Raw genomic sequence first — 110,511 nt, forward strand, 5'->3', positions numbered from 1 at the left:
AGTTTCCTTTCCTACATCGTCTCGATCAAAACCCTGTCAGCTGACAGGACACGATTGCTATCTTTCATCATCTGTTTGCAAAGATGAAAATTTCTCGGCCAAACGCGGGAGCTCCGCCCGCAGAAAGCTTGCGAACTCGCGATCTTTCTTGTTCAGAAGATTGATATGAATCTCTGTCTCTGAAAAGGTCGCTTCCGCAACGTCTCGGCCGGTGCTGTCCGACAGTCTGAGGTGTTTTTTCGGTTTGCCGGGTTTCTTCTCTGTAATAGCGCGAAGAGCCTGGGCAAACCGCGCGTTTGAATCCATTTTCCCAATCCTGTCAGCTGACAGGGTTTGAGCAATCTTCTCCAAACCAGAAGGTTCCTCCTTCAGCGTATTTGCAAGGCTGAGCCAACGTGGCCGTCCAATTTTCGGAGCGCGGCCAATCAGTCTTATAATGTCCCCGGGCACTGTCCGGCAAACAGCCCGCATTCGCGCAAGTTCTGCATCATCAATGGAAAGCGTCGCATAGATATCGCGCGGGCGAAAACCTTCTTCATCCAGCCGCCAAGCGAAAAGCGCACGCTCGATCCAGGTCAGATTCTGGCGCGCTGCATTTTCGATGCCTTGGGAAATGATCAAGTCGCGATCAGCAATATCGGCCACGATCGCAAGAACCGGAACGCCGAGTTCTTCGGCTGCACGGACGCGCCTATGGCCAAAGATCACCTGATACCGGCCTTTGATTTCAGGGTGCGGTCGCAACTGAACGGGAATCTTCTGACCCTCTTCAGCGATGCTTCGCTTGAAGGATTCAAACTCTTCCTCGTCATCATCCGGCAGCCGGTCAGGAAAAGGGGAGGGGTCTATGAGAGAGGTGTCAATTTCACGCCCAACAGCACCACTTTCCAGAAGACTTTTCAGGCGGTCCCGCTCATCACGGATTTCGCCGAGAGCACGCTGGGTCGCGCCGATAACCCCGGCACCAACACGCGGCGCTGCCGGAACAGACGAGGCAGATGACTGCTGGCTTTCTTTTGCAGCATCATCGGCCTCAAGGCTGGCGTTCAGCAATCCAAAACTGGCCGCGATCGATTTGCGCTTGTTCATACTCGGCCCCAACTCACTTGAATGAGATTGAGGATATCAGCGTTGACCGCATCGATCGCTTCGCGTGCGCGCCGATGCGTATCGCGACCCACCTGTCCCGCCTCCAGCTCGTAAAGGCTACGTTTGGCTAACCCAGCCGCCTCCACCGCCGTGCTTTCGATTGCAGTCGCCGTGAGCACATCAGTCCCGAAAAGATGCCGCAACATGGCGACCACCTGAGCCTGCGGCTGATCATTCGGATTGTGCCGCGTTATGAGATAGCGGAAGAAATCCTGTTGAAGATCGGCACCGTTTTCGTTCAGCACACCAATCAGGTCACCCATCATCAGCAAAAACTGGTTCATCGAAGCGATGTCCAGCATCGCGGGATGAACCGTCACGATCATACCGGTGGCGGCGTAGATGGCTGCAAGCGTCAAAAAGCCGAGGGAAGGAGGGGTATCCAAAAGAACGATGTCGTAATCTTCATCCACATCACGCAGGGCAACACGCAGACGCTCGAAAAAGATACCGCCGCTGTCGTCGACACGACCGGCAAGCGCGCGTGGCGTGTCATGCTCGAATTCCATGACCTCCAGATTGGCCGGAATAAGATCTATGCCATCGAAGTAGGTCTTGCGGATGACCTCGCGGACCGGTCTGCGGTGGTCGTCGTAGCGAAGCGCGGCATAGACCGTCTCATTCACGCCCACATCGACTTCCGGCTGAGAGCCGAACATCGCTGACAATGAAGCCTGCGGATCAAGGTCGATGGCCAGAACACGGTAGCCGTAGAGCGCCAGATAATGCGCCAAGTGAACGCTTGTCGTCGTCTTCGCGCTGCCACCTTTGAAGTTTGAAATCGCCAGAACCTGCAGATGTTCGCCGGCGCGCCGGCGCGGCAGAAACCGGAGAGCCTCTGCGGGTTTGTGTTCTGCAAAATAGGCACGCAGCTCATTGATCTGCGGTAGCGTGTAAGCGCGGTGATTGTTATCCAGCCGATCGGGAATAGGCCCGCGCCCTTCATTCGACATCAGCTTCAGCGTCGACGATGGGATCGTCGTTAGACTTGAGACTTCATTGGTCAGGAACGAACGAAGCTTTTTCTGGGCGGCAGGCGGATACATGCGGCTTCGAAGTTGCTGCAACTGGCTTGACAGTATTGCCGCATGCCGCACAATCTTGGCTTCGGAACTTTCCCAGCTGATTTGTTCTGCGAACATCTCGTTCATTGGCGGCTCTGCTTATTCCTGTCGGTCTAGCTGCGTCTTGTCGCTTGTTGGTCGCCAAAAATAGTCGCGATTCTATTCCGCCGTCCAGTTCTTTTTGGTTAATGAAAGGTTAAACCACAACTCCTGTGCGCGTTTTATGTCAGCGCTGGCGCAATCGGAGACAGTGGCGCACCCAATTCCCCAACATACTGCGCTTGAAGTCAGAGGAAACAGGGAGGGTCAGATCCCGCGATTCCTGCCCGAACACAATGCTCCGAAATAAGGCGTGATGAGTGTCTCAAGCAGCTTGAAACCTGGCGTGGAAGCCGAGAATATCCATCAAAGTCACTCAGCGAAGAATCAACGGAGTTTGCAATGGGTCTCGCCAACGGTCGTCCATATCTGGCCATTCCCGGTCCGTCAGTCGTGCCCGATCGTGTTCTTGCGGCCATGCACAAGGCGTCACCCAATATTTATGAAGGCGAACTGGTGGAGATGACGCACCGGATCATCGACGATCTGAAAGCTGTCGCCGTCACGAAAGCGCATGTAGGCATCTATATCGCCAATGGTCACGGTGTTTGGGAAGCGTCGATCGCAAACCTCTTTTCACGCGGCGAAAAGGCGTTGCTACTGTCTACCGGACGATTTGGAATCGGATGGTCTGAAGCTGCCATCCGGATGGGCGTTGCTGTTGATGTCATCGATTTTGGAAAGTCGGCACCAGTTGATGTGTCGCGCGTCGAAGATGCGCTAAAAGCCGACACCCAGCATGCAATCAAGGCTGTGTTGATGACGCATACGGATACAGCAAGTTCGGTGCGCAATAACATTCTTCAAATCCGCCAGATGCTTGATACCCTTGGCCATCCGGCGCTCCTGGCCGTCGATGCCATAGCGTCTCTCGGCTGCGATGAGCTTCGCATGGATGCTTGGGGCGTGGACATCCTGCTTGCCGCCAGCCAGAAAGGCCTGATGACGCCACCGGGTCTGGGCTTTGTGTGGTTTTCCGAGAATGCATTGGAGCGCTGCAAGACAAGCGATTTGAGGACGCCTTATTGGGACTGGACCCCGCGTGCAGCACCAAAGAGCTTTTACGAGTTTTTCGCCGGTACCGCGCCCACACACCATTTGTTTGGACTTGCCGAAGCTTTGACGATGTTACTGCGAGAAGAGGGCTTGGAAGAAGTCTGGGCGCGTCATGCAGCCCTTGCACGCACCGTCTGGGCCGCATTTGATGCATGGAGTGCGGGAAACCCGGAAATCGGTCTCAACATTTCTGACCCCGCATTCCGAAGTCACTCAGTGACGGCTGCACGGTTCGGAACGCCTTACGGTACAGAACTCCGGCGCTGGTGTGAGAGAGAGGGGGCGGTTACGTTGGGCATTGGCCTTGGCATGGCTGACCCGACGGACAATGCCTATCACGGCTTTCTCAGAGTGGCGCATATGGGACATGTGAATGCGCACATGACGCTTGGTGCTCTGGCCGTCATGGATGCGGGACTGAAGGCCCTTGGCGTCCCCCATGGAAGCGGCGCCTTGGAAGCAGCGGCAAAGGTCGTTTCCCAGGCGTGAATTGCCGATCTGCGCCGACGCTCAAAGATACGATATTGGACGAAATCAGCGTTTTCTAGCTGGATTTCCCGCACGCAAGCCTATGATGATTTTGTCGAGGCTGCGCAGAAGTTCATCACGCTCCTCAGTGCTCATGTCCTGAGAAAGCGTTTCTTCGTGCCGTTCTGCCTCTTCCAGAAGACCCCTCAATATCTGTTGACCGTGTTCGGTCAGCCAAACCGTGTTTGAACGGCGATCGTTTTCAGTCGCCCGACGTTCCAATACGCCTTCCCGTTCCAATCGGTCCAGGATAGGGACGAGACTGGAGCGCTGCAAGGCAACCGCTTCTGCCAAGCGGCTTTGGGGCTGACCGGGATTGGCCTGGATTACACAGAGAAGGCCGAGATAACGCGGTGCGGAACCAAATCCCGCCACCTGTGCTTCAAAGGCCTGGTAGGCCATGATTTGTGCCAGTCTGAGTTTGTAGCCGACGGAATTTTCCTGCGCGCCAGCATCAAGAAGCGTGGCTTCTGCGGTTTCCTCTTCCAGTATGCGTTCCATTCCGCTTGACATTCGTATCGCCTGAGATAATGTTTGAACTCTGATTGTTCGATATAAAACAATTTATCACCGAACAGTTTGATAGGCGTGATATTTGCCGATTTGGTGTCAAAGCGCAATCACGTGGGGGAGGAGAGTTTGGCAATAAGAGACGCGGTCGCGCACTGGTACCCGGAAACCGAGGGCTTTACGCTGATTGAAAGCGTGGTGGGCGCGGCACTGAAAGAACAGGCCGCGCGTGCACCCGGCGCATTGGCTCTTGTTTACGAGGATGAGACACGCAGCATTGCGCTGACATATCAGGCGCTTGATACAAAGACTGACCAGCTTGCCACTGCATTGCTCGCCTGGGGTGTCAAAAAACAGGATCGTGTTGCCGTTCTGTCTCCGAATTCGCCTGAATGGGTTTATCTCGAATATGCGCTGGCGAAGATCGGTGCCATTCTGGTCACGGTCAACACCGCTCTCAAGAAGGACGAGATTGGCTACATCTGCCGCCAGGCGGAGGTCTCGACACTCTTCTTCGTCGATAATGTGCGCGGTTACGATATAGCCTCAGCCATTGAGGCGCTGAAGCCTGATTTGCCGTTGCTTGAACGTCTTTGCTGCCTGGAAGGCAAAAGCCGCTCTGCCATTTCCTTTACCGAGCTCATGGAAAATTCTGCTGAACATGGGCCTGATATTCCCCATTCTCTTACACCTCAACCAAACGACATTGCGCAGATCCAATTCACCAGTGGAACGACGGGCGCACCAAAGGGCGCAATGCTGTCCCATCGCAGTATTCTGAACAATGCACGCATGAGCGCAGCACGCGGCGGTTTCTGCGCGTCTGACAGGTTGTTGAGTGCGATGCCGCTGTTTCACACGGCCGGCTGTGTTTGCAATGTACTCGGCATGCTGTCCTGCGGCGGCACCTTGATCTTGATGCCTTCTTTCGACCCGCAATCGATGATCAGACTGATGATCAAGCACGAAGCGACCATCATCAATGCAGTGCCCACCATGTATATCCGCATGCTGGAGGCGTTGGAATCATGGCCCAAAAAGCCCGAAAATTGGTCTCTGAGGATCGCCTATACCGGTGGGACATCCATTCCACCCTCGATGATGCGAGACCTCAAGGCGACATTCGATCTCCAGCCAATGATCATCATGGGTATGACGGAAGCAAGCCCGATCATTACCCAGACCCGCCCTTCAGATGATTTCGAAACCCAGATAACGACGGCCGGCACGCCGCTGCCGCATACCGAGATCAGGATTGTCGATCCGGAAACGGGCGATACGCGCAAGTGCGGCGAGCCCGGCGAGCTCCTTATCCGCGGCTATCAGGTCACCAAGGGCTATTACGCAATGCCAGACGCCACAGCCAAGGCAATCGACGCGGATGGTTGGTTGCATTCGGGTGATCTGGCCGTTCTGCAAAAGGAAGGTTACCTGAGCATCGTCGGACGCATCAAGGACATGCTGATCCGCGGTGGCGAAAATATCTATCCGGTCGAGATCGAAAACTTCCTCATGGGGCACCCGGCCGTCGCCGAAGCGCAGGTTGTGGGCGTTCCGGACCCGGATTTGGGTGAAGAAATCTTTGCTTTTGTGAAGTGCACACCCGGTGCAAGCGTCAATAGCGTGGAGCTCGAACAATATTGCCGTGCGAATATGAGCCGGCAAAAGCTGCCCCGCTATTTCCACTTCATGGAACACTTTCCGCTCACTGCGAATGGAAAAGTTCAGAAATACGAGTTGCGGACCATTGCCGCCGAAATGTTGAAGGGCAACGCCGCATGATCGCTGAAACCATGGAAAAAGCGCTTCTAAGCGAGGTTCGGGATGGAATTCTGATCCTGACGATCAATCGTCCTGCAGCCCGCAATGCCATAAGTCCTGAAGTAGCCTGCCGCCTGGCGGATGCCTTCACGGAATTCTCCGAAAATCCCGAGCTCCGGGTCTGTATCCTCACTGGTGTCGGCGACAAGGCCTTTTGTTCAGGTGGCGATCTCGCCCTGACGCTGCCTCTGATGACCGGCGCGCGCGAACCTGAGGACGAGTGGGATCGCCGGCTCGTCTCAGAGCCGGACGTCATGAGTCGCTCTGCGCTACGCGACTTTGATCTGAACAAACCGATTATTGCCGCCATCAACGGCACCTGTCTTGCCGGTGGGATGGAAACAGTGCTGGCAACGGATATCCGCATTGCCGCCGATCACGCCAAGTTCGGCTTGCCGGAAGCCAAGCGGGCCCTGATCCCGTTTGCGGGCTCACTGGTGCGGCTGCCGCGGCAGATGCCGCATTGTCTGGCGATGGAAATGCTTCTCGTGGGCGACACTATAGATGCTGAAACGGCCTTGCGCGCTGGACTTGTCAACCATGTCGTGCCGGTCGGCGAAGTCATGAACAAGGCTTTGGAGATCGCCGGCAAGATTGCTGCCAACGGCCCGGTCGCCGTGCAGGAAATCAAGAAGACGGTGCTTGCTTCCAGCGGACGCACTCTGCGGGAGGGCTATCAACTCGAAGACCAGGCGAAATCACGCGTGATGGCATCAGCCGATGCGCGCGAGGGTCCACGCGCCTTCATGGAAAAACGGCAACCGATTTTTGTGGGGCGATGATGGTCAAGAACGTTCAGACCCTTCGAGGCAAAGTCGCAATCGTGACCGGCAGCGGACGCGGCATCGGTCGCGCAATCGCGCATCTGATGGCATCGCGCGATGCACAGGTGGTGATCAACGATATCGACGGGGATCAGGCACAGGTTGTTTGTAACGAAATCCGCGGGCAGGGCGGAAAAGCCACTGCTTTCGCCGGTCCCGTGGGGCCAACGAGCACTGCCGAAGATTGTGTTGCAAAAGCACTCTCTGAATTCGGTCGGCTGGACGTTGTTTGCACCAATGCCGGCAATCTGCGCGACCGGGTGCTTTGGAATACAAGCGATGATGATTTCGACAGTGTGATCGAGACACATCTGCGCGGAACCTTCACCTTTGCGCGTGCGGCGGCGCGACACTTTCGCCAAGCAGGGCAGGGCGGTCGTCTGATCCTGATCTCCTCGCTTGCCGGTCAGCGTGGCAATTTCGGTCAGACGGCCTATTCGGCGGCCAAAGCCGGCATCGCGGCCTTTGCCAGAACATGGTCCATGGAACTCGCCAAAGCTCAGGTGACGGTAAACGCCATCGTTCCGAACGCGCTGACACGCATGACAGCCACAATGCCGCTCTTTGCCGAGCATGCCGAAGCTTTGGAGCGTGGGGAGGCCATTCCCGAAGAACTGAGGAAGAATATGGGCATCGGTTCGGCAAATGACATCGCTCCGCTCGCCGCCTTTCTGGCTTCTGACGCGGCAGCGCAAATAACGGGACAATGCATCGGCATCGGCGGTGATCGTCTTTCGTTGTGGTCGCACCCTGCCGAGAAACGCTTTGCGTTGATGGATGGCGGTTGGACGCCCGAGGCCATTGAGACGATCTGGAGGGATGAATTTGAGGCCGAACGCGAGGAGGTCGGTATCAAGTTTGACAGCTAACGGCTCTCACGAAGAGGGCAAATTTGGAGGAGAATGAAAATGAGACTTGCAGGACTTGGCCTGGCGACAGCCGCATTGCTGGCATCTGCCACCGCGAACGCAACGGATTTGCGTCTTTCCACCTGGGTTCCCCCGCAGCATCCGCTGCAGACCACCGGTCTGGAACCGTGGATCAAATCGATGAACGAAGCCTCCGGTGGCAAGATCAACGTCACGATCTTCCCTGCCCAACAGCTGGGCTCGGCCATTGACCACTATGACATGGCAGCCAATGGCATCGCGGACATCACCTATGTGAATCCCGGCTATCAGCCCGGCCGTTTTCCTGTCATTGCACTGGGCGAGCAGCCTTTCATGGCGACCAATGCGGTTGGCGGCACGAAGGCTTTTGACAAGTGGTATCGGGCCTATGCCGAGAAAGAGATGAGCGATGTTCATGTTTGCATGGCCTTCCTGCACGACACCGGCACGATCCATTCAACCAAGCCGGTGCAAGTGCCTGCTGACATGAAGGGCATGAACGTTCGCCCCGGCAATGCCACGATGGGCCGTTTCGTCAGCCTGCTGGGCGGATCAAGCGTTCAGGTTTCCGCACCGGAGGCACGCGAGGTTCTCGCGCGTGGCGCGGCAGACGCCATCACATTCCCCTGGGGTTCGATCTACCTCTTCGGCATCAACGAAGTGACAAAACATCACATCGACATGCCGCTCTATACGACGACGTTCGTCATGGCGGTCAACAAAGCGGCTTATGAAGGCATGCCTGATGATGAGCGCAAGGTTTTTGACGATCACTGCACAAGCGAGTGGGCGCAAAAAGTTGCTGAAGGCTGGGCCAATTGGGAAGCTGCCGGCCGCGACAAGGCAAAGTCCGAATCTGACCAGATCGTCTATGAGCCGACGGAAAGCGATATGGCCTTGTGGCATGAAGCAGCCGCTCCCTTGATGGATGACTGGCGCAAGGAAGTAACAGATGCCGGTTACGATCCGGACGCGGTTTACAATGCGCTTGTCGGCAACTTGAAGGCCGAAGGCGCATACGCTGAATAACCCCGATGCGCTGGCTTTCTGAAATACTGAACCGTGTAACACGCGGTGTGGATATGGTGGCGGGGCTCAGCCTCGCCATCGTAACGACATTGATATTTCTATCCGCCATCGGACGTTACCTGTTTGCGTTTCCCATTCCTGAAAGCTTCGATATCTCGCGTTTCCTGCTCGGCGCGTCGGTCATCTGGGGTTTCGCTGTGCTTGGCTATTCCGGCAAACACATCACTGTCGATCTGCTTGCGGAAACGGTGGGGCCAAAAACACGGCGTGTCATGGACATTTTTTCGCAGATCGTCCTGCTGCTCTTCACCATCGTGCTGGCATGGAAAATGTTTGACCGTCTGGACACCGCGTTCAGCAAGAATGAAGCCACTTTTGAACTGCGCATTCAGGTCTGGCCGTTCATGGCCCTGATTTGGGCGGGTGTCGTGGCCGCGGTCTTCACCACGACCGCGCGCCTGCTTGAGCTGATCACCAACACGGCTGCTGCAAACCAAGAGGATGTTCCCATCTATGACTAGTCAGGACTGGATCGCCATTATCGGGTTTGTGGCACTTTTCGGCATGATGGTGGTGCGCGTACCCATCGGCATCGCAATGAGTATTGTCGGGGTAGGGGGCTTTGCAGCCGTGGCCGGCTGGGGCCCAGCACTCAACCTGCTGACAATCTCGCCGATGCGCACCATCACCGATTACAACCTTTCGCTGATTCCACTCTTTGTTTTGATGGGCGGTTTCGCGACCCGTTCCGGCATGTCACGCGAACTGTTCCAGGTCGGCCAGGCTTGGCTGGGGCATCTAAAGGGTGGACTTGCGCTCGCGACGATCACGGCCTGTGCCGGTTTCGCGGCCATTTCCGGTTCGTCGGTCGCAACGGCCGCGACCATGAGCAAGGTCGCGCTGCCGGAAATGCGCCGCCACGGTTATTCCGACAGCCTTGCCTCCGGTGTTGTGGCTGGCGGGGGAACGCTTGGCATCCTTATTCCGCCGTCTGTCGTTCTGGCCATCTACGGCTTTATCACCGATCAGGACGTTGGAAAGCTCTTCATCGCGGGCATCATTCCAGGGCTTATTGCCGTCTTGATGTACATGGCCTGTGTCTATGCCGCCTATTGGAAAAACCTGCCCAACGGCGAAAAGACCACGGCCGGTGAGAAGCTCGCATCGCTCAAAGGCATTTGGGCTGTCGCTCTCCTTTTTGTGTCCATTATCGGCGGCATCTATGCCGGCGTGGTCACACCAACTGAGGCCGCCGCCGCTGGCGCGTTTCTGACGGCTGTCATCGGCGTGCTGCGTCGCCGGCTTGACCGAAAGACCCTGCTTTCCTGTCTCGTGGAAGCGCTTGGCACTTCTGTTGCCATTTACGTCATTCTGATTGGTGCAATGCTGTTTGGATATTTCCTGGCTGTCACACAGACCCCGCAGAAGATTACAGGCTTCCTGGTCTCACTGGACCTGGGTGCTTATCCAACGCTTGCGCTCATCCTGGCGTTTTTCCTGCTGATGGGCTGCGTTCTTGATGCGATGGCGATGATCATTTTGCTGGTGCCCATTGCCTTTCCGGTGATCACCCAGCTTGGGTTCGATCCGATCTGGTTCGGCGTCATCATCGTCATGACCGTTGAACTCGGCCTCATCACGCCACCCATTGGCATGAATGTGTTCGTCATCAATTCGGTCAACCGAGACATCAATCTCGTGACCATCTTCAAAGGCGTTATTCCCTTTGTTCTCACCGACGTTTTGCGACTTGCCCTGTTCGTTGCATTTCCGGCGATCATCCTTTTCCTGCCGTCGCGAATGTAGAGCAGGGGCTAGAACATCGGGCGATAATATTAAGCCATTCTGCGGCAAGGAATTTCCGTCAGGATCGAGGACTTTACCGAAGGCTGTACCCTTAGGTACAGTCGAGGTGAAGGCTGACGATGATAGCGGAAATTCGTGCCGCCCGAAGGGTTGGCCGAAACCGGCCCGCCACAGCGTCGAAGGGTTTGACTGTAGCTATGGCTACAGCCCGCACCCTTCTCCTCGTGGAACGAACCGGTTTGAGCCAACAGAATGGCTCAATATTATTGCCCGATTCTCTAGGCCAGATGGTTACCTTTGGGCATAGGCAAGCTTCAAGGCGAGAGTTGCAAAAGCTGCGCCGAAACCACGGCGCAGCCATCGCTGAATGGTCGCACTGGAAATGACATGCTGTCGGACTGAGGCAGCGAAAACGCCATAAAGCGCAAAAACCAAAAAAGTCAGCGCCATGAAAACAAGGCTCATCCCCAGCATATTGTAGGTTGGGGATGGATCGTTTGCTCTGACGAACTGAGGCAGGAAGGCGAAAAAGAACAGCGACAGTTTGGGATTGAGAAGATTGATGAAAACCGCCGTTGTGATTGTCCGGAGCCCGGTTTCCGGGCCTGATCGGCTCTCGAGTTTGAGCATTCCACCGTCGCGAAACATCATGACGGCCATATAGAGCAGATACGCAACACCCAAATATTTGAGGATACTGAAAGCGTGGGCGCTGGTGTGAAGCAGCGCCGCGACACCGCTGATCGCTGCCAGCATATGCGGGATGATCCCGAGCGTGCAGCCGAACGCGGCAATAATGCTGGCCCGTACTCCGCCCGAAAGACCGGCAGCAATGGTATAAAGCGCACCTGTGCCGGGTGAAATGACAACAATGGCCGACGTCAGCAGAAATTCCATCATGACGGCAGTTGCCCTTCAGTCATCGTTAAATTCGGCCACACATCGTGTAGTGCTGGGGCAAAGGCATCGTCTGGATGGTTGTCGCTGCCCAGGATGATACCGGTGCGACGAGGTCGAAACCGATCCGGGGCGTGTGGCGAAGCGTAAATTGGCAGGGTCATGTTTTGGACTCGCTTGTTTTCGCGCTATTTACCCCAGCCCTTAAACCCAGGTCTTGAATAAAATTGCAGCTCAGCCGATCGCTGCGGCATAGCGGCCAGGCGACAGGCCGTAGGCCCGAACGAAGAGCCGGGTCATATGACTTTGATCAGCAAACCCGGCTGCCGTTGCAGCCTCAGCGAGACCAACGCCGTCGTTAATCAGTTGTCGCACCCTAAAAAGACGTTGCTGCACCAGATAGGCATGTGGTGTCAGGCCGAACAGTCTCGCAAAGCCTCTTACAAGTTGAAACTGGCTAATGCCACTGATGCGGGCCAGATCTTCCAATTTCAGCGGTGCAGAGGGATCATCATCGATGCGCTCCCGCGCTCGCGCGATCGACCTTGGAACAGCGGGGCGCTCTGTTATGGACCGATGTTCGATGAGCCTCGACAAGAGAAGACAAAGGCTTTCGTTTGCCTCCAGCTCGCTATCGCCGTTCGATGCACCTGTCATCGCCCGGAACAGCGAGAGAAACTCCGCAGCCGTTGCCGGATCGCGCATCACCGGATGGGCAAGTTCGAGGCCGTTTGTCGCTCCCTCTGTCAGACCATCGAAAAAGCCCTGCAAAACACCGACATCAAAATAGAGCATCCGCCAGGCCCGGCCTGCATCATCGACAGGCAGTCCGTCGTGCACCTCCCCGGGATTGACGGTGATGACATTGCCGGCCTCGGCCTCGACATGTCCGCGCCCACTCATTGACGTTTGCGCCCCGCGCGAGATGACGCCGATGCCAAATTGATCGTGGGTATGGCGACCAAAGGCATGTCTGGTGTCGGCCCAAACGGCCTCAATGCCCGGCATACATCGCACAATCTTGAAATTTGTCGGCGCCATTTGTTCCAGCCGGAGGGTCGTCAGAAGAGAGAACTGCGACCAATTTTCTGCCCATTTGCATCAACTCGCAACCCATTTGCATCAACTCGCAACTGAATAATTCGCGCTACGGGCACGACGGTAAATTCCGGAAGCATAAACGGACCGGAAAAGATGCCGCCAAGGGATTGCTTGGCGGCGCGATCCGTTGTTGAAATGCGCACCAAAGAATGGGTTTGCTTTACAAGCCCCAACTGCCCGGGCAGTGGATCCTGCACGGTTATGATCGGAGTCGAAATGTTTGAACAAGTCGAGGCCTATGCCGGTGATCCTATCCTCTCCCTTGTGGAGGATTTCAAGGCCGATCCCCGCGCCGAAAAGGTAAATCTCAGCATTGGCATCTACTACGATGAGAACGGCAACGTACCCCAATTGAGCGCCGTGAAGGACGCTTATGAGCGCGTGAAGACCATGCGTGCGGAACCGAGCCTTTATCTGCCGATGGAAGGGCTGGCGAACTATCGCAAGGCGGTTCAGGATCTTCTGTTCGGTGAAGGCGCCGATATCCTGAAATCAAAACGTGTTGCGACCATTCAAACGCTCGGCGGCTCCGGTGCCCTGAAGATCGGCGCAGATTTCCTGAAACGCTATTATCCCGATTCCACAGTCTGGGTCAGCAATCCGACATGGGACAATCACATCGCCATTTTCCAGGGGACGGGTTTCAAGACGGACGCCTATCCCTATTTCAACCCTGAAACGCGCGGCGTGAACTTCTCCGCCATGCTGGAAACGCTATCAAAACTGCCCGCAAACAGCATCGTCCTTCTGCATCCTTGCTGCCACAATCCGACAGGCTCCGACTTGACCGAAGCCCAGTGGGACCAGGTGGTCGAGACGGTCGTCGCCCGCGGCCTGATCGCATTTTTCGATATCGCCTATCAGGGGTTTGGGCAGGGTATTGAACAGGACGCCTACGCCATTCGAAAACTGGCAGCAACGGGCACGTCTTTCCTTGTGAGCAACTCCTTTTCAAAGATTTTCTCACTTTATGGGGAACGGGTGGGCGGTCTGTCTGTCGTTTGCGACGATGCCGAAAACGCCGAACGGGTTCTTGGGCAGCTTAAAAACACGGTAAGGCGTAACTATTCGAGCCCACCGTCAACCGGTGCACAGCTCGTTGCAACAGTCCTCAACGACCCGCAACTGCGGGCGTCTTGGATTGCCGAAGTCGAAGAGATGCGTACCCGCATCATCGCCATGCGCGAAAGCCTTTCAGGCAGCTTGAAACAGGCGCTGCCAGGCCGCGATTTTGAATATTTGAAGCTGCAACGTGGTATGTTCAGCTACACCGGTTTGACAGCAGAACAGGTAGATCGTTTGCGGGAGGCATTCGGTATCTATCTTGTGCGCAGTGGTCGCATCTGCGTCGCCGGTCTCAACGCAAAAAATGTCGACCGTGTCGCTGAAGGCTTTGCAGCTGTCATGGCTGAGTAGTTCCATAATAGTTGTTATGCGGCGCTCGATGCCGGCTAAGGTGCATTCTATTCCGAAGTGCGGCAACCGCCATTATCTGGAAGGCAAGAGATGTCTCCCGCACGCATAGTCGTCATGGGTGTTTCCGGTTGCGGCAAAACCACGTTTGGCAAAGCGCTTGCGGAGGCTGTTGGAACGCCATTCCTGGAGGGGGACGACTGTCATCCTCCAGAAAACGTTGCGCGGATGGTGAAAGGTCAGCCGCTCGACGATGAAAGCCGGAAGGGTTGGCTGGCGGTTATCAGGGCACATCTTGAAAACACCGGTCAGGACGGACTTGTGGTCAGTTGCTCTGCGCTGAAGCGGATCTATCGTGATCAGCTGCGCGAGGCGGGAAGCGTCCTGTTCGTTTACTTGAAGATCGACTACGATGAGGCCCTTCGGCGAGTCAGTGCTCGCAAAGGGCATTATATGCCGGCCTCGCTCGTGGAAAGCCAGTTCAATACCCTGGAACCACCATCGCAGGACGAGCTTTTCATCGAACTGGACGCCTGCGCGCCGCTTGCAAAAAATCTCAAGAAAACCGTCGATTTTCTTTCACACGTCGCCTTTTGACAACCCTATACCCCTCTAAACAAGGCAACCCGGCAGCGTGGAAATCCAGGGCGCGGCCTCTTCATACATGCGAGCAATCTGCAGCAGACGTCGGTCTGCTCGGGCAGGGCCGATCAACTGCACGCCCATGCTGCGTCCCTTCGCATCGAAACCAGCAGGTGCTGCGACGACAGGATGGCCTGAAAGGCTGCCGGGAACCACGATTTCCATCCATCTGTGATAGGTATCCATCTGCTGTCCGCCCACCTGACCTGGCCAGTCTATGTTCTTGTCGAACGCAAACACTTGCGCTGTTGGCAGTGCCAAAATGTCAAACCGTTGAAATGCATTGTTGAGCCAGCGCACCCAATTGCTTCTTGTCACACTTGCTGAATGCACATCCGCCGCACTGAGTTGCAGGCCCTGTTCGATTTCCCACTGCAGCTCCGGTTTCAGTTGCCTGCGCTTGGATGGATCGACGTAGTTACTGGCTTGGCCCATTGAAATGGCCCATTGGCGCAACACCAGCCATGAACGCCATAGTTTTTCAGGATCAAAATCGGGCTCGAGATTCTCGACAATGGCATCTTGCTCAGAAAGGGCTTCAAGCCCACGCTTTGCAACATCGAGAACGCCAGCCTCCATGGGATAATAACCGGCCCAATCACCAATCCACCCCACCCTAAGGCCGGATATGCCCACGTCCAGCCCGGTGGCAAAGCTCTCGAATTCGAGCGGTAACGACAGGGGGAAACTGTCGGAAGGGCCTGCAAGAATGTCGAGCAGGTGCGCAAGATCGCGAACCGAGCGGGCCATCGGTCCCTCGGTCGCCAATTGATGCAAGAACAGGTCATCGCGCGGAGCATCCGGCACGCGACCAAAAGACGGGCGGAAACCCCAGATATTGTTCCACCCTGCCGGATTGCGCAGGCTCCCCATCATGTCGCTGCCATCAGCAACAGGGACCAGCCTGAGCGCAAGGGCTGTCGCTGCACCGCCTGAAGAGCCACCCGCGCTCAGCGCAGGATCGTAGGCATTGCTGGTCGTTCCAGAGACCGCATTGTAAGTGTGAGAACCCAACCCGAATTCCGGTGTATTGGTCTTGCCGATAATAATCGCGCCCGATGCGCGGAGGCGTTGCACCATGAGACAGTCCTCTGTCGGCACGTGATCGGCAAACAAGGGAGAGCCATAGGTGGTTCGCAAGCCCGCCGTTTCGGCAAGATCCTTGACCGCGAAAGGCAAGCCATGGAGCCAACCCCGATACTCCCCTCGCCCCAGCGCAGCGTCAGCGGCACGCGCCTCGGTCATCAGCTCCTCGCCGTCTCTAAGAGAAATGATGGCGTTGTATTGCGGATTGAAACGCTCGATCCTGGCAAGATGATCTTTCATCACCTCTTCGCAACTAAGTTCACGGCCGGCGATAGCAGCTGAAATCTGTGTGGCGTCATCGTTTATCGGCATGTCGAATAGTCTCCATCCGTGGCGGCATGGACATTACCGTCATCAAAAGCAGAGATTTTTCAAGGGCGGTATTCCGCCATGCAGACCTGTGCAGGTGCTCAAGCCGATATTTCCCGCCACCTCAACAAGCAACGTTAGTCTTCGCTGGGCCTTGCCACGCCGGACAAGCGTTCCTGCCGCCTGAAAGTGAGCGGTGTCATTCCAGACCATTTCTGAAACGCTCTGTGGAAAGCGCTCGGCTCGGTATATCCAAGCAGTGAAGCAATTCTGGCAACGCTCTCATGACTTTGTCGCAGAAGCCGCTGCGCCTCGGTCATCCGAATATCATCTCGGATGGCCGCAAAGCTTTGCCCTTCGCTTTTAAGCCGTCGCCGTAGTGTTGCGGGCGAGATATTCATGCCGGCGGCTACCGTTTCGAACGTCGGCCAGCTGTCTGGCTGCGTGGAAAGCAGGCGATGACGCACGCCTGCCGTATAGCCCTGATCATGGCTGTAACGCAGCAGGATATTGGCGGGTGCGCCGCGGAGAAAATGCTTGAGCGCCTTCTCGTCTCGAATGAGCGGGAGTTTGAGATAGCTGGCACGAAAGGTAATCCGGCTCGTGGGCTGATCGAAATGAACTGGCGCCCCGAAAAACTGATGGTATTCCTGTCTGTTTGTCGGAGCTGGGCAGGAAAAATCAACGCGGCTCAGGTGAATACGGCGTCCCACAAGCCAGCTGAGGACACCCAACAGGATGAGCCAATAAGTGCGGTAGGCAAATGCCGACCGCGGCTCTCCCAGATCCGTCAGAATGATTTCCGTCTGGCCGCCGACCTGCCGGAATTCACCGCTCGGGTCATCCAGAACAATGTTCAAAAAGATCAGTGCGCGGCGCAACGCGCGCTCCATCGTGCCTGCATGAACAACCGTATAACAAAGCGAACGAAACGCGCCGGGACGCATGGGATGGGCGGCAAGTCCAAAAAACTCGTCCCCCGAAAGCGTGGCAATTGCCAGCCAAAGCTGGCCATATTGGAGGCTGGTTACCGGACCGAGAGGATCGGCCTCGATATTGACGGAATTAAGCACCGGCGTGGGATCAATCCCGCTCCGGCGTAAACTTTCAAGCGCATCTTCAACAAAACCGGGCGCGATCATGCCGCTCTTCAAGGCGATCCCCAAAATTAACATTATCGATCATCAATTGTGCTTTTCTTTGTCATTGTTTGCAAGTTTGTCCGCGTTATCATCCCGGAGCATTTCGGGGAGAACCCTTCGCGCAGATCGTGATGGGAAAGGAGTGCGCATCGCAGGAGAACTGCAACGCCATTTTCCGGGAATACGTCCGCGGCGGCACGCCCGTGGCAAGCACGCGTGTGAGACACATGCAAAAAGAAAGACTGAATATGCAAATTAAAGACAGTGTGTTCCTGATCACCGGTGCCAGCTCCGGCCTGGGTGCTGCCGTTGCCGAAATGGTTGTTGCGGTCGGCGGAAAGGCCATGATGCTCGATATCAATCAGGATGCCGGCCAGGCCGCAGCGGCCAAGCTTGGCCCGTCCGCTCGCTTTTTAAAGACTGATGTGACGAAAGAAGAGGATGGGAAGGCCGCGATCGCCGACGCGCTTTCCGCCTTTGGCCGCATCGACGTTCTGGTCAATTGCGCGGGCGTCGCGCCGGGTGAAAAGATCGTTGGACGGGAAGGCCCGCACCAGCTGGAGAGTTTTACCCGTGCCATCTCCATCAACCTGATCGGCACGTTCAATATGCTCCGGCTTGCTGCCGAGGCCATGGCATCGAACCAGGCAGGTGAAAGCGGCGAGCGCGGCGTGATCATCAACACGGCTTCGGTCGCTGCTTTCGACGGACAGATTGGTCAGGCTGCCTATTCCGCCTCAAAAGGTGGCGTTGCCGCCATGACCCTGCCCGCTGCGCGCGAGTTGGCCCGCCACGGCATCCGGGTCATTTCCATAGCGCCAGGCATTTTCGGAACGCCCATGCTTTTCGGGATGCCACAGGAGGTTCAAGACTCGCTTGCCGCTTCTGTTCCCTTCCCGTCTCGGCTCGGGCGTGGTGAAGAATATGCCGCGCTTGTCCGCCATATTGTCGAAAATCAGATGCTGAATGGCGAAACCATTCGCCTTGACGGTGCAATCCGTATGGCACCACGTTGAGAGCTAGCAGGAGAAACCGATGAACCAGTCCGATCCCATCGTTATTGCCGGCATGGCGCGCACGCCCATGGGCGGTTTTCAGGGCGACCTTTCCGGAGCGAGCGCCCGCGAACTCGGCGCTGCCGCCATTGCCGCAGCCTTGCAGCGTGCCGATGTTGCCGCCGATCAGGTGGAAGAAGTGGTTTTTGGCTGTGTTCTTCCAGCAGGCCAGGGGCAGGCGCCTGCCCGGCAGGCAGCCCTTGGCGCGGGACTGCCACTCGGCACTTGCGCGACCACAGTCAACAAGATGTGCGGTTCTGGCATGAAGGCTGCCATGATGGCGCACGACGCGATCATGGCGGGTTCAAGCCGGATTGTTGTTGCAGGCGGTATGGAGAGCATGACCAACGCGCCCTACCTTCTGCCCAGGGCGCGTGGCGGTTATCGGATGGGTCACGGACAGGTCATCGACCATATGTTTCTGGATGGCCTTGAAGATGCCTATGACAAGGGCCGTCTGATGGGCACCTTTGCCGAAGATTGCGCCCAGTCTTATCAGTTCACCCGCAAAGAGCAGGACGATTACGCGATCTCATCACTGACACGTGCCCAGAACGCAATTTCGAGTGGCAGTTTCGCCGCAGAAATCACGCCTGTCACTGTAAAAGGACGCAAGGGCAGTGTCGAGGTTTCCATCGACGAGCAACCCGGCAAAGCCCAAGTCGACAAAATCCCCACGCTGAAACCTGCATTCCGTGATGGTGGAACGGTGACGGCTGCGAATTCCTCCTCGATTTCCGATGGCGCGGCGGCGCTGGTCATGATGCGGCGCTCGGAGGCAGAACGGCGTCGTCTCACCCCGCTTGCCACCATTGTGGGTCATGCCAGCCACGCGCACGAACCGAACCTCTTCCCAACAGCACCCATTCATGCCATGCGCAAACTGGCGGACAAGACAGGCTGGAACCTTGCCGATGTCGATCTTTTTGAAATCAACGAGGCTTTTGCCGTTGTTGCCATGGCAGCCATGCGCGACCTCGACCTGCCGCATGACAAGGTGAACATCCATGGTGGAGCCTGTGCGCTCGGCCACCCAATCGGCGCATCCGGCGCCCGTATCATGGTCACGCTGCTGGCCGCATTGCAGCATCACAATCTTGCCCGCGGAGTCGCCTCGGTCTGCATCGGCGGTGGTGAGGCGACCGCCATTGCAATTGAGAGGATTGCCTGATGATCCTGGACGAAACACAAGAACAGATCCGTGAAGCGGCCCGCAGCTTTGCCCAGGAACGGCTGGCACCTGGGGCCGCCAAACGCGACGAGGAATCGATTTTCCCTCGCGACGAACTAACCGAGATGGGCGAACTGGGCTTCCTCGGCATGCTGGTGCCGGAGGCCTATGGCGGCTCCGAGCTCGGCACTGTTTCCTATGCGCTCGCACTGGAGGAAATCGCCGCCGGTGACGGGGCTTGTTCGACGATCCTTTCGGTGCACAGTTCCGTGGGCTGTGTGCCAATATTGCGCTTTGGTACAGAGGAGCAGAAAAAACGCTTTCTTCCGAAACTCGCAAGCGGCGAGTGGATCGGCGGCTTCGCTCTGACCGAACCGCAGGCAGGTTCGGATGCATCCGCCATCAAGACACGCGCGCGCCGTGATGGCGACCATTACGTGATCGACGGCACGAAACAGTTCATCACATCCGGCAGAAACGGGAACGTGATCATCCTCTTTGCCGTGACCGATCCCGATGCCGGCAAGAAGGGCATTTCTGCCTTCATCGTTCCTACAGACACACCCGGTTACAAGGTGGTGACGGTGGAAAAGAAGCTTGGTTTGCATTCATCGGACACCTGCGCACTTGCCTTCGACGGCATGCGGATTCCAGCTGAAAATAGGCTTGGCGAAGAAGGCGAAGGCTACAAGATTGCGCTCGCAAATCTGGAAGGCGGGCGAATTGGAATTGCTGCGCAGGCCGTTGGCATGGCGCGTGCAGCATTCGAAGCCGCCCGGACCTACGCCCATGAACGCCAGGCATTCGGCAAACCGATTTTCGAGCAGCAGGCTGTTGCCTTCAAACTCGCCGACATGGCCATGCAGATTGAGGCAGCGCGCCATATGGTGCTTCATGCCGCAGCTCTAAAAGATGCAGGCCAGCCTTGCTTGACCGAGGCGTCCATGGCCAAGCTTTTTGCATCTGAAATGGCGGAAAAGGTTTGTTCCGACGCCATTCAGATTCACGGCGGCTATGGTTATCTGTCCGATTACCCGGTCGAGCGCATCTATCGCGACGTGCGAATCTGCCAAATCTATGAAGGAACCAGCGAAGTGCAGCGCCTCGTCATCGCCCGTAGCCTCTGAGGATTCCAATGTCAGGCGACAAACGCCTGTGTGAGCGGATGATCGGCACTCTTCAAACCTTCGATAACATCGAAATGGTGACGCTGAGGCTCGGCCACGAGCTTGGCGTAGATGCCTTTTCTGCCCCAAGCTTCGCGGATCAGCGCGGACTGGCGCAAAAATTCCGGACGCTCATTTGCACCAACCCAAGCCATGAGTTGAACACCGGGTAGCGGGTCGTGCAATACAGCGCTTTCAACGACCGCCTCTTCTTCATCCAGCCTCAATTTTTCATTCATGGAATGGAATAAGAGAGGACGAAGGTCATGCAAGCCGCTGATGGAAACGATCCGGTCAATGCGCCCTGTAATCTCAGGCGCAAGCGGTGTGTCATCGCAAACCATGCGGGTCACCAGGTGTCCGCCGGCGGAATGGCCGCTCAAGCGGATTGGCCCATCTACCATGGCGGCAGCCACCGTAATCGCTCTTCCAATCTGTCTGGTCATTTGAGAAATGCGATAATGCGGAGCCAGCGTATAACTTGGCATGGCCACTGCAAAGCCCGCCGATAAAGGCCCCGCGGCAAATGCCGACCAACTCGATTTGTCGAAATCCAACCAGTACCCTCCATGGACGAAAACCGCGAGGCCTTTGGGTGTGCCGGTTGGCATGAACAGGTCGAGACGCTCACGCTCATGTTCGCCATAGGCTATATCGGTTTGGCCTTGCGCAGCAGTGCGAAAGTCTGATGCCTCGTCATCCCAGCGCGCGGGATAGCGCACGGCCTCGTCGATATATGCGCCATTGGAAAATGCGTCTTCCCAATCGATCACCTTGCTGCTTTCCAAAACCGCCCCCCAATCCGCGATAGGTTGTTTAGGCATTTAAATATAAAGCTCAAAATATTCAAGCTTGAAATATATAATGGGAGCGATTATGAATTGCGGCTCGCGTGATAGCGTGGCGGAGGCAAATATGAATCCCAAACAGGCAGACGGAGAAGGCAGCGAAGCGCTTTCCAAAGAGCGTCTTCATCTCTGGCAGAAGCTGTTGAAAGCCAGCGGGCTCATCAAGGAAGAGCTTCGCCGCCGCTTGCGGGCTGAATGCAACTCCACCCTGCCCCGGTTCGACGTCATGTCAGCGCTCGCCGAACGCCCGGAAGGTATGATGATGAGCGAGATTTCAACTCTGCTTCGTGTGTCGAACGGCAATATTACCGGCATTATCGACAAGCTGGCTGAAGATGAGCTGGTCATGCGCTTTGCCGTTCCGGGGGACCGTCGTGCGCAGAAAATCCGGCTGACTGGCAAAGGCCTATCAGTTTTTGCCGATATCGCCGCCCACCATGAAGCCTGGATCAACGACATTCTCGGCCGCCTGAACGCCGATGATATCGAAGGTATCATCCGGCGTATCGATTATCTGACCCATGCTCTGGAAGACGAAACAGAAGGTGTGAAATGAGTTCTGAAGCCTATGATCCCGGTTCCGAAGGTGCCCGGATGAATTTCTCCGACGCCATGTCCTACGGCGACTATCTGGGTCTTGAAGGTTTGCTCTCCGTTCAGCACCCCAAGACGGAGACACATGATGAAATGCTCTTCATCATTCAGCATCAGACCAGCGAATTGTGGATGAAACTGGCCATTCACGAGCTGAAGGCCGCGCGCACTGCACTGAAACGCGGTGAGATCGCGCCAATGTTCAAGATGCTCGCTCGCGTGAGCCGGATTTTCGAACAGCTAAACAGCGCCTGGGATGTGCTGCGCACCATGACACCAGCGGATTACACACGGTTTCGCGAAGCACTTGGCCCCTCCTCCGGCTTTCAGTCTTACCAGTACCGGATGATCGAATATGTGTTGGGCAATCGCAACCCCAACCTCCTGAAGCCACACGAGCACCGGCCTGACATTCATCGGATGCTCAGCGAAGAGCTGGATCGTCCGAGCTTTTATGACGACGTCGTCCATTTTCTGTTTACGAGCATTGATGGACCCGGTGCGGCAGTTCCAGAACCGCAACTGCGCACGCCTCACTCTGCCAAGCCGGAAATTCAGGCCAAATGGAAGCTTGTGTACGAGAATATCGAAACATACTGGACGCTTTATGAACTGGCCGAGAAGCTTGTCGATCTGGAAGACTATTTCCGCAGGTGGCGGTTCAACCATGTAACCACGGTCGAGCGTGTCATCGGCTTCAAGCGCGGCACCGGCGGCACTGCAGGTGTTGAATACTTGCGCCGCATGCTCGGCGTCGAACTCTTCCCTGAACTCTGGCACTTGCGTGGAGAACTCTGATCATGACTGCTACCCTGCCCCGCAAAGCTCACTTCGATATCCCAGCCGGCGTTATCTATCTTGATGGCAATTCGCTTGGCCCACTGCCCAAAGGCGCAGCAGAGCGCGCTGCCCATGTCATCCAGTCCGAATGGGGCAACGAACTGATCCGCGCCTGGAATTCAGCCGACTGGATTTCTCTGCCCAAGCGTGTCGGCGACCGGATCGGCAAGCTGATCGGTGCGCCGGAAGGCTCGGTGGCCACCGGCGATACCCTGTCGATCAAGGTTTACCAGGCCCTTGCGGCAGCCTTGAAGATGCGTCCGGATCGCAAGGTGATCCTCTCGGACAGCGGAAATTTCCCAACTGATCTCTATATGGCGCAGGGGCTAATCAGAACGATTGACCGCGACTACGAACTACGGGTTGTGAAGCCCGAAGAGATTTCGCAAGCGATATCGGGAGACCTTGCCGCCGTCATGCTCACGCAGGTGGATTTCCGCAGCGCGCGTATGCATGACATGAATGCAATCACAAAACGTGCGCACGACGCAGGCGCCGTCATGATCTGGGATCTTGCACATAGCGCCGGTGCAGTCCCCGTTGATCTGGCAGCATCGAAGGCCGAATTTGCGGTCGGCTGCACCTATAAATATCTCAACGGCGGCCCCGGCGCGCCCGCCTTCATCTATGCGCGTCCTGATATCGTCGAAGCGATTGAGCCAGCACTTGCGGGCTGGATGGGCCATGATGCACCCTTTGCGATGGAACTTGGTTATCGTCCGTCCATGTCAACAGAGCGTTTGCGTGTGGGGACGCCGCCCATTGTACAGCTTTCCATTCTGGATGCTGCACTCGATGCTTGGGAGGGTGTCGAAATGGCCGATATCCGTTCGGCCTCTGTTGCGCTCTGCGAACGATTCATTCAGGAAGTCGAAAGCCGCTGCCCAGCCTTGAAACTTGCGTCTCCCCGCAATCCAGACGAACGCGGCTCACAGGTCTCCTTTTCCTTTGACCATGGCTATGCGGCGATGCAAGCTTTGATCGATCACGGCGTTATCGGCGATTTCCGTTCTCCCGACATCATGCGCTTCGGGTTCACACCGCTCTATCTCGACGAAGAGGAGGTGGCCCGCGCCGCAGAAATTCTCGAGAAAATCATAACTGATGAACTTTGGCGCGATGCCAGATACCAAACCCGATCCCGCGTGACGTAGCGGCTGGAAACACTATCGACCTGCCGGGCTAGATATTAAAAGGCGTGGAACGTGATTGTGGTCAGCGTCCGTTCAATGCCTGGAATATCGCCAAAGACATCGCTGACGTAGCGCCCGATATCCATGTCTTGCGGCACATAGAACTTTGCCAGCAAATCATAGTCGCCGCTTGTGGAATAGATTTCCGATGCGACTTCCTTTTCATAAAGCGTGTCGGCAACATCATAGGTTTTTCCAACGCTGCAGCGGACCTGGACAAATATGCACTTCATAGGAACTCCATTCGCGATTTCAAAAGGCGTCAGCGCCGCATGAGAAGACCGCCTGTTGGTTAGCGCTATGCCTGAAAGAAAGCAACATTGCGTTCTCAAGATGAAACATCAGCCGCATCCGCTGCAAGCGGACGCTGTTTCAACGCGCTGGCAATATCGTCGTCAATGGGTGTTGCGAAGCTTTTTACGATAAAACCGAGTGTCGTGTAGAAGCCGACGGTTGCAATCAGATCGAACAAGCCCTCTTTGCCGACCAGACCCACCACAGCTTGAATGCTTGCCTCGCTCATCTGATGGTTTTCAGTCAGTTCGTCGACGGCGCGGGAGAGAACCCTATCATCTTCTGCCATGGTGTCGAGGCTGCCAGCAATGGATAAAATCCGTCTGTCCGACATGCCACAGGCACGTGCGCGAACCACATGATGAGACCACTCATAATCCGACTTCAACCTGGTTCCGGTTCGCAGAATGACGACTTCTGAAAATTGCTGCCCCAAGACAGTATCTTTGACAACATGCTCTCGCAGTGGCGCCCAGGCGGCCATCAGTGCTGGATGGTGGGCCATCGTGCGATAAATGTTCAGTTTATGCATGAATTCCTGATTGAACGCCGCGTCTTCGGAGGGCCACTCTTCGTCCTGAATTGGCTGAAATTGCACTGTTTCGTTCCTTCCTATGCTTCTCTTTAGCAGATGCGAACGAGCGTTCGAATTCCGCCATCTTGACGCCGATGCTCGAGTCAAAAGCGATCAAGCGCAAGTCAAAATACGCTGTTTTATGGGATATGTGATTTCAGCTTTATCTGACACATTGTCAGATTTAAAAAATGATCTATCTTATGTTGAAAGACAACACCGTTGGGGACAACATGACTGAAGTCCAGCAACCCTGGCCTCACGCTTTTTGGGAGAAAAGGCATGGATAGACAAGCCGATACGGCTGAGCAGATTTTGGCGCGCCAGCGCGCAGCGTTCCAGGAAGACATTTACCCTCCCTATGAGGTGCGAATGGAGCGGCTGTCGCGTATTGGAAAATTGCTCGATGAGCAGAGCGACACATTGTGCGAGGCGATCGCCGAGGATTTTGGAAACCGTTCGCATTATGAAACAAAGCTTCTGGAAATAGCACCTCTGAAGAGCGAACTTCGCCACGCGAAGTCTCATCTGCGCAAGTGGATGCGGCCTTCACGGAGGGGCCGCTCCATCGAATTCTTGCAGATGTCCAATTGGGTGCAATATCAGCCTCTTGGTGTTGTTGGCATCATGGTGCCGTGGAACTATCCACTCATCCTCGCGCTTGGTCCGCTCATCGATGTCCTGGCGGCGGGCAACCGGGCGATGATCAAGCCATCCGAATTGCTGCCGGCAACATCGGCTTTGCTGGCGCGGCTGATTGCGCAATATTTTCCACCCGAAGAGGCAACGGTCATCGAGGGTGGCGTGGATATCGCCGAGATGTTTTCCGCCCTGCCCTTCGATCACCTTATCTTCACCGGTTCAACAGCGGTCGGAAAGAAGGTCATGGCCGCGGCGGCAGCCAATCTCACGCCGCTTACCCTGGAATTGGGCGGCAAATCACCGACGATTGTCGCTCCAGATTACCCGGTCGAGAAAGCGGCAAGAGACATAGCCTTCGGAAAGTTGATGAATGCCGGTCAGACTTGCATTGCGCCCGATTATGTTCTGGTTGAGCGCAAAAAGATGGACGCCCTGAAGCAGGCCCTCTTAAAGCAGGTCGACGCGCTTTACCCGCAGAACACAGCATCACAGCAATATACAAGTCTGGTCGGTGAGCGCTCTTTTGAGCGGCTCAAACAGGGTCTTGCGGAATTGCAGACGCGCAATACGGAGGTGATAGCGGCGGCTATTTCGACCACAGAAACAGGTTTCAATATGGTACCTACTCTCGTGATCGATCCACCACCCGACTGCCGGTTAATGGAAGAGGAAATCTTTGGACCCATATTGCCACTCGTGCCCTACGACACATTGCAAGAGGCAATCGCCTTCGTTCAGGCGCGGCCGCGGCCGCTGGCGCTTTACATTTTCACCAACGACAGATCGGCAGAAGACGAGGTGCTGAAGGGTACGATTTCGGGAAATGTTACCATAAACGGAACCCTGCTTCACATCGCTCAGTCCGAGCTGCCCTTTGGCGGCGTTGGCCCGAGCGGCATCGGAGCCTACCACGGCTACGACGGTTTCAAGCGATTTTCGCATGCGCGCGGGATCGCAAAGGTAAGGTTTTTCAATCCTGCAGTCTTGGCCATGCCACCTTACGGAAAGATCGCAAATCTATTGGGACGTTTCATGAGCCGTTGACAGATCGCTTATGGCTGTCAACGCGCTCTCAGGGCGTGCCGCGTGGACAAATACACATCAAGGCTGGCGAATGGGATCCGAGGCCAAGCGCAGACGATCGTCCACAGTGCGAACGACGAAAGTCACCTCTTCACCGCTGGGCATTGCCTCAGGCTCATCGAGCGTGAAGATAAAACGGCCCTGTTCGTTTGACCGGACGGTTTCCAAAGGATGGAACCGCTCATTTTCAAGCCATCCGAGCTCTAGCTCTGCATCGCCTGGCAAGCCGGCAGCCTGAAAATGCAACCGGTCATCCGGGTCCAGTCTGGCTTTCAGCCAAGCACCTCTCGCTGGACCGGTCTCAAATCCCGGAAGGCCCAAGTTTTCGCCAAGCCTGATAAAATCCTCATTCAGGTCCGGGTTTTCTGCGAGATAATCCGAGGCGGAGCTTCCCGCTTCAGACGCGGCTTCACCAATGCGCTTTCCCGCATCCTCGACAGCCCTACGAGCTTCAGCCAGCCAGTCTTTGGAATCGGATGCGGCTGGCAGGCTCAGCCGATGGTGCGCGCGTAGCTCCGTCTCGCTTTCGGCATCGTTGGCTTCCAGCAAAGCAGGGATGGATACGTTACAGCGGTCTGAAAGTTCTTCAATGCTCTCGCCCGGCTCGATGGCTTCGCTTTGCCCACATGGCGACTGTGCGTTGGCGAGGGTGGGAACCAGCAAAGAAAAAGTGAAAAGAGCAAATCCTGCTTTGTAGTTCATATCATGCCTCCTTCATTCCTCTGTCAAACGGGTAGCCGTCCATGATGTTCCACCGGGGCGTCAGGAGATCGACGTCATGACGACAAATGGAGGGGAAAGAAAAGGATGGCCAGAACCGATTTTGGTCCTGGCCATCCTCATATTGGATTCATTTCCGGATGATTACGGGCAATCGGCTACGTAGCGATCACCGTAACGGTCGCGGTAATAGCACTGTCCCGGTTCGTTTGCCTGACCGATAAGCGCACCTGCTACAGCGCCGACAGCGCCACCCACTGCAGCACCTTGAACGTTGCCGCTAACGATGCCGCCAACTGCCGCGCCTGAAGCACCGCCGATGGCTGCACCGCGTTCTGTCTGTGAGCAACCGGCCAGACCGGCAAGCAGTACGATAGTGGCTGGACCAATGATTTTCATTATTCGCTCCCAAGTTTGTTTGCAAATTTTCAACCGGCCAGACTGCCGGCTCATGGGGCTAACAACTTCGGGGCCTAATGGTTCCATGATCAATGGAGGCGCCATACGAGCGCGTTCGATTTGGAACAAACAGCAACAGGCGCGGTTGAAGCTGAAGAAACCGGCCAGACAAGCTGGTCCGTTGAATTGTATTCTCTCAAAGGTGAAATCGATGGTCCGTGAAATTCCACCCAAGAAAGCGCGACAAGGCGGGACATCGCGGCGCGTGCTGATCGTGCTCGTTGTGTCGCTCGTCGCTGCCTTCGCAGTCTGGGGCATTGCCGAACTTTATTATTACGGGGCGATGGCTCCCGGACCTCAAGCCAATGAGGCGGGCGAAAGTCTTTGACAGGTATCCCTGCCGTTGATCGAAAGTGAACAAAACGTCGCTGCACGTGTTCTGCCCTAGACAGGAGATGAACCATGACAGACGAAAACAAGAGCAGTCCGCTGCACTCGCCGGTTGGTGGGGAGGCCGATGTAGAAGCAACGGCAGAAACCATTACGCCCAAAGAAATTACCGCCATTACGATCAGCGACAAACCCATTTCCAGTCGCAAGGAAGCGCTGCGAGACATGATAACCGAGCTTGAGGCGCGCGTGGACGCCAGTGACCGGGGCAGCGATTTAGAACCACTTCTGGAAGAGGCCCGCAATGCTCTGCAAATTCTTGAAGAAAAGCGGGACGAAGCATAGCCGCAGAAACCCCAATCTTCCACGCTCTGCGGCTGCGCCTCAAAAATACGAAAGCCTTTCACAATTACTATGCAAAATAGCTACTCCAACAACCAGACAAACTATTCCACGAGCCAAAGTGAATCGAGAAGCGTGAGCGGTAGTCAAAGCAGGGCAGTGCTGCTCGCCCCGCTGTTGTTCCTGCTGCTCGTTGTTGTGCTCGCCGCAGCCTGGAAGCTGACCAACCTCCTGCTGCTGGTCTTTGGCGCCGTGCTGGTCGCCTTGCTTTTCAACGCATGTTCGAGCGCCCTCAGCCGATGGACCGGCGTGAGTTACCGGATATCGCTGACCATTGTGGTGATTTTGATCACGCTGCTGATTGCGGGCTTCATGGCGATGCTCGGGTCACAAATCGCCAGCGAAATGAACTCGCTCATCAAGAAAGCACCGCAAATGATTTCCGCTGCGGGCGATTATTTCGACATCACCGACAGTGAAGAGTGGATCAAAAACCGGCTGGAGGACATGATCGGTCAGCGCAGCCTTGTTGGCGACCTGACAGGCATTTCGACCGTCTTGCTTTCGGTGCCGGTGAATATGTTTCTGGTTGCGATCGGAGGCATTTATTTCGCTGCCGATCCCAAAGTTTATAATCAAGGTTTCCTGAACCTCTTGCCGCAGCGACACCGTGCCCGGATTTCTAATGGCATGTCGGCTGTTGCAGACGCCCTGAGACGCTGGTTTTTCGGTCAGCTTCTCTCCATGATCTGCATTGGGGTACTGACCACGATTGGTCTCATGGCGCTCGGAATTTCATCGCCCTTTGCCCTTGGTTTCATAGCGGGTGTCTTGGAGTTTATTCCCTATATCGGGCCGGTATTGAGCGCGGTCCCGGCTGTCGCCGTAGCGTTTGGAAACGGCCCGTGGGACGCCCTTTGGGTGGTCGTCCTCTATACAGCGATACAACAGGCAGAATCGGCCTTTCTCGTGCCGATTATTCAGAAGAAGACCGTCAAACTACCGCCGGGCCTGACTGTTTTCACAATTCTGGCATTCGGGATTTTGCTCGGGCCTGTCGGCATGATTTTCGGTGCACCGCTGACGGTGGTCTCTTTTGTCCTCGTCCAGAAATTCTGGAAGGAGGATGTCATCGAAAACGAACAACCTCACTGATCTAAGCAAGACCGGCAAAGCTTCAACTCTTGTTATGATCGCTTTCCTGGTTGTAGCCTCGCAAAATGGACCGATCATCAGGTTCAATGGGTTTATGGGGCTGGATATTCTGGCTCTCGCGTTCGCGTTCCCGGAGCGTCTTGGATTTTTGGAGATCCATGGTGGGGTCAAAATCTTTCCCTTTGTTGGATGTGTCGATCTCATCGTTGATGATCCGCTTCTGCTGTTGTTTGGTCTTTGGTCCTGTCATTTTGATCTCTCCGCTTGACGTGGCAGGCCGGCAGAGGGCTTTTCGGCTGCTGGTTTTAGCCGGGCGGCCCAGGCACAAGCTCCCGGCTATCGGGCGTTCCCAACCCAACGAAACAGGTTTTGTTCCAGACAGCGAAAGGCGGGGCAAATTGCCCCGCCCCTGATGGAAACCTGATCGCCGGTTTTTGCGATGACATCCAAGGGCCGGTCAAGCAGCCTTTCTGTCGTGGCGCCCTTCCTGGATCTCTTCAATGATCTTGGCGACAAAAGCATCCAGGTCTGCGGGCGAGCGGCTGGTTACAACGCCCTCATCAGCAACCACTTCGACATCACGCCAGTCTGCGCCGGCATTGATCATATCCGTCTTGATGGAATGATAGGAGGTCGCCTGTCGACCCTTGACCAGATCGGCTTCGATCAGCAGCCACGGTGCGTGGCAGATTGCGGCTATTACCTTGCCGTCACGCCAGAACTTTCGGATGATTTCGAGGGCGTCGCCGTTGGTGCGCAAGATATCAGGATTGATCTGCCCACCCGGTAGCACGAGCGCATCATAATCTGCGGTATTTACGTCTTTTACCGACACATGGGCTTTAACAGTTTCACCCCAGTTCTTGTCTCGCCAGGATTTGATATCCGCGCCATCAGGCGATGCGATGCTGACCTGCGCGCCGGTTTCTTTGAGTTTGTCACGCGGAACAAGCAATTCCGACTCCTCGAAGCCGTTCGTCGCCATAATGAGAATTCTGGCGTTCTGAATAGAGGGCATGATTTCCTCCTTTCGCTGTTATGGACATCGATGGCCGGTCATTCGGCCATCCGTCTCCACGCAACGGGCTGCGGTTTGCATTTGTTCCGAAAGAAAGACGGTTCGTGACCTGAACTTTATCCACGGTCGTTCGTTACAAACAAAAGCAAAGCTCGGAGACAGCCATGGCACAGTTGAAAAATGAGAAAAGAGAAACAACCCGCGAAGAAGATTATCGCGACTATGAAGAGCGCGATCTGGACCGCGGCTGGCCTTATGCGGACGAAGATCGCGATCCGGCCGCCCGAAACGCGCCATACGGCTCCACCCAATCGAACTTTGATGAAACGCAGGACATCGGTGCAGAAATTGCTGAGAAGACCGCCATTGCAAGCGATGGTGGACCTCAGATCGTCCCTTCAAGTGAAGAGCAGATAATCAATGACGATGCGCTTGAGGAAAAAATCGGCGTTATTTTGCAATCCTCCGACAGCATCGAATCCTCTACAATCGATGTCAGAGTGCACAATGCCGTTGCCGAACTCGAGGGTTCGGTCGAAACAGAGGCTCAACGCACTGAAATTGAAAGGGCTGTTCTATCCGTTGAAGGCATACAGGACTGCAAGAACCGACTAACGCTCATCGGTATTGATAGTCACATTCCTTCGGATGCAGACGAATGATGCTTGGAGTGACGCCTGGCGGTAATGAGAGACCAGAACCTGACAAGCTTGGGCGATGATCGCCGGTTTACCTCTCATATATGTTGTCTTGTTGATGGGCGCGGCAGCGCTCGTCATTTTTGCGTGCGGGCTGCGCATGACGTCGCTGGCAGACGAGATTGCCGACCGCACGGGCCTGGGCGAAGCAATCGTGGGCGGTGTTCTGCTCGGCGCATCCACATCACTGTCTGGAACGATTGTCTCATTCACCGCCGCATTTGACGGTCATGCCTCGCTTGCCTTTGCCAACAGTGTCGGCGGCATTGCCGCACAAACCGCCTTTCTTGCACTTGGCGACCTGATCTATCGGCGGGCCAACCTCGAACATGCATCGGCGGAGTTGACGAATGTCTTTCAGTGCGGCCTGCTGATCGTGCTTCTCTCCATTCCCTTTCTGGCTTCGACCACCCCTGAGATCAATGTTTTCGGGCTGCACCCCCTCTCCTTTGCCATTCCCGCGATTTATGGCTTTGGACTGGTCGCAACCCGCTGGGTCAGGGAAAACCCCATGTGGGAACCCGTACAAACGGAAAGAACCCGGTCAGACACGCCAGACGACGAACAAAACTCGGGAAAGAGCCTGGCGCGTCTCTTCGCCGTCTTTGCTCTCCTGCTGGTTTGTTTGTCTGTAGCCGGCTGGACAATTGCGCGCTGCGGCGCAGTCTTGTCGTCTGAGATTGGTTTGTCACAGACACTTGTCGGCGCTTTGATGACGGCCCTCATCACCTCTCTTCCCGAGCTTGTGACCACGCTGTCTGCTGTGCGCCGTGGGGCGCTTCAACTGGCGGTCGGGGGCATCATTGGTGGCAACACCTTTGACACACTGTTCCTGACGCTCGCGGATGCTGGATATCGGGGCGGCTCCATCTACCATGCCGTTGGCGATGTTGATTATTTCTGGAACGCGATAGCACTTGTCATGACAGGCGTTTTGATGCTCGGTCTCCTTTTACGTGAAAAGGAAGGCGCTGCCCGGATCGGCTTCGAAAGCGTTCTGCTTTTCGCCATCTTCGGTTCAGCAGTCACCCTTCAGTCTGTCTGGGGCTGACGCGCGCAGGCGTGTTGCGGAACAAATGACGTGAAACACCGTTCTGTCGGTTGTGAGACAACAACCGAGGAGACGGAAGAATGCCGGCAAAATCAAAAGCACAACAGAAAGCTGCAGGCGCTGCACTCTCCGCGAAGCGAGGCGATTCCAAAAAGAAAGACCTGCAGGGCGCGTCCAGGCAAATGTACGAGTCGATGTCGGAGTCCGAGCTGGATGAACTTGCTTCAACCTCAAGGAAGGGCAAGCCCGAGCATGCCTCCAAGGATGATTCCTGAGGGCGACTTTAGAGTGGTAAGGAAGAGAACCGAGGGGAACCCGTGAGCATCGATCTCAGCCTGTGGGCACAGGCGACATGGCTGCCAATCGACGTCATCGCGTCACGCCTCCTGCTAGCGCTTGTACTCGGGGCCGCGATCGGTTTTGAACGTGAGCTCAAAAACCGGTCTGCCGGGCTTCGGACCCATATTCTGGTATGCCTTGCCTCCTCCATCATCGCGATCCTGACGATCGAGATCATTCACGAAGATACGCTGCAATCAGACGCGGTCCGCATTGACCCGATCCGTCTGATCGAGGCCGCGACAAGTGGCGTGGCCTTTTTGGCTGCGGGCGTGATCGTGTTTGCAAAGGGTGAGGTCAAGGGTCTGACAACGGGTGCCGGAATGTGGCTTGCCTCTGCAACAGGTCTTGCCACCGGCCTCGGTTATTGGCAGGTTGCCCTTCTTGCCACCGTACTCGCCTTGATCGTTCTTTGGTTGTTGCGCCATATCGAAGGCTTGACAGACAACAAGTCGTGAACGCCGCGCTCCATCAGGTGCCGGAAAAGGACTTCGGAAGGCTCATGTGCCGGTTGACGTCCTTGTAGAGCAGGTAGCGGAATGGACCGGGGCCGCCTGCATAGCAGGCCTGCGGGCAAAAGGCGCGCAGCCACATATAATCGCCGGCTTCCACCTCAACCCAATCCTGGTTGAGCCGATAAACGGCCTTGCCTTCCAGAACATAGAGCCCGTGCTCCATCACATGCGTTTCGGCAAAAGGAATGACGCCGCCAGGCTGAAAGGTGACAATGTTCACATGCATATCATGGCGGACATCGCGCGGATCGACAAAACGCGTTGTTGACCAGGCCCCGTTTGTATCCGGCATCGCCACGGGCTCGAGCTGGTTCTCGTTGGTGACAAAGGCTTCGGGGACCTCCAGACCATCGACCATCTGATAGCGTTTTCGGATCCAATGGAATTGCGCCTGGCTTGGTCCGGCGTTTTTCAGCGTCCACTCTGCACCCGGCGGAAGGAAAGCGTAGCCGCCTTGTTCCACCAAGAATGGCTTGCCGTTGATCTTGATGTCCAGCATCCCGCTGGTCACAAAAAGGACAGCCTCGACGCCGGTCTCTGTCTCCGGTCTGTGGCTGCCGCCGCCCGGCTCAATTTCGGCTATATAATGCGAGAACGTCTCCGCAAAGCCGGAAAGCGGGCGCGCCATCACCCAGAAGCGGGCACCATTCCAAAACGGGAGATAACTCGTCACAATGTCGCTGAAAGTGCCTTTTGGGATCACCGCATAGGCGGTGGTAAACATGGCCCGGTCTGTCAGCAACTGGGTCTGTGGCGGCAAGCCTGCGGGAAGTGTGTGGTAACTGCGCTGAGCCACGCCGATGTCCTTTCTAGTCTGTGATGCCTCGATTTGACAGCCAAATTGCCGAGAGGCCGGAAGACGCTTGAACGAATCTCCGGCGCGATATTCCTCCAAAATATCGCGCCCGCCAAGATGTTCAGCCAAACCACTTTGGGCTTTATCAATGATTGTTGAGCTATCCCTCGGCTGCGCTGCCGCCAGAGATCATGCTTCTGCCACCACCTTTTTGGTGATCTTGCCAAGTTCTTCGATTTCACAGGTGACGACGTCGCCAAGCTTGAGAAAGACCGGCGATTTCATGCCGAAACCGACACCACCCGGAGTGCCGGTGAAAATAAGATCGCCCGGCTTCAAGGTCATCGCCTGGCTCAGCTCCTCGATCTGCGCCCAGACGTTAAACAGCATGTGCTTTGTGTTTGACGATTGCCGCGTGTCGCCATTGACCTTGCAGGTGATATTCAGGCGGTGTGGATCACCCACCTCATCTGCCGTTACGATGGCGGGGCCGACGGGCGCATGGGTATCGAAGCTTTTGCCGAGCAGCCATTGCGCCGTCTTGTTTTGCCAATCACGCACGCTGACGTCATTGCCGACAGCGTAACCGAAAACATGTTTGGGAGCTTCCGCCGCCGAAATATGACGCCCGCCTTTGCCGATCACAGCAACCAGTTCAACCTCCCAGTCCAACTGGCTAAAGGCTTTGGGCAGCTGAATATCGCCATTTGGCGCATTCAGGCCAATGTACATTGATCAGGACACATGTGATGGTCGCTGTTCAATATCCGGCTGCGAAGCCGTCCTTCCGGGGATCTGAGGCACCTGTCAGCGTTCCCTGCTCCCAGTCGATCCAGATCGCCTGGCCGCCACCGAGTGGTTCCTCGGCGGAAATGACGTCATGACCTTTTTCTCTCAGCTCCGCGACCGTCTTTTCTGGCACACTGCGTTCTGCCACCACCTTGTCGTCCTGATAGAAGACCCGTGAGCTGTCGATGGCCTGCTGCACATCCATGCCGAAATCAATGACGCTGGTCAGAAGGTGCGCATGCCCAAAAGGCTGGTAATCTCCGCCCATGACACCGTAGGGCATGACGGCGCGCCCTTCGCGGGTCACCATTCCAGGCATAATCGTGTGCATTGGCCGCTTGCCGGGTGCCAGCGCATTTGGGTGAGAGGGATCAAGGCGGAAGCTTGCACCGCGGTTTTGCAGCAGCACCCCGGTTTCCGGGCAGACAATTCCGCTGCCGAACGAATAATAGATCGAATTGATGAAGCTGACCGCGTTGCGGTCGGCATCAACCACGGAGATATAAACCGTGTCACTGGTCGAAAGCTTGGGATCGGGAAGATCTGTCATGGCCTTATTGGGGTCGATATGCGAGCGGAGATGCTGCGCCCGCTCCGCTGATAGCAGTGGTGAGAGGACCTCAGCAGTCGCATCCGCGTCACCGATCCGTTCGTTGCGGTCGCGATAGGCCAGACGACCAGCTTCGACCTCCAGATGAAAACGGTCGGCGCTGTTTGGATCGAGCCCGCCCAGGTCGAAGCCAGACAGGATGTTGAGCATGACAAGTGCGGTCAGGCCCTGATTGTTCGGCGGAACCTGATGGATGCGCATACCGCGATAATCGGTCGAAATCGGTCTGACATAGTCGCAGGCAGCAGCAGCGAAATCCTCCACAGTGTGAACACCGCCGAGCGCATTTAGCCGGCGCACCATCGCTTCTGCAACCGGCCCCTTGTAGAATGCATCACGACCCTCGGCAGCAATTCGTTTCAAGGTCTGGCCAAGGGCCGGCTGTCTATGCACATCACCGGGTTTCGGTGCTTTTCCCCCAGGCAGGAATATGTCCGAAGCGTGCGGGTCCTTCTCGAGCAGTTCGGCAGACGCCACCCAATCAAAAGCAACGCGGTCATGGATGACATAACCTTCCTCGGCATAACGGATCGCCGGGGCGAGAACGTCAGCCATGCTCAGTTTACCGTGATCCTGTTGCAGGCGGCACCATGCGTCAATCGCACCCGGTATCGTTACCGTGTGAGGGCCAAAGGTTGGCATTGTGGTGATGCCAAGAGCTTTCATTCGATCAATTGTCGCCGCAGCCGGGGCGCGACCAGAGCCATTCAGCGCAATCACCTCATCCGTTCCGGCGGGGCAGAAAAGCATGAAGCAATCTCCACCAATGCCCGTTGATTGTGGCTCAACCACCGCCTGAACCGCCGCGGCGCAGATCGCCGCATCAATCGCATTGCCGCCCGAGCGCAGAACATCCAGCGCAGCAAGGGTCGAAAGGGGATGCGATGTGGCCGCCATCCCATTCATGGCTCTGACCGGCGAGCGGCCTGGAAACTGAAAATCGCGCATGTCGTTTTACTCTGTTGTCGCCTGTTTGGATGTTCACCGGTTCACTTGCAAGAACCGAAGTGGTGACAGGAAAGTGTGGAACCCGCCATCTGTCAACGATCCGAGACAGGAAAGCCACCGTCCGTTCATGAAATTCCACCGAGCGCACTGCCTTTCCATCGGCAATCAGCTGGCTTCTTTCGATATTCGAAAGCTTTAATGCGAAACGCGCGCAGCCGTCATGGGGGAAGCTCCGCCGCAAGGTGCTGACTGCGGAACGGCGGAGGCTGAAACCGATATGCGCGCCCATGTCATGGATGTGACGCACAACCTTCTCGAGCAGACCGTGGCATAAGTACGAATGGTCGATGGGCTACAAGGATCGAGCGGAAATCCGCGCCTGTGCAGAGCAGAACGCTTCACTGAAAATACAGGCGCGAAATCTCCTCGGGAGAGGGTGGATTGCACATCACCGATATGACTGAAAGCTCTGCCATGACTTCGGCTTGCTGGATCGTGTCAGATGGCGAGATGAATGCGAGATCGGCTGGGGAATAACAGGCATAGCCATGCGGGGCCAAGACAAGGTAGAGCGCCAGCCGCCGCGGGTCACCTTGAATGATAATACCCTCTTTTTGGCAACGCTCAATCACGCCAATCAACGTGGAAAGCGCTTCGGCGTTATATTTTTCGCGCCCGCTTTCAGGCGTTTCGTCCTCCCGATCCTGCCCGAACATCAAGGCAAAGAAACCCGGATTCTCTTTTGCAAAAAGGATATAGGCAGTGCCAAGGGCATTCAGCTGGCTCATGGCGTCAGAGGGTGCCTTTTCGAGTTCTTTCGTCTGATATTGGCGAAGCTGGCGAAACCCTTCAGCTGTCAGATTATCGATAAGAGCCTGCTTGCCAGAGAAGTGTCTGTAGACCGAAACATGGGTCACTCCAAGCTCGTTGGCGACTTCTCTAAGCGAGAAATTCGGCCCCTTGCGCTTCAAAAGAAATTTCAAAGAGGTCTTTACGATCGCATTTCGTAAGTCGTTGTGATGATAGCTCTTTTTCTTCATGGATTTGGGCGCGGCGGCCATTTAGTTCACGTCTTTCTTTCAAGCATTTTTTGCAGGTGCGTCAAACGCGCGCAACAAGGTGCGTTGGCAAGAGCGTATGGCCTTTTGGAAAATAGGCCAATACCCAGTTGACGAATGCTATTCCCTTTGCAAGTATGTTACCAGTGGTTACATCAAAAATAGCTCTGTAAGGCAGCCACGAACTGGGAGATTATTTATGACTTTGATTGCTGAAAAAGCATCCGTATCGCGCCGTACACTTTTAAAGATTGGCGCGGCAAGCGCTGCAACAGGGCTGTTTGCCCCCTCCATTGCCCGCAGCGCCGGATCGACCATCAAAATTGGTTATGTCGGCAGTTTGTCCGGCATCCGCGCCGCCTTTGGCGAAACCGAGAGCTGGACACTGGAAAAAATGAAACAGCATCTGGCCAACGGGCTGGATGTGGGCGGCAAGAAATATGAGGTCGAACTGGTCATTCGTGACAACCAGTCCGATCCCAATCGCTCTTCTTCCATCGCAAGTGAGCTTGTCCTTCGTGAGCGCTGCAACATCGTTCTCGCCCAAGATGGTGATGGTGCGATGTCAATCGGCGAACTCGCCGACAGCCGACGGGTTCCCACTATCTCCACCATGGTGCCCTGGCAGGGTTGGTTCTTCCCGCGCGGCGGCGTTCCGGACAAGGGTTTCCCTTACACATTCCACTTCTTCGCCGGTTCGGACACGATCCTTGAAACGTTCGTGTCGCTGATGGGGAAGGTCGATACGAACAAGAAGGCCGGGACGCTTTATCTGGACAACGAACCCGGCAAGGCATTCATGGATCCCGAGCTCGGCCTGCCGCCGATGCTGAAAGGCGCTGGCTTTGAAGAAACCGCGGCCGGTCCGTTCCCCATTTCGGCCAACGATTTCTCCAACGCCGTTGCGCAGTTTTCTGCCGCAAAACCGGACATTCTCACCGGCTTCATGTATACCAACCACTTCATTCCGTTCTGGAATCAGATCCAGCAAGCTGGGCTCTCGCCCAAGGTTTGCGCCATGGCTGCCGCCTTCCTGTTTCCCTCAGGTGTTGAAGCGCTTGGAAAGATGGGTGATGGAATGGCAACGGAAGTCTGGTGGTCTCCTCGCTTCCCCTATGCATCAACCATCACCGGCCAGAGCGCTGAAGCACTTGCGGCGGAATGGGAAAAGGAAGCCAATCGGCAATGGACACAACCTTTGGGTTATGGTCATGCCCTTTGGGAAATAGGCCTTGCTGCGCTTAAGAATTCCAATGACCCGTTGGATCCGGACGCGGTGCGCGATGCTATTGCCAATCTGAATTTGGATACGATTATCGGCCGGGTCAATTTTGCGGAAAGCCCTATCAAGAGCGTTGCGATTACCGGTCTGGCAGGCGGACAATGGCGCAAGGGAACCGGCAAATATCCCTATGATCTGAAGATCGTCAGCAACGCTGCGCTGCCTGCTGTTCCGATTGAAGCGGAAATGGTGCCACTGGGCGGCGCTTGAGACGTGGCAACCATGGCAATCTTAGCGACTGAAAATGTGTCGCGGCAGTTTGGCTCGGTCTTTGCGGTCGAACGCGTTGATCTGACGCTGAATGCCGGCGAAAGTGTCGGTCTTATCGGTCCCAATGGGGCCGGCAAGACAACACTTCTTTCCCTGCTGACTGGTGATCTGCGGCCGTCATCGGGGAAAATCCTGATGGACGGCAAAGACGTCACGTCTTTGCCGCTCTACGCCCGCGTTCGCGCCGGTATTGCGCGCGCGGCGCAGATTCCGAAGACCTTTTCAAGATTGAGCGTCCGTGAGAACGTCTCGCTGCCGGCCTTCTTCGGAGCCGGTCTTGCCGGCGACGCGGCGTCTGAATGGATCGATGAGGTGCTTGAGATGTCAGGCCTCAGCGACCGGGCAGGCAAACAGGCCGGTGCACTGGGCTTGCTTGACCGCAAGCGGCTGGAACTCGCAAAGGCCGTTGCCAGCAAGCCGCGTGTGCTTCTGCTGGACGAGGTGGCAGCAGGCCTAACCGAACCGGAGATTGCTTCGATCAAGGAAGTCATTCTGCGCCTTCAGCCAAACCGAGCAATTGTCTGGGTTGAGCATATTCCATTTGCTCTGCAGGGTGTCTGTTCCCGCATCGTTGTCATGGACAAGGGCAGCAAGCTGCTCGATGGCCCGTTCGACGAAGTGTGGGCATCAGAGACCCTTCAAAGCACTTATATGGGGACGTGATTTGAACCTCGCTCTTGATGTTGCGCATGTGGCTGCCAACTTCGGCCAGTTTCGCGCCTTAAATGATATTTCCCTATCGCTTGAAGCCGGAGAAACGCTGGCGCTGGTGGGTGCCAACGGTGCAGGAAAATCGACCTTTCTCAAAATCCTGTGTGGTCTGGTCGACAGTTGGCAGGGAACGGTGAATATCAACGGTACACCGCTCAAGCCGGGTTCCCCGCGGCAGTCCTCGGAGCTTGGGCTGGCGCTTGTTCCTGAAGGCAGGCTTCTCTTCGAAAGCCTCACAGTACGGGAAAACCTCATGATCGGGCAGACGGCCCGCTCCGGTCCGTGGTCCCTTGAAGCTATTGAGCGGCTTTTTCCGGTGCTCAAGGAGAGGCGCAACGCACGGCCAAGAGAACTTTCCGGCGGTCAGCAGCAGATGGTTGCCATCGGTCGCGCACTTGCTTCCAATCCACAGATCCTGCTGTTTGACGAAATTTCACTGGGCCTGTCGCCTGCGGTCGTGCGCGAAGTTTATGACGCGCTGAAGGCCGTGCGTAAGGAAGGCGTCACCCTCGTGATTGTCGACCAGGACATATCACGGGTCTGCAATGTATCCGAAAATGTCGCCTGCTTCTTCAAGGGCACTGTCACGCATTACGGGCCTGCAGCAGGCATGACGGCAGCTGCGCTGCATGAAGCTTATTTCGGGGGCCGCACATGACCGCAGCGCAATTCACCGTTCTCATTTTTCAAGGGCTTACACTCGGCGGACTTTATGCCATGATCGGAGCGGGGCTGGCGCTGAACTACGGGATATTGAAAGTCCTTCAGTTGGCGCATGGCGAATATATTACCTATGGCGCCTTTGCCGCCATTGGCGCGATCGCCCTTTTTCCGAACCTGCCATTCCCCCTCGTCCTGTTGTTGGCGTTCCTGGCATGCGCGTTGCTGGGTGCCGCCGCGCAATTGCTGATCGTCGAACGCGCTATGGCCCACCGCAACGAGGTCGTGGCGATGCTGGTGACTTTCGGGCTCGCCGTGGTGCTTCGCGACAGCCTGGCCGAGTTTGCCGGCGCTGACTTGCGGGGACTATCCGTGGGAAGCCTGGCGCAGGCCAATTTCACCATCGCCGGTATAACGCTCGGTGTGCTTCCACTCGTATCGCTCGGGATCGCGTTAACCTCCTTCCTGCTTCTCGCGCTGCTCATCTTCCGGACGCGTCTTGGAATGGAGATTCGCGCTGTTTCCGATATGCCGGATATCGCAGCACTTGTGGGCGCGCGCGTAAAGCGAACTCATATCGTGGTCGCGGCCCTGTCAGCAGGACTGGCGGCAATTGCCGGCGTGTTGCTTGCGATGCGCTCCAGCATTTCCCCCTACTCAGGCCTCGATAGTCTCCTTATCGCCTTTGAAGTGGTGGTCCTGGGCGGGCTCGGTTCCATCAGAGGCGTCTTGCTGGCCGGCCTGCTCTTGGGAATGACACAGGTTATCAGCACATGGGCCGACAACAGTGCGGGACTGTTCTACGTGCATCTCGTCTTCTTCGTAGTTCTCGTATTCCGCGCAAAGACCGGGAAGCTTCAATGATGAAAAAAGTCGAATTTGTTGCCCTGGCCGTTGGTGCAATAGCGGCCATTTGTGCGGCCATCTTTTTAGACTCCGGCCTGCAGTTCCTTCTTTGTGAGGTATTGGTTCTTTTCCTGATGGCCCAGATGTGGAACCTGGCTGCCGGTTATGCCGGCCAGATTTCCTTCGGTCCGCAAATGTTCGTCGGACTTGGCGGTTATGCTCTCTATATGATCTCCAATAACACCACGATCCCGGTGTGGGTGGTCATGGCACTGGTACCAATTGTTGTGGGCCTGTTGGCAATTCCGCTCGGCATGGTCGTCTTCCATTTGAAACATGCCTATTTTGCCATTGGAACCTGGGTCGCTGCCGAAATCGCCTTCCAATTTGTCATCAAGACCCCCTCGCTCGGCGGCTCGAGCGGTCTGGTTCTTCGCCCTGGCGGAGAGATGGTCGAGGGATATCCCGAGAAGACGGTCGTTGCTGTTGCGCTTTTTGCGTCCGTTGCACTCATCGTGGCCTTGCGCATGTTCCTGCGCAGCAGGCTTGGTCTTGCCGTGCTCGCCGTTCGCGACAACGAAACAGGTGCGGAAGCAACAGGCATCAATGTCCGGCGGCTGCACCTTGCGCTCTACACACTGACGGGTGCCGGCATCGCCACCGCCGCCGCTCTTTATTACTCAACCACGCTTTTCTTGACCCCGCTTGATGCTTTTCAGGCCAAATGGGCGGTGGAGCTGATGTTCATTGTCGTTGTCGGCGGCCTCGGCACTTTGACAGGACCTGCCATCGGCGTCGCATTGTTTATCGGCCTTCGTGAATTCATGACGGCGAATGGGTACAGCGGCGACCAGTACTGGATCATCATGGGCGTTTTGGCAATCGCGGTGCTGCTTCTTCTACCCCAGGGAATATGGCCCGCACTGACAACATTTTACACCCGCATGACTAGAGGAAATACCCAATGAGCTATCGATCCGAGCCCTATTATTGGTCTGCCGTGGAAACGCTTTCAGCCTTGAAAGCCCGCAAGATCGGCGCACTCGAGCTCCTCGACCTGATGGTAAAGAGGCAATCCGATCTGGACGGGGCCACGAATGCCGTCATTGAAACACACATCGATGAAGCACGTGTTGCGGCCAAGGCGTTTGACGACGCCAAAGGCAAAGGCGGGGCCTTGGCCGGCCTGCCAATGACGATCAAGGAATCCTTCGAAGTGGAAGGTTTTCACACAAATGCGGGCATACCCGACTTGGCAAACTATGTCTCGCGATCCGATTCAAACGTTGCTGCGCGGGTGAAGGCACAAGGCGCCATCATCTGGGGTAAAACGAACGTACCGCTCGCAACCGCGGACCATCAAAGCTACAATCCTGTCTACAGCCTGACGCGCAATCCATGGAACCTGGAAAGAACCGTTGGCGGCTCATCCGGTGGCTCGGCAGCTGCCCTTGCCAGCGGGTTCACAGCGCTCGAAATCGGCAGCGATATTGGCGGCTCCATCCGCCTGCCATCGCATTACTGTGGCGTGTGGGGCCATAAGCCGACCCACGGCGTCGTTTCGGGTGCCGGTCATGTTCCGCCTTTCCCGGGAACGAAACCGCTGACTGCATTGTCGGTCTATGGTCCCATGGCCCGCAATGCTGCCGACCTTGAACTTGGCATGGACATTCTGGCCGGCGCACTGCCGGGTAGCGGATGGAAGCTCGATCTTCCCCGACCGCCGCAAAAAAGCCTGTCGGAGTTTCGCGTGGCAGTCTGCACACATTGGTTCCCGGTCGATCCGGCCTATGCGCAGGCTATTGAGAGCTTTGCCGATGAACTCGAAAAGCAGGGGGCGACCGTCACACGTTTGAAGGCAGCGCCGCCGGTGGAACGCTATGAGGATCTCTATATAGCGGCCCTTTTTGCGGTGATCGGCTCATCACTTCCTGAGAGCGAGCTTGAAACCTATGAGCGTGCTGCAAGCCGTCATCCGAAGGGTAGTCTCCCTGATCGCGTCGCCCGCGCCACGCGCAGCAGCTTGGGTGCCTATTCCTCAATGGTCGATCAACAGAATAAGCTCATGAGCATCTGGGCCGATTGGTTTCAGGACTTCGATATTTTCCTTTGCCCGGTTAGTATGACGGTCGCCTTTCCCCACCAGACAGAGGATGGCCACGGACCGGTACCACAAATGGACAGGGTTCTCGACGTGGGCGGGGAAATCCGGCCCTATATGGAAAATCTCTACTGGCCCGGCGTCGCGACCTTGGCGCATCTGCCTTCAACCGTCCGCCCTCTGCTCGACATGGTCCGCGGCATGCCTGCTGGCGTTCAGTGCATCGGCCCGGCCTTCGGTGATTACAAGACGTTGCGTTTCGCCGCGCTCTGCGACGAAGCGTTTGGCGGCTTTGTTTGCCCTCCGGGCTATGGTGGAAACGCCAGAAATTGACGGGCAGGCGCCACAAAGGCCGAGCTGGTGATGCATCCAGCTTCACTTCTGGCGAAGCGTTTTGGGAGCGATGCCGAACTCGGTCCTGAAGGCTCGGCTGAAATGAGCAGCGTCGTTGAAGGAAGGCATCCCACCTTCGGACACACGCCACCCATTGTGGCAGCGCGCTCGACAAGAAGAAGCTTCAGACCAAGGTCAGCCGCGCGGAAAGCAGCTGTGTAACCGCCCGGGCCAGCACCGATGACGACGAGATCGGCCTGCTTGTCGGCTTTTGGCAAGCCGGTGCCAATCGACAATCTCGGCCTATTTGCCGTCTTTGAAATTTGCCAGCGTCTCGCCGACCAGGGGGTTGGGGAAACGGCGCTGCAATGTGACTGCGAAAAAACTTTCCGTTATGCCATCCAACCTTGCATATTCGGTGAGCAAGCCGCTTTCCAGTTCATCGCGCACCACAATGGGCGGGATAACAGCGAGGCCAGCGCGGGCGCGAACCAACAGGCGCAGCATCGCCATATCATCGGCTTCGGCGGCAATTCTTGGCACAAGGCCTTTTTGCGCCAGAAAAGCATCGAAGGAGGCGCGCAGTGCCGATTCCATCGTGGGCAGCACCAGAGCGTGACTTTCAATCAACTGCTCCATCGGCTGCTCCGCCAAACGGGGATCCGAAACGCCGATGATGCTGACGGGTTGTTCTGAAAGCTTGTGCACAAGATAGGGACTGACAGCGTCTCGCGCTGGAACCAGATTGGTCAGAACCACGTCGATTGCCATTGCCTCCAGTGCGCGCAAAAGGTCAGGCTGCGTTCCGGAGCGCAGCACAACCTCCACATCATCGCGGCCAACAAGCGGATTGATAAAAGCGATCTGAAAGTTGCGCGATAGCGTTGCCAGCGCACCAAGGCGAAGGACCTGGCGCTGCCGGCTCACCGTTTGGAGCGTCGCCTTCAAGTCGTCGGCCGTCTTGAATATGGCCTCTGCATGTTCCAGCGCAATGCGTCCAGCTTCGGTGAGCAGCAGGTTGCGGCCGCTGCGCTCAAACATGGCATGGCCCAGGGAGGCCTCAAGGGACTTGATCTGCGTCGAAACCGCTGACTGGGAAATGTTCAGCGCACGGGCAGCACCCGTTAACGTTCCATCCCGGGCAACGGCACGAAAGAGGCGAAGGTGGTGAAGATTGATGCTGGCCATTGTTCCAAAATATAGAATGTTTTCCTTATAAATATGAAATTTTATTGAGCTTATCCATCCCCTATATCCTCCGGAGCGTTGAACCGGGCAAAGCCGAGGTAGCTCTCTTGATATATACGTTCTCACTCTCCTTTCTCTCACCGATCCTTCTTATTGCCGTTTCCTTGGTAGCATTCGCGCGTCCAGGACGCCGACCGGGCAATTTCCCCTATTGGTCCGAATGGGCGGCCTTGTCGGCCTTCTTCATGTCACTTTGCGGGATGGTGCAGATCCTTGCCTTTGGACCGATGCAAACCGGCTGGGGTAGCGGCTGGTCATATGCGGGCCTGCAAGGCAACAGTGTCACGCTTACGATGACAATCCTTGTCTCATTTATCGGATGGATCGTCCTTCGTTTCAGCCGGCGTTATCTCGATGGTGAAACCGATGAAGGTGCGTGCCATGGCCTGATGCTGGCAACGATCGCGGCAGTGCTGGTCTTCGTACAGTCCGCCAGCCTGCTGACGATGCTGTTCTCCACGATCGCAGTAGGCCTATCCCTTCGGCAGCTCCTGCTCGTCTATCGTGATCGCCCGCAAGCGCGGCGAGCGGCTGCAAAATTCTCGCTGGTCTGGCATGCAGGCGATGCGGCCTTTCTGATCGCTGCACTGCTCTTGTTCCTAAACTTCAACACGCAGGCGCTGGGGCAGCTTGCGATGGAGGCGACCGGTCGGGGGCTGGGCCTTATGGGCCAGATCGGTGTAACATTTCTTGTGCTGGCCGCCATGCTCAAATCTGCGGCATTTCCGCTTCATGGCTGGCTGACTGAGGTGATGGAAGCACCAACGCCGGTGTCGGCTCTACTGCATGCCGGCATCATCAATGCCGGTGGCGTCATGCTAATTTACACATCGGCACTCGTGCAGATGAACACCGCCATGATGGCAGCCCTGGTGATGGTGGGCGGGTTAACCGCGCTCTTCGGGGCGGCCGTCATGCTCACGCAAAGCGCAATCAAGACTGCACTGGCCTGGTCCACAATCGCACAGATGGGCTTCATGCTCCTGCAATGCGGGCTGGGGCTGTGGCCACTTGCCCTTCTCCATATTGTCGCCCATTCGCTTTACAAGGCGCATGCCTTCCTTTCATCCGGCGGTGCGGTTTCTGCTGTTGTGGCCTCACGCAGGCTCGGGCCCGTCGCAGTCCCGAGCGTCGGCGTGGTCCTGCGGTCTTTTGTCCTGGCCGTTCTCCTCTACGGCCTGATTGCCCTTCTGTTTTCTGTCTTCGTTGAACCGAAGTCTGCCCAGGCGCTTGCGCTTGGTACAATTCTGGTTTTTGGCGTTGCCTATCTTGTTGCTCAGGGGCTTGCTGACCTTGCACCCGCCGCATTGACCCGCCGAACAGCGCTGTTATCCGTGGTCGCAACGATTGCATACTTCTCCCTACAGGCCCTCTCGATTACTGCCTGGGGTCATGCCCTGCCCGCGCCGCCGGACACGGGGCCGCTGGAATGGGCGCTGATCGTGCTTGCCCTCGTATCATTCGGAATGGTTGCTTTTGCGCAGGCGCTTTTTCCGCTTTGGGCCCATCATCCGGCAGTTGCGGGACTTCGGGTTCATCTTGCCAATGGCCTCTATCTGAATGCGCTCCTCGATCGTGCCATCGGCGGCTTTCAGAACGCCAATTCAAACACATAACAGGAGACGGACATGCTTCAGACATATCTCCATGAGCCACAGGTTGAACTTCACCAAATCCTGGATGCTGCAAACGTGGCAGGTCGCATGATCCAGCCCGCCTTCCCCCTGGAGGCAACCGTTGCCGTCAACCCGTTCCTCGGGCACACCGGTGATGATCTGGCCACGGCCTCCGCGCGGCTGAGGCGGGTCGCTGGTGCCCGCGCTACACAATCAGCCCACGATTATGCGCGGGCAATCCGTGAGGGCCAGATCACCGACAAAGATCTTGCAGATGCCCTCGCGGCATCATCACACGCTGTGAAACCATCCGACGTTTCCGCGCTCAAGGGGCTATTGAATGGGCCTGATGACGCGGCGGTGCCTTTGCCTACACTGGCTGATCTGGCGGCCGGAGAAACCGGAATACACTGGCCGTCGATTGTCGAGAAGACGTTTGGACTGTGGGCTGCCGGATATTTCGACAAAGGCCAGGCGCTTTGGTCGGCCTCTTCGCATCTGGGTGCCTACGCGGCGTGGAGGGCTTGGGCCACGCACGATCTGACGCCCGAAATTGCCGGTTTAAGCGGATTGTGCGCGCATGTGAGTGAAGCCCCGGACAGCGCGGAACGGGCGATCTTGAGAGCAGCCGCAACAATCGGGTTGAGCCCGTCTGCAGCGCCATCTGCCTTTCACCGGCTTCATATAGATATCGGCGGTTGGTCACAACATGCACGCTGGATGCTCTGGCAGGCGGAACTCGCCGGTGGCAGCGACAACACCCTCCTTGAGCTTCTCGCGATCCGGCTGGTCTGGGAAGAGGCGATTATCCATTATGCACCCAACATCGTCGATGCGTGGCAGGAGGTTGTCAAAGCGCATGCCGAGCCGATTTTGCCGACAGCCCAGGAGATCGGCCTTGCCATTTTTCAGGACGCGGCCGAACGCGCCTATCAACGCCAGATGGAAGAGACAATGCCGCGCAAAAGCGTCCCAGACATGAAGGGGCACAAAAGACGGCCAAAACTGCAAGCCGCTTTTTGTATCGACGTCAGGTCCGAGGTGTTTCGACGCGCGCTGGAAAGTGCGGACGCAGGCATTGAAACAATCGGCTTTGCCGGCTTCTTCGGACTGCCCCTCTCACACAAGGCCGAAGGGTCTGATATATGCGAAGCACATCTCCCGGTCCTGCTGTCGCCCAAACTTGAGACAAGTAGCCATTGTGATGCAAAACATGAGCATAATCTGCGGATAAAAGGCAGGGCAGCGCGGGCATGGGGACGCTTCCGGCAGGCCGCTGTGTCTTCCTTCGCCTTCATCGAAGCCGCCGGGCCGGTCTATGCTGCCAAGCTTGCCGGGGATAGTTTCGGCTATGCCGGGAAAAAATCGAAAGCCGCTCCAGCCCCACATCTGATTTCCACACTCTCGTTGGAAGAAAAAGCCGGAACCGCTGCTGCCGTTTTGAAAGCCATGAGCCTGACAAAGAATTATGCACGAGTGGTTCTGCTGCTCGGCCATGGCGGACGGATGACAAACAATCCCCATGAAAGCGCCTATCACTGCGGGGCGTGTGGCGGCTACACAGGCGAGGTCTCGGCACGACTTCTCGCTCAGCTTCTCAATGATCCCGAAACGCGCTCCGCTCTCAAGACGCAGGGTATTATCATCCCCGACGATACACGCTTTGTTGCTGGCCTGCACGAAACAACCACGGACAGAGTCACGGTTTTCGACGCCGACCTGCCGCCCGCCAGCGGCTGCGATTTGGAACAGATCCACGCATGGTTGAAACAAGCAGAAGACCTGGCCTGCCTGGAGCGGTCCGTGAAGCTGCCTGGCGCAGAACCCGGCTTGATGGCGCAACGCGCGCGCAACTGGGCAGAAATCAGGCCCGAATGGGGGCTTGCCGGTTGCGCCGCGTTCATTGCCGCACCACGCGCCCTCACAGCAGGTGCCAGTCTCGATGGTCGGGCCTTTCTGCATAGTTACGACTGGCAGCAGGACGAAAACTTCGAGACCCTGGAGCTCATCTTGACAGCTCCGGTTGTGGTGGGAAGTTGGATCAGCCTCCAATATTACGGCTCGGCTGTCGCGCCAGATGTTTTTGGCGGCGGCAACAAGCTTATTCATAATGTGGTTGGCGGCATCGGCGTTCTCGAAGGCAATGGGGGACGTTTACGCACCGGATTACCACTGCAGACAATCCATGACGGCGAAAAGTGGATGCACCACCCGCTCCGCCTTTCGGTCATGATTGAGGCGCCTCAAGAGGCGATCACCGGTGTCCTGAAGAAACATCAAGAGCTTCGCACGCTCTTCGACCACAGTTGGTTGCACCTGTTTGTCATGAAAGAAGGACGGGTCAGCTCCCGCTATCTGCCGGGACTGTGCTGGGAAAGCGCGGCGAACCAAGCTCTCGCTTCTTGATGAGTTTCCCACATGCCGCTCCACACTTTCGGAGCGGCAAATATCATGCCGAAGATCAGCACACTGTTTGGTCTGGAAATTTGCAAAAAGATCTTCTTTTTTGCCAAACCCTGCCGGCAATTAACGCTTGATTAACCATAAATCAGCTTAGAATTGACAAGACTTTTTCACCGAGGCGGGACCAAAGATGTCGGTTATTACATTCGCAAATACCAAGGGTGGTGCCGGCAAGACCACGGCGGTCTTGATTCTTGCATGCGAATTGCAGCGGATGGGGTATTCGGTTGCCGTTTTCGACGCTGACCCCCAACGCTGGATTTCCAAATGGTTTGAGCAACTCGGCGACAAAAGGCCCAAGGGCCTTTCTGTGGTTTCCTATATCACGGCCTCAAATCTCGATCTCAACATTCGCGAATTGAAAAACAGCGTTGATTTTCTGCTGATCGACCTGCCCGGTGCGCGCAGCCCGCTTCTGGCCCAGGCACTTGGTTATTCCGATTATGTCCTCATTCCCGTGCAAGGATCGGCCATGGATGCGCAAGGGGCCGCCAATGTCATTGAGCTCCTACAATATCTCGACATCAAGGCCGGCCTTCATATCCCCCATTCCGTCTTGCTGACCCGCATAAACCCGATGGTTACAACCAGGGCCTTGCAGGCCGTCAAGGAAATGCTGGAAACCAAGCGGGTGCATCTTTTGGAAACCCCCATCATCGAACGCGCGGCTTTCCGCGACGTCTTCGGTGTTGGGGAGACGCTTTACACCATGGACCCGCAGCGGGTGAGCAATCTCGAAAAAGCCCAGCACAACGCACATATGCTGGGCATGGAGGTGTTTCGCCGCATCCTGCCCTATGTAACAGCAAGGGCGCAAAGGTCAGAAAGCAAACCGCTGCTCAACGTCGCCTGATCTGGTCAGAAGAGAGCGTCGTCGAAAAGATCCTCGTCGTCAGTCTCATCCTTGGCAGCCACTGTCTCGGCAGGCGCTTCCGTGACCTGGCTGAAAATGCGGGAATGTACGTCACGCTCAGACTTCATCGTATACGTCTTGTAGATATCCGTGGAGATGGCAGAAATGAGGGCCTCTCGGCCTGTCATCTCTGTGTGAGCGGCCTTTGCAGAGGATGTGCTTTCTGCGCAGTCAGCGATAATATCCTGAATGGATTGATGGAAATTAAGCCCGGACTCAGCATTTGCGATGCAGTTTGCAACATTCTGCCCGCTTTCGCGCAGCGCGGACATTTGTGTTTCCAGTGAATCGGCGGCTTTCATCACGTGGACGAGAGCGATATCGATATGGTTGGCGAGATCATCTGAACCTTCGCCGCCACTATCGCGCATTTCTGATGCCATTTGATTAAGTTTGTGCAAGTGACCAAGCGTAAGTTCGCCGGTCTCATCCAGCTTGCCGGAGAATGTGCGCAATTCGCTTGTCACAACATTGATGGCACGCCCTTCTTCGCCAAGCCGCCCGCACCGCAGATTCGTGTTGAGCGCCATATATTGAATATCGGTTCGCACAAGCTGGATCGTCTCGATCCTCTGCACCAGGGCATCAACAATCCGGCTGGCGGACTGGCTCAGTTGAATGGCTTCCGTTGCCGATTTTTCCACTTCACCAACCGCGCGTCGGGCATTTTCAAGCCCGGACTGAACGGCTCTCAAGGGGGAGGCTTCGTTTTGTGTTCTCTGTGGCAACATGGTTTCGTGAAGCTCTACCAGTGAAGCGGCATCGGCAAAAAAGGCCTGAATGTTGCTGACAATCTTGCTGCATTCACGTCCAAAGTCCCCAGCCAGCTCTTTGAGCTGTTCATGGACCAGCGTTTCCACCGAACCCATCAGTACATTTCTTTCATCGTTTGAAAGCGGCACCTGCTCGGCGGCCATATGGCTTTGCGCGATGGAAAATGCAGTCTGGCAATGTTCAATACGCTGGCGGGTTACATCGCCGATCTGCAGTGACGATAGGCTGCTTGCCAGACGGCCTTGAACCTTCTGGGCCATGTCGCCGATCTTGGTTGCAACCTTTGCCAGAGCAGCCCGCTGCACCTCGATCGCCTCGGCATTTGCTGAAAGGTCTGCGACGATTGCAGGAATGCCGTCAGCATGCTGCTGCATTTTCTCACCGCCCGCTTTAGAGGCCAGGGCGATCATGCCGTGCAACTCGCCAATCTGACTTGACAGCGAAGCAACCTCACGCGTCGCAAATTGAATGCGCTCGATGATTTCAACAGCAAAACCGGCAAAATCCGGAATATTTGCGCCAGTGATCTTGGCTGTTGTCGCAAATGTTCTCAAATAGCGCAGCGTTTCTTCCATATCCGCAATATGGCCTGAAAGGGCGCAGCCTTCCGCTCCGATTGCCTCCAGCCTGCGGTCTCGCAACGCCTGAGCTTCGGGAAGGCTCGCGATCAGCCCCGCCGTCAGCTTCAGTTCCGAGGTCGCTTCCTTGGCCTCTTCTTCCTTCAGCGCGCCGGTGACCTTTTCCAACGTCTGCGTCAGCTGCGTGAAGACATCGAGGACCGACACCAGAAGTGTGCCGCCCTCCAGGAAACGCTGCTCGATTTGCGCCCGGGCATGCTCTAGGTTTCCAGCAATGTCATTGGCTGGCCCATTGGAGCCGAAACCAGATAGTTCCATCTTAGCCGTGGTTTTCATACTGGATACCTATTTTCTCCGTTATTGCCGCTATCAAAGACGAAATCCGGAAACATTTATTAAAAGGCCAGAAGCTTCTTCTTATCGTGATTAACAGGTGGTATCCGGCCTGCATTCACCCCAAATGACGGCGGTCCGCAGCCAGCACTTCGCGTGCGATTTGCTCCAGGGGCACAATGCGGTCGACGCCACCGTGGGCGATCGCCTCCTTCGGCATACCGAAGACGACAGAGGTGGCCTCGTCCTGGGCGACGGTAAAGGCCCCAACCTCATGCATCTCTTTCATGCCGCGCGCACCATCGTCGCCCATTCCGGTCATGATAACGCCCATGGCGTTGCTACCGGCAGAGCGCGCCGCAGAGCGAAACAGCACATCGACTGAAGGTCTGTGGCGGGAGACCAAAGGCCCGTCCTTGACCGCCACGACATAACGTGCGCCCTGGCGTTCCAGCAATGTGTGCCTGCCGCCCGGCGCGATCAGAACATGTCCGCGCAGAACAGGATCTCCGTGTTCTGCTTCCTTGACCTCCACCTCGCACAGTCCGTTCAATCGATTGGCAAAAGCTGCTGTGAACTTTTCCGGCATGTGCTGAACGATAACGATCCCTGGGGTGTTGGCTGGAAGAGCGATCAGAAACTCGCGCAGCGCCTCCGTGCCGCCTGTGGAGGCTCCCACGCAAACGACCATCTCCGTGGTCTTGGCCATCGCGCGCGCCGACGGCGGCGGCAATACCGCGTCTGCGGTCAGTTTGGCCTGTATTTTACCAGAGGCAGGCTCAAGCCGCCGGCGCGCACCCAAGCGCGCAGAAGCTGCCCCCTTGACGGCTTCCCTGATCAGTGCACCACTTTCTGCCAAATGGTCGGCTGCGGCGATTTTGGGTTTCAAAATCACATCAACCGCGCCGGCTTCCAGCGCCTGCATCAGCGTTTCCGATCCGGCTTCCGTCAGCGACGAGCACATCACCACAGGGATCGGATGTTGCGACATCAACTTGCGCAGAAATGTGATGCCATCCATCTTTGGCATTTCCACATCCAGGGTGATGACATCAGGAATCGACTCCTGGATTTTCTTGGCGGCCATGAAAGGGTCAGAGGCAACACCCATGACCTCAATCTCGCCATCGGCCTCCAGCACCTGCGTCAAGGCCTGGCGGACACTTGCAGAATCATCAACGACAAGAACGCGGATTTTCCGACCCTTCAACATCGTCAGATCTTTCTAAATACCGTGTTTGCCACCTGCTTGACCGGCAATGCAAACCCCGTGATGGTTTCAGAGTGGCCCACGTAGAGATAACCGCCGGGGATCAGATTATCGCAGAGTCGCGTCAGGACCCGCTCCTGTGTCGGTTTGTCGAAATAGATGAGGACATTGCGGCAGAAGATGACGTGCATGGGATCGCCAACATTATAACTGCTGTCCATAAGATTCATGCGTGCAAAGCCGATCCTGGACCTCAAATGCGGATGGATACGCACTTCACCACGGTCGATGTTGCGTGCCTCCATGACATACCTTTTTCGCTGCTCGCCGCTGACCGGGCGCAACATTTCTGCGGGGTAAATACCGCGCTGCGCAATTTTCAAAACATCGGTCGAAAGATCGGTTGCCAAAATCGCGTAATCGAGCTTGCCATTGGCGGCGATGTAGTCTTCCATCACCATGGCGAGCGTGTAGGGCTCGGCTCCGGTCGAACAGGCCGAACTCCAGATACGCAGCCGCTGATAGCCTGCCGATTTCAATGTCGGTAGCGCGGAGGCGATCATATGCTCGAAATGCTTGGGCTCACGGAAAAAATCCGTTTTGTTGGTCGTGACCGCGTCGATGAGATGTATTGCCTCGGTTTCCAGCCCGCCCTGTTTGAACAGGAAATCACAGTAGTGGTTGAGGTCTTCAAAGCCGGCGGGACGCAACCGGCGCCTGAGTCTGCCTTCCAGCATCGTTCGTTTGCTTTCGGGCATTTTGATGCCGCTGTAATCGTAAATATAGCGGGCAAGCAAATTGAAGTTGCGCGGGCTTAGACCGGAAACGGCTCGCTGCGAGAGACCCGGCTCTAAAGACCTATCAAAACTGGCTGCTGCATTCATGCTCGTGCTCAAACTCGCTCCTACGCTCATACCGCTTTGGCTTGCAGTTCTCCAAAAGACCCAAGCGAACGGGCTTCGGAATCGGAAAACAACTTCGCCAGGTCAACGATCACAACAAAGTCCTTTTCGCGCCGAACAACGCCCGCGATGTAGTCAGACGGCCAGCGAACCCCGATGTCGGGGGCGCTTTCGATCGCATCGGAACGGAAAGAGGCAACTTCATAGACCCTGTCCGCGACAAGGCCCAAGGTGAGAGCCCTGCCGGAGATCTGTACATCAATCACCAGGATTCGGGTGTGCAGGGTCTTCTGCGTCTTGGACATGCCAAGACGCAGGCGCAGATCGATGACAGGGACGCCCTGACCACGAACATCCCTGAGGCCGAGAAGGTATTCCGGTCCATGCGGTATGCGGAAGGCATCCTCATGATCCAGGATTTCCCGAACCACTTCAACCGGAACGGCAAAGCATTCGTCTTCCAGGCTGAATGTGACGTATTGTCCTTCAGATGCTGTAACAGCCATCATGCAGTCTCCTTGAAATCCGAGTCGTCAGCGTCAGGACCACCCATCGACATGTCGAGCGCGAACCCCTTTGCAAGGGCCTGCTGAGCGCTCACGCTCTGACCCATTTTGGTTGATGGCGCTCTCGTGGACATGCCCGCCGCGCTTGGCTTGGTTTGGACGGCAGGTTTGCGCACTGTCCGCTGGCTCAAACCGCCGGCACTATCCACCTTGAAGAAGGCAATGGATGCCTGCAGCTCTTCAGCCTGAGAGGCCAGTTCTTCCGAGGTTGACGACATTTCTTCCGAGGCCCCGGCATTTTGCTGGGTCACTTTGTCAAGCTGCTGGATTGCTTCGTTGATCTGGGAAGCACCGATATCCTGTTCGCGGCAGGCGGCCGAGATTTCAGCAACCAGCTCCGCTGTCTTGCGAATATCCGGAACCAGTTTGGAAAGCATCTCGCCAGCATCGGTAGCAACGGCAACCGTCTCACCGGAAAGGCCGGAGATTTCGGCGGCAGCAGCCTGAGACCGTTCGGCAAGTTTGCGAACTTCAGAGGCAACCACGGCAAAGCCCTTGCCATGTTCGCCCGCACGGGCTGCTTCAACTGCCGCGTTGAGCGCAAGAAGGTCGGTCTGGCGGGCAATTTCCTGAACAATGGAAATCTTTTCCGCAATCGTTTTCATGGCCCCAACCGCCTTGGTCACCGCTTCGCCGGACATTTCCGCATCGCGAGCAGACTGGCGGGCAATCTTTTCAGTCTGTGCAGCATTATCTGCATTCTGCTTGATATTGGCAGCCATTTCTTCCATCGAAGCGGATGCTTCTTCAGCAGAAGAGGCCTGTTCTGTTGCACCCTGCGACAACTGTTCGGAGCCGGAAGAAAGCTGCTGGCTGCCGGAAGACACGTTTTCGGATGCAGCAAGCGCATCAGCAACAACGCCACGCAGGCGCTCAACCATGGTTTCCAACGACTTGCCCAGGATATCCTTTTCAGAGAGAGGTTTCGGGCTCACTGTGAGATCGCCACCGGAGATCTGATCTGCAATCGTTGCAGTGCTGCGCAGATTGTTGACCATGTCTGTGAGGTTGCCAGCCACTTCGCTGCTCAAGGCACCGTAATCGCGCTCAAGCTTCTGACTGAGATCGCCAACGGAAACAGCCTTCAGAACCGAAGAAATATCACGGAATGCCGCTTCTACAGCCTGTGAGGCACCCTGCATTTGCCCCACTTCGTCCTGACGCCCGGTTTCAAGTGGTGTGGCCAGCTTGGCCAGAGCCTGGTTAACGGTACCGATCGGCTTGGCGATAGTTTTGGTCATCACGAAGCCGATGACGACGGAAATGCCGAGGCTGATCAGCAGGCCAGCAATGATAACCGTTGTCATCAGATTGAGTGCGTCTTCCTGAGCCGCCTGACGCGTTGCAAGCAAGCCTTTCTCAGTGTCGATGACTTCCGCAACCTTCTTGCGCAATCCGTCCATGGATTGCTTACCGGCACCGGAGATTTCGATCCTGCGTGCCTGCTCTAAAGTCGCCGGGTTGGCCATCAGGGCGATCGCGCGCTCGGCAACCGAATTATGCCAGGTCTCCGCCATGTTTTTGATCTCATCAAGCCGCTGCTGTTGAGCCGGATTGTCCGACGTCAGCGTCTTGGCTTCGTTCCAGAACGTGTTGAATGAAACCCAACCGGACTTGTAAGGCTTGAGAAACTCGTCCTTGCCAGAGAGGAGATACCCGCGGAACCCGGTTTCCTGGTTGACCATGCTCGAAACGATACCATCCGCCGCGCTGATCACCTTCATTGTATGTTCGTTCCAATGCGTTGTCTGCTTGACTTCATTGGACTTGAGGAAAACCACAGTGTTTATAGCAAGCGAGGCGAGAATGATGAGTCCGAGAAAGAGCATTAGCTTCTTTGGTATGGATAGATTATTTATCATTGAGGCACTTCCTAAAGAGAAGGGGTGAACGGCTGCCGTTTCGACGTGGCGTTGCAGTTTTTTCGATCCACATTTTTTTGAGAGAAAGTCTCAAGCTTCTCTCCAGCCAGCGATCCATTCACCAGCCTTGCCACGGCGCCAGAATGGCGCCGCAGTCTTGAAAGAAAGCGCGGGTTAAGCGCTTTCGCGGAAGTCGTTGTCGTCAGCATCCGGGCCGCCCATCGACATGTCGAGGGCAAATCCCTTTACGCGGGCCTGTTGGGCGCTTACGCTTTGACCCCGTTGGGGAGCTGAAGCCTTGGGCGCCGTAACTGGCTTCGACTGAGCTGCAGGCTTGCGAGCCGCAGACTGACCACCCGAACCGCCAGTATTGTCGACCTTGAAGAAGGAGATGGAGGCCTGCAGTTCTTCTGCTTGAGCCGCCAGCTCTTCCGATGTCGCCGACATTTCTTCAGATGCCCCGGCATTTTGCTGGGTGACCTTGTCGAGCTGTTGGATGGCCTCGTTGATCTGGGACGCACCGATATCCTGTTCGCGGCAGGCGGCCGAGATTTCGGCAATCAGTTCCGCGGTCTTGCGGATGTCCGGGACCAGCTTGGAAAGCATTTCGCCGGCGTCGGTGGCAACCGAGACAGTTTCACCCGAGAGGCCGGAGATTTCGGCAGCCGCCGCCTGAGACCGTTCGGCAAGCTTGCGGACTTCAGAGGCAACGACGGCAAAGCCCTTGCCATGCTCACCCGCGCGCGCTGCTTCCACAGCCGCGTTGAGGGCCAGAAGATCGGTCTGACGGGCAATTTCCTGAACGATGGAAATCTTTTCAGCGATTGTCTTCATGGCGGTAACGGCTTTGGTTACAGCATCGCCGGAAAGCTCAGCGTCCTTGGCCGACTGACGGGCGATTTTTTCCGTCTGGGCCGCATTGTCCGCGTTCTGCTTGATGTTCGCGGCCATTTCTTCCATGGAAGCGGATGCTTCTTCAGCAGAAGAGGCCTGTTCCGTTGCGCCTTGGGACAATTGTTCCGCGCCAGAAGAAAGCTGCTGGCTGCCCGAAGATACGTTGTCGGAGGCAGCAAGTGCATCGCCAACCACACCGCGCAGACGTTCCACCATGGAATTGACATTGGCAAGCATATCGCCGATTTCGTCTTTGGTTTTGATTTCGGCCAGTTTTGTCAAATCACCGGCGGCGACCGTCTGGACCGTCGTCACGGCACGTGCGATGCCCTTGTTGATGGAGATAATGATCGCAATTGCGGCAATGAGTGCGGCGATGGAAACCACGCTCGAAACGCTGATAACGATGGTGCGAATGGTGTTATACTGTGTCGTCGCGTTCTCATCCGCTTCTTTCAGGCGCTCGCGTTCCAGGGCAAAGACCTCCTCAAGCAACGCATCGATTTTTGACGCCGATTCGCGGGCAGTGGTCGCCGAAACGCGCATGGCCCGGGCGGTATCTCCGCTCTTGAGTGCTTCGCGTATCTGGTCGTCGTCGCGGCGGAAGTTTGCCGTGAGTTCCTTCAATTGATTCCACAGGACCATTCCCTTTTCGGTGGCCTTGGAAAGGACCAGGTTGAAACTTTGGTCAAACGCTGCACGTTCCTTGTCGCTTGCGGCGATATAGCCTTCAAGTTCCGAGTTTGAGTTCGCATTCAGCATATTTTTCTGCTGGCGAATTTGCTGCAACTGCGCAATGTTCAGGTCCTGAGCAAGGCTCAGTCGCTTGGCTGGCCCGTTTACCGCCTCGGACCAATGTCCATTGACCGCCGAAAGACTCATGACGTTGTAAAGTGCCGTCCCGACGAGCATCAAAATGACGAAGCCGAAAGCCAGTAATAATTTCAGTTTAATAGTGAACCGCATCTTGGAATCCCCTTAATAATGCAACGTCAAGCCGAAGCTTTGACCGCGTTCTCATTGCGTGACGAAAATATCGCCAACAGATTGGGAACAATGATAAATTCGCCATCCCTCTTAACTAGGGCGTGAATATAGTCAGGACGCCACCGCATCCCCACGATAGGCGGTGGCTCGCTGGCATTGACCGAAAGCCGGGTCACTTCATAAACCCTGTCGGTACGAATGCCGATCAGCGTTTGCTCACCGTCTATTTCAAGCTCGGTGACGATGATGCGGCTGTCGATCGTGACATTCGAAGCCTCCATGCCGAAGGCCAGGCGAATATCGGCGAGTGGAATGACCTTGCCCCTGAAATTGATGACGCTACCAACAAAGGGCAGGCTGCCCGGGACATTGGTTTCCGGAAGGAGATCCAGAATTTCCTGGACCACCGTAGCTTCAATGGCAAAGATTTCGCCATTGAGGCTGAATGTGAGAACAGAGAGGTCCTCACCACCTTTCCAAAAGCCTTTGTGATCTGTCTTGCTGATGTTGTCAGTCATCCTGCTGCCCTCATTTGCGCTTCCTGATGCTGGCCGGCGGCCACTAGATGCGCGACGTCAAGAATAAGCGCCACATTGCCGTCGCCGAGGATGGTTGCCCCCGAGAAAGACGCCACGTTGCTGTGGAGCTTCGACATGGATTTGATCACAGTCTGGTGGTCGCCAATGATCTGGTCGACCACCAGACCGACCCGTTCGGCGCCTGTCGAAATGACGACCACTTTCTGAAACACTTCAGGCTCTGTTCCGGTGTTGAACAACTCCCGCAGCCGGATGAAGGGAACCAGGTGATCGCGAAGCGATATGAAGCTGCGACCGCGCGAGCGCAGGTCTTCTTCGACACTCAATTCAAGGCATTCCTCAACAGCGCTGAGCGGAATGACGTAATTGCCGCTGCCGACCCGGACCAGAAGTCCATCGATAATGGCCAGTGTCAGCGGAATTCTCAGAGCGATTTCCGACCCCTCGCCGATATTGGACTTAACGTCGATTGCACCGCGCAACGCTTCGATGGTTTTCTTGACCACGTCCATGCCGACGCCGCGACCTGAAAGGTTCGTGACCTTCTCCGCTGTGGAGAAGCCGGGCTGGAAGATCAGTTGAAGCAATTCCTGATCGGAAAGTTGCTGATCGGGCTGGATCAGACCATTGGCTTCGGCTTTAGCGCGCACCCTGTCGCGATTGATACCGCGGCCGTCATCGCGAATAGTAATGACCACTTCGCTGCCGGTCTGATGCGCGGATAGGTGGACACGCCCTGTCGGCGGCTTGCCGGCGGCGATCCGGTCCTGCGGATTTTCAAGGCCATGGTCGATGGAATTACGAACAAGATGGATCAAGGGATCGGCCAGCCGGTCGATCACCGTCTTGTCCACTTCGGTCGTTTCCCCCTCGGTGATCAATTCAATATCCTTGCCGGTTTCCCTGGCCAGATCGTGAACCAATCGACGGAAGCGGCTGAAGAGGCTCGCTACCGGCATCATGCGCAGAACCATCATTGTGTCGCGCAGCTCGCCCGAAAGGCGCTCGATTTCTTCTGAGACAGAACGAAGGCCGAGGTCGGCGGCTGAACCCGCCATTTGGCTGAGCCGCGACTGGGCGATCACGAGTTCGCCGACCCGATCCATCATTTCATCAAGGCGCAAAGCCGGGACGCGGACATTGTCGTTCTGCCTTTGGGCTTTTGCCTCAGGCAGGCTCTTGTCGCTTTCGGCGGGCTGGGCTGCATTGTTCGGGGTCTGTGCTACGCCCACGATGGCAGGCTTCTCCGCCTCCACCGTCTGCGCTGGCGAAGACCCTACCTCCTTCAATTCCATCTTCATTTCGTCCATGACAAAGATGAAGACATCCTCAATTTCGCTTTCGGGCGCTTCGGTGACGAGCGACACTGTCCAATGGACATGGATCTCCCGCGGATCGAGATCGTCGATAGACGGAATGTCCTGGGTTTCCGCGGTAATTTCGCATTCGCCAAGATCCCGCAATTCGTCAAGCAAACCCAGCGGGTTGGTGCCGTTGATCATCGAATTGGCCGGCAAGCTGAATTTCAACTGCCAGGAACGTTTTGTGTTTTGCTCGGCGGCCTTTGACGCGACTGCGACGACGCCCGCCGGAGCAGCGGCAGGAACCGCCGAAGCCGCTCCTCCCACGGCGCGCTGCAGGTTTTCCAGAAGCTTGCGGCTCATCGCTTCGTGATCGCCATTCGGCGTTTCGAGCAAAGCCTGCATATGGCCTTGCGCATCAAGAACGGCGCTGATCAGCTCAATGGTTGCGGGCGCTTCTCCTTTGCGAACCCGGTCAAACGCAGTTTCGCAATGATGCGTGAAGGCGGCCAGTTGATCGAAGCCGAACATGGAGCCCGACCCTTTCAATGTGTGAAGCCCGCGGAAGACGGCGTCGATTTGAGCGCGGTCGTCGAGATCGCTTGTCAGGTCCAGAAGACCCGCCTCAATCACTTCCAGCTGCTCGGCAGCTTCGGTCTTAAAGACGGCAATGGGATCTATGTTGTTCATCGGCCGAGAACCTTGCGCACAATCTTAATGAGATTGTCCGGCTCGAATGGTTTCGTCAGCCAGCCGGTGGCCCCTGCCGCCTTGGCCTGCTGTTTGAGTTCACCGTCGGATTCGGTGGTCAGAAACACAACCGGCGTTCCCATATAGGCGGGAAGCTGGCGCAGGCTGCGGATCATCGTCAGCCCGTCCATGTTCGGCATGTTGAGGTCTGTCACGATAAGATCGAAGCTGCCGGCCTTCATCTTCTCAAGGCCATCAGCGCCATCCACGGCTTCCGTCACGTTGTATCCCGCGCCTGTCAAAGCCATTCGCGTGGTCAGCCGGATGCTTGCAGAATCGTCTACCGTCAAAATGTTTGCGCTCATTGCTCTACTCCGTTTGCCCAGAATTCCCTGTTTTTCGCGCCAGCGGCCAAGAAGCCGCCGCGCTGCAATGTTGCGGGAAATGCACCCTCTTTCGGAGCATTCACCACCAGTTCAACACCTTTGGCCTGTGCTGTTTTCAAAGCGGAAAGCAGCAATTGCGGCATTGTCAGGTCGCAATCGGCGTCCTCATCAATCTCGATCTGCAGCGGAACGCCACGCGCATCTGCAGCGTCCAGGGAGGCGACGATCCTGTCCTTCACGTCACTAATTGTCTTAATTGTCAGTGCGCCTTCGAGACGCAGAGTTTCACGTTGCTCGCTCATGCGACGTCCTCGTTCCTTGAAGAAAACTGTGCCGAAAATGACGGGTGCAAAACGCTCTGAAGTTCGCCGCTCTCGGCCGAATAGATCTCTGCAACCTGTTGCCAGCCACGGCAAAATGCCGCGACACAGGCCGGGTCGAAATGCGTGCCGCTGCATCGCATGATTTCCTGAAAGGCTTTCTCAATCTTCCAGGCGGGCTTGTAGGGCCGCTCGGAGCAGAGCGCGTCAAACACGTCGGCGACGGCAACAATGCGCCCTTCGATTGGAATTTCATCCTTGCTGAGACCTTTGGGGTACCCGCTGCCATCCCACTTCTCGTGATGGCTTTCTGCAATAATGGCCGCCGTCTGAATCACTTCTGAGGAGCTGCCCTCCAGCACTTCCGCACCGAAAGCCGAGTGCTGACGCATTGATGCAAACTCTTCCTCCGTCAGCCGACCCGGCTTGAGGAGGATAGCGTCTGGAATGCCAATCTTGCCGACATCGTGCAGGGGGCTTGCCATATAGATCGTGCGGACAGCTTCATCATCCAGCCCCAATTCCTCAGCGATCAGCTTTGAAACCAGCGCCACACGGGAGACATGTTCGGCGGTTTCGCCATCGCGGCAGGCCATCGCCCTGGACAGGCGCCAGATGATTTCCTCTTCCTGCTTGGCGATGCGATTGCTGGCGGCTTCCATATCCCGCTCAAGGCGCATTGCGCGTTTGGCAAGTTTGCGCTCCGCGCGCCAAAGCCCCATGAAATTGCGCACCCGAATGATCAGTTCAAGCTTGTCGATCGGCTTCTGCAGGAATTCTGTCGCGCCCGCTTCCATCGCCGCCATCTTGACCGCACTGTCGGTTTCAGAGGTCAGCATGATGATCGGTATACTCGCAACGTTAGCGTTCGCTCTCACCGCTTTTATGAGCTCGATACCGTTCATGTCAGGCATTGCGTAATCGACAATCAGCAGATCGGCAGGCTCCTTGCGCAGGCATTCCAGCGCTTCGCATGGCTTCAAGAATGTTCGAACCGATGCATCCTTGATTTCGCTGAGCGCTAGCTTCAGGAAAGAAAGAACGGAGCTGCTGTCATCGACTGAAAAGACGATCATTGTTTTCCTCCTACTTCATCGAAGTCGGTCGGCGCGTAGGCAAAATTAAATTTGGGAAAACCGCATCATGCAGTGAAGCTTCCACACAGGAAGCCCATGGATGAAGCTATTTAGGGTTTATAAACCTTAACGGTGCGTTAAGTTTTTGCACCTGAGCGGCGGGCGAACAAAACTTATGCGCGAAAGTGAGTGTACTGCGTATTCGTGATACTGCAGCGCGAAAAATCGGGTGGTTACAACCGCTTCTTGCGGGTTTCCGATGGCGCTTCGCCGTAAAGGACGCGATATCGCGCTGCGAAATATCCGAGATGACCGAACCCCCATTTTCTGGCGACTTCAGCAACGCTTTCATTATTGGTTGGGTCAAGAAGGTCGGTGTGGATCTTTTGAAGCCGGAGCCTCTGAACATAACTTGCTGGGCTCATGCCCAGTTCCTCCCGGAATGCGAGCTGCAATGCCCGAATGCTCGCGCCGGCCTGTTTGGCCAAATCTTCTATGGTAAACTCCTCTGCTATGTGCTCTTGCAGCCAGAGGATGGCCCGACGGGTTTTGCGCCTATGACCCATTGTCGGAAGGCCTGTCGAAGCGACAGGCCAATATTCGATAAGTGCTGTGATGATTGCTTCCTTCAAAAGCAACGCTGCAGGTTGCGCTTTCTCCAGGGGATGGGTTTCCGGGCTCTGCCCAATCATGGCGAGAACCATCTGTTCTACTACCGTTAAGCCGCAATCCTTGACGGAAGCCTTGGCTTCAAGAGACGAAAGTCTTTCATCCGGTTCGCCACCGGCTGTGGAGACAAAAGCAGAGTAGCGGGCCCGCGGTATCGAGACAGAAACAATCCGCGTGCCCGGCGACATTTCGATCCTGATTTTGGCATCGTGGCTTCTTAGCCATGCATATCCAGCCGGAATTTCTCTTTCACTACCGTTCAAGCCAAATTTGGCACTTCCTTCCTGCACAAAATGGGCGTCCAGACTCGCCTCCCGCGCGCTGGAATGGTGGAACACCATTCCGCTCCGGGAAGAGAGTTCCCAAGTTTTCATCTTGCGCACAATTGAAGCTAGAAGGCGAACATCAAACGTCTCTTGACCAGGTAGTTTTTCCATACGAGGTGCATCAAACAGATGCGCGAGCTTGGGATCGGCATTCGCCGTGTCAAACGATTCGATGTAATATTTACTCAACATACTTCGGCGAATTTTCTCCAGCCCTTCAACGACATCAGATAGAGTTACGTTGTGCTAGCCGAATTGGTTTGTGAGAATGCGAGACACACAAAAGGCAATTTTGGAAAAAATAATCTATATGAAAACAGCTATTCATTTGTTTTTATTAGCCTAAAATATAATTTTGGTAAGAGGCAACCCCTTTTCGGTGAAAAATTTACGCGTCAGCGCTATTTGTATGATTTGGTGAAAATAGAGAAAAAAGCGACGCGTTTTGGTGAAAAGCCGAGTCCCGTGTCGGACAGAAGAACAAGATCACGCGCGCCTCTTCAGGCGGGAAAGCTGGCTCTCAATCGCCTCGCAACCCACGGGTAGACATCGCCGATTATCGAGCCATCACCAATGAACGTGACCTCATCGCTAGATGCGGCTGTTTCGGAGCAGGTTGACCATCTTGAGGAGCTTCGGCCCGCATTCGTTTTCGAGCTTCTCGACAGGGAGGTAGTTGGCGGGGCCGCCGAGATTGAATGCCAGCAGTGGCTCGTTGTCCCGGCCGCGGGCAAACGGAACGGAGACAGAATTGACCCCGGTTTGCCATTCTCCGAGATTGAGATAGAAGCCGCGCCGCGCAATCTGTTCAGCCGCATCTTCGATGCCTTCGCGCAGCGTCGGCCATTTGTCCGGGCCGGCCCGCTTCTCAAGGGCCGACAGCAGTTCGGCTTTTTCCTGCACGCTGCAGGCGGCCAGATAGGCGCGGCCCATCGACGAACGTGCCAAGGATATGCGTGATCCGACATCCAGTTGCAGTGAGATCACGCTGCGGGAGCGCGCGGCGGCCACATAGATCATTGTATGTTCGACTCGCCCGCCGAGACCAACCAGAACGCCTTCGCCGCAACTGTCGGCAAGTTCCTGCATATAGTCGCGTGCGGCCTCCCGGATTGGGAGACCATTCAGGCAGGCAAACCCGAGGGAGAGAACCGGCACACCCATGCGATAGCGCCCGGTTTGCTTGTCATACAACAGGTAGCCAGACTTCAGGAGGGTAAATGTCAGGCGCGACACAGTCGAATTCGGCAGGCCGGTGCGCTGCGCAATATCGCCATTGCTCAACCCGCTTCGATCTTCGGGTCTGAACGCGCGCAAAACTTCGAGGCCGCGATGAAGTGCGGTGATAAACTGCCGGTCCTGCTCGCCAGATGTGTCTTCCGTCTCGTCGGCAGACACCGCACGCTTTCTCATTCCACTGTTCCTTTGCCAAGCTCAATCGGCGGCTTCCTACCACGCGGAAAACCATGTGCATATACAGTTAGATCAGCTCCCTCCAGAGGACTTTGCCGGCACCAGACCGCGGGAGTTGATCGATGAAGACGACTTCGCTGGGACATTTATATGCGGCCATTTCTTTGCGACACCAGGCAATGATACTGTCGGAATCTGCGCTCGGCGCAGACTTTGCCCGAACGACAAATGCCTTCACAAATTCGCCACGGCGCTCATCGCGTCCCGGCACCACACAGGCCTCGGCGACAGCCTTGTTTTTAAGCATCAGCATCTCGACTTCGGCCGGCCAGACCTTGTAGCCGGAAATGTTGACCATCCGTTTCAGGCGATCCACCATGTAGAAGAAGCCGCTTTCATCGCGATAGGCAATGTCCCCGGTGCGGAAGAATGACTTGCCGTCGATCTCGACAAAGGCTTCTGCGGTTGCTTCCGGTTTTCCCCAATAACCCTTGAAGACCTGGGGTGCAGACATGATGATTTCGCCGGGAACATTCAGATCAAGTTCCTTGGTGCCGCCGGGCTCGACCACACGCGCATCGACGCCGAAGACCGGGACGCCGAGACACTGGTCTCTTGGCGCGTCAACCGGATTGATATGGGTCCCGGCAATCGTCTCTGAGAGGCCGTAGCCTTCGATATAGGGTCGCCCAATCCGCACCCGAAGCTTCTTGGCAATGGCATCGGGCATGGCAGCACCACCGCCGCCGATCTTGTCGAGGCTCGAAAGGTCATATGCCTCTGTTTCCGGGTTATTGAGCAGATCGATCATCATTGTGCTGATCGAGGCCCATCGGTTGACGCGGTAACGCTCGATGAGCCTGGAGGCGTGAACGCAGTTCCATCGCGTCAGGATAATAATCGTGCCGCCCTGATAGATGGGCTGGTTCATTGAGCTCTGCATGCCCGTCACATGGAAGAACGGCAACGTCGCCAAATTCACTGTATGGGCGACAGCCGGATTCCAAATGATGCCGCCAACGATGGTCACCATCACGGTTCGGTGTGTATGCATACAGCCTTTCGGCTGGCCTGTCGTTCCAGAACTGTAAGGAATGACAGCCAGGTCATCGGGTCCGGTTTCACGCGCACGCGGCGTCTCGCCGAATTGAATGGCCTTTGCAAACCCGCAAATCCCCGGCCCCGTGAGGTCGCTTTCCTTGAGCATTGGCAAAGGATCGGGCAGCGGGCAGTCAAAATCCGGGTCACCCATTTCGGCATAGGCTGCTGAAATGACATGGCCGATTTGCCCGCTCTCCAGAAGCGGCTGTACCTGGCCAGCCAGCTCCTGGCCAATCACCATGACCGAGCCACCGGTGTCGGACAGAAGATATTCAAGCTCGCCTGTCCGGTTCATCGGATTGACAGGCACGACAACGGCACCAGCACGCAGGATTGCATAATAGCTGATGATCCATTGCGGAGAGTTCTGCATATAAAGCAGGACCCGATCACCCTTTTTGACACCGGCCCGCTGCTGCAGATAACCAGCCAGCGCCAGAACCTTTTGCCAAAGCTCCGCGTAACGGACCTCCCGGCCCTGATAGATGATGGCGACAGTATCGCCTGAGCGCTCTGCCGTGATTTCCAGATTGGCGTCGACGGTTCTTTCCGGCAATTCGAGCGCGCGCGGAATATCCGCCGGCCAGTAAGGCGCGGGATGTCTTGAAGGCATTTGCAAAGACCTCTGCTTGATTGAAATGACACACTCCTCCTGTCGGCGCATCAATCAGCCCGGTCCGGCTCTCTCCTGCATGGTTTTTCTCCTCCCAGTTTCAGCGGCCAATACTAAGACGTCTCCCATTTTCCGCAAGGCAAAAAAATATTCCGCACCATTGACTGGTTTTTTCGGATGGGCAACAACTGAAAAAAGGGGGAGGTTTCAGGGGATGGATAGATTTCCGGCCTCCGGACGCATCAATGCGTTTCGTGAAACGCTGCGGCAGTGCCGTGCCAGTCAAGAGTGAGGCAATCATGTTCGATTTCAAAGGTAAGGTCGCAGTTGTGACGGGTTCAAGTCGCGGCATTGGCAGGGCGACCGCCGAAATGTTTGCCCGCTTTGGCGCACGCGTTGTCGTTTCCAGCCGCACCGCCGAGGCTTGTGAAGATACGGCAAAGACGATCCGCGATCAGGGCGGTGAGGCACTGGTCATTCCCTGCCACATTGGCAAGAAAGAAGACTTGCAACGCCTCGTCGATAAAACAATGTCGGCCTGGGGCCGCATCGACAGCCTGATCTGCAACGCCGCGATTAACCCCGTCTATGGCCCCATGTCTGACCTGACCGACGACGCATTCGACAAGATCATGTCGACCAATGTCCGCTCCACGCTTCAGCTTTGCAACATGGTGCTTCCCGGCATGGCCGAGCGCGGCGGCGGAACGGTGGTCATCCTGTCCTCCATTGCCGGCATTCGCGGCAATACGGTGATCGGTGCCTACGGAATATCGAAAGCCGCCGAAGCCGCGCTCGCCCGCAATCTTGCCGTGGAATGGGGACCGCATCATATCCGCGTTAACGCACTGGCACCCGGTCTTGTGAAAACCGACTTTGCCCGTGCGCTCTGGGAAGACCCGGAGCGGCTCGAACGCGCCGAAAAACAGACGCCTTTGCGCAGGATCGGCGTGCCGGACGATATCGCAGGCACGGCTCTTTTCCTGGCAAGCGATGCGTCGGCCTATATTACCGGCCAGACCATTGTCGCCGATGGCGGCGAAACCATTTCCTAGGTACTGCGGTGCGAAGACGGCACTGGCCGACGGCTTTGCAATCGGGTGTGTCGCCTACGAGCGATAGCGAAAAACGCCGGTGGCTGTTGCCACAACAGTGCCCTTGCTGTCGGTGACTTCGCCGCGCGCGAAGAATGATCTTTTCCCGCCGCCGGTTCGAAAACCTTCAGCAATCAGCCAATCGCCTTCGGGCCGCGACAGAAAATTGGTGGTCATCGACAGGGTCATGGCCAGCCTCTTGTTATCCAGATCGCCTGTATAACAACCTGCAAAACCCATCACCGTATCCAGCAGCGTGGCATAAAGGCCGCCATGCGGGATGCCGTAACGGTTCTGGTGTTTTTCACCAAGCGGCAAATCGAAACGGCAATAATCTGTCGACCAGTCCACCATCTTGAAGCCCAGAAGTTCTTGAAACGGGTATGGGGCTTCGCTTTTTGGGTCCTTCATGATCGTCCTTTTCAACCAGAATCAAATTTCACCAGCGGCTTTCAGACCACCTTCGGCATAAAGCGGCACATAGCTTCCCACCAGCTTCGCCCGCTCAGGATTGGAGGCATTGCCCTCTAGCGCCCTTTTGAGAACGCCCTGGAGAATGGCCGCCATGCGGAAAAAGGCGAAAGCGACATAGAAGCCGAGATTGTCTATCCCCGCCAATCCCCGGCGTCGGCAGTAGGCATCGACGAATTCGGCATCGCTTGGAAGCCCCAATGCTTTTCGGTCCACCCCGGCAAGACCGCGTCCTTCCGGGCCAACCGGCATTGCCCACTGCATCAGCACGGCACCGAGATCGGCGTAAGGGTGGCCGATGGTCGACAATTCCCAGTCGAGCACGGCCAGACAACGGCTCTCCGTGCCATGAAACAGCATGTTGTCGATCCGGTAGTCACCGTGAACCAGTCGCCGCTGACCCAACTCGTCCGGCACATTCGCATCCAGCCAGGCCATCAACGCTTCCATCGGCGCAATGTCGGCTGTCTGGCTCGAGCGGTACTGCTTGGTCCAGCGGTCAAGCTGGCGGCGGTAATAATTCCCCTCAGGCCCGTAATCAGCCAGGCCGCATGCCTCTATATCCACCTCATGGAGAGCCGCCAGCACACGGTTCATCTCGTCAATGATGGCAAACCGGGTTTCCGGTGATTGATCCGGCAGATTCGGCAGGTCGAAATTGCGGCCTTCAACATAGTCCATGACATAGAAATCCGCACCGATCACCGATTCATCCTGGCACAGAGCATGAACGCGACTGACGGGAACATCCGAATTGGCGAGCGCGCGTTGCACCCGAAATTCACGGTCAACCGCATGGGCCGACTTCAGGAGTTGGCCGGGCGGCTTTCGGCGCAAAACAAGCTTTGGGCCGTCTGTTTCAATCAGGAAGGTCGGGTTTGACTGACCGCCTGGAAATTTGGAGACAGACCTGATTTGCGAAACGCCGTCAACGCGCCCCTTCAGCCATGCCTCGACATTGGCCCTGTCCTGATCTGAGAAAAACTGGCTGGTCATGAATTGCCCTAACTGTAGGTGAGAAGTTCGGCCTGATTATCAGCATCAATATGGGGCGTTTCATTGAAGCCGGTCAGGAAAATGTCATCCGGCGCAGCGAAAAACCGCGTCACCCCGCAATTGCGGATCTGCAACTGCAATCGGATCTGCTCTTCGGCAGGCGCATTCAGACACAGCCGGACCATCTGCCCAATAGCACCGCCCGAACTGACGGCAAGAACCGGCCCCTTGTCGAATGACGCAAGAAAGTCCCTTGCATCTTTGACCCGACCGACAAAGTCGGACCAGCGTTCGGGAGGGCTTTCGATCCGGTCTTGCGCCCATTCGAGCACCGTTTCGCGCAAGATGCGAAAATGCGTCCGGCGGTCCGAATGCATCCCTTCGGGAGCCGGTTTGCCGTTAAAACGGGCACCAAGAAGGCTCTTGAAATCAAATTCATTGAGGCCCGCATGCTGCTCCAGCTGCCGGTCTTCAAGCTTCATGCCGCGCAGGATGCCCTGCATGGTCTGGAGATGCCGCTTCTGCGCACCCACAACGAAGACTGAAGGTTTGACGCCCTGGCGGACAAGAGCCCGCCCCAGCGCTTCCGACTGACGGTCACCAAGCTCTGACAACTGGTCATAGTCTGCCGCCCCAAAACTGGCCTGGGCATGCCGCACAAGATAAATTTCAGGCATTCCAATTCCCGTCTGGCTTCACAACACTTCAAACAATCCGGCGGCACCCATGCCCCCGCCCACGCACATGGTGCAAACCACATATTTCACACCGCGGCGCTTGCCTTCAATCAGAGCGTGGCCGACCATGCGGGCACCGGACATGCCATAGGGATGGCCAATGGAAATCGCACCGCCATTGACGTTGAGGATCTCTTCAGGAATGCCCAGAACCCGAGACGACTGCAGAACCTGGCAGGCGAAAGCCTCGTTCAGCTCCCAAAGTCCGATATCGTCCATTTTCAAACCGTGGGCCTTGAGCAGTTTGGGCACGGCATAAATCGGGCCGATGCCCATTTCGTCCGGGTCCAGGCCCGCTGCCGTGACACCAACATAACGGCCAAGCGGGGTAAGACCGCGCTTTTCAGCAAGTTTGGCTTCCATGATGACGGCAGCAGACGCACCATCGGAAAGCTGCGAGGAGTTGCCTGCGGTAATAAACCTGCCTTCCTTGACCACCTGTCCGTCCTTGAAGACCGGCTGCAGACCCGCCAGATTGTCGAGCGATGTTCCAGGACGGTTCCCCTCATCCTTGTCCAGCGTCACTTCGCGGTAGGATATCGCCTTGGTCTCCTTGTCCATAACCGCCATGGAGGTGGTCAGCGGGACGATCTCGTCATCGAATTTTCCGGCGGCTTGTGCTGCAGCCGTGCGAGCCTGTGATTGAACCGCATAGGCGTCCTGATCCTCGCGGCTGACGCCGTAGCGTTCTGCAACGATTTCGGCTGTTTCCAGCATCGACATGTAAAGGGCAGGCTGATGCTCGACAATCCAGGGATCGCGTGCGCGGTCGGTGCGCATGTTCTGGTTCTGCACCAGCGAAATCGATTCGACACCACCACCAACAACGATATCCATTCCGTCGTGAATGACCTGCTTGGCGGCTGTGGCAATCGCCATCATGCCGCTGGCGCACTGCCTGTCCATCGACATGCCGGCAACAGTGGTTGGCAGGCCTGCGCGAATGACGGCCTGGCGACCGATATTGCCGCCTGTTGCGCCTTGCTGAAGCGCCGCCCCGACAATGCAGTCTTCCACCTCTGCGCCATCAACACCGGACCGTTCGACGGCGTGCTTGACGGCATGGCCAATCAGCTCCTGAGCCTGTGTGTTGTTGAAAGCGCCTCGAAATGCCTTGCCAATCGGCGTACGGGCGGTGGAAACGATTACTGCATCACGCATGGGTTAACCTCCTTCTGTTTCTCGGGCGCATACGCCCGCTTATATTTTGATTTCATCAATGGGCTGAGGCTACGCGCAGCGTATGCCACTTGGCGACGAGTGCCGGTTTGTCCTGATCCTTGATGTCGACCGTGACACTGGTGATGAGCCGATGTGTGCCGGGCCGCATTTCAATGCAGTCCTCCAGCACGAACCGCCCGCGAACCTGCGCGCCTGCCGGAACCGGCGAGAGAAACCGCACCTGATCAAAACCGTAATTGACGCCTGTGCTGTTTTCGCCGGGCCTCGGCAGACACTCAGCTGCCATGCGCGGAAGAAGGGCGAGCGTGAGAAGACCATGTGCGATTGTGCCGCCAAATGGCGAATTGGCGGCCTTCTCCTTATCGATATGAATGTACTGCCAGTCCTCGGTCACGTCTGCGAAGGCGTCGATGCGATCCTGCTCGACATTCAGCCAGGACGATACGCCAATTTCGGTGCCGATCCTGCCACGAAGGTCGTCAAATTCGGCATCCATGTCTCGCGTTCCCCCAACGTCTCGGTATTCAAATATTCTGCAGTGCGGAATAATTTTCTGAAATTTTGTTTGACGTCGGCAATGAAGTCCTGTTGACTGTCCTTGTCAAGTACCGCTGGCTTACCAGCGTGGGAGGGGAAAATATGACACTGTTTGCCAAAGCTGCCATGGCAGCGTTTGTTGGTTTGGCTGCGCATGGAGTAGCGCAGGCCGATGTGAAAGTTGCATTCATTGATCCGTTGTCTGGACCTTTCGGTCCGTCAGGCACCGGTGCCTACACATCCTATGTTCTGGCGTTCGAGCATCTGAACGCAAACGGCGGAATGAACGGCGAAAAGGTCGAACTGACCGGTTACGACAACAAGGTCAGCCCGAAGGAGTCGCTGGTCCAGCTTCAAAAAGCCATTGATTCCGGCGCAAGGTTCATCATTCAGGGCAACGGCTCATCCGTAGCTGCTGCAATCATCGACGCGGTTAACAAACATAATGAGCGCAATCCTGGCGATGAAGTTGTCTTCCTGAACTATGCAGCTGTCACGCCTGCATTCACCAACGAAGCCTGCTCGTTCTGGCATTTCCGCTTTGACGCGCATGCCGACATGAAGATGAACGCCATCACCGACTGGCTCATCAAGCGCGACGATATCAAGAAGGTCTACCTGATCGGCCAGGACTATGTGTTCGGCAAGGCTGTTGCTGAGGCTGCCGTCAAGCAGCTCGGAGAAAAGAAGGAGTCCGTCGAGATTGTCGGAAACGAGTTGCATCCGCTCGGCAAGGTCAAGGACTTCACGCCCTATATCCAGAAAATCCAGGCTTCCGGCGCTGATGCGGTCATCACCGGCAACTGGGGACAGGACATGGTGCTGCTGGTCAAGGCTGCGGGAGATTCAGGCCTGAAAATTCCGTTCCTGACATTCTATGGCGGTTCGCTGGGCGCGGTCTCAACGCTTGGCGACGCCGCCATCGGCACGCTCTATCAGGTCAGCGAAGGCATCACCAATCTGGAAGCCAGCGATGCGCAATACGCTCTGATCGAAGAATACAAGGAGCGCTTTCCGGAATATGATTACTACTACCACCGTGCCTTCGAGGCCGTGGACATGCTCAAGGCGGCTTCCGAAAAGGCCGGCTCGAACGATCCGGTGGCCATTGCCAAGGCTCTTGAAGGTCTGACTGTTGAAGGTGCCTATGGCCCGGTCACGATGCGTGCATCGGATCACCAGGCGCAGCAGAATCTCTACGTCTCCACGGTGGCGAAGGACGTGAAATACACGGTCGACAACACCGACAAGGGATGGAAGCTGGTTGAAAACGGCAAGATCGATGCCGCAGCAGCTGAAGAGCCGACCACCTGTGAGATGGTACGTCCATAACAGGGACCTACCGCCTGAGGTTTAAGATCGGGCGCCGCCATATCAATTACCATCGGCGCCCGATCTGCATGATTTTCAGAGCTAGGTTTTGACAGGCGAGCCTTCGACGGGGACAGCATGGAAACAATCGTATTCTCCCTGCTAAACGGCATGATTTACGGGCTTTTGCTCTTCATGCTGTCAAGCGGGCTGACACTCATATTCTCGATGATGGGCATCTTGAACTTCGCCCATGCAAGCTTCTACATGTTGGGCGCCTATTTCGCCTACACCATCATGGGCGTGACCAATTTCTGGCTTGCGCTGTTTCTGGCGCCGGTTCTGGCTGGCGGTGTCGGAATGCTTGTCGAACGCTGGGGCCTGCGCCGCGTGCATGTCAACGGCCATGTGGCAGAGCTTTTGTTCACCTTCGGTCTTGCTTATCTGATCGACGAGGTCGTCAGGATCATCTGGGGCCGAAATGCGGTGAACTACAAGGTGCCGGAGGCGCTCGACTTCACGCTTTTCACGCTTTACGGATCGAACTACCCGGCCTACCGCATCTTCATTCTGTTTGTCGCAGTTTTCATGCTGGTGTCGCTTTGGTATCTTCTCAAGAGGACACGCATCGGCCTCATCATTCAGGCGGCCCTCACTCACCCGCACATGGTGGGTCATCTTGGGCACAATGTACCGCTTGTCTTCATGAGCGTGTTCGGCGCAGGTTGCGCCCTTGCCGGCCTTGCCGGTGTGATTGGCGGAAATTACTTCATCACCGACCCCGCCATGGCGGTCCAGATGGGACCGATCGTTTTCGTGGTCGTCGTCGTTGGCGGCCTGGGGTCGCTTGAGGGTGCCTTTCTGGCGGCCATGCTGATCGGCATATTGCAGACCTCGGCGGTTTCCATCAACGCATCCTTCTCCGACATATTCGGCTTCCTCGGCCTGACGGCGAGCTCCGAGTTGGGGCGGATCACCGTTGCCCAGTTGGCGCCGACCCTGCCTTTCCTGCTGTTGGTGCTGGTTCTGATCGCCAGACCCAGAGGCCTCATGGGGGAACGTGAGGTATGACAGACATGACCACCAACATGACGACGCTGGCTCCAAGCGCATCGGAGAAATTCACTCAGCGGGCGCTGCCGTTCATTCTCTTCGCGCTGCTTCTAATTGTCATTCCCTTCATCGGTGTTTCCCGGGGAACGCTCACCCTCTTCAACCATATCGGCATCAATATCGTTTTTGCGCTCAGCTATAATATGCTGCTCGGCCGCGCTGGCCTTCTGTCCTTTGGTCATGCCGTCTATCTGGGTCTTGGCGGCTATTTCTGCGTCCATATTCTAAACTGGATCGCGGACGCTGATGGGAGTGGCTTCTGGGGCAATGTTCCGGTCTTTTCGCTTCCCATTTTCGGCTTTGCCATGGGTGCGCTTGCCGGCGCCATCATCGGCTGGCCCTCTTGTCGCCGCGCGGGAACCGCGTTTGCAATGATTTCGCTCGGTGTCGCGGAACTGATGTCCACGGCAGCCTTCATGTTCGACAGTTTATTCGGCGGCGAGATGGGAATTTCCGGCGACCGGATGTCCGGCCCGAAATTTTTCGGCCTGTCGATGGGACCAATTGAGCAGGTCTATTATTTCATCGCCTTCTGGACCCTTGTCGGAACGGTTGCAATGTATGCCTTCACCCGCACGCCGCTCGGTCGCCTCTCGGAGGCCACGCGCGACAATGCCGAGCGGGTCCAGTTCATCGGTTATGATCCAACGCGGGTCCGGTATCTCGTCTTCATCTTTGCCGGCGCATTTGCGGGCATGGCAGGCGGCATGTCGGCCGTCCAGGACGAGATCTTCACGCCAGACAGCCTCTCGCTCATCCCGTCCGGCGCAATTCTCATTGCGACCTATATCGGTGGCATCCGCTTTTTCGCGGGGCCCATATTCGGTGCAATCTTGATGACCTACATGGGCTCGAACCTTTCCGACTATACAGCGGGGTGGCTGCTCTATCTCGGACTGATGTTCATCTCGGTGGTGCTTTTCGTGCCGGATGGCATCGCTGGTCTTGTCTTCGGCTTTTGGAGAGGGATCCGCTCGCCGGGCCGTTATGCGCTGATCGGCAAATGGATCACGCAAATCCTTGGTCTGGCGCTAGTGGCAACATCCGTCATTGTCGTTGTGGAAGTCGCTTATCGATGGTCGGATGGATATGGAGATGTGTTCGCACCGTTCGGTTTCGACCTGCCGCATAACGGGGCCCTGACGTGGGTCATAGGTACTTTGCCGCTGCTGGCCGGAATCCTGATCCTGCGCCGCGTCAAACGCACAGAAAGCGAGGCTTGAAGATGACTGAAGCCGCTTTGCAGCTCATTGATGTCCACAAGAGCTTTGGCCACGCCAAGATCATACAAGGTTTAAACCTTGAGGTTGCCAAAGGCGAACGCCATGCCATCATCGGTCCGAACGGGGCTGGTAAATCAACATGCTTCAACCTCATTTCGGGGCGTTTCCGGCCCACATCGGGGCGTATTCTCCTCAATGGCAAGGAGGTGGGCGGAAAACCCGCCTTCGAGGTCAACAGGCTCGGGCTTTCCCGCAGCTTTCAGGTCTCCAACATATTCGCCAACATGACGGTGCGCGAAAACGTGCGATGCAGTCTGCTCTATTCACAAGGGCATGGTTATGCATTCTGGCGCAATGTCGGTTCCTCACGTGAACTGCAGGAAAAAACAGCCTGGGTTCTCGAGCGGGTCGGGCTGATTGACAAGGCACACACGCCAGCGGCCCTGCTCTCCTATGCCGATCAGCGCACCCTTGAGATCGCGATGACCATTGCCGGAGACGCAGACGTGATCCTGCTGGATGAACCGACAGCCGGCATGAGCCATTCGGAGACGGAATACGCGGTCGAACTCATCCGCAAGGCGACAGAAGGAAAGACGCTCGTGATTGTCGAACATGACATGGGCGTGGTCTTCGGGCTTGCCGACCGGATCAGCGTTCTCGTCTATGGCGAGATCATTGCAACCGGAAAACCGGAGGAAATCCGCGGAGACCCCAAGGTGCGCAGCGCCTATCTTGGCGATGATGCCGAAGCCCTGACTTTGGGAGGTGCTGCATGAGCCATGTCCAACGCAATGTCGAGCCCATGCTGAAGGTTGAAAACCTGCACGCCTATTATGGCAAGAGCCATGTGCTGCAAGGCGTCAATATGGAAATCGCGCCTGGTGAAGTTGTCGCACTCCTCGGGCGCAATGGCGTTGGCCGGTCGACGACTGCCAAGGCAATCATGGGCGAGGTTCCGCCCAAGGGACAGATCCTCTTCAAGGGACAACGCATCTCGGGCCTGCCAAGCCATCGCATCGCGCATCTCGGCCTTGGATATGTTCCCGAAAACCGGGATATCTTCCCAGCAATGACGGTGCGGCAGAACCTCATTCTCGGTATCAAGAACATGCAAAATACGGGACGTTGGAACATCGAGCAGATGCTTGACATGTTCCCGAACCTGAAAGCGCGCGCGGACACGGCAGCTGGAGTGCTTTCCGGCGGCGAGAAGCAGATGCTGACGATCTGCCGGACCCTGATGGGGGATCCCGACCTGATCATTATCGACGAACCGACAGAAGGTCTGGCACCGAAGATCGTCCAACAGGTAGGCGACCTGATCGCGACCATTGCCAAGGCAGGCGTCTCGATCCTGCTTGTGGAACAGAAACTTTCGATCGCCCTTCGCATTGCCGACAAGGTCTATGTGATGGGCCACGGCGAGATCGTCTACGAAGGCTCCCCGCAGGAATTTCTCGACCGCAGCGATATTCGCAAGGAATGGCTGGAGGTTTAGGCGAAGGGGACCTTCCTGAAGGTCCTGTTACCTGCACCAGCCGCTAGACTGTTTCAGTTTTTGACTGAAACAGCCTACATTTTTTCGCTCACGCCACTTGCGCTTTGCGAAATGCTCCACTGTGGCGGCGCATTAGCGCCGGGCCACGCTTGTGGCCTTGAGCGCTTCAATTAAAAGTTGAACCGCTCTAAACTGCAGTAACCAGTTTATGTTTTGCAATCCGGCAAGGTTTGCGCCGTTCTTTTTCCCGCCAGCCATTATTGGCGATAGTTCAAGCAATGAAGCTACTGGCTGCTCCCCGCTTGACCAGATCAACACGGATATTGTCTCAAAACGTTGCCTACTTCGAGAACCGCACATGCCTGATGATGCGCTTTGCAGGCGTCTGATGACTGAGGGAAGGCTGGATGCACGGCTGATTGCAGTCGATGCAGCGCTTGGCCAGCCCTGTGAGGTTTCAGCAAAAACGGTGAGGTCGTGTGCATTGCAGATTTGACCGGAACATTGGCGACAAAACGAAGTTGGGGGGCAAATTCGTCAATTATCGATCAGAGGAGATTTCCATGACACAAGACACTCCGCGCTCTGCTGAACGGATGGGAGACCCCCATAACAGCACCCACAAAGAGGACGATCCTTCGGCAAAGCGGCAAACGCAGAGCCTGAAGGAAGAAATTGCAAGCGACATGGAAACGGGACGAGAAGCGGTTGCCAACGAGAAGGACAAGGTCGCCGGCAAGGTGAAGCACGCCGTGTCCGAGAATTCACATTTCGCTGCACGCCAACTCGGCGGCGTCGGCGAGGCCCTCGAAAAGGCCGGAGCGGAGCTCGAAGGCTCCGATCAACCTCAGGTCGGAAAATATGCCAGGGAAATCGGCGCAAGTGTTCGTGGCTTTGCCAAGCGGATGGAAAACAAGGACGCAAGCGAGATCGCACACATCGTTGAGGATTTCGGTCGCAGAGAACCGTTGGCCTTCCTCGGTATCGCTGCGGCGTCGGGCTTGGCAGCGAGCCGGTTTCTCAACGCTTCCAACCGACGCCGATCTGGTTCGCAATTGACACGTGAGGAGGAAGCCGATGCCTGATCAGAAAGAAAGAGCACCTATTGCCGAGCTGGCAACCGAACTGATTGCAGATGTCTCCAGCCTCTTGCGCAAGGAAATTGCGCTGGCCAAAGCGGAAGCTTCTGAGAAACTGGACCAGGCAATCTCGGGCGTCGAGATTCTGATCGCGGGTATCGTTTTCACTATTGCCGCTGTCGGCGTTCTCCTGACCGCGCTCGTAACGGGCATTGCAGCCCTGTTTGTCCAATGGGGCATGCCGGAGATGAGCGCAACAACCCTATCTGCAGTGATCGTCGGACTGATTTTCGCTTTGATCGGTTGGCGCTTGCTGGCCAACGGCATGAGTGCCCTCAAAGCACGTAACCTCACAATGGATCGGACGGCCGACTCCGTACGCCGTGATGTCCGTACAGCAAAGGAGAGCATGTGATGGATGCAGCAGCCAACAAGAGCTCGGCGGAGATCGAGCGTGAGATCAACGAAGACCGCGAGCGGATCGGCGAGCGGATAGAGGCGATCGGAGATCGCCTGTCACCTGGCCAGATTGTCGATGAGGTGCTGGCCTATGCAAAGCGCAGCGGCGGTGCCGACTTCGCGCGCAACCTCGGCCACGACGTCAAGACAAATCCCATCCCCGTGGCCCTCATGGGGGCCAGTCTGGCGTGGTTGATGGCCAGCAGAGGTGAGGCCTCGACGGCAGAGCGCCACAACGCCCCAGGGCCGGCCACTCCAGAAGTCGGCGACTATCCGCTTTACCCGGCTGTGGGAACAGTCCGGCGCGTCGGTCCGCCGCAGAATGAAGGCGACACCTTCTACAGTCATTTCTCTGACGATTCGGGCAAACGGCTGAAGGCATTGTCGGATTCAGCCGGCAATCGGGCTGGTCATTTCATGGATGAGGCGGGCAAAACCTACCGCGGCTTCAAGGATGCCAGCGGGCGGGAGATCGACCGGATCCTCGACGAGGCCGGTGAGGCTTTCGATGCGGCAACCGGATGGACGTCCGCCACCTGGGAGAGGGTCAAGCAGGCGGGTAGCGATATGAGCCATCGAGCCTCAACTGCAGCAAGTTCGGCCGGCGATGCGGCCTCCTCGGCGGCCAACCGGGCCCGGCAGCAGGGCGCGCAGCTGAACGATACGCTTGTGCATCACTTTCGAGACCACCCGCTCGTCGGGGCTGCCCTGGCCTTTGCCGCCGGTGCCGCGATCGGAGCTGCGCTTCCTTCGACGGAAACCGAGGACGAAGCGATGGGTGAGACTGCCACCTCCGTGAAGAAAGCAGGCACTGCTGCGGCAAGCGATTTGGCGTCTGAAACGCTGGAGCGAACAGCTGACGTGGCAACCGACGTCTACGAAACGGCCCGCAGCCGCGTGAATGAAGAACTGGACAAAGGTATCGATCGATCCTGATCAGACGCGTTGACTGATCTGGCGACCGACCGCGTTCGCGCGGTCGGCGTCTCGACAATCAATCCAGGAGTGCTTAAAAGTTTCCCGATGGACGAAGACGTGAATTCGAAGTGCCCTGCACTGGACGACGGCCAAGGAAGACAAGCGGAAAAGCCGAGCAGTATTCCTGCAAGAGGTTTTCTTGACGTGTTGCGTCGCATTGCTGGCGCATGGACAGAAGACCGGATCAGCCTTGTCGCGGCGGGCGTCACCTATTACCTGCTGCTCGCGGTTTTTCCAGCACTTGCCGTTCTGGTCAGTCTCTACGGCTTCATCTCCGACCCTTCAGACATAGCAGATCAGATCGATTTTCTTTCCGCCGTTGTTCCTGCCGGCATGCTTGACCTCATCACGCGCCAGCTTCATGCCCTGGCTGGGGAAAATACGTCGGCAACCGGATTTGCTTTTTTTGGTGGTCTTCTGGTTGCTTTTTGGAGCGCCAACAACGGTATCAAGGCGCTTTTCGAGGCCATGAATGTTGCTTATGGTGAAACTGAAAAGAGAAGCTTCATTCGTCTCAACCTGATTACATTTGGCTTCACCTTGGGCGCGCTTGTGGTGCTGATTATCCTTATCACCGGGATTGCGGTCGTTCCTGCTGCCGTTTCGCTGATTGGCCCCGCCGGCTGGATCGACGAGGCTGTGCGCCTCGCCCGGTGGCCGATCGTCTTGGCAGTTATCGCTGTGGGAATCTCGCTTCTCTACCGCTTTGGGCCGAGCCGCGAACAGGCGAAGTTGCGCTGGCTGAGCTGGGGTGCGGTTTTTTCCGTCGCCGTATGGCTCCTGAGCTCTGTGCTCTTTTCTTATTATCTGGAGAATTACGGCAACTACAATGCAACCTATGGAACGCTGGGTGCATTGATAGGATCCGTGGCGTGGATATGGCTTTCGATGATTATCCTGATTGTGGGCGCAAAGCTCAATGCTGAGCTTGAACACCAGACAGCAATCGATTCAACGATCGGAGAACCGCAACCCATGGGACAACGCGGCGCTCACGTTGCAGACACATTAGGCGCCACAAGAAGATAAGTGCATTGGGCACTCAATTGGGTTGTCTCAGCGCTCTTCTCCTCTTCGGGCCGCAAGAGGATGCACCGCCGATTGCGCCGGCATGACACATAGGCAGGTGATTGCACGAACATTGCCGCGACCTTCCAGAACGATAGACATGCGGTGGCGGCAGACATTCGACATGACGCGCAAAACGCCGTTCTTGTCTCGTAGAATGATGATGGGCCTGTCGACCTTCCGGCAAGAGAACATCAGCGAAGCGGTCGGCTGACTTGTTTCTTGAGCCAGTTCGCAAATTGCGTTGCCAGGGGCTTGGTTTGACCCGCCGGGGTCGCAATGTAATAATTGCGGCCAAACGAATCCGGCAGAACTGAAATCTGGCGCAAGGTACCAGACTGTATTTCGCTCTCGATGAGATAGGTCGGCAGGATCGCTGCACCCATGCCGGCAATGGCAGCAGCAATGACCAGCGCAAACTGGTCGAAATAGCTGCCTTTGCGTGCCGGCACATCGACACCTGCCAATGTCTGGCGAAAGTTCTCCCACAGGAGGGGTCTCGATGACATATGCAAAAGCGGCATATTGAAGAGATCCCGCGGCGTATCACCGAATTTATGGACAAGCTGCGGTGCGGCAACGGCAACGAGCCCTTCAGGGCAAAGCGGCGTCAGCTGCGCACCCGGCCACTCCTCACCGCCAGTGTGAATGGCGAGATCAATACCGGCTGCCGACAAATCAAAGGGCTCGCTGCGGCTGTAGACAAAAAGCTCAAGATCGTCGCGCACATTCTTGAATTCCGGCAGCCGCGGCATCAGCCAGCGCGACCCGAAAGTCGGCAACACAGCGATGGAAAGCAATTTGGTCGTACTGCCTGCGGCCACGGCATGGGAAATGGTTCGCCGCAGCCGCTCCAGATCATCGAAAAGTTCTCGGGCAAAGGTTCGGCCTGCATCCGTCAGGCGAACCCCCCTGCCCTCGCGCCGAAAGAGTGCTGCACCGATCTGGTCTTCGAGTTCCCTGATGTGACGACTGACAGCACCCTGCGTCAGCGACAGTTCTTCAGCCGCTGCGGTAAAGCTCTCATGCTTGGCCGCGGCCTCAAAACATCGAAGAACGGCCAGGCTTGGCAGATGGATTGCAGGCAGCATGCGCGAAACTCATACATTCATTTAACTCATGCAAAGATGCCTAAATGTGGCCTTTTATTCAAGTCTAAATGGGTTAGTCTCAGCCGCATCAACATCGAAAGATTGTCATGAAGACGAAGATGCGCCGGAAGAATGCTCCGACACACGCGTCTCTGAAAAGGAAAATTGGAGCCTACAGTGCCACACCCCGAGGCGATGGAGCATGCGGTAACGTTCAAGCGTGCATCACGCATTGCAGCGCTTGAGATTTCCGAGATCGTACAGCTTGCCGAGCGCGCCGCAGTGTTGCGCAGCGAGGGCCGCGACGTGCTTTCCTTTGCCACCGGCGAGCCGGATTTTCCCACACCTGAACATGTGGTTGAAGCCGCGCATGAAGCGGCATTGGCTGGCAAAACCCGTTACCCCGCAACGGTCGGCACGCCTGAACTGCGCAAAGCCATTGCTGCCGTCAACAATGTCAACGCCAGCGAAGTGATCGTCTCCACAGGCGCAAAGCAGGTTCTGGCCAATGCCATGCTTGCCACACTGGAACCCGGTGATGCCGTCATCATGCCGGCACCTTACTGGACAAGCTATTCCGACATTGTGAAAATGGCGGAAGGCGAACCGGTGGTCATACCCTGTTCGATGGCGGACAACTTCAAGCTCTCGCCTGAGCGTCTGGAGGCGGCGATAACACCGCGCACGCGCTGGCTGATGCTGAATTCGCCCTCCAATCCAACGGGGGTGATCTATAGCGCCGATGAAATCAAAGCGTTGGCTGCAGTGTTGCAGAGGCATCCGCATGTCTGGGTGCTCGCGGATGAAATCTATGAGCACCTGAATTTCGTGGACTTCACCTCCTTCAAGACCGCCGCACCCGAGCTGGCGGACAGGACCTTGATCGTGAACGGCGTTTCCAAAGCCTATTCCATGACCGGTTGGCGCATTGGCTGGGGCATCGGCCCTGTTGCGCTGATCAAGGCGATGGGGGCTGTTCAGGGGCAGGTCACCTCCGGTGCCTGCTCTATTGCGCAGGCGGCCGCCCTGGCAGCCTTGACCGGCGACCAGACATTGCTGGACACGCGCCGCAAAGCACTGCTGGCACGCCGCAACAAAGTGGTGGATGCACTCAATAGCATGGCAGGTATTGAGTGCCCCTCACCCGACGGTGCATTCTACGCCTTCCCGAATATAGAGGGTGCCATGAAAGCTGGCGGCTTTGCATCCGACGCTGAATTCTGCGCCTGGCTTCTGGACCATGCCAATGTGGCAATTGTGCCAGGCCGCGCCTTTGGGCTGCCCGGCCATGCCCGACTTTCATTTGCTTATTCCGACACTGAGCTCGATGCTGGCCTCCAGCGCATTGCCGCTGCCGTTGCCAGCCGTACAAACCGATAATCTCAAGGGAGATCAATGATGAACCATGCCGATATTTTGAAAGCCGCAGGCTTTGACGCAAGCGAACTCTCCGGCGGGACGCTCTCTGTCAAGAGCCCGATTGATGGTGCTGAAGTCGCCAAGATTGCTGAAACAAAGGCCGGCGATATGCCCGCCATCATCGCCAAGTCGCAGGCAGCCTTCAAGGCATGGTGCAAGGTTCCGGCCCCTCGCCGCGGCGAGCTTGTTCGCCTGTTGGGCGAAGAATTGCGGGCTTCGAAGGAAGAGCTTGGTGCCGTCGTGACGCTGGAAGCCGGCAAGATCACGTCCGAAGGTCTTGGTGAAGTGCAGGAAATGATCGATATCTGCGACTTTGCCGTCGGTCTTTCCCGCCAGCTTTACGGCCTGACAATTGCCTCAGAGCGCCCGGGCCACCGAATGACGGAAACCTGGCATCCGATGGGCCCATGCGGTGTCATCTCCGCATTCAACTTCCCGGTTGCCGTTTGGAGCTGGAACGCTGCGCTCGCACTTGTCTGCGGCAATCCGGTGATCTGGAAACCGTCTGAAAAGACCCCGCTGACCGCGCTCACATGCCTGAAGATATTGAACCGCGCGATTAAGCGTTTCGGTGCCGATGCGCCTGAAGGCCTGGTGCAGGTGGTGATTGGCGGCGCAGACATCGGCGAAGCGCTGGTCAATTCCAAGGATGTTCCGATCATTTCGGCCACCGGCTCCACCCGTATGGGCTCCATTGTCGGACCGAAAGTGATAGAACGCTTTGGCCGCCCGATCCTGGAGCTTGGCGGCAACAACGCCATGATCGTCGCGCCATCGGCCGATCTCGACATGGCGGTGCGCGCCATAGTCTTCTCCGCCGTTGGCACGGCTGGTCAGCGCTGCACCACGCTCCGCCGCCTGATTGCGCACAACTCCATTCGCGAGGAGCTGGTGAACCGCCTGAAAAAGGCATATGCCTCTCTGCCGATTGGCGATCCGCGCAAGGATGGCACGTTGATTGGCCCTCTGGTCGACAAACAGGCCGCAGACCGCATGCAGGCGCAGCTTGAAAAGGCAAAATCTGAAGGTGCGACGGTTCACGGTGGTGCAACCGTTACCACCAATGTTCCCGAAGGCGGAGCCTATGTCGAGCCTGCGCTCGTGGAAATGCCCAAGCAGACGGATACCGTTCGCGAAGAAACCTTCGCACCGATCCTCTATGTGATGGGCTATGACACACTGGATGAGGCTATCGACATTCAAAATGATGTGCCGCAGGGTCTTTCCTCGTGCATCTTCACGCTGAATGTACGCGAAGCCGAAACCTTCCTATCGGCTGTCGGTTCAGATTGCGGTATCGCCAATGTCAATATCGGCCCGTCCGGTGCTGAAATCGGCGGAGCCTTTGGCGGCGAAAAGGAAACCGGCGGCGGTCGCGAATCCGGCTCAGACGCCTGGAAAGGCTATATGCGTCGGCAGACCTCTACGGTGAATTACTCTGCCGAGCTGCCGCTCGCTCAGGGCGTGAAGTTCGACTTTTGAGCTGCGGAAGACCCTAAAGAAGTGAACAGGGCGCGCTGATCGAGCTGATCGGCGATGCCCTGAAACCCTAGGGGTGCGCGCTTTACGGTCAGCTTCTCGGCAAGACCGTCTGCATCAAAAAGTCGGACCTTCTTCCCCCGGTTTGCTCCGGGGGCTTAGCAAGGGTCAATTGCGGATATCGTTGACGATGTCCATGAAGCGTTTGACACGTTCGGGGTCCACCTTGTTCCAGGTGTTGCCTTCGAATTTGAAATGCGTGCCGATGATCACACCACTGGCGCATGACAGAATGTCGGCGACATTATCCTTGTTGACGCCCGTATTGGCAAAAACGGGAACATCGGAAACCGCATCGCAAACGGCGCGCAGACCCGATTGATCGACAGCCTGACCAGTGAGCGGCCCCGATACGAGGATTGCGTCAGCCTGCGACGAGAAGACCGCGCTGCGGGCGCGAAGCTCAAGCGGGCGCTGGTCGAGCGAATGGGCAAATTCCGCATTGATGTTGAAGAGCATTTTCATGTCTTTGCGGTCCAGCTTGGAGCGCAGCCGTGCCGCAGACGCACAATCAGGCGCCCAAACGCCCATGTCGGAGGCAAAGACGCCGGTGAAAATTTCGCGAACGAATTTCGCGCCGGTCGCTGCTCCGATAGCAATGCTGGCGACAGGGTCCCACAGATAATTGACACCAAATGGCACTTTCAACTGCGGCTTGACGGCCTGCACGATCGCGGTCATGGCGGCAATGCCTTCCGGCGGTGCCTTCAATTCGTAGGGTCGGTCGTTTTCATTGCCGAACATGATGGCATCCACGCCGCCGGCCTGCAGCTTTTCAACGTCGCTGAGAACATCCTCAATCAGCTTGTCTACACCGCCGTCTGAATCATAGCCCGGAGACCCAGGAAGAGCGCCAATATGCGACATCGCAATAATGACCTTCTTCTTCTCTCCAAAAAAATCAAAAACCATTTACTGCTCCGAAATATAACTGGGTTGGGCCACGTCGAGCTGTGACATTGCGTGATGCGGCTCTTATTGGGTCTGCTTGGCGATCAGCACTTCAACATCTGCTGCCGCGAGTGCTTCGGCGAGCTCCGCCGGTGGTCGGGCGTCGGTGATCAGAAGGTCGAAATCGGCCAGGGGGGCGATGTGAACCAGCGACATGCGATGAAACTTCGCAGCATCGCAAAGGACGACCTTCTTTGTGGAGCGTTTCAGGTAGACCCGCTTCATCTCTGTGTCGTCAAATGAGTAATCGTATATTCCGTCCGGCGTGAGCCCGGACACACCGACAAAGGCGATATCGAACCACAATTCGGCAAATTGTGCGACGGCGCTTGCATTCGAAATCGACATCTCGTCATTTCGCACACGCCCGCCTGGAATGTAGACCTCACCCAGCCCCTCTCCGAGCTGGATGGCATTTCGAACGCTGTTGGTGAAAAACTTCACGTGCTGCTGCGGCGCAAGCAGGCGAGATAAGAGAAATGTCGTGGTGCCTACATCCAACGCAATGGCACGCGCGCCCGCTGCAACATTTGCAGCGGCCTGTGCAATCAGGCGTTTGGGCAGAGCGTTTTTGCCGAGGCGCGCCTGAAAGGCCGGCTCATTGAATGAGACAGGAACACTTTCCGCAACACTTGAAATGGTTCGCTCGGTGCTCACAGCACCGCCATGGGTGCGGGCAAGACGACCGTCGCGTTCCAGCTCCGTCAGGTCACGGCGGATTGTCATTTCCGATACCCCAAGCTGCGCGGCGATTTCGGTCACGGACACTGCACCGGTCTCGGCAAGTGCGTCCAATATCCAGCCGTGACGCGTGCGCGCCAGAACTTTGGTTTTTTCGGTCGGGTGAGTTTCTGTCTCTGATTCTGTGTTCATTTCAGACCATCGCTCAAACAATCTTTAATATGAGCGATCTCCATCCTCTCTGTGATCAACACGCTGTAATGTTATGTGCTTAAAGCAGAAAGCGAACAAATTCAAACATAATTTTCGATTGATTTGTAAGTTTTTGTTGTTATATGATCGCAACGTTGTTTTAGTTGGAGTTTATGCGCGTGGGACAGCCCAAATACGGGGAATTGAACGGTTTGAAGGCAATTGTCACCGGTGGTGGCAGCGGCATTGGGCGTGCCATTGTAAAAGCGCTCGCGCAGCAAGGCATAACAGTCGCCGTATGTGACATTCAGCTTGAGGCGGCGCAAGCTGTGGCAGCCGAGATCGGTGGGCAGGCCATTCGGATTGATGTGCGCAATCGCGACTCCGTCCAGGCAGCTTTTGACGAAGCGGCTCAGGTTATGGGCGGCTATGACATTCTGATTGCGAACGCCGGCGTTTCCAGCATGCAGCACGCCCTCTCGCTGACCGACGAAGAGTGGGATTTCAATTTCGATGTCAACACACGCGGTATCTTTCTGTCGAACCAGATTGCAGCGCGCGCATTTGTTAAACAGGGACGTGGTGTCATTGTGAACACGGCCTCGCTTGCGGCCAAAGTGGGTGCGCCTTTGCTGGCGCATTACTCAGCGAGCAAGTTTGCCGTTCTGGGCTGGACGCAGGCACTGGCGCGCGAACTTGCCCCGCAGGGTATTCGTGTCAACGCCGTGTGCCCGGGATTTGTCAAAACGGGCATGCAGGAGCGAGAGATCGCCTGGGAGGCGGAGCTTCGTGGTGTGACGCCGGAAAAGGTAGTCGAAGACTATATTTCCCAGACCCCTCTTGGACGTATCGAAACCCCTGAGGATGTTGCCGATGTTGTCGTTTTCCTTTGCTCCGATTCCGCCCGTTTCATGACCGGGCAAGGGGTTAATGTGACCGGCGGCGTCTATATGACCTGATACGTGGTGGCGTGCATTGGCCGACATCGCGTCACATCAAAACTGGAGACTACATGGCGTCCATCATATTTGAGGGTGTCGAAAAGCGCTATCCTGATGGGTCGACCGCTATTCGCCACCTTGATCTGGAAATTAAAGATGGCGAATTTCTCGTGCTTGTTGGGCCCAGTGGCTGCGGCAAGTCGACGGCGCTGCGCATGATCGCCGGCCTTGAAGACATTACTGGCGGTCAGTTGAAAATTGGCGGCAATGTTGCCAACGGTCTGGCACCACGGGATCGGGATGTGGCCATGGTATTTCAATCCTATGCGCTATATCCGCATATGTCGGTGGAAGAAAATATCGGCTTTGGTCTTTCCGCACGCGGCGTTGCAAAAGAAGAAATAGCGCTAAAAGTTCAGAAAACGGCAGAACTCCTTGAATTGGAGCCTTATCTCAAGCGCAAGCCGGGGCAGCTTTCCGGTGGTCAGCGCCAGCGCGTCGCCATGGGTCGGGCGTTGGTGCGGGAGCCGAACGCATTCCTGATGGATGAGCCGCTTTCCAACCTGGACGCCCGGCTTCGTGGTCAGATGCGCGCGGAAATCGCCCGATTGCAGAAGATGACCGGAGTGACCACTGTCTATGTAACCCATGATCAGATTGAAGCGATGACCATGGGTGATCGCGTTGCGGTGATGCGCGGCGGCGTTCTGCAGCAACTTGGCGCGCCCAGAACGCTTTATGATGCACCCGACAACCTGTTTGTTGCCGGGTTCATCGGAACACCGTCCATGAATTTTGTGAAGGCGACAGTGATTGCTGATGGTAAAGATCTTTTTGCCGAAGTTGGCGCATTTCGGTTGCCGCTTGATGCCGGACTTTTGGAGAAGCGACCGGCCCTGAATACCTTTCTGGGAAAGACCATTACGCTTGGCATTCGCCCGGAAGTGCTGGCTACCGCTGACGAAGCAGATGCGAGCAAAGGACGGATGCAGGGGAATGTTGCCTTTGTTGAGGATTTTGGCGCAACGCAGCTTGTTCATCTGGATGTCGAATCTGCTTCTGTTGAGGAGGCAGCCGATGAGGATGCTGAATTGACGCTTTCCGGAAACCGTTTACGCGCCGCTCTGCCAGCCAGTCTTACCATAAAATCCGGTGACGTGCTGACCGTGACCGTCGATCCTGTTCACGTTCATTTCTTCGACCCTGAGACGGAGCAGGCCATTCGTGCCTGAGCGCAGATCGTTTCTGATTGCGCGCCGTTTGCCCTTTGAAAGGTTTTCCCAATGCCTGTCGTCATAGGTCTGGATATTGGCACGACGTCCACCGTGGCCGTGGCGATGGAACCTTCGGGCAAAACGATCGCATGGGCGTCGCGGGCTTCGAGACTGTCGTCGCCGCAGCCCGGATTTGCTGAGGCAGACCCGGAAGCATGGTGGCAAAACGCGCAAGACGTGCTTCTGGAGGTCGCTGGCAGTTTGCCGGCGTTTGCTGAATTGGCCGGCATTTGTGTCACCGGCATGCTGCCCGCTGTTATTCTTCTGGACGAAAACCGCAATGTGCTCCGCCCCAGTATCCAGCAGAGCGATGCGCGTTGTGGCAAGGAAGTGGAAGCGCTTCTGAACGCAACGGCAGAACCGGAGTTCCTCAGGCGAACGGGCCAGGGTATTACCCAGCAACTGGTCGCGCCGAAACTGCGCTGGATTGCGAGGCACGAGCCCGATTGCTTTTCGAGAATCTCTCACGTCCTGGGTTCTTATGACTTCATCAATTTGAAGCTTACCGGCAATATAGCGGTAGAGCGCAATTGGGCGCTTGAAGCAGGATTTATCGATCTTGAAAGTCACCAGATCGAGGATGATCTGGTTGCCTTGTCCGGCTTGCCGAGACGCGTTCTGCCTCCCTTGGTGGCCGCGCATGAAATCGCTGGTCATGTGACCGAGGACGCCGCGGCTCTGACAGGATTGCCGGTGGGCCTGCCGGTCTTCGGCGGCGCTGCCGATCATATTGCCTCAGCGCTTGCCGCCGGTTTGACGAATGCCGGCGATGTCTTGCTGAAGTTTGGCGGCGCAGGCGACGTTATCGCCATTGCCGACAAGCCGGAGCCGGACCGCCGGCTCTTTCTCGACTACCACCTGATCCCCGGTCTTTATGCGCCCAACGGCTGCATGGCGTCGACTGGCTCGCTGCTGCGCTGGCTTGCCGGCATGATTGGCGGCAGCCAGGATGATGATGTTCTGAAAGTGCTGGATAGGGAGGCTGAAACCATTCCGGCCGGAGCCGACGGTGTCAGGGCGCTTCCCTACTTTCTCGGAGAGAAAACGCCGATCCATGACCCGATGGCACGTGGCACCCTGACGGGACAGAGCCTTGGTCACGAACGCGGCCACATATGGCGTGCAATACTCGAATCCGTCGCCTGTGGATTTCGACACCATCTGGAGGTTCTGGAAGAAACCGACCGGCCAGCGGCGCGCCTTCTGGCCTCCGATGGAGGAAGCCGAAGCCGCATCTGGATGCAGATCGTTGCCGATATCTGCGGGCAGCCGGTACACGCTCTCGCAGATGCCTATGGGTCCTCCGTCGGCGCGGCCTGGGTTGCCGCTGTCGGCTCGCACCTTGCTTCCTGGGACGATGTTGCGAAATCCACAATTGTCGGCACTGTCTACAAGCCTTCGGAGGCAGGCAAGGCTATGGGCGATGTCATTTATTCCGATTATCGCGAACTTTACGGCGCGCTGAAGGGCTTTTTTGCCAGGGAGCCTCGGGATGGTTGATGCAATAGCCTGGGACGTTGACGGAACCCTGGTCGACAGCGAGCCATTGCACCATGTTGCCTTGATGGCGGTCTCCAAACGATACGGAGTCCACGTCTCGGCGGATGACACCCGCTTTGTTGGCGTGGCCATGGACGATGTCTGGCGTGTCATGTCGCAACAATATCCTCCCGAGCTCACACGCGCGGTTTGGCTGGAAGAGATTGTTGAAGCCTATATCGACAATGCGTCCAAACTGAAGCCTGTTCGTGGGGCCTGCGAAGCCATGGCGGCGTTTTACCAGGCAGGATTTACGCAGTGCTGTGTCTCCAATTCTGCACGGCGTATCGTGGAGGCCAATCTCGCTGCACTGGGACTGGACCGCATGGTTTCGTTTTTGGTGGCACGCGAGGACGTCGATGAGGGCAAACCCGATCCTGCTCCTTATGCATTGGCATGTGCAAAGCTGGGTATGGATCCGGCCAGCGTTCTGGCAATCGAAGATAGCCCGGTGGGGGCAGAATCTGCCCGCCGCGCGGGGCTTTCAGTTCGCCAGCTCGGCGTGGATTTCGATGATTTCTCTTCGCTTGTCCGAACGATCACTACGGAACGTGCATCGATATGACTATGTTCTGGCCGTACTCACAACCCGAAGATGCCGACAAGGTAGCGTTGGTTGTCATTGATATGCAGGTGGATTTCTGCGCGCCCGGTGGCTGGGTTGACCAGCTTGGCGAAGATATTGCCAACACACGCGCGGTAATCCCGGCTGTTGCGCGGGCGCTTCAGCTTGCACGTGATGCAGGAATGGCTGTGTTTCATACCCGCGAGGGCCATCTGCCCGACTTGAGCGATCTACCGGCAAACAAACAATGGCGGACGCGGGTTCACGGTCTCGGCATCGGCGACGAGGGCGCCTGCGGACGTATTCTCGTGCGCGGCGAACCGGGGTTTCAAATTGTGCCCGAACTGGCACCTCTCAAGGGCGAGGTCGTCATCGATAAACCCGGCAAATCAGCCTTTCACGCTACCGATTTTGATCAACAGCTCAAAAGCGCCGGCATAAGCCATCTGGTGATCACCGGTGTGACATCGGATTGCTGTGTGCAATCCACCTTCCGGGACGGTTATGAGCGTGGCTATGAGTGCGTAATTCTCGAAGACTGTACGGCTGCGGTTGAACACAGAAATCATGCGGCAACGATGGATATTTTGAAAGCCTATGGCGGGCGCTGGGGCACCGTTTCCAACCTGACCGGGTTTCAGCAGGCGATAGAGGCCATTCATGCCTGAGATGTTTGCGAATGTAGATGCTGTTCCCTATCGCTGGCCATTTAACGGGCAGTGGAATGCCGATGATACGGCACTTCTCTTGCTGGGATTTCAGAATACTCTTGTGGAAGCGCTGGATGCGGAGGCTGAAGTCGCGGTTGCCGCTCGGCTTGCCGAAGCAGCCCGCAAAAAGAACATTCCAGTCGTGGCGTCCAGGCGCGGGCAGGTGGCCGGTGTGCCTGCAGTCTTGCAGCGGCAGATGCTGCCCGGGCTCATCACGCCTGAACGGGAAACAGAGGGCTGGCAACTGTCCGCCCAGTTCGCACCACCCGGCGAAATATCGGTTGTCGACCATGCCGGCGATAACGCCTTTTACGAAACCGGACTTGAGCTGTCGTTGAGGGAACGAGGTATCCGCAACTTGCTGATCTGTGGCCTTCCAACGGAAGGGCTGGTGCACGCCACGCAGCGCAATGCCAATGACATGGGTTTTGAGTGTTTGGCCATTGCCGATGCCTGCAAGGGGACTTCGCCAGACCGGCATGCGAGCCAATTGCGCATCACCACTTTTGGCAACGGCCTCTTCGGCGCTGTTGCGACGTCCGATTCCGTTTTTCGCTCTCTTTCAAGAACTTGATACACGAATAGAGGATTTCAGCATGTCCGATTTCGAATGGCTTCCAGAGACAGGCAGCCTTGATTTTCAAACGTTGAAACAGGGCTATGTCAGTGGAAGGCTGACGCCGGTTGAAGTGGTCAACGCCATTTATGACCGTATCGAAGCGCGCGGTGACGATCACGTCTGGATCTATCTCGTTCCGCGCGAGGAGGCGATTGCCGCCGCGCAAACGCTGCAGGATACCGGGCTTGATGATCGCCCGCTTTGGGGCATCCCTTTTTCCATCAAGGACTGCAACGACGTTATTGGGCTTCCCACCACAAATGCCCTGAAGGAAAGTGCCTATATAGCGGAAAGCACAGGCCAGGCGGTGACGCGGCTTTTTGATTCCGGTGCCATTCTGATTGGCAAAACCAATATGGATCAGTTCGGTATCGGCCTTGTTGGAATGCGCACGCCCTATGGTGCCTGCTCCAATGTTTTCGATGAAGACTATATTTCAGGCGGGTCCAGTTCGGGTTCCGGCGTTTCGGTGGCTGCGGGCCTTTCAAGCTTCTCCATTGCCAATGATGCGGCAGGTTCAGGCCGGGTCCCGGCCGGTTTCAACAACATTGTCGGCATCAAACCCACGCCGGGCATCATCAGCAATGCCTGCGTTTCCGGCGGTGGGTGCGTTAAGACGATTGAGACGCTTTCGGTTTTTTCGCTCACGGTTGAAGATGGCATGGCCGTCATGCGCGTCATCGCGGGCTACGATCCGGACTATCCATTCTCGAAGCCGGAAGCCGATAATGTACCGCTGGACATCAAAGCGCCCCCGCCTCATTTCCGCTTCGGTATTCCTGCAGGGGACGCGCTCCGCTTTTTTGGCGACAAGGAGGCCGAGCGTTTGTTCGGCGAGGCGGTTGATCGCCTGACTGCCATGGGTGGCGAGCCTGTACCCGTCGATTTTGGGCCTTTCGAAGAAACCCAGCGCATTCTCTACGATGGCCCATGGATATCGGAACGGGCGTTGAGCCTCGACAAGATGCTCGCGGAATATGGCGACGCCATCCATCCGGTCACCAGGGGAATTTTGGAAAATAGCGGCCAATATTCCGCACTCGACACCTTTCGCGCGATCCACAGGATTGCCGAACTCAAATGCCAGACACGCCCCGTTTGGAACGATATAGCAGTCCTTCTGGTTCCAACGACGCCGACGATCTACAAGAAGTCTGAGATTCTGGAAGATCCGGTTGCGCTCAACGCAAAGCTCGGCATTTATACGAATTTCGTCAACCTGATGGGGCTTTGCGGCGTTGCAGTACCCAATGGTTTCCGCGTTGATGGTCTGCCTTCAGGCGTGACTTTCTTGGGGCCGAGTTTTTCAGAGGCGTCTATTGCCGGTATAGCTGCAGCATTTCACCGAGAAACCGGCCTGGGACTTGGCAAGAACCTGAACGCCTATCCGGACTATCAGCATGATGGGCAACTTCCCGTGGACCACCGTGAGATCGCCGTCGTGGGCGCGCATCTCTCCGGCATGCCGCTCAACCATGAACTCACGGAGCGCGGAGGTGTTTTCCGCCACGTGGCGAGGACGACGCCGGATTATCGCCTCTATTCACTGGACGGCACAGTTCCTGCAAAGCCGGGCATGCAACGCGACCCGCAATTTTCAGGCACTGGCATTGAACTTGAAATCTGGTCGCTGCCGCTGGAAGGATTTGCCGATTTTGTCGAGCGCATTCCGCAGCCGCTTGGACTTGGCAAGATAACCATGACTGATGGACGTCAAGTTTCCGGGTTCCTGTGCGAAGCGGCCGCGCTTGTTGGTGCGCGTGAAATAACCGAGTATGGCGGATGGCGCGGCTTCAAAGCCGCCAACCCCTGATCCGGTTCGCCTTTCAGCAAACCGCAAGAACAGCAAAGGGTGTCCTTAATGGACGCCCTTGGTCAATCCTTGCACGAAATAGCGGTTCAGGAACAAAACGATCAAAACGATCGGGATCGTTGAAAAGTGCGCCAGTGCGCCAAGCGTGCCCCAAGTGATATCTTTTGTACCATATGCGGATAGCAGAGCCACCGAAATCGGTTTGGAATCCAGCTGCGTGAGGAACATCGCAAACAAGAAGTCATTCCACGAAAACAGAACGCAAAACAGGGCCGACGCCACAATGCCTGAGCGTACTGCCGGCAGCGACACCCGCCAGAAGGCGGAGAACTGATGGCAACCGTCTGTTAGTGCGGCCTCTTCGAGCTCTTTGGGCAGCGCCCGAAAGTAGGAGTACATCATGTAGGTGACAAAAGCCGTGTTGAGCACGCAATTGATCAAGACGACGCTGAACCAATGTCCAACGAGCCCGATATCACGCATCATGAGATAGAACGGTATGAGCGCCGCAACAGCGGGCACCATGCGGATCGACATGAAGAAATAAGCAAGTGCCATGGCCAGACGGTGGGAGGAGCGTGCCAGCGCATAACCGGCAGGAACGCCAAGCAAAAGCGACAGAACCATTGAACCGCCGGCGATAAAGATGCTGGACCGGACCAGAGAGGGAACGTCAAACACCGACAATGCCTTCCTGAACTGGTCCAGCGTCGGGGTGAAGCCGAAGCGAGGCGGAATGGAGAAGATGTCGATTGAGGGTTTGTATGCCGTCGTTGCCAGCCAGATAAATGGCAATAGAAAGAAGGCAAGCATGAAGAAAAGAAAACCGCGTCTGGCGGCGTCCAGTGCGATCTGTCTGCTCATTGGGTGCTGGCCTTCTTGTCATAATGGCGGATCAGGAAAATGAGTGCGGCCGCAATGATTGCCGTGCAGAGCAAGGACACATTCGCGATGGCTGACGCCTTACCGATATTGAAGAAGCTCAAGCCTTCCTTCACCGCATAGACCATCAATGTGTTGGTCGCATTGCCCGGCCCCCCGCCGGTGGTCACGAACACGCTGTCAAAGACCCTGAATGCGTCGATTGTTCGGATGGTGAGTGCAAGAAGAACAGATGGAAGCATCAGTGGAAGTGTGATCTTGCGGAAAATGCGAAGCGGTTTGGCGCCATCGACAGCGGCGGCTTCGAGAATATCGGTCGGCAGCGCCTTCAATCCCGCCAGCAGGATGAGCGCCACAAGCGGTGTCCATTCCCAAATGTCGATGAAGACAAGCGTGGCAAGCGCGGTATTTTGCGAGGCAAACAAACCGCGCGGGTCGCTGAGCCCCCATTGTGCCAGATAATATCCGATCAGCCCATAGTCGGCGAGCAACAGGCCTTTGAAAATAAGGCCGACAACCAGCGGCGTGATGGTAACCGGGATGAGGATCAACGTGAGGCAGATGCGGTTAAACCGGTCATCGCGCCACAAAGCAAGCGCTATCGCAAAGCCCAGCACCAATTCAAAGAAGACGGCAGAAGCCGTGAAAACAATCGTGTTGATCAGCGACCGTTGCATGTCGCTGTCAAACATCAGTTCGACATAGTTTCCGAAGCCTATGAACTCGGTGCGCGCGGGCTTGAGCAGATTGTAGTCGTAAAGGCTGTACCATATCCCTTTCAGGAGCGGATAAACGCCGAAGCCAAGAACATAAACAAGGGCGGGAAGAGCCATCGCGATGAGAAACATCTTGCGGCGCTGGGCAAATGTCAGCCCGCCGAAACCGGCAAATTGATTGACCAGAGGTTCGGTGCTTGCGGAAAGGGCCATTCAGTCGAAAACCATCAATAAACTCGCATCAGCCGCTCATATGAACATGGACGACGGCAAAAGGGAACCGATGCGGGAACAACGGAGAGTGGTTCTTCCCGCCCTCGGTTGACGTTCGGCCATGTGGACACGGCCGAACGTCATGGGCAATCAAAACACCTTGACTGCAGCGTCCTGTGCCTTGTCCAATGCAGCTTTAGGCTCTTCATCACCAACGAGCACCGAATTGACGGCGGTGCCGAGAATGTCCTGAATTTCAGGATATTCAGGGATGCGCGGACGATAGTCGCCGTCGCCCTTTTCAAAGGCCGTGTCGAGCAGTGGAAGGAATGGATATTTCGCATTCAGCTCAGGATCGGCAACCACGCTCTTGCGGATGTAGCTGCCAGCGCCCTTCATGTTGAAAGCCTTGTGAACGTCCGGGCTCGTGATCCATTTGATAAAGGCCCAGGCCGCCTCCTTCTGCTTGTCATTGATATCAGCATTGATGGCCAAACCCCAACCGCCAATACCATAGAGTTCGGGCAGTCCTTCGCCGCGTGGTGCAAGCGCAAGCCCAACCGTGTCGACGACTTTCGAAATTTCCGGATTGAAGTAACCCGGCGCGCCGACAGACCAGGTCTGCATGGTTGCGGCAATGCCCTGACGGAAGCTTTCTTCACGGCCACCCCAGTCATAGTCTGCAGCACCGGGAGGAGCTGCTTTCTTGAAGAGGTCCCGATAGACTTCCAGGCTCTTGACGTTGGCCTCAGAGTTGAGGGCTGGTTTGCCATCTTCATCAAGGATGGAGCCGCCCATTTCGGCATTATACTGCATCCAGTCCTGGGCAACGGCGGGACCTTTTTGCCCATTGGCAACAAAGCCATACTGGTTCTTGGAAGGATCGGTCAGCTTGTAGGCGGCATCGACCAGCTCTTCCATGGTTTTCGGCACGTCAAGACCCGCTGCTTCAAAGAGATCTTTACGGTACGCCAGAACGTTGGCGTATCCCGCGAAGGGATAGGCAACCTGTTTGCCTTCATAATTGCCAAGCGCATCCATCAGCTTGGGATAGATATCGTCGGTTCCCAGTTCGGCCTTGTCTCTTTCAATAAGGTCTTTCAGATCGACCGTGAAATCGTTTTGCGCATACTGACCAGCCCAGACGATATCCATTGTAATAAGATCATAGCCGCCCGTATTGCCGACAAAGTCTGCCGTCGTCTTTGTAAGCAGCGAGCCGTAGTCGAGAATGTCAACCTTGACCTCTGCGCCCGTTGCTTCCTTGAACTCAGGTGCCATTTCCACCAGCACGGTCGAGAACTGGTCGTTCATGGATGCGAGGTTGAGCGTTACGCCCTCAAATGGTTTGTCCTGAGCATGACCAACGCCTGCTGATGCAACAGCCATCAGGCAGACGGTGGACAGTATTTTTATATTCCCCTTTATGCGAGCCATTTTGGTTTCTCCTGTCATGATCGAATTCAACTATACATCAAACAAAAACGCACTCAAGTGCACTTGACAAAAAAGTCATAAAGGCCCGAATATAACATTTATGAACATATTCGCGCAAAAAATGATTGATTTCCGCGCAGTTTGTTTAAATATTAGGCAATCAAGCACTGCAAACGCCCACATCAGTTGCTTAGTTACTTTGATGACGCATGTTGCCCCGCGTTTGGGAGGCGGAAATGAGGCATGATGGAACGTGGTAGGTTGGAAGGACGGCTTGAAGCTCTGGCCAGAGCCGCGCTTGAGGAGATGGAGAGAACGGAGGCGATCAGCGATAGCTGGTTACCACCACTACCGGCTGGCGCTGAGACGCCTTATTATAATGTCGTCATTTGCGGTGCTGGCATGTCGGGCCTTGCGATTGCCTTTGGCTTGAAGCGCCGCGGCGTAAGCGATGTGCTTATCGTAGACCGTAATCCGGAGGGCAGAGAAGGGCCTTGGGTGGGGTGCGCCCGCATGAAAACATTGCGGTCTCCAAAGCACCTGACAGGACCGGATTTCGGTATTCCGTCTCTCACGCCGCGTGCATGGTTCGAAGCAGTTTACGGTGAACAGGCCTGGGCGAGCCTCGGCAAAATGTCCCGGCAGGACTGGATGGCATATCTTGACTGGTATCGCGCCTTCACCCTGCCGACAGTCGAAAACAATACCGAGTTGCAGAAGATCAAGTGGAACGAAGGGTGGCTGGAGCTGACGCTTGGCGCAAACGACGATATTCGCCGCGTTCGCTGCCGCCACCTTATTCTCGCAACCGGCATAGATGGCGCAGGCGCGCCCAGCCTGCCGGGTTTCATGCACGATATTCCCAAACGCTTCTGGACACACAGTGCCGAAATTGCCGATGACAGCCATCTTGCAAAACGCGATGTCGCTATTCTGGGCTCTGCAACATCCAGTTTTGATTGGGCTGTCACAGCATTGGAAGAAGGTGCCCGGAAAGTGACGATGATCGGCCGTGCGCGCAAACTTGGGCGAACCGAAGTGCTCGACTGGACAAATTTTCCCGGTTATCTCGGCCATTTTGCCGAATTGCCGGACGTTGAGCGCTGGCGTTTCAGCAGGCTTTACAACAGTTTTCAGGTGCCACCCACGCAGGACCAATTTGACCGTGCCATTTCCCACCCCGATTTCAGCATGCAGTTAGGCCAGAATGTGCGCTCTGTGAATGTTGAAGGCGACAAGCTTCGCATTCAAACGGATGATGCCACCTTGGTGGTTGACCATATCCTGCTTGGAACGGGTTATGTGCACGACATGTCGCTGCGGCCGGAATTGTCTGACATCGCACCCCATGTCGCCCTTTGGCGGGATCGCTTTACGCCACCGGCAGATCAGGAGTGCGATGTTCTTGCGAACTATCCCTATATGGGACCAGGTTTTGAGCTGATGCCCAAAACGTGCGGAGAACATGATTGGCTACAGCGGATTCATATGTTCAACTGTGCAGCATTGCCGAGCCTCGGACCGGTCAGCAATGGTCTCACTGGCATGAAATACGGCCTTCCACGTATCGTCGATGCCGTTGCAGGGAGCCTTTTTGCCGCGTCCACGGAGGAGTTTGCCCGTGACTTCGCCCTATTCAACAAGGATCATTTCGACCCGCGGGGCCTTGACGGCGAGGAGTGCAAGCGATGACAAATCATATTTCGGAGGGTAGCCTGGATTCAATCCTGGATATTGCCCGCAAAGACAGTGTGGAGTTTCCATATCTGCTGGCCAATCATGCCCCGATGGTACTCATCGCGCTGGAGCGAATGGGTGCCTCTCCGTCACGCCTTGCCGAGTGGTATGCGGTCTATCGCGATACACACAAGCTGGCACCGCCTTCGCCATCCGTGGCGCCTATTGAAGCAGAAACGTGGAAAGGCGCCCTTGGCGACCGGTCGCGCGAAGCCGATTATCGTATCTTCTTTACGGGAGAGGTCGAACGCCTGGGAATTGATGCGGCAATACGGCAGTATTTGCCACATCTCATTCAAGGCGTTGCCGGCAGCGCCTTGCATCCGCTGATGCGGCTTGCTTATGCGGTGCTTAAGATGGATAAGGCCGAATCCGGAGCGGCTCTCGGCTATTGGGCTGCATGTTATCTTCCAATGCCTTACCCCGGCGTTATTGAACCTGACACCCGCGATCCGGCTGCAATCCTGGCGGCTGTTTCATCCGTCGATGGCATTCGCACCTACAAAACCGAGACTGACCTGCTGTGGCACAATATTCGTGCTGTGGCCGAACTGCCGGAGTTCGCTCCGTTGATCGGCCGGTTGAAATTCGATGAGAATACGCCGAAGCGCATGGCCGAGACGTCGCTTGCGGTATTTGCCGCCACGATGGATTTTTCTGCGCTCCATGCAGTGACAGGCATGCATTGGGTGCGTCTTGTCGCGCCCTATATTGATGACCCCGTCCCGCTTTACCGGGTCTTTTGGCAGGTCATTGCATCGCTTGTGCCAAAGATCGGGTTTCCCGACTTGCCATCCGCAAAAAGCCTGCAAATGATGCGCGAACTGCCCGCGCCCGATTGGGCCGATATCAAGGCCGCAGCCATTGCTTCGTCGGACGAACATGATGTCAGTCTCGTTTTCTCAGCCTCGCAGGAAGAAGAGGTTTGGGGCGATCGGCTCTATCAGGTTGTTGCCGCCCGCCGTGTCGGGCTTATTGAATAGGAAATGCATGAACGCTGATCTTGTTATCGAAAATGTTCTGTTGCCGGATGGTACCCAGGGATCAGTCGCTATCTCAAGCGGGGTCATCCAGTCTATCGGACATGACAAACCATCTGCTGCTGCAGTGTATGATGCCAAGGGCGCACTGATAGCGCCGGGCCTTGTCGATGGCCATGTTCATCTCGACAAGACCCTGCTGGGGCTTCCGTTCATTCCGCACATTCGAGGTGATACGGTTGCCGAGCGTATTGAGGCTGAAAAACACATCCGCCGCACCCTGGAGGTGCCGGTTGAAACCCGCGGCGGTCTGTTGATCGAAAAGCTCTCAGCACAGGGCACGGTCGCGCTGCGCAGTCACGTGGATATTGATACGGAAATCGGGCTGAAAGGTCTTGAGGCGGAGCTGACGCTGAAAGAACGCTATCATCATTTGATGGATATCCAGATCGTGGCGTTTCCTCAGTCGGGAATTCTGCGCGATCCCGGAACGGACGACCTCTTGAATGCAGCCATTGAGGCAGGTGCCGATCTTGTTGGCGGCCTGGACCCCGCAGGGATCGATGGCGATGTCAGCAGGCATCTTGATGTTGTTTTCAATATAGCGGAAAGGCATGGTGTCGGGGTCGATCTGCACTTGCATGACGGCGGTGCACTGGGGGCTTTCGAGCTGCGCCAGATCGCGGAGCGTACCTTGTCGCTTGGGCTAACCGGCAAGGTTGCTGTTAGCCATGCGTTCTGCCTTGGTGAGCTTGACGACGTTGATTTCGGTCGGACTGCAGCGCTGCTTGCAAAGGCCGACATTGCCATCATGACCACGGCGCCAGGACCGGTTTCCATGCCCCCGGTCAAACCGCTGCGCTCGGAAGGCGTACGTGTGTTCTGTGGCTCGGACAATATTCGCGATGCATGGTCGCCATTCGGGAATGGCGATCTTCTGGAGCGCGCAGGCACCGTCTGCGACCGGCAGGACTATCGCTCCGATGAGGACCTCGCTCTTGCTTTCAGTCTCGTGACGGAAATGTCTTCTCAGGTGATGGGCCGTGAAGGCGGTCTTGTTGTGGGTGCTCCTGCGGATTTTGTGCTGCTACCCGTCGGCTCTATCGCTGAAGCGGTCGCGGAACGTCCGCGGCAGCGCACAGTGTTCAAGCGCGGCATCAATGTCACGCCGGGTGCGGGAGAATAACCTTTGGCTGAGACACGCGCAGTCGCCGATACGGTCTCAAATGGCAATGCGATTTCGCACAAGGCCATGATTGTCTCACCGCATACGGCGTCAGCCGAGGCGGGAGCACGCGTTCTGCGCCGCGGCGGCAACGCCATTGAAGCCGTGATTGCCGCCGGTGCCGCATTGTCGGTCACCTACCCGCATTTTTGCGGCCTCGGGGGAGATGCGATCTGGATCGTTTCGGATGAAGCCGGCGCAAGTGAGGTCTTCATCGGGATCGGACAGGCTGCGCAAGACATACCCCAGTTTGGTGATGGCATTCCGCTGCGCGGCCCGCTTTCAACGCTCACGGCCGCCTGTCTGGTCGATAGCTGGGATTGCGTTATCAACTATTCTGCAACCCATTGGCAGGGCCGCGAAACACTGTCAGACCTGCTTGAGCATGCCATCGTGCTGGCGGATGAAGGCTTTGACGTCAGCCACTCACAGGCTTTCTGGCATGATTTTCGAAAAAACGAGGTTTCTGGCTGGCACGGCTTTGCCAGCACTTTCAGAAGTGCAGGCCTGCAGCGGCAGCCTGCACTGGCAAGAACTTTGCAGACGATCGCCGAAAATGGTGCCCGTGACTTCTACGAAGGCGCACTTGCCCATAGGATTGCTGCAGGCCTGAAAGAGGCTGGGTCACCATTAACGGCGGCCGATCTGGCCGCAGTCCGCACGCGCTGCGAAAAACCGTGGCGGCTTGACTATAATGGCCGCACGCTTCTGGCTCCGCCGCCACCGGCACAGGGTGTTACGACGCTTCAGATCATGGGCATTCTGCAATATCTGGAAATGGCCCGGTTTGATCCGGGAAGTGCCGATTTTTATCATCACCTCGTCGAGGCTGTGAAACAGGCTTTTGTGGATCGTGGTTCTATCGCCGATCCAGATTTCGCAACTATTCCTCTTGAATGGCTTTCCGATGATTGTCTGCGCGCGAAATCACAAAATATCAGGCCCGATCATGCGCTTGTCTGGCCGCAACCGTTTCGCCACGGTGATACGGCCTTTATCGGTGCGGTCGATGACAAAGGTCGTGCCGTTTCCATGTTGCAGAGCATCTATTTTGACTGGGGCAGCGGCGTTGTTGTCGGTGATACCGGAATCCTCTGGCAAAACCGCGGGGCTGCCTTCAGTCTCGATCCTAAAAGCCCGAATGTTCTTCAACCCGGCAAACGCCCGTTTTACACATTGAATCCCGGCATGGCGCTAAAAGCTGGAAGACCGGATATGGTTTATGGCACGCAGGGGGCTGACGGCCAGCCGCAAACGTTGTCGCTCCTTTTGAGCCTGCTGATCGATCATGACCTGTCGCCCCATGACGCGCTTTCGCATCCGCGATTTCTGCTCGGTAAGACCTTCTCCGACACCAACGATAGTTTGAAGGTCGAGGCGGGTGGATCAAAGACGCTTGAAGCCGAGCTTGCTGCGCGCGGGCATGTTGTTTCAATGATCGACCAATTGAGCCCGTTGGGCGGGCAGGCAGGTGTGATCCGCCGCCAGCCGGGTGGCTCCTGGGTCGGTGCACATGACCCTCGCAGTGATGGCGGAGCAATCGGCATATCATGAGCAAAACGCCCAAGTTCGATCTCCTGATCCGCAATGTTCGATTGGAACAGAACGGTCCGCTTGTCGATCTGGCAATCAATAGCGAGCGCATTGCAGGCATTGGCAGCAACCTTATGTGTGATGCCGGCGATGTGTTTGACGGCGAAGGTGCCTTTGCATTTCCGGGCTTTGTCGAGACCCACATTCATCTCGATAAAGCCGGGATATTGTCTCGATGCTCCATATGCGAGGGAACGCTTGGCGAAGCCGTCAGAGAAACGGCGAAGGCCAAGGCGGCCTTTACGGAGGAGGATGTTTACGCGCGTGCGGCCAAGGTGGTGGAAAGCGCGATCGTCAGCGGAACCACGCGTCTTCGTACATTTGTAGAGGTAGACCCGCGCGCAGGACTGCGATCCTTCGCAGCGATCAAACGCATTCGTGAGGATTATGCCTTCGCCATCGACATCGAAATTTGCGCCTTTGCGCAGGAAGGCCTGACGAACGAGCGGGAAACCTATCAGCTGCTCGAAACGGCGCTTGGCGATGGGGCAGACCTTGTTGGCGGCGCGCCTTATGTTGATCCTGACCCGGAAGGTCATATCGCCATGATTTTCGATCTTGCCGAGCGCTTCAAGGTCGCCGTTGACTTCCATCTGGATTTCGATCTTGACCCCCAACACACGGATCTTCCTGCTGTCATCCGTGAAACTGAATATCGGGGTTATGCAGGACACGTATCGATTGGCCATGTGACCAATATTTCTGCGATGAAGCCCAACGATGTTCGCGCCGTCGCCGACAAGCTCAGAGACGCTGGTATCGCGCTTACCGTCTTGCCGGCTACAGACATGTTTCTGAACGGTCGCGCGTACGATCACCTTGTTCCGCGCGGTATCGCGCCCGCACATGTATTATCCGCGCACGGCGTACTGACCTCGATTGCCAGCAACAACATCCTCAATCCTTTCACACCCTATGGCGACGCGTCGCTAGCCCGCATGGCCAATTTCTACGCGAATGTTGCGCAGCTTTCCCGCAGCGAAGACCTGCAAAATGTTTTCGACATGGTTTCCAGGAGTGCGGCGGCTCTCCTGGGCAAGGCATATTCAGTACGCGTCGGAGGGCAAGCTGACATCGTACTACTCGACTGCAGCGGCCCTGAGGAGGCCATACGGATCGTCGCCCGACCGCTGGCCGGATGGAAGCGAGGCCGAAAAAGCTTTGAAGCGCCCAAGGCAAGGATTTTTCCAGAAGCCGTGACCTGATTGCTAATGGCTTTACGATGACTCCCACTCGTGACTTGCTTCTCACCTCTGGAAAAAGCTCTGACGCAACTCTCGAATCTCGGAGCGCAGCGCGAGGATTTCCTGCATCAAAGCCTCGCGCTCGCGATGCGCAATTGCATCACTCTTTTCTGTCGCTTCCTTCACATCAGCATCGTGAATGGACTGCATTGAATTCACAATCAGGGCGATGAAGAGGTTGAGGACTGCAAAGCTGGTGACGATGATGAACGGTACGAAGAAAATCCAGGCCCAGGCGTAAGTCTCCATCACAGGCCGCACGATGCCCATGGACCAGCTCTCGAGCGTCATCACCTGGAACAGGGTGTACATGGAAGCCCCAATTGAACCAAACCAGTCGGGAAATGCGCCCCCGAAGAGCTTTGTCGCCATGACACCTGCGACGTAAAAAATCAGACCCAGCACGGCGACGATGGCACCCATGCCCGGCAGCGCATCGAAAAGGGCATTCACAACCGCCCGCATCTTGGGGACGACCGAGATGAGGCGCAGGGCGCGCAAGATACGCAGCGCACGCAGTACGGAAAACGTGCTGGCAAACGGGGCGAGTGCAACCGTAACGATGACGAAATCGAAGACATTCCAGCCGGACCGAAAGAAGCGAAACCCCTTGGCGAAAAGTTTCAAGCCGATCTCGGTGATGAAAATCGCAAGCGCAATCCGGTCCACGGCAATCAACAATGGTCCTATGTAGGACATGATCCATGGGCTGGTTTCAAGGCCGATTGTGACCGCATTGATGGCAATGACAATGCCGATGAAGCGATTGAACCTTGGATTATCCACAATCGCATCGACTGCTGACCGCACATTTCTCAGATAATTATTCGATAACATCGACCTGTCGAATCCCTCAATGGAACCAGTCCGTTTCGCTCTCAAGCATAAGGCTGTAAAATTGTTGAAAAATCGCTCCGGACAACCTGTTTTATGGCATCAGAGAATGCCTTGAAGGCTGCCGGATTGCGCGAGCTTCGCCGTGTTACCAGTCCTATGGACCGGGTGACCGAACCACGCCGAAACGGCACAAGCGCAACCCCGCCATCTTCCTTCTCCGCTTCCGAATTGGCGTAGAGAGCAGGCAAAAGCGTAACCCCCATGTTCATCGCCACCATCTGGCGAAGTGCATCAAGGCTGCTACCTTCATAATCCTGCCGAAGGGTGGCACCGACGGTGCTCGCAAGTTCCACAAGCTGCGTGTGCAGCATATAGCCGTTTGAAAGAACCAGCAGCGTTTCACCGGCCAGATCGATATCCTTCGTGTCCTTGTGACCGGCAAGCCGATGGTCGCGCGCCACAGCCAGCCTGAGAGGTTCGCGAAAAAGCCTGGTCACTTCCAATTCCGATGCATGAACCGGAAGCTGGGTCAGCAACAAATCGAGCCTGCCGGCTTGGAGATCCTGCAACAATTCGCGGGGTTGGCCATCACGAATATAGAGGCGCAATTCCGGATGTTCGGCGTGAAGAAGCCGCACAACACTGGGCAACAGATAGGGCCCCAGCGTCGTGGAAGCACCCAGACGATAAGTGCCGGAAATGCCAGCGCGCGTTTCCTGGGCGACACGTACGAGTGATTCAATATCTTCAAGGATCGTATCTATCCGCGACAGCACCTCGCGCCCCGAAGCTGTCAGCACTGCACCGCCGCGTCCACGTTCCACGAGTGGTGTTTGGAGAATACTCTCCAGGTTATTGATCTGCTCGCTAAGTGACGGCTGACTGACGCCCACGCTTTCGGATGCCTTTCGAAAGTTCTTCTCGATAGCGAGCGCCTGAAAATACTGCAGCTGTCTGATCGTCGGCAGAAGAGGTTTTTCCATAGGTTTTTCCGATCATATTTTCCGAAAATATGGCGTTGTTCCTCTCAATATTCAAGCCTATCTTGTGATTTGAAGAGGCGGCGTGCCGGATATTTTCACCGTGAAAGAGGGTGCCCCCAGATCAACACGCTATGGGTCCTGTGCACGCAACCTCGTCGACTGACATCAGGAAAACCAATGAGAAAGGAAGGAAATCCATGACGAGAATGCGGCTTAGTCGTTCGACCATCGCAGCTCGCATCGCATCTTTGCGAAACCGCCATCGCGAGCTTGATGCCCAAGTTTCAGAAGAACAGAAAAGGTCGTGGAGCGACGGCGCTATTCTTACGAAGCTCAAGCGAAAGAAGATGCGTCTGAAAGATGAAATCAGGCGCTATGAGGGCCTCATGGTTACGCTTTCCCGCCGAAAGCTGACCAGCTGAAGCGATACGACCGACATCGAAATAGACCCTAGAAGAAAGGAACGCTCGTGTTTTTCATGACCGCATACGCCCTGTCGAGCTGCCGCATGTTTCATAGTGCGAATATTGCGGAACTTGAAGAAGCAACGGCAAGAACCCCCGCCCGAAGGAAAACGGGTCGCAACGCGGATGGAGGGCAATCAAAACCCGCCGAAACGCCTTCCGATCAGGTTGAAACAGACCGCACTGTATAAATCTGTCGCAAATCCCCCGAATCCAGCGACACGTGATCCCGCCTTGACCCGGCAGGCTTGACATAGCCTGTCGGGTCACTTCGGCGAAAAACCTTAGGCCGGTCAAGCAAGATGCCGGTTGTTGCGCGACAAACCCGATTCTGGGCTCTATCCCAAGGTTTAGCGCAGGAATTGATGATCAGTGATTTGAATCGATCACGAGAGGTGGATTCAAAGAACTGATTGGACAATTGCCGTGATGACGGCGAGACTCCTTCAATGCTTATCAAGGAACCTCACCAGATCCACCTTCACCGTATTGATCCGTCCCGGAACATGCGGCGCTTTTATAGCCTCACAGTTCAACCAACCCTCTTTGGCGAGGCTTCGCTGATCCGCAATTGGGGACGGATCGGAACGAAGGGGCAGACAATGATCCAGACGTTTGAAAATCCAGCCGACGCCGCGAACGCATTGCTGCGATTAGAGCCGGCTAAAATCCGCCGTGGCTACTGCACTGTGTCCAGTGAAGGGGAGGAATGCTGAGCTAATCCCGGCAACCTCGCCAGAGGATCTGAACCCGTTCAGCTCGACCGATGGCTAGGTTACAGACAAACTACCGTTCCATCTTTATGGTGCACGTCCAATGAATCGCTCAATCAACCTAAAGGATAACGACCATGTCGGAAGCTCTTCACAATGTTAAGCCCGCGGTCGCGCGTTCCCTTGATCTCTGGCACAAGATGATCGAGAAAAATGATCTCAGCGAACTCCACACCATCATTCATCCGGACGCCGTGTTTCGGTCGCCCATGGCTTATACGGTCTATGGTCCGGCACCAGCCCTGATCCTTGTACTCACCACTGTCATTCAGGTCTTTGAGGATTTCAAATATCATCGGCAATTGGTCAGCGATGACGGATTGAATGTCGTACTCGAGTTCAGCGCCCATATAGGCGATAAACAGCTAAAGGGCATAGACCTCATCCAATTCAATGAAGAGGGGCAGATCGTCGAGTTCGAGGTAATGGTGCGTCCAATGAGCGGCTTGCAAGCGCTGGGCGCGGAAATGGGCAAACGGCTCAGTGATAAATTGCCGACACTCAAATCGGCGTCCCATTGAAAATTCAACAACAAACAACAGGTGTGAGCGAAGGCCAAGGAATTTCCAAACCTTCACCGCCACGGCTGAAATGATCTTCTTTGCGCATTCAACCAGCCCGGCTGTGCGAAAAACATAGCCCAAGTAGTGTCAGCTCCACTGCTGTCCGATCACCGCAAAAAACGGAGATTGCACACCAGGTTGCTGCTGCACTGGGGGCGGCTCCCCTTCAAGGGCCGCCTTCAATGGCCTACGCACGTTTGTCTCAAGGGATTGCAGACGGTAATTTCTTCTCCTTTGAATCCGTCATCTCCTTCAAGGTCATATTCAACGATCCATTCGCATCCGGAAATGGAACAACTGCAGCAGGTGAGCGTTCGCATTTAGTAGGAATTCGTGGGCGCTCCGATTTCTCATCCATTTTATCTGCCAGCGCGAGAAACTGACTTGGTGTTTCGGGCCGCGCATTTGATGCAGACATCCCGCGAGCGAGATCAACAATCGAGGCGACGGCAATGCAGGTTTATCCACTGAAGGGAGACGATTAGCGGATCGGACATACCGAAGAGCCTGGCAACCGGGAGAACGAGGTGGAAAAAGCCCACCACAGAACCTGGCTTTGGCTCTTAGGAGCCGCCATACTGCTTCTCCTTGGCGCGGGAGTCTATTGGTTGCTGACACAGACCAAGCAACAGGCCGCGCGAGAACCGTCTCACCCGCCACTCGTCGAAACAGCCATCGCCAAATCCGCAGAAAGCCTGACGATTACGCAAACAGCCTTTCTTCGGCCAAGTGGAGAGGTTTCCGTGACTGCGCAGACATCGGGCCGCATCCGCTCGGTCAGTGAAGACTTTCATGTAGGCACAACAACAAAAAAGAACACTCTGCTCGTGGCGCTGGAAATGGAAGACCTCCAAGCCGGGGTCGAACAGGCCGAAGCCCGAGTGGAGCAGGCGAAAGCCGCACTTGCCGAAGCGCGTGTAACCCGAAGGAAGGCAGGAGGAACTCGCGGCAAAGGACTTTTCCAGTGACGCTCAACTCGACGATGCAACTGTCTCGGTCGCAAGTGCGAAGGCTGATCTTGCCAACGCGCAAGCCGGTTTGACACAGGCTCAAAACCCCCTTTCAGACGCTGTCCGCGCTCAAGGGCGATGCCTTCATCGCTGAAACCATCGTCGTTGCCACCCAGGGCAGCGCATCATACGCGAAGAGCGTTGGGCATGAATGATCTGATGCAGGACCTCAATCCGGCTCAGATGGTATCCCCGACAGCTTCGCCGTCTTCCCCCTCAAGGGAAGCATCCTGCAATCGCAAGTCGTCTTTAGCGGCAAGCCCTGCATCTTCCAACGCCTCAATATCAGGCAAGTCGTTGAGCGTTTGCATGCCAAAAACGGAGAGGAAATGCTTCGTGGTGACATAGGTATAGGGCGCACCTGGTGTAGGGCTTCTGGGTCCGGAGGTTATAAAGCCTGCGGAGCGCAGGGCGGCGATCGTGTCTCTCGAGACCTCCTTGCCGAAGATCTTGGAAAGGTCTGAGCGCGTGATGGGCTGGAAATAGGCAATGGCGGTCAGCACGGTGGATTCAAACGTTGACAGTTTGGCCGGCATGGCGCGCGTTGGCGCATGCGAGGCGCGGATTGTGTCGGCAAATCGCTTGCGCGTTCTGTGCTGCCAACCGCCCGCCACCGATACAAGCTCATAGGGCCTGTCGCGCAGCTCCTCGCGAAGATCATCAATCAGCAGATCGATGCTGCATTCCTTGCCGACAATGCGGGCCAGTGTTTCGCGCTCGACAGGTTCGGACGATGCAAAGATAACCGCTTCGACCCTCAGCATCCACTCGCGCCAGCGCAGCTCCGGCGGCAGGTCATCAAGCTCGCGATCAAATAGACGCTCGTCCTGTTGATCGGATCGTGCCTTTTGCCCGGTCGGCGCTGTGTTTGATGCCGCCACGATCACAATCCATAAATCTTGAATGATGAGCGACCGGACAATTCACGCACGGCAGCGAACGTTTCCAACCGGTCGAACATGCGCGTGGACGCCCAGCGGGAAAGACCCGAGCCGGGAGCAGACGCGAGAATAGCATCTTCGCCAAGCAGCTTTTCAATGATAATACCACCGCCCCTTGTTCTGATCTTTCGCGCAGCCTCCGCTAACCGTTCGGCCCGGCGGTTGATCTCACCTGCGGACCGCAAGGCATTGTCGACGCCATCGACCAAAGCCAGACAGACGGCACGGGCAAAAGCCGGCTCGCCCGGCAGGACACGCCCCCTGCCACCGATCGTCTTGAACGCGCGACCAAAACGCTCCGCCATGAACAGCGGAACCGGACGCTCCCATTTCAGGCGAAGGGCCATCAACTGATCGGCCAATATCCAGGCCAGCGCTTCGGCGTCCGGACGCACGGCGTAAATGGCAGACACCAGCTCTGCAATGGCAAACGGCACCGCTCGGCCAGACTGACGAGCAGCGTCAAATTGCTCAACAACTGCGTCAAGTGTTTCATCCGCGCGCAGCCCCAATAGCGCCGTCAGTTCGCCCAGGCTCTTGGACGACGGGGCGGGCTTTCGTCCCACAACCCTTTTGAAGGCCAAATAAATGTTTCCGGCAGGCCCCGGATCATCACCGGCTGCGGTTAACAGCACCGCATCCCGCAAGGCTGCTTCATCCGCATTGCGCCCCATCAGCCGAACCGCACTTGCTGCACATGTCAGCGCCTGACGTTCGCGCCAGCAGCCCGCCCAGGGAGAGTTGGACCGCACAAGATCATCGATTGATTTCAAAGCGATACCCGCAGAAAAGGCCGCATCGGCCTCCCCCTCATCCGACCCGCGCGACAAAGCCCAGCCCGGCAAGGGTGTAGGCGCAACAGCACCAGAAGACAAAGATGTGAGTCGCGAATCCATGAGTAACTCTATAATAGATGTGCAGTTTTCTAAAACATTCTTACCTTATATGCACCTCTTGTCCACACCATAAAAAGCCTGATAAGATTGCATTATCGTTCATAATGGTCATTATAGAGAAAACACACGCTCAGAGGCCGCAAATGCCCGAAAATGACATCGATCCGCACGCTGCGCCGTCTCTCAGCGCGGTGGGGCCGGAACATTCAAACGATGCCGGCCTGTCCACAGACGCCGCGGAACACACCCCTGCCCGCCTGGCACCCCTGGTCGACCGTGCGCGCGGTTACGTGGATG

General features: G+C 56.3%; 111 protein-coding genes and 2 pseudogenes. 61 read left to right on the top strand and 52 right to left on the bottom strand.

What is annotated here, in order from left to right:
* Positions 1-57 precede the first annotated feature (57 nt).
* Complete coding sequence (gene repB, locus NHF56_RS20230) at positions 58-1,089, bottom strand: plasmid partitioning protein RepB (RefSeq protein WP_252808021.1); 1,032 nt, start codon at positions 1,087-1,089, stop codon at positions 58-60.
* The gene (gene repA, locus NHF56_RS20235; RefSeq protein WP_373456353.1) at positions 1,086-2,300 is read right to left on the bottom strand and encodes a plasmid partitioning protein RepA; all 1,215 of its coding nucleotides are present in this window, start codon (positions 2,298-2,300) and stop codon (positions 1,086-1,088) included. Before repA ends, repB begins: the two co-directional genes overlap by 4 nt.
* A 354-nt stretch (positions 2,301-2,654) precedes the next feature.
* On the opposite strand from repA, the gene NHF56_RS20240 reads away from it, so the two are divergent.
* A complete protein-coding gene (locus tag NHF56_RS20240; protein WP_252808023.1) occupies positions 2,655-3,857 on the top strand; it encodes an alanine--glyoxylate aminotransferase family protein in 1,203 nt (400 codons plus the stop codon).
* Positions 3,858-3,902: 45 nt separating this feature from the next.
* Here NHF56_RS20240 and NHF56_RS20245 read toward each other — a convergent pair whose 3' ends face one another.
* A complete protein-coding gene (locus NHF56_RS20245; RefSeq protein ID WP_252808025.1) occupies positions 3,903-4,409 on the bottom strand; it encodes a MarR family winged helix-turn-helix transcriptional regulator in 507 nt (168 codons plus the stop codon).
* Positions 4,410-4,535: 126 nt separating this feature from the next.
* Here NHF56_RS20245 and NHF56_RS20250 point away from each other — a divergent pair, with 126 nt between their 5' ends.
* From NHF56_RS20250 to NHF56_RS20275, 6 genes are read left to right on the top strand one after another with little or no spacing between them, the layout of a single operon-like run.
* Complete coding sequence (locus NHF56_RS20250; protein ID WP_252808027.1) at positions 4,536-6,188, top strand: AMP-binding protein; 1,653 nt, start codon at positions 4,536-4,538, stop codon at positions 6,186-6,188.
* Positions 6,185-7,009 carry an enoyl-CoA hydratase-related protein gene (locus tag NHF56_RS20255; RefSeq protein WP_252808029.1) on the top strand — a complete coding sequence of 275 codons (825 nt, stop codon included), beginning with the start codon at positions 6,185-6,187 and terminating at the stop codon, positions 7,007-7,009. Before NHF56_RS20250 ends, NHF56_RS20255 begins: the two co-directional genes overlap by 4 nt.
* Positions 7,006-7,920: an SDR family NAD(P)-dependent oxidoreductase gene (locus tag NHF56_RS20260; RefSeq protein ID WP_252808031.1), complete on the top strand. Its 915-nt coding sequence runs from the start codon at positions 7,006-7,008 to the stop codon at positions 7,918-7,920. The genes NHF56_RS20255 and NHF56_RS20260 overlap by 4 nt, the downstream gene beginning before the upstream one ends.
* 39 nt (positions 7,921-7,959) lie before the next feature.
* Entirely contained in the window at positions 7,960-8,970 is a 1,011-nt protein-coding gene (locus tag NHF56_RS20265) for a TRAP transporter substrate-binding protein (protein WP_252808033.1), read from the top strand.
* A gap of 5 nt (positions 8,971-8,975) precedes the next feature.
* Entirely contained in the window at positions 8,976-9,491 is a 516-nt protein-coding gene (locus NHF56_RS20270) for a TRAP transporter small permease (protein WP_252808035.1), read from the top strand.
* On the top strand, positions 9,484-10,776 hold the full coding sequence (locus NHF56_RS20275; protein WP_252808037.1) for a TRAP transporter large permease: 1,293 nt from the start codon (positions 9,484-9,486) through the stop codon (positions 10,774-10,776). Before NHF56_RS20270 ends, NHF56_RS20275 begins: the two co-directional genes overlap by 8 nt.
* Positions 10,777-11,067: 291 nt before the next feature.
* On the opposite strand, the gene NHF56_RS20280 is transcribed toward NHF56_RS20275, so the two are convergent.
* The 3 genes from NHF56_RS20280 to NHF56_RS20290 all read right to left on the bottom strand — a co-directional run bounded on the left by NHF56_RS20280 (position 11,068) and on the right by NHF56_RS20290 (position 12,971).
* The gene (locus NHF56_RS20280) at positions 11,068-11,676 is read right to left on the bottom strand and encodes a LysE family translocator (RefSeq protein ID WP_252808038.1); all 609 of its coding nucleotides are present in this window, start codon (positions 11,674-11,676) and stop codon (positions 11,068-11,070) included.
* Between the two features lie 231 nt (positions 11,677-11,907).
* Entirely contained in the window at positions 11,908-12,714 is an 807-nt protein-coding gene (locus NHF56_RS20285) for an AraC family transcriptional regulator (RefSeq protein WP_252808039.1), read from the bottom strand.
* Between the two features lie 20 nt (positions 12,715-12,734).
* Positions 12,735-12,971, bottom strand: coding sequence for a hypothetical protein (locus tag NHF56_RS20290; RefSeq protein WP_252808040.1), 237 nt, complete (start codon positions 12,969-12,971; stop codon positions 12,735-12,737).
* A gap of 19 nt (positions 12,972-12,990) precedes the next feature.
* On the opposite strand from NHF56_RS20290, the gene NHF56_RS20295 reads away from it, so the two are divergent.
* Both NHF56_RS20295 and NHF56_RS20300 read left to right on the top strand, forming a co-directional pair.
* On the top strand, positions 12,991-14,190 hold the full coding sequence (locus tag NHF56_RS20295; protein ID WP_252808041.1) for an amino acid aminotransferase: 1,200 nt from the start codon (positions 12,991-12,993) through the stop codon (positions 14,188-14,190).
* Between the two features lie 90 nt (positions 14,191-14,280).
* Positions 14,281-14,784: a gluconokinase gene (locus NHF56_RS20300; RefSeq protein WP_252808042.1), complete on the top strand. Its 504-nt coding sequence runs from the start codon at positions 14,281-14,283 to the stop codon at positions 14,782-14,784.
* 15 nt (positions 14,785-14,799) lie between these two features.
* On the opposite strand, the gene NHF56_RS20305 is transcribed toward NHF56_RS20300, so the two are convergent.
* Positions 14,800-16,227, bottom strand: a complete 1,428-nt coding sequence (locus NHF56_RS20305) for an amidase (RefSeq protein ID WP_252808043.1) — start codon at positions 16,225-16,227, stop codon at positions 14,800-14,802.
* A 134-nt stretch (positions 16,228-16,361) separates the two neighbouring features.
* Entirely contained in the window at positions 16,362-17,366 is a 1,005-nt protein-coding gene (locus NHF56_RS20310; RefSeq protein ID WP_373456354.1) for an AraC family transcriptional regulator, read from the bottom strand.
* Between the two features lie 248 nt (positions 17,367-17,614).
* Between NHF56_RS20310 and NHF56_RS20315 the strand changes: the two genes are divergently transcribed.
* Genes NHF56_RS20315 through NHF56_RS20325 form a run of 3 tightly spaced genes read left to right on the top strand, consistent with a single transcriptional unit; the run spans position 17,615 to position 20,719 of the window.
* Positions 17,615-18,382: a 3-hydroxyacyl-CoA dehydrogenase gene (locus tag NHF56_RS20315; RefSeq protein WP_252808046.1), complete on the top strand. Its 768-nt coding sequence runs from the start codon at positions 17,615-17,617 to the stop codon at positions 18,380-18,382.
* A 19-nt stretch (positions 18,383-18,401) separates the two neighbouring features.
* Entirely contained in the window at positions 18,402-19,592 is a 1,191-nt protein-coding gene (locus NHF56_RS20320) for an acetyl-CoA C-acyltransferase (RefSeq protein ID WP_252808047.1), read from the top strand.
* Complete coding sequence (locus tag NHF56_RS20325; protein WP_252808049.1) at positions 19,592-20,719, top strand: acyl-CoA dehydrogenase; 1,128 nt, start codon at positions 19,592-19,594, stop codon at positions 20,717-20,719. Before NHF56_RS20320 ends, NHF56_RS20325 begins: the two co-directional genes overlap by 1 nt.
* Positions 20,720-20,730: 11 nt before the next feature.
* Here the strand turns inward: NHF56_RS20325 and NHF56_RS20330 are convergent, their stop codons facing one another.
* The gene (locus tag NHF56_RS20330; RefSeq protein ID WP_252808051.1) at positions 20,731-21,546 is read right to left on the bottom strand and encodes an alpha/beta hydrolase; all 816 of its coding nucleotides are present in this window, start codon (positions 21,544-21,546) and stop codon (positions 20,731-20,733) included.
* Between the two features lie 127 nt (positions 21,547-21,673).
* Here NHF56_RS20330 and NHF56_RS20335 point away from each other — a divergent pair, with 127 nt between their 5' ends.
* The 3 genes from NHF56_RS20335 to kynU are packed head-to-tail and all read left to right on the top strand — an operon-like array spanning position 21,674 to position 24,194.
* On the top strand, positions 21,674-22,162 hold the full coding sequence (locus NHF56_RS20335) for a MarR family winged helix-turn-helix transcriptional regulator (RefSeq protein ID WP_252808054.1): 489 nt from the start codon (positions 21,674-21,676) through the stop codon (positions 22,160-22,162).
* Positions 22,159-22,998, top strand: a complete 840-nt coding sequence (locus NHF56_RS20340; RefSeq protein WP_252808056.1) for a tryptophan 2,3-dioxygenase — start codon at positions 22,159-22,161, stop codon at positions 22,996-22,998. The genes NHF56_RS20335 and NHF56_RS20340 overlap by 4 nt, the downstream gene beginning before the upstream one ends.
* Before the next feature lie 2 nt (positions 22,999-23,000).
* Complete coding sequence (gene kynU / locus NHF56_RS20345; RefSeq protein WP_252808058.1) at positions 23,001-24,194, top strand: kynureninase; 1,194 nt, start codon at positions 23,001-23,003, stop codon at positions 24,192-24,194.
* 35 nt (positions 24,195-24,229) lie between these two features.
* Here the strand turns inward: kynU and NHF56_RS20350 are convergent, their stop codons facing one another.
* Positions 24,230-24,466: an Lrp/AsnC ligand binding domain-containing protein gene (locus tag NHF56_RS20350; protein WP_252808059.1), complete on the bottom strand. Its 237-nt coding sequence runs from the start codon at positions 24,464-24,466 to the stop codon at positions 24,230-24,232.
* Positions 24,467-24,561: 95 nt separating this feature from the next.
* Complete coding sequence (locus NHF56_RS20355) at positions 24,562-25,125, bottom strand: carboxymuconolactone decarboxylase family protein (protein WP_252808061.1); 564 nt, start codon at positions 25,123-25,125, stop codon at positions 24,562-24,564.
* 258 nt (positions 25,126-25,383) lie between these two features.
* On the opposite strand from NHF56_RS20355, the gene NHF56_RS20360 reads away from it, so the two are divergent.
* On the top strand, positions 25,384-26,787 hold the full coding sequence (locus NHF56_RS20360) for a coniferyl aldehyde dehydrogenase (RefSeq protein WP_252808063.1): 1,404 nt from the start codon (positions 25,384-25,386) through the stop codon (positions 26,785-26,787).
* A gap of 57 nt (positions 26,788-26,844) precedes the next feature.
* On the opposite strand, the gene NHF56_RS20365 is transcribed toward NHF56_RS20360, so the two are convergent.
* Complete coding sequence (locus NHF56_RS20365; protein ID WP_252808065.1) at positions 26,845-27,528, bottom strand: hypothetical protein; 684 nt, start codon at positions 27,526-27,528, stop codon at positions 26,845-26,847.
* A 162-nt stretch (positions 27,529-27,690) separates the two neighbouring features.
* Positions 27,691-27,945 (bottom strand): YMGG-like glycine zipper-containing protein, encoded by a 255-nt coding sequence (locus NHF56_RS20370; protein WP_252808067.1) that lies wholly within the window; start codon positions 27,943-27,945, stop codon positions 27,691-27,693.
* Between the two features lie 211 nt (positions 27,946-28,156).
* On the opposite strand from NHF56_RS20370, the gene NHF56_RS20375 reads away from it, so the two are divergent.
* The 3 genes from NHF56_RS20375 to NHF56_RS20385 all read left to right on the top strand — a co-directional run bounded on the left by NHF56_RS20375 (position 28,157) and on the right by NHF56_RS20385 (position 29,832).
* Positions 28,157-28,333 (top strand): hypothetical protein, encoded by a 177-nt coding sequence (locus NHF56_RS20375; protein WP_252808071.1) that lies wholly within the window; start codon positions 28,157-28,159, stop codon positions 28,331-28,333.
* Between the two features lie 74 nt (positions 28,334-28,407).
* Complete coding sequence (locus NHF56_RS20380) at positions 28,408-28,680, top strand: hypothetical protein (RefSeq protein WP_252808073.1); 273 nt, start codon at positions 28,408-28,410, stop codon at positions 28,678-28,680.
* Positions 28,681-28,812: 132 nt separating this feature from the next.
* On the top strand, positions 28,813-29,832 hold the full coding sequence (locus NHF56_RS20385; protein WP_252808075.1) for an AI-2E family transporter: 1,020 nt from the start codon (positions 28,813-28,815) through the stop codon (positions 29,830-29,832).
* A 22-nt stretch (positions 29,833-29,854) separates the two neighbouring features.
* Here NHF56_RS20385 and NHF56_RS20390 read toward each other — a convergent pair whose 3' ends face one another.
* Both NHF56_RS20390 and NHF56_RS20395 read right to left on the bottom strand, forming a co-directional pair.
* Positions 29,855-30,082, bottom strand: coding sequence for a hypothetical protein (locus NHF56_RS20390; RefSeq protein ID WP_252808077.1), 228 nt, complete (start codon positions 30,080-30,082; stop codon positions 29,855-29,857).
* Between the two features lie 207 nt (positions 30,083-30,289).
* Positions 30,290-30,850: a DJ-1/PfpI/YhbO family deglycase/protease gene (locus tag NHF56_RS20395; RefSeq protein ID WP_252808078.1), complete on the bottom strand. Its 561-nt coding sequence runs from the start codon at positions 30,848-30,850 to the stop codon at positions 30,290-30,292.
* Positions 30,851-31,014: 164 nt separating this feature from the next.
* Here NHF56_RS20395 and NHF56_RS20400 point away from each other — a divergent pair, with 164 nt between their 5' ends.
* The 4 genes from NHF56_RS20400 (at position 31,015) to NHF56_RS20415 (ending at position 33,396) form a co-directional block, all read left to right on the top strand.
* The gene (locus NHF56_RS20400) at positions 31,015-31,512 is read left to right on the top strand and encodes a BON domain-containing protein (protein WP_252808080.1); all 498 of its coding nucleotides are present in this window, start codon (positions 31,015-31,017) and stop codon (positions 31,510-31,512) included.
* 94 nt (positions 31,513-31,606) lie between these two features.
* On the top strand, positions 31,607-32,599 hold the full coding sequence (locus NHF56_RS20405; RefSeq protein ID WP_256995440.1) for a sodium:calcium antiporter: 993 nt from the start codon (positions 31,607-31,609) through the stop codon (positions 32,597-32,599).
* 80 nt (positions 32,600-32,679) lie between these two features.
* Positions 32,680-32,874 (top strand): DUF3008 family protein, encoded by a 195-nt coding sequence (locus NHF56_RS20410; protein ID WP_252808084.1) that lies wholly within the window; start codon positions 32,680-32,682, stop codon positions 32,872-32,874.
* A gap of 42 nt (positions 32,875-32,916) precedes the next feature.
* Positions 32,917-33,396: an MgtC/SapB family protein gene (locus NHF56_RS20415; protein ID WP_252808086.1), complete on the top strand. Its 480-nt coding sequence runs from the start codon at positions 32,917-32,919 to the stop codon at positions 33,394-33,396.
* Between the two features lie 13 nt (positions 33,397-33,409).
* On the opposite strand, the gene NHF56_RS20420 is transcribed toward NHF56_RS20415, so the two are convergent.
* The 4 genes from NHF56_RS20420 to NHF56_RS20435 form a co-directional block, all read right to left on the bottom strand.
* Positions 33,410-34,249 carry a bifunctional allantoicase/(S)-ureidoglycine aminohydrolase gene (locus NHF56_RS20420; protein WP_252808089.1) on the bottom strand — a complete coding sequence of 280 codons (840 nt, stop codon included), beginning with the start codon at positions 34,247-34,249 and terminating at the stop codon, positions 33,410-33,412.
* Positions 34,250-34,438: 189 nt separating this feature from the next.
* Complete coding sequence (locus tag NHF56_RS20425) at positions 34,439-34,981, bottom strand: fumarylacetoacetate hydrolase family protein (RefSeq protein WP_252808091.1); 543 nt, start codon at positions 34,979-34,981, stop codon at positions 34,439-34,441.
* A gap of 28 nt (positions 34,982-35,009) precedes the next feature.
* Complete coding sequence (ggt, locus tag NHF56_RS20430; protein ID WP_252808092.1) at positions 35,010-36,596, bottom strand: gamma-glutamyltransferase; 1,587 nt, start codon at positions 36,594-36,596, stop codon at positions 35,010-35,012.
* Positions 36,597-36,994: 398 nt separating this feature from the next.
* Positions 36,995-37,657, bottom strand: a complete 663-nt coding sequence (locus tag NHF56_RS20435; protein ID WP_252808094.1) for a TetR/AcrR family transcriptional regulator — start codon at positions 37,655-37,657, stop codon at positions 36,995-36,997.
* 196 nt (positions 37,658-37,853) lie between these two features.
* Between NHF56_RS20435 and NHF56_RS20440 the strand changes: the two genes are divergently transcribed.
* The 6 genes from NHF56_RS20440 to NHF56_RS20465 are packed head-to-tail and all read left to right on the top strand — an operon-like array spanning position 37,854 to position 43,857.
* Positions 37,854-39,146, top strand: coding sequence for an ABC transporter substrate-binding protein (locus NHF56_RS20440; protein ID WP_252808096.1), 1,293 nt, complete (start codon positions 37,854-37,856; stop codon positions 39,144-39,146).
* Positions 39,147-39,158: 12 nt separating this feature from the next.
* Complete coding sequence (locus NHF56_RS20445; RefSeq protein WP_252808098.1) at positions 39,159-39,869, top strand: ABC transporter ATP-binding protein; 711 nt, start codon at positions 39,159-39,161, stop codon at positions 39,867-39,869.
* 1 nt (position 39,870) lies between these two features.
* Positions 39,871-40,575: an ABC transporter ATP-binding protein gene (locus tag NHF56_RS20450; RefSeq protein WP_252808100.1), complete on the top strand. Its 705-nt coding sequence runs from the start codon at positions 39,871-39,873 to the stop codon at positions 40,573-40,575.
* Positions 40,572-41,441 (top strand): branched-chain amino acid ABC transporter permease, encoded by an 870-nt coding sequence (locus tag NHF56_RS20455; RefSeq protein WP_252808102.1) that lies wholly within the window; start codon positions 40,572-40,574, stop codon positions 41,439-41,441. The genes NHF56_RS20450 and NHF56_RS20455 overlap by 4 nt, the downstream gene beginning before the upstream one ends.
* The gene (locus NHF56_RS20460) at positions 41,438-42,391 is read left to right on the top strand and encodes a branched-chain amino acid ABC transporter permease (protein ID WP_252808104.1); all 954 of its coding nucleotides are present in this window, start codon (positions 41,438-41,440) and stop codon (positions 42,389-42,391) included. The genes NHF56_RS20455 and NHF56_RS20460 overlap by 4 nt, the downstream gene beginning before the upstream one ends.
* Positions 42,388-43,857 carry an amidase family protein gene (locus NHF56_RS20465; RefSeq protein ID WP_252808106.1) on the top strand — a complete coding sequence of 490 codons (1,470 nt, stop codon included), beginning with the start codon at positions 42,388-42,390 and terminating at the stop codon, positions 43,855-43,857. Before NHF56_RS20460 ends, NHF56_RS20465 begins: the two co-directional genes overlap by 4 nt.
* Here NHF56_RS20465 and NHF56_RS20905 read toward each other — a convergent pair.
* Entirely contained in the window at positions 43,833-44,153 is a 321-nt protein-coding gene (locus tag NHF56_RS20905) for an FAD-dependent oxidoreductase (protein ID WP_256995439.1), read from the bottom strand. The genes NHF56_RS20465 and NHF56_RS20905 overlap by 25 nt on opposite strands.
* 7 nt (positions 44,154-44,160) lie before the next feature.
* Entirely contained in the window at positions 44,161-45,045 is an 885-nt protein-coding gene (locus NHF56_RS20475; protein WP_252808108.1) for a LysR family transcriptional regulator, read from the bottom strand.
* Between the two features lie 107 nt (positions 45,046-45,152).
* Between NHF56_RS20475 and NHF56_RS20480 the strand changes: the two genes are divergently transcribed.
* The 3 genes from NHF56_RS20480 (at position 45,153) to NHF56_RS20490 (ending at position 50,037) form a co-directional block, all read left to right on the top strand.
* Positions 45,153-46,721, top strand: coding sequence for a proton-conducting transporter membrane subunit (locus tag NHF56_RS20480; RefSeq protein ID WP_252808110.1), 1,569 nt, complete (start codon positions 45,153-45,155; stop codon positions 46,719-46,721).
* A gap of 12 nt (positions 46,722-46,733) precedes the next feature.
* On the top strand, positions 46,734-49,127 hold the full coding sequence (locus tag NHF56_RS20485; protein ID WP_252808111.1) for a YbcC family protein: 2,394 nt from the start codon (positions 46,734-46,736) through the stop codon (positions 49,125-49,127).
* Between the two features lie 187 nt (positions 49,128-49,314).
* Positions 49,315-50,037 (top strand): ParA family protein, encoded by a 723-nt coding sequence (locus NHF56_RS20490; protein ID WP_252808113.1) that lies wholly within the window; start codon positions 49,315-49,317, stop codon positions 50,035-50,037.
* Between the two features lie 5 nt (positions 50,038-50,042).
* Here the strand turns inward: NHF56_RS20490 and NHF56_RS20495 are convergent, their stop codons facing one another.
* The 15 genes and pseudogenes from NHF56_RS20495 to NHF56_RS20560 all read right to left on the bottom strand — a co-directional run bounded on the left by NHF56_RS20495 (position 50,043) and on the right by NHF56_RS20560 (position 66,637).
* Entirely contained in the window at positions 50,043-51,785 is a 1,743-nt protein-coding gene (locus NHF56_RS20495; RefSeq protein ID WP_252808114.1) for a hypothetical protein, read from the bottom strand.
* Between the two features lie 115 nt (positions 51,786-51,900).
* A complete protein-coding gene (locus NHF56_RS20500; protein ID WP_252808116.1) occupies positions 51,901-52,995 on the bottom strand; it encodes a chemotaxis response regulator protein-glutamate methylesterase in 1,095 nt (364 codons plus the stop codon).
* A gap of 2 nt (positions 52,996-52,997) precedes the next feature.
* Complete coding sequence (locus tag NHF56_RS20505; protein WP_373456355.1) at positions 52,998-53,876, bottom strand: protein-glutamate O-methyltransferase CheR; 879 nt, start codon at positions 53,874-53,876, stop codon at positions 52,998-53,000.
* A 26-nt stretch (positions 53,877-53,902) separates the two neighbouring features.
* Complete coding sequence (locus NHF56_RS20510; RefSeq protein WP_252808224.1) at positions 53,903-54,400, bottom strand: chemotaxis protein CheW; 498 nt, start codon at positions 54,398-54,400, stop codon at positions 53,903-53,905.
* Positions 54,400-55,458: pseudogene (locus NHF56_RS21070) on the bottom strand (methyl-accepting chemotaxis protein); the annotation flags it as partial. The pseudogene NHF56_RS21070 and the gene NHF56_RS20510, both read right to left, overlap by 1 nt.
* A gap of 345 nt (positions 55,459-55,803) precedes the next feature.
* Positions 55,804-56,322, bottom strand: a pseudogene (locus NHF56_RS21075) (CHASE3 domain-containing protein); the annotation flags it as partial.
* A 174-nt stretch (positions 56,323-56,496) separates the two neighbouring features.
* Positions 56,497-58,182, bottom strand: a complete 1,686-nt coding sequence (locus NHF56_RS20520; protein WP_252808123.1) for a methyl-accepting chemotaxis protein — start codon at positions 58,180-58,182, stop codon at positions 56,497-56,499.
* A 26-nt stretch (positions 58,183-58,208) separates the two neighbouring features.
* Positions 58,209-58,721 (bottom strand): chemotaxis protein CheW, encoded by a 513-nt coding sequence (locus tag NHF56_RS20525; RefSeq protein ID WP_252808125.1) that lies wholly within the window; start codon positions 58,719-58,721, stop codon positions 58,209-58,211.
* The gene (locus tag NHF56_RS20530) at positions 58,718-60,733 is read right to left on the bottom strand and encodes a chemotaxis protein CheA (protein ID WP_252808127.1); all 2,016 of its coding nucleotides are present in this window, start codon (positions 60,731-60,733) and stop codon (positions 58,718-58,720) included. Before NHF56_RS20530 ends, NHF56_RS20525 begins: the two co-directional genes overlap by 4 nt.
* Positions 60,730-61,098 carry a response regulator gene (locus NHF56_RS20535; RefSeq protein WP_252808129.1) on the bottom strand — a complete coding sequence of 123 codons (369 nt, stop codon included), beginning with the start codon at positions 61,096-61,098 and terminating at the stop codon, positions 60,730-60,732. Before NHF56_RS20535 ends, NHF56_RS20530 begins: the two co-directional genes overlap by 4 nt.
* Positions 61,095-61,421, bottom strand: coding sequence for a hypothetical protein (locus NHF56_RS20540; RefSeq protein ID WP_252808130.1), 327 nt, complete (start codon positions 61,419-61,421; stop codon positions 61,095-61,097). Before NHF56_RS20540 ends, NHF56_RS20535 begins: the two co-directional genes overlap by 4 nt.
* The gene (locus NHF56_RS20545) at positions 61,418-62,515 is read right to left on the bottom strand and encodes an HD domain-containing phosphohydrolase (protein WP_252808132.1); all 1,098 of its coding nucleotides are present in this window, start codon (positions 62,513-62,515) and stop codon (positions 61,418-61,420) included. Before NHF56_RS20545 ends, NHF56_RS20540 begins: the two co-directional genes overlap by 4 nt.
* Positions 62,516-62,748: 233 nt before the next feature.
* Complete coding sequence (locus NHF56_RS20550; RefSeq protein ID WP_252808134.1) at positions 62,749-63,702, bottom strand: helix-turn-helix domain-containing protein; 954 nt, start codon at positions 63,700-63,702, stop codon at positions 62,749-62,751.
* A 399-nt stretch (positions 63,703-64,101) separates the two neighbouring features.
* Positions 64,102-64,923, bottom strand: coding sequence for an IclR family transcriptional regulator (locus NHF56_RS20555; protein ID WP_252808136.1), 822 nt, complete (start codon positions 64,921-64,923; stop codon positions 64,102-64,104).
* Between the two features lie 67 nt (positions 64,924-64,990).
* A complete protein-coding gene (locus NHF56_RS20560; RefSeq protein WP_252808138.1) occupies positions 64,991-66,637 on the bottom strand; it encodes a long-chain-fatty-acid--CoA ligase in 1,647 nt (548 codons plus the stop codon).
* 299 nt (positions 66,638-66,936) lie between these two features.
* Here NHF56_RS20560 and NHF56_RS20565 point away from each other — a divergent pair, with 299 nt between their 5' ends.
* Positions 66,937-67,692, top strand: a complete 756-nt coding sequence (locus NHF56_RS20565) for an SDR family NAD(P)-dependent oxidoreductase (RefSeq protein ID WP_252808144.1) — start codon at positions 66,937-66,939, stop codon at positions 67,690-67,692.
* Positions 67,693-67,746: 54 nt separating this feature from the next.
* Here NHF56_RS20565 and NHF56_RS20570 read toward each other — a convergent pair whose 3' ends face one another.
* From NHF56_RS20570 to NHF56_RS20590, 5 genes are read right to left on the bottom strand one after another with little or no spacing between them, the layout of a single operon-like run.
* The gene (locus NHF56_RS20570) at positions 67,747-68,142 is read right to left on the bottom strand and encodes a PaaI family thioesterase (RefSeq protein WP_252808146.1); all 396 of its coding nucleotides are present in this window, start codon (positions 68,140-68,142) and stop codon (positions 67,747-67,749) included.
* Between the two features lie 21 nt (positions 68,143-68,163).
* Entirely contained in the window at positions 68,164-69,198 is a 1,035-nt protein-coding gene (locus tag NHF56_RS20575) for a phosphotransferase family protein (protein ID WP_252808148.1), read from the bottom strand.
* A gap of 8 nt (positions 69,199-69,206) precedes the next feature.
* Entirely contained in the window at positions 69,207-69,875 is a 669-nt protein-coding gene (locus NHF56_RS20580) for a histidine phosphatase family protein (RefSeq protein ID WP_252808151.1), read from the bottom strand.
* Positions 69,876-69,893: 18 nt separating this feature from the next.
* The gene (locus NHF56_RS20585; protein WP_252808153.1) at positions 69,894-71,096 is read right to left on the bottom strand and encodes an acetyl-CoA C-acyltransferase; all 1,203 of its coding nucleotides are present in this window, start codon (positions 71,094-71,096) and stop codon (positions 69,894-69,896) included.
* Between the two features lie 55 nt (positions 71,097-71,151).
* Complete coding sequence (locus tag NHF56_RS20590) at positions 71,152-71,613, bottom strand: MaoC family dehydratase (RefSeq protein WP_252808156.1); 462 nt, start codon at positions 71,611-71,613, stop codon at positions 71,152-71,154.
* A 143-nt stretch (positions 71,614-71,756) separates the two neighbouring features.
* On the opposite strand from NHF56_RS20590, the gene NHF56_RS20595 reads away from it, so the two are divergent.
* The 9 genes from NHF56_RS20595 (at position 71,757) to NHF56_RS20635 (ending at position 80,347) form a co-directional block, all read left to right on the top strand.
* Positions 71,757-72,986: a branched-chain amino acid ABC transporter substrate-binding protein gene (locus tag NHF56_RS20595; protein ID WP_252808158.1), complete on the top strand. Its 1,230-nt coding sequence runs from the start codon at positions 71,757-71,759 to the stop codon at positions 72,984-72,986.
* Positions 72,987-73,103: 117 nt separating this feature from the next.
* Positions 73,104-74,036, top strand: a complete 933-nt coding sequence (locus NHF56_RS20600) for a branched-chain amino acid ABC transporter permease (RefSeq protein ID WP_252808160.1) — start codon at positions 73,104-73,106, stop codon at positions 74,034-74,036.
* Positions 74,033-75,301 carry a branched-chain amino acid ABC transporter permease gene (locus NHF56_RS20605; RefSeq protein ID WP_252808162.1) on the top strand — a complete coding sequence of 423 codons (1,269 nt, stop codon included), beginning with the start codon at positions 74,033-74,035 and terminating at the stop codon, positions 75,299-75,301. Before NHF56_RS20600 ends, NHF56_RS20605 begins: the two co-directional genes overlap by 4 nt.
* A gap of 2 nt (positions 75,302-75,303) precedes the next feature.
* On the top strand, positions 75,304-76,080 hold the full coding sequence (locus tag NHF56_RS20610) for an ABC transporter ATP-binding protein (RefSeq protein WP_252808164.1): 777 nt from the start codon (positions 75,304-75,306) through the stop codon (positions 76,078-76,080).
* A gap of 26 nt (positions 76,081-76,106) precedes the next feature.
* Complete coding sequence (locus NHF56_RS20615) at positions 76,107-76,802, top strand: ABC transporter ATP-binding protein (RefSeq protein ID WP_252808226.1); 696 nt, start codon at positions 76,107-76,109, stop codon at positions 76,800-76,802.
* A 563-nt stretch (positions 76,803-77,365) separates the two neighbouring features.
* Positions 77,366-77,887, top strand: coding sequence for a nutrient deprivation-induced protein (locus NHF56_RS20620; protein WP_252808166.1), 522 nt, complete (start codon positions 77,366-77,368; stop codon positions 77,885-77,887).
* Positions 77,880-78,296: a phage holin family protein gene (locus NHF56_RS20625; RefSeq protein WP_252808168.1), complete on the top strand. Its 417-nt coding sequence runs from the start codon at positions 77,880-77,882 to the stop codon at positions 78,294-78,296. The genes NHF56_RS20620 and NHF56_RS20625 overlap by 8 nt, the downstream gene beginning before the upstream one ends.
* Positions 78,296-79,276 (top strand): DUF3618 domain-containing protein, encoded by a 981-nt coding sequence (locus NHF56_RS20630; protein WP_252808170.1) that lies wholly within the window; start codon positions 78,296-78,298, stop codon positions 79,274-79,276. The genes NHF56_RS20625 and NHF56_RS20630 overlap by 1 nt, the downstream gene beginning before the upstream one ends.
* Positions 79,277-79,285: 9 nt before the next feature.
* A complete protein-coding gene (locus NHF56_RS20635) occupies positions 79,286-80,347 on the top strand; it encodes a YihY/virulence factor BrkB family protein (RefSeq protein WP_306431205.1) in 1,062 nt (353 codons plus the stop codon).
* A 27-nt stretch (positions 80,348-80,374) separates the two neighbouring features.
* Here NHF56_RS20635 and NHF56_RS20640 read toward each other — a convergent pair whose 3' ends face one another.
* Together NHF56_RS20640 and NHF56_RS20645 are read right to left on the bottom strand one after the other, a co-directional pair.
* Positions 80,375-80,581, bottom strand: coding sequence for a Rieske 2Fe-2S domain-containing protein (locus NHF56_RS20640; RefSeq protein ID WP_252808171.1), 207 nt, complete (start codon positions 80,579-80,581; stop codon positions 80,375-80,377).
* Positions 80,581-81,477 carry a LysR substrate-binding domain-containing protein gene (locus NHF56_RS20645; protein WP_252808172.1) on the bottom strand — a complete coding sequence of 299 codons (897 nt, stop codon included), beginning with the start codon at positions 81,475-81,477 and terminating at the stop codon, positions 80,581-80,583. Before NHF56_RS20645 ends, NHF56_RS20640 begins: the two co-directional genes overlap by 1 nt.
* Before the next feature lie 195 nt (positions 81,478-81,672).
* Between NHF56_RS20645 and NHF56_RS20650 the strand changes: the two genes are divergently transcribed.
* Positions 81,673-82,857, top strand: coding sequence for a pyridoxal phosphate-dependent aminotransferase (locus NHF56_RS20650; protein WP_252808230.1), 1,185 nt, complete (start codon positions 81,673-81,675; stop codon positions 82,855-82,857).
* A gap of 18 nt (positions 82,858-82,875) precedes the next feature.
* A complete protein-coding gene (locus tag NHF56_RS20655) occupies positions 82,876-84,378 on the top strand; it encodes an aldehyde dehydrogenase family protein (RefSeq protein WP_252808173.1) in 1,503 nt (500 codons plus the stop codon).
* A gap of 165 nt (positions 84,379-84,543) precedes the next feature.
* On the opposite strand, the gene NHF56_RS20660 is transcribed toward NHF56_RS20655, so the two are convergent.
* Both NHF56_RS20660 and NHF56_RS20665 read right to left on the bottom strand, forming a co-directional pair.
* Positions 84,544-85,347, bottom strand: a complete 804-nt coding sequence (locus NHF56_RS20660) for a BtpA/SgcQ family protein (RefSeq protein WP_252808174.1) — start codon at positions 85,345-85,347, stop codon at positions 84,544-84,546.
* A 63-nt stretch (positions 85,348-85,410) separates the two neighbouring features.
* Positions 85,411-86,259, bottom strand: a complete 849-nt coding sequence (locus NHF56_RS20665; RefSeq protein ID WP_252808175.1) for a DeoR/GlpR family DNA-binding transcription regulator — start codon at positions 86,257-86,259, stop codon at positions 85,411-85,413.
* A gap of 173 nt (positions 86,260-86,432) precedes the next feature.
* Between NHF56_RS20665 and NHF56_RS20670 the strand changes: the two genes are divergently transcribed.
* From NHF56_RS20670 to atzF, 7 genes are read left to right on the top strand one after another with little or no spacing between them, the layout of a single operon-like run.
* Complete coding sequence (locus NHF56_RS20670; RefSeq protein WP_254007785.1) at positions 86,433-87,218, top strand: SDR family NAD(P)-dependent oxidoreductase; 786 nt, start codon at positions 86,433-86,435, stop codon at positions 87,216-87,218.
* A 53-nt stretch (positions 87,219-87,271) separates the two neighbouring features.
* Positions 87,272-88,432: an ABC transporter ATP-binding protein gene (locus NHF56_RS20675; RefSeq protein WP_252808179.1), complete on the top strand. Its 1,161-nt coding sequence runs from the start codon at positions 87,272-87,274 to the stop codon at positions 88,430-88,432.
* A gap of 51 nt (positions 88,433-88,483) precedes the next feature.
* Positions 88,484-89,974 carry an FGGY-family carbohydrate kinase gene (locus NHF56_RS20680; protein WP_252808180.1) on the top strand — a complete coding sequence of 497 codons (1,491 nt, stop codon included), beginning with the start codon at positions 88,484-88,486 and terminating at the stop codon, positions 89,972-89,974.
* Positions 89,967-90,578, top strand: coding sequence for an HAD family phosphatase (locus tag NHF56_RS20685; protein ID WP_252808182.1), 612 nt, complete (start codon positions 89,967-89,969; stop codon positions 90,576-90,578). The genes NHF56_RS20680 and NHF56_RS20685 overlap by 8 nt, the downstream gene beginning before the upstream one ends.
* Complete coding sequence (locus tag NHF56_RS20690; protein WP_252808184.1) at positions 90,575-91,246, top strand: cysteine hydrolase family protein; 672 nt, start codon at positions 90,575-90,577, stop codon at positions 91,244-91,246. Before NHF56_RS20685 ends, NHF56_RS20690 begins: the two co-directional genes overlap by 4 nt.
* Positions 91,239-91,862 (top strand): isochorismatase family cysteine hydrolase, encoded by a 624-nt coding sequence (locus tag NHF56_RS20695; protein WP_252808186.1) that lies wholly within the window; start codon positions 91,239-91,241, stop codon positions 91,860-91,862. Before NHF56_RS20690 ends, NHF56_RS20695 begins: the two co-directional genes overlap by 8 nt.
* Before the next feature lie 22 nt (positions 91,863-91,884).
* Positions 91,885-93,720: an allophanate hydrolase gene (gene atzF, locus NHF56_RS20700; RefSeq protein ID WP_252808188.1), complete on the top strand. Its 1,836-nt coding sequence runs from the start codon at positions 91,885-91,887 to the stop codon at positions 93,718-93,720.
* A gap of 45 nt (positions 93,721-93,765) precedes the next feature.
* Here the strand turns inward: atzF and NHF56_RS20705 are convergent, their stop codons facing one another.
* The 3 genes from NHF56_RS20705 to NHF56_RS20715 form a co-directional block, all read right to left on the bottom strand.
* Complete coding sequence (locus tag NHF56_RS20705; protein ID WP_252808190.1) at positions 93,766-94,584, bottom strand: carbohydrate ABC transporter permease; 819 nt, start codon at positions 94,582-94,584, stop codon at positions 93,766-93,768.
* The gene (locus NHF56_RS20710) at positions 94,581-95,531 is read right to left on the bottom strand and encodes a carbohydrate ABC transporter permease (RefSeq protein ID WP_252808192.1); all 951 of its coding nucleotides are present in this window, start codon (positions 95,529-95,531) and stop codon (positions 94,581-94,583) included. The genes NHF56_RS20705 and NHF56_RS20710 overlap by 4 nt, the downstream gene beginning before the upstream one ends.
* A gap of 150 nt (positions 95,532-95,681) precedes the next feature.
* A complete protein-coding gene (locus NHF56_RS20715) occupies positions 95,682-96,920 on the bottom strand; it encodes a sugar ABC transporter substrate-binding protein (protein WP_252808232.1) in 1,239 nt (412 codons plus the stop codon).
* A 291-nt stretch (positions 96,921-97,211) separates the two neighbouring features.
* Between NHF56_RS20715 and NHF56_RS20720 the strand changes: the two genes are divergently transcribed.
* The 5 genes from NHF56_RS20720 (at position 97,212) to NHF56_RS20740 (ending at position 103,708) form a co-directional block, all read left to right on the top strand.
* Complete coding sequence (locus tag NHF56_RS20720; protein WP_252808194.1) at positions 97,212-98,660, top strand: NAD(P)-binding domain-containing protein; 1,449 nt, start codon at positions 97,212-97,214, stop codon at positions 98,658-98,660.
* A complete protein-coding gene (locus tag NHF56_RS20725) occupies positions 98,657-99,688 on the top strand; it encodes a questin oxidase family protein (RefSeq protein WP_252808197.1) in 1,032 nt (343 codons plus the stop codon). The genes NHF56_RS20720 and NHF56_RS20725 overlap by 4 nt, the downstream gene beginning before the upstream one ends.
* 7 nt (positions 99,689-99,695) lie before the next feature.
* Positions 99,696-100,871, top strand: coding sequence for an amidohydrolase family protein (locus tag NHF56_RS20730; RefSeq protein WP_252808199.1), 1,176 nt, complete (start codon positions 99,696-99,698; stop codon positions 100,869-100,871).
* A gap of 66 nt (positions 100,872-100,937) precedes the next feature.
* Positions 100,938-102,464, top strand: coding sequence for a gamma-glutamyltransferase family protein (locus NHF56_RS20735; RefSeq protein ID WP_252808235.1), 1,527 nt, complete (start codon positions 100,938-100,940; stop codon positions 102,462-102,464).
* The gene (locus NHF56_RS20740; protein WP_252808201.1) at positions 102,461-103,708 is read left to right on the top strand and encodes an amidohydrolase family protein; all 1,248 of its coding nucleotides are present in this window, start codon (positions 102,461-102,463) and stop codon (positions 103,706-103,708) included. Before NHF56_RS20735 ends, NHF56_RS20740 begins: the two co-directional genes overlap by 4 nt.
* A gap of 42 nt (positions 103,709-103,750) precedes the next feature.
* Here NHF56_RS20740 and NHF56_RS20745 read toward each other — a convergent pair whose 3' ends face one another.
* Entirely contained in the window at positions 103,751-104,584 is an 834-nt protein-coding gene (locus tag NHF56_RS20745) for an ion transporter (RefSeq protein ID WP_252808203.1), read from the bottom strand.
* 41 nt (positions 104,585-104,625) lie between these two features.
* Positions 104,626-105,567, bottom strand: a complete 942-nt coding sequence (locus NHF56_RS20750; RefSeq protein ID WP_252808205.1) for a hydrogen peroxide-inducible genes activator — start codon at positions 105,565-105,567, stop codon at positions 104,626-104,628.
* Between the two features lie 197 nt (positions 105,568-105,764).
* Here NHF56_RS20750 and NHF56_RS20755 point away from each other — a divergent pair, with 197 nt between their 5' ends.
* The 5 genes from NHF56_RS20755 (at position 105,765) to NHF56_RS20775 (ending at position 108,335) form a co-directional block, all read left to right on the top strand.
* The gene (locus NHF56_RS20755) at positions 105,765-105,989 is read left to right on the top strand and encodes a DUF465 domain-containing protein (RefSeq protein ID WP_252808207.1); all 225 of its coding nucleotides are present in this window, start codon (positions 105,765-105,767) and stop codon (positions 105,987-105,989) included.
* 491 nt (positions 105,990-106,480) lie between these two features.
* Positions 106,481-106,747 (top strand): WGR domain-containing protein, encoded by a 267-nt coding sequence (locus tag NHF56_RS20760; protein WP_252808209.1) that lies wholly within the window; start codon positions 106,481-106,483, stop codon positions 106,745-106,747.
* 134 nt (positions 106,748-106,881) lie between these two features.
* Positions 106,882-107,325: a nuclear transport factor 2 family protein gene (locus NHF56_RS20765; protein ID WP_252808212.1), complete on the top strand. Its 444-nt coding sequence runs from the start codon at positions 106,882-106,884 to the stop codon at positions 107,323-107,325.
* A 224-nt stretch (positions 107,326-107,549) separates the two neighbouring features.
* Positions 107,550-107,750, top strand: coding sequence for a hypothetical protein (locus NHF56_RS20770; RefSeq protein WP_252808214.1), 201 nt, complete (start codon positions 107,550-107,552; stop codon positions 107,748-107,750).
* A gap of 225 nt (positions 107,751-107,975) precedes the next feature.
* Positions 107,976-108,335 carry a hypothetical protein gene (locus NHF56_RS20775; RefSeq protein WP_252808216.1) on the top strand — a complete coding sequence of 120 codons (360 nt, stop codon included), beginning with the start codon at positions 107,976-107,978 and terminating at the stop codon, positions 108,333-108,335.
* 221 nt (positions 108,336-108,556) lie between these two features.
* Here the strand turns inward: NHF56_RS20775 and NHF56_RS20780 are convergent, their stop codons facing one another.
* Positions 108,557-109,258 (bottom strand): SMC-Scp complex subunit ScpB, encoded by a 702-nt coding sequence (locus NHF56_RS20780; protein ID WP_252808218.1) that lies wholly within the window; start codon positions 109,256-109,258, stop codon positions 108,557-108,559.
* Between the two features lie 2 nt (positions 109,259-109,260).
* The gene (locus NHF56_RS20785; RefSeq protein ID WP_252808220.1) at positions 109,261-110,214 is read right to left on the bottom strand and encodes a DUF1403 family protein; all 954 of its coding nucleotides are present in this window, start codon (positions 110,212-110,214) and stop codon (positions 109,261-109,263) included.
* Positions 110,215-110,511: the final 297 nt, after the last annotated feature.

It is taken from the genome of Rhizobium sp. L1K21 (assembly GCF_024055895.1).
Classification (GTDB): Bacteria; Pseudomonadota; Alphaproteobacteria; order Rhizobiales; family Rhizobiaceae; genus Ensifer_A.

Bases quoted from the DNA above. Each gene is read 5' to 3' on its own strand.
- NHF56_RS20660 (WP_252808174.1), bottom strand. From the start codon at position 85,347: ATGGTTTTTGATTTTTTTGGAGAGAAGAAGAAGGTCATTATTGCGATG.
- NHF56_RS20425 (WP_252808091.1), bottom strand. From the start codon at position 34,981: ATGTACATTGGCCTGAATGCGCCAAATGGCGATATTCAGCTGCCCAAA.
- NHF56_RS20485 (WP_252808111.1), top strand. From the start codon at position 46,734: ATGCTTCAGACATATCTCCATGAGCCACAGGTTGAACTTCACCAAATC.
- NHF56_RS20730 (WP_252808199.1), top strand. From the start codon at position 99,696: ATGAACGCTGATCTTGTTATCGAAAATGTTCTGTTGCCGGATGGTACC.
- NHF56_RS20565 (WP_252808144.1), top strand. From the start codon at position 66,937: ATGTTCGATTTCAAAGGTAAGGTCGCAGTTGTGACGGGTTCAAGTCGC.
- NHF56_RS20560 (WP_252808138.1), bottom strand. From the start codon at position 66,637: ATGCCTTCAAGACATCCCGCGCCTTACTGGCCGGCGGATATTCCGCGC.
- NHF56_RS20545 (WP_252808132.1), bottom strand. From the start codon at position 62,515: ATGATCGTCTTTTCAGTCGATGACAGCAGCTCCGTTCTTTCTTTCCTG.
- NHF56_RS20595 (WP_252808158.1), top strand. From the start codon at position 71,757: ATGACACTGTTTGCCAAAGCTGCCATGGCAGCGTTTGTTGGTTTGGCT.
- NHF56_RS20550 (WP_252808134.1), bottom strand. From the start codon at position 63,702: ATGTTGAGTAAATATTACATCGAATCGTTTGACACGGCGAATGCCGAT.
- NHF56_RS20600 (WP_252808160.1), top strand. From the start codon at position 73,104: ATGGAAACAATCGTATTCTCCCTGCTAAACGGCATGATTTACGGGCTT.
- NHF56_RS20695 (WP_252808186.1), top strand. From the start codon at position 91,239: ATGCCTGAGATGTTTGCGAATGTAGATGCTGTTCCCTATCGCTGGCCA.
- NHF56_RS20555 (WP_252808136.1), bottom strand. From the start codon at position 64,923: ATGAGAAAGCGTGCGGTGTCTGCCGACGAGACGGAAGACACATCTGGC.
- NHF56_RS20785 (WP_252808220.1), bottom strand. From the start codon at position 110,214: ATGGATTCGCGACTCACATCTTTGTCTTCTGGTGCTGTTGCGCCTACA.
- NHF56_RS20390 (WP_252808077.1), bottom strand. From the start codon at position 30,082: ATGACAGGACCAAAGACCAAACAACAGCAGAAGCGGATCATCAACGAT.
- NHF56_RS20675 (WP_252808179.1), top strand. From the start codon at position 87,272: ATGGCGTCCATCATATTTGAGGGTGTCGAAAAGCGCTATCCTGATGGG.
- NHF56_RS20475 (WP_252808108.1), bottom strand. From the start codon at position 45,045: ATGGCCAGCATCAATCTTCACCACCTTCGCCTCTTTCGTGCCGTTGCC.
- NHF56_RS20435 (WP_252808094.1), bottom strand. From the start codon at position 37,657: ATGGCCGCCGCGCCCAAATCCATGAAGAAAAAGAGCTATCATCACAAC.
- NHF56_RS20620 (WP_252808166.1), top strand. From the start codon at position 77,366: ATGACACAAGACACTCCGCGCTCTGCTGAACGGATGGGAGACCCCCAT.
- NHF56_RS20265 (WP_252808033.1), top strand. From the start codon at position 7,960: ATGAGACTTGCAGGACTTGGCCTGGCGACAGCCGCATTGCTGGCATCT.
- NHF56_RS20755 (WP_252808207.1), top strand. From the start codon at position 105,765: ATGACGAGAATGCGGCTTAGTCGTTCGACCATCGCAGCTCGCATCGCA.
- NHF56_RS20400 (WP_252808080.1), top strand. From the start codon at position 31,015: ATGGCACAGTTGAAAAATGAGAAAAGAGAAACAACCCGCGAAGAAGAT.
- NHF56_RS20445 (WP_252808098.1), top strand. From the start codon at position 39,159: ATGGCAATCTTAGCGACTGAAAATGTGTCGCGGCAGTTTGGCTCGGTC.
- NHF56_RS20500 (WP_252808116.1), bottom strand. From the start codon at position 52,995: ATGTTGAAGGGTCGGAAAATCCGCGTTCTTGTCGTTGATGATTCTGCA.
- NHF56_RS20340 (WP_252808056.1), top strand. From the start codon at position 22,159: ATGAGTTCTGAAGCCTATGATCCCGGTTCCGAAGGTGCCCGGATGAAT.
- NHF56_RS20645 (WP_252808172.1), bottom strand. From the start codon at position 81,477: ATGCTGCCTGCAATCCATCTGCCAAGCCTGGCCGTTCTTCGATGTTTT.
- ggt (WP_252808092.1), bottom strand. From the start codon at position 36,596: ATGCGCGATTTTCAGTTTCCAGGCCGCTCGCCGGTCAGAGCCATGAAT.
- NHF56_RS20735 (WP_252808235.1), top strand. From the start codon at position 100,938: ATGATTGTCTCACCGCATACGGCGTCAGCCGAGGCGGGAGCACGCGTT.
- NHF56_RS20585 (WP_252808153.1), bottom strand. From the start codon at position 71,096: ATGCGTGATGCAGTAATCGTTTCCACCGCCCGTACGCCGATTGGCAAG.
- NHF56_RS20525 (WP_252808125.1), bottom strand. From the start codon at position 58,721: ATGACTGACAACATCAGCAAGACAGATCACAAAGGCTTTTGGAAAGGT.
- NHF56_RS20510 (WP_252808224.1), bottom strand. From the start codon at position 54,400: ATGGCTGTTACAGCATCTGAAGGACAATACGTCACATTCAGCCTGGAA.
- NHF56_RS20490 (WP_252808113.1), top strand. From the start codon at position 49,315: ATGTCGGTTATTACATTCGCAAATACCAAGGGTGGTGCCGGCAAGACC.
- NHF56_RS20275 (WP_252808037.1), top strand. From the start codon at position 9,484: ATGACTAGTCAGGACTGGATCGCCATTATCGGGTTTGTGGCACTTTTC.
- NHF56_RS20270 (WP_252808035.1), top strand. From the start codon at position 8,976: ATGCGCTGGCTTTCTGAAATACTGAACCGTGTAACACGCGGTGTGGAT.
- NHF56_RS20255 (WP_252808029.1), top strand. From the start codon at position 6,185: ATGATCGCTGAAACCATGGAAAAAGCGCTTCTAAGCGAGGTTCGGGAT.
- NHF56_RS20315 (WP_252808046.1), top strand. From the start codon at position 17,615: ATGCAAATTAAAGACAGTGTGTTCCTGATCACCGGTGCCAGCTCCGGC.
- NHF56_RS20410 (WP_252808084.1), top strand. From the start codon at position 32,680: ATGCCGGCAAAATCAAAAGCACAACAGAAAGCTGCAGGCGCTGCACTC.
- NHF56_RS20520 (WP_252808123.1), bottom strand. From the start codon at position 58,182: ATGCGGTTCACTATTAAACTGAAATTATTACTGGCTTTCGGCTTCGTC.
- NHF56_RS20715 (WP_252808232.1), bottom strand. From the start codon at position 96,920: ATGGCTGTTGCATCAGCAGGCGTTGGTCATGCTCAGGACAAACCATTT.
- NHF56_RS20720 (WP_252808194.1), top strand. From the start codon at position 97,212: ATGATGGAACGTGGTAGGTTGGAAGGACGGCTTGAAGCTCTGGCCAGA.
- NHF56_RS20745 (WP_252808203.1), bottom strand. From the start codon at position 104,584: ATGTTATCGAATAATTATCTGAGAAATGTGCGGTCAGCAGTCGATGCG.
- NHF56_RS20460 (WP_252808104.1), top strand. From the start codon at position 41,438: ATGATGAAAAAAGTCGAATTTGTTGCCCTGGCCGTTGGTGCAATAGCG.
- NHF56_RS20260 (WP_252808031.1), top strand. From the start codon at position 7,006: ATGATGGTCAAGAACGTTCAGACCCTTCGAGGCAAAGTCGCAATCGTG.
- NHF56_RS20530 (WP_252808127.1), bottom strand. From the start codon at position 60,733: ATGAACAACATAGATCCCATTGCCGTCTTTAAGACCGAAGCTGCCGAG.
- NHF56_RS20605 (WP_252808162.1), top strand. From the start codon at position 74,033: ATGACAGACATGACCACCAACATGACGACGCTGGCTCCAAGCGCATCG.
- NHF56_RS20285 (WP_252808039.1), bottom strand. From the start codon at position 12,714: ATGGCGCCGACAAATTTCAAGATTGTGCGATGTATGCCGGGCATTGAG.
- repA (WP_373456353.1), bottom strand. From the start codon at position 2,300: ATGAACGAGATGTTCGCAGAACAAATCAGCTGGGAAAGTTCCGAAGCC.
- NHF56_RS20350 (WP_252808059.1), bottom strand. From the start codon at position 24,466: ATGAAGTGCATATTTGTCCAGGTCCGCTGCAGCGTTGGAAAAACCTAT.
- NHF56_RS20375 (WP_252808071.1), top strand. From the start codon at position 28,157: ATGGTCCGTGAAATTCCACCCAAGAAAGCGCGACAAGGCGGGACATCG.
- NHF56_RS20685 (WP_252808182.1), top strand. From the start codon at position 89,967: ATGGTTGATGCAATAGCCTGGGACGTTGACGGAACCCTGGTCGACAGC.
- NHF56_RS20455 (WP_252808102.1), top strand. From the start codon at position 40,572: ATGACCGCAGCGCAATTCACCGTTCTCATTTTTCAAGGGCTTACACTC.
- NHF56_RS20320 (WP_252808047.1), top strand. From the start codon at position 18,402: ATGAACCAGTCCGATCCCATCGTTATTGCCGGCATGGCGCGCACGCCC.
- NHF56_RS20615 (WP_252808226.1), top strand. From the start codon at position 76,107: ATGCTGAAGGTTGAAAACCTGCACGCCTATTATGGCAAGAGCCATGTG.
- NHF56_RS20610 (WP_252808164.1), top strand. From the start codon at position 75,304: ATGACTGAAGCCGCTTTGCAGCTCATTGATGTCCACAAGAGCTTTGGC.
- NHF56_RS20665 (WP_252808175.1), bottom strand. From the start codon at position 86,259: ATGAACACAGAATCAGAGACAGAAACTCACCCGACCGAAAAAACCAAA.
- NHF56_RS20365 (WP_252808065.1), bottom strand. From the start codon at position 27,528: ATGAACTACAAAGCAGGATTTGCTCTTTTCACTTTTTCTTTGCTGGTT.
- NHF56_RS20760 (WP_252808209.1), top strand. From the start codon at position 106,481: ATGCTTATCAAGGAACCTCACCAGATCCACCTTCACCGTATTGATCCG.
- NHF56_RS20325 (WP_252808049.1), top strand. From the start codon at position 19,592: ATGATCCTGGACGAAACACAAGAACAGATCCGTGAAGCGGCCCGCAGC.
- NHF56_RS20740 (WP_252808201.1), top strand. From the start codon at position 102,461: ATGAGCAAAACGCCCAAGTTCGATCTCCTGATCCGCAATGTTCGATTG.
- NHF56_RS20505 (WP_373456355.1), bottom strand. From the start codon at position 53,876: ATGAATGCAGCAGCCAGTTTTGATAGGTCTTTAGAGCCGGGTCTCTCG.
- NHF56_RS20540 (WP_252808130.1), bottom strand. From the start codon at position 61,421: ATGAGCGAGCAACGTGAAACTCTGCGTCTCGAAGGCGCACTGACAATT.
- NHF56_RS20335 (WP_252808054.1), top strand. From the start codon at position 21,674: ATGAATCCCAAACAGGCAGACGGAGAAGGCAGCGAAGCGCTTTCCAAA.
- NHF56_RS20310 (WP_373456354.1), bottom strand. From the start codon at position 17,366: ATGATCGCGCCCGGTTTTGTTGAAGATGCGCTTGAAAGTTTACGCCGG.
- NHF56_RS20405 (WP_256995440.1), top strand. From the start codon at position 31,607: ATGGGCGCGGCAGCGCTCGTCATTTTTGCGTGCGGGCTGCGCATGACG.
- NHF56_RS20680 (WP_252808180.1), top strand. From the start codon at position 88,484: ATGCCTGTCGTCATAGGTCTGGATATTGGCACGACGTCCACCGTGGCC.
- NHF56_RS20395 (WP_252808078.1), bottom strand. From the start codon at position 30,850: ATGCCCTCTATTCAGAACGCCAGAATTCTCATTATGGCGACGAACGGC.
- NHF56_RS20305 (WP_252808043.1), bottom strand. From the start codon at position 16,227: ATGCCGATAAACGATGACGCCACACAGATTTCAGCTGCTATCGCCGGC.
- NHF56_RS20380 (WP_252808073.1), top strand. From the start codon at position 28,408: ATGACAGACGAAAACAAGAGCAGTCCGCTGCACTCGCCGGTTGGTGGG.
- NHF56_RS20650 (WP_252808230.1), top strand. From the start codon at position 81,673: ATGGAGCATGCGGTAACGTTCAAGCGTGCATCACGCATTGCAGCGCTT.
- NHF56_RS20245 (WP_252808025.1), bottom strand. From the start codon at position 4,409: ATGTCAAGCGGAATGGAACGCATACTGGAAGAGGAAACCGCAGAAGCC.
- NHF56_RS20765 (WP_252808212.1), top strand. From the start codon at position 106,882: ATGTCGGAAGCTCTTCACAATGTTAAGCCCGCGGTCGCGCGTTCCCTT.
- NHF56_RS20465 (WP_252808106.1), top strand. From the start codon at position 42,388: ATGAGCTATCGATCCGAGCCCTATTATTGGTCTGCCGTGGAAACGCTT.
- NHF56_RS20590 (WP_252808156.1), bottom strand. From the start codon at position 71,613: ATGGATGCCGAATTTGACGACCTTCGTGGCAGGATCGGCACCGAAATT.
- NHF56_RS20280 (WP_252808038.1), bottom strand. From the start codon at position 11,676: ATGATGGAATTTCTGCTGACGTCGGCCATTGTTGTCATTTCACCCGGC.
- NHF56_RS20580 (WP_252808151.1), bottom strand. From the start codon at position 69,875: ATGCCTGAAATTTATCTTGTGCGGCATGCCCAGGCCAGTTTTGGGGCG.
- NHF56_RS20725 (WP_252808197.1), top strand. From the start codon at position 98,657: ATGACAAATCATATTTCGGAGGGTAGCCTGGATTCAATCCTGGATATT.
- NHF56_RS20300 (WP_252808042.1), top strand. From the start codon at position 14,281: ATGTCTCCCGCACGCATAGTCGTCATGGGTGTTTCCGGTTGCGGCAAA.
- NHF56_RS20670 (WP_254007785.1), top strand. From the start codon at position 86,433: ATGCGCGTGGGACAGCCCAAATACGGGGAATTGAACGGTTTGAAGGCA.
- NHF56_RS20770 (WP_252808214.1), top strand. From the start codon at position 107,550: ATGGCCTACGCACGTTTGTCTCAAGGGATTGCAGACGGTAATTTCTTC.
- NHF56_RS20705 (WP_252808190.1), bottom strand. From the start codon at position 94,584: ATGAGCAGACAGATCGCACTGGACGCCGCCAGACGCGGTTTTCTTTTC.
- NHF56_RS20655 (WP_252808173.1), top strand. From the start codon at position 82,876: ATGAACCATGCCGATATTTTGAAAGCCGCAGGCTTTGACGCAAGCGAA.
- NHF56_RS20240 (WP_252808023.1), top strand. From the start codon at position 2,655: ATGGGTCTCGCCAACGGTCGTCCATATCTGGCCATTCCCGGTCCGTCA.
- NHF56_RS20640 (WP_252808171.1), bottom strand. From the start codon at position 80,581: ATGTTCTCTTGCCGGAAGGTCGACAGGCCCATCATCATTCTACGAGAC.
- repB (WP_252808021.1), bottom strand. From the start codon at position 1,089: ATGAACAAGCGCAAATCGATCGCGGCCAGTTTTGGATTGCTGAACGCC.
- NHF56_RS20360 (WP_252808063.1), top strand. From the start codon at position 25,384: ATGGATAGACAAGCCGATACGGCTGAGCAGATTTTGGCGCGCCAGCGC.
- NHF56_RS20690 (WP_252808184.1), top strand. From the start codon at position 90,575: ATGACTATGTTCTGGCCGTACTCACAACCCGAAGATGCCGACAAGGTA.
- NHF56_RS20440 (WP_252808096.1), top strand. From the start codon at position 37,854: ATGACTTTGATTGCTGAAAAAGCATCCGTATCGCGCCGTACACTTTTA.
- NHF56_RS20750 (WP_252808205.1), bottom strand. From the start codon at position 105,567: ATGGAAAAACCTCTTCTGCCGACGATCAGACAGCTGCAGTATTTTCAG.
- NHF56_RS20295 (WP_252808041.1), top strand. From the start codon at position 12,991: ATGTTTGAACAAGTCGAGGCCTATGCCGGTGATCCTATCCTCTCCCTT.
- NHF56_RS20570 (WP_252808146.1), bottom strand. From the start codon at position 68,142: ATGAAGGACCCAAAAAGCGAAGCCCCATACCCGTTTCAAGAACTTCTG.
- NHF56_RS20370 (WP_252808067.1), bottom strand. From the start codon at position 27,945: ATGAAAATCATTGGTCCAGCCACTATCGTACTGCTTGCCGGTCTGGCC.
- kynU (WP_252808058.1), top strand. From the start codon at position 23,001: ATGACTGCTACCCTGCCCCGCAAAGCTCACTTCGATATCCCAGCCGGC.
- atzF (WP_252808188.1), top strand. From the start codon at position 91,885: ATGTCCGATTTCGAATGGCTTCCAGAGACAGGCAGCCTTGATTTTCAA.
- NHF56_RS20495 (WP_252808114.1), bottom strand. From the start codon at position 51,785: ATGAAAACCACGGCTAAGATGGAACTATCTGGTTTCGGCTCCAATGGG.
- NHF56_RS20535 (WP_252808129.1), bottom strand. From the start codon at position 61,098: ATGAGCGCAAACATTTTGACGGTAGACGATTCTGCAAGCATCCGGCTG.
- NHF56_RS20625 (WP_252808168.1), top strand. From the start codon at position 77,880: ATGCCTGATCAGAAAGAAAGAGCACCTATTGCCGAGCTGGCAACCGAA.
- NHF56_RS20630 (WP_252808170.1), top strand. From the start codon at position 78,296: ATGGATGCAGCAGCCAACAAGAGCTCGGCGGAGATCGAGCGTGAGATC.
- NHF56_RS20575 (WP_252808148.1), bottom strand. From the start codon at position 69,198: ATGACCAGCCAGTTTTTCTCAGATCAGGACAGGGCCAATGTCGAGGCA.
- NHF56_RS20710 (WP_252808192.1), bottom strand. From the start codon at position 95,531: ATGGCCCTTTCCGCAAGCACCGAACCTCTGGTCAATCAATTTGCCGGT.